This is a genomic window from Pelagicoccus sp. SDUM812005, from assembly GCF_031127875.1.
In the GTDB taxonomy this organism is placed as follows: Bacteria; Verrucomicrobiota; Verrucomicrobiia; order Opitutales; family Opitutaceae; genus Pelagicoccus.
Window position 1 is genome coordinate 173,015 of sequence record NZ_JARXIA010000004.1, and the last position, 115,343, is coordinate 288,357.

Sequence of the window (115,343 nt, forward strand, 5' to 3'; positions counted from 1 at the left end):
CGACGCGTTTCGATTCCATTCACTGGAGAGGTTAGGGCGAGCCGGCGCTACCCGATATCGTTTCAGGTGAGCGGGGTGGTGAAGCGGCTGCATCCGAAGCTGATGCTGGGCGGTCGGATTGAAGAAGGGGAGGTCTTGCTGGAGCTGGACGATGCGGAATACCAGTTGAAGCTGCAGGAGAGCCGGGCTCGGCTTGCGGTGGCGGAGAGCGAGCTTCAGCTCGAGAAGGGGCGCCAAGCGATCGCGAAGAGAGAGCTGGAGATGTATTCAATAAATGGAGAGGTCGAAGAGGAAGCGGCGCGGTTGGCCCGTCGCGAACCTCAGCTGAAGGCCCGGATGGCGGAGGTTTTGCTGGCCGAGAGTCAAGTGGCGACGGCGGAACTGCAGGTGGAGCGGTGTACGATACGGGCGGAAGAGGCTTGGGTTGTAGTAGAGGAGCAGGTCGAGCTGGGGCAGTTCGTGGAACGTGGGGCGAAGGTTGCGACCTTGGTCTCGGCGGTGGATTGGGAGGTCCTTGCCTGCGTGTCGGCGAGCGATTTGGCGTATCTGGAAGAGGGGAATGCGGCGAAGATACGCTGGGGCGGGTCCGAGGTGGATGGCGCCTTGGTCAGTAAGCTGAAGCAAGTCGAGGAGCGGACGCGGAAGGGTGAGGTGTTGTTGAAGTTTGAATACGTCGAAGGTATTCTGGCGGGCTCTTTTGTGGAAGGCTCGTTGTGGGGACGAGTATTGGAAGACGTATACGTCCTGCCTCGCGAGCTGTTGAGTGCGGGGAATGCCGTTTGGGTGAAGGACTCGAATGGGGGGCTCAAGCGGATCGAAGTAAAGCCGGTTTGGGCGCAGGGGAAGAGTGCGTTCGTCAAGGGGAACTTCGGTTCTGGGACGGAGGTCGTGCTCGACCCGAATCCAGGGCGACTGCAGGGCAAGGAAATTAGATGGGTGAAGCGGTCCCAAGTACGAAGTTTCGTATCGGAAAGTTAATTACGAATCGATGAAGAGTATGAGGAATGAGCGCTTAGGAGGCGGGATTCTGGAGGCTATGCTGCGGCGTCCGGTTGCGGTTAACCTCCTGTTGGTGGCCTTGGTGGCGGTAGGGGGATTGCTTCTTGTAAAGAGCAAGCGCGAGGTGTTTCCGCATTTCGAGTTGGATCGAATATTGGTCGAAGTAGCGGTCGAGGGAGCGAATGCGTCGGAGATCGAGAGCGGGGTTCTGCTGGCGATCGACGACGCGGTGTTGGGCTTGGATGGAGTCAAGCGAGTCGCGAGCGAGGCGCGGCGAGGAATGGGGGTTGTGGCGATCGACGTCTATCGTTCCGCGGATCTTCAACGCGTGTTGCAGGATGTGAAGAACGCGGTCGATCGGGTACCGACCTTGCCAGCTAATGCGGAGCGTCCGGTGGTGAGGGTGGCGGCTCAGCCGGACCGCGTGTTCTCCCTGATCGTCTATGGGGAGCTTCCGCGCGTGGAGATCGTTCGGGAGGCGGAAAGGCTGCGTCTGGAGCTGCTCGCTCAGGATGGGATTTCAAGGGTGGAGCATGCTATGAAGCTGAAGCGGGAATTTCAGGTCGAAGTGGATCCATGGCGCTTGGAAGCGCTGGGGATGTCGGGCGTCGACCTTGCAGAGGCGGTGGGAAAGGCGGTGGTGGAGCTGAATGGGGGAAACCTGCAGGGGGATTGGTCGGAGGTGGCGGTGTCTTTCGATTCCAATCGGTATCAAGTGGAGGACTACAGTGACATCCCTTTGGTGAGCTCTGCGGGTGGCGGTATCGTGCGCCTGGGCGAGGTCGGATCCGTGTCGGAAGGCTTTGGGGAGAATCGGTCGGCTGCTTTTTTCAATGGAGCGCCAGCGGCGCGTTTGGACGTGTTTCGCAAGGGGGACGAAAGGCCGGAGGCGATCGCCGCGACTTTTCGTGAGTACCTTGCGCGGGCTGACTTGCCGGAGGGAGTTCGCGTTCAGGTTGTGGACGACCAAACGGAAGCGTTTGAGGGGCGGGTGAGGCTGATGCTCGATAGCGCCTGGATGGGCTTGGTTTTGGTGGTGGTGATGCTGGGTTTGTTCTTGGAGCCGCGGGTCGCGTTTTGGGTGATGCTGGGGATCCCTGTGTCCTTCGTGGGAGCCTTCATTCCCATTACTTTGCTGGGCGGGAGCATCAACATGTTTTCCTTGGCGGCCTTTATCGTGTCGATCGGCGTGGTCGTGGACGATGCGATCATCGTGGGGGAAGGGATCTACGCGAAGCGTCGCGCTGGCCGGAGCGGGTACGAGGCGGCTTGCGAGGGGCTGCGCGAGCTGGCGGGGCCGGTGAGTGTCGCGGTGCTAACGAATGTGGTCGTGTTTTTGCCCCTGTTCTTTTTGCCGGGGTTTTTGGGCAAGATACTGTTCCATATACCAGTGGTAGTCGTATCCGTTTTGTTGATATCGTTGCTCGAGTCCTTGTTTATTTTGCCGCGGCATTTGCTTTCTGCTTCTGATGCGTCGGAGACGGGTTGCAGCAGATGGGGGTCGCTTTCCCGAAAGGTGAATGCAGGGCTGCAAGGCTTTGCGGAACGGCGTTTCGACCGTTGGCTGAGAGCTGGGCTTCGCTGGCGCTATGCCAGTTTGGCGGGGGTGGCGGCGTTTTTCCTTCTGAGCTTGGGACTGCTGAGTAGTGGCTGGGTGAAGACGGCGTTTACGCCGCAGCTCGACGCGGACGTTGCGACTGCGCTTGTCAAGCTGCCGTTGGGGACTCCGATTTCGGAAGCGGAGCGGGTGGGGCGACTGTTGGAAAAGGCGGCCCGCAGGAGCATGGAAAGCCGCGGCATGGAGGCGGATTACGAAGGGGTGGCGACTCAGATCTCCGATCAAGCCATGGGCGAGGAGGAAGGTTCGGATGGACGGATCGGAGTGGAGGCGCTCGTCTTCTTAGGGGGCCTGGGAGCTCGATCCTTCGGGGGAGAGCGCTTCGCCGAGGTTTGGGCGGAGCACGCGAAGGTGCTGCCGGGGGCGGAGGGAGCGTTGTTCAGCGGGGTTGACGATGCAGGAGCGGAGGCGATCGAGCTGGAGTTTGCGCATCCCGACTTCGAAGTCGCGAAGCGAGCCGGAGAAGCGCTGGAGTCCTTGTTGATTGGATACGAGGATATTGTCGCTGTCGACTTGGGAGGCGTGCAAGGGCGTCGCTCCTTCGAGGTGGAGCTTTTGCCAAGCGGGGAGGCCTTGGGCTTGTCGCAGCGGGCCTTGTCGGAAGCGGTGCGCGGCGCTTTCTATGGAGTGGAGGCCTTGCGCTTCCAGGATGGTTTGGAAGAGGTTCGGGTGAAGGTTCGTTTTCCGAGCGGATACCGGAAAACCTGGGAGGATCTGGAGCGGATGCCGATTTCGTTGTCGGGAGGGGGCTCGGCTTTGTTGCGAGATGTTGCTCGGCTGAAGGAAAGCGAGACCGTGGGGCGCCTCTTGAGGGTTGATGGACGGCGGGTGGTTCCGGTCTCGGTGCAACTGTCGCCCCGCGGCGACGATGACGGCGTTGCGGAGCTATTGGAGGAACGTCTGTTGCCGGAGCTGGAAGCTTTGTATCCGGGCTTGGAATACGCGTTTGCGGGGGAGCAGCGAGAGGACGAGGAAACCTTGGCGGCGTTGTCGCTCGGTCTGCTGCTGGCAGCGTTGGGCGTGTATGCCTTGCTGGCGGTTTCCTTTAACGACTATTGGGTTCCGCTGGTGGTGGTGGCGGTCATCCCGCTGGGGATTACGGGGGCGATACTGGGGCATCTGGTGATGGGAGTTCCGTTTAGCTTGGTGAGTTTCGTAGGAGTGATTGCCCTATCGGGAATCGTGGTGAACGACGCTTTGGTTCTGGCCCATGCGGCTTTGCGAATGAGCAGGGCGGGCCGTGCTTGGTTCGATGCGCTTGTCCTTGCTGCCCAATCGAGGCTGCGACCGATCTTGCTCACAAGCTTGACGACCTTCGTGGGCTTGCTGCCGATGGTGCTGGAGACCTCTGCCCAAGCCCGCTTCTTGGCGCCGCTTGCGATCTCGATCGGCTTTGGCGTGTTGGTGGCGACGGCGACTACCTTGTTGGTCGTTCCGTGCCTTTTGCTGGCGCAAGGGGACCTACGCGGTCGCGAGGCGCCTTGAGGGGTGGCACTTGGTGGGAGTCCCGGCGCCGGGGTGCGAAACAGGCGGAATTTGACGGTCAGTTTTTGAGGCGATTGCGAGAGGCTGGGGGCATTCTAGCTTCTTGTTGTTATGCTTTTTCGTTTCGCTTTTCGGTTTCTCGTTTTTGTCGGTTCGCTCGCGAGCGCTTTTGTGGCTCGAGCGACGGAGACCCTCGCCGAGAGAGGTGCTTTGACGGGCGATGCAGCGCGTTCCACGCTGTCGGATCCGGTGTTGGGGGAATTGAATCCTTGGGTTTCTAGGACGAAGTCGGAAGGGGCCTTCGCCTTGGCGGAAAGGGGCACTCTTGCTTCGCTGGTGGTGGCGGAAGGGGATTTCGAAGTGGTGAAGATCGCTGCCGCGGACCTGGCGGAAGACTTGGGACGGGTAACGGGCGCAGAGGCGGAGGTTGCGGGACGGTTCAAGCCGCGTCAGGGCGGGCAAGTTGTGGTTGGCACCTTGGGCAGTTCGGAGGTGGTGGATACGCTTCTGAAGCGGACTGGCCTCGATGTCAGCGAATTGGAGGGCGCGTGGGAGAGCTTCGTCGTCGCGGTGGTCGGCGAAGGGGAAAAGGCGAATTTGGCGATCATCGGCAGCGATCGCCGGGGAACGGCCTATGGCGTTTACGAACTCTCGCAAGCGATTGGCGTCTCGCCTTGGCATTGGTGGGCGGATGCGGCGGTACGAAAATCGGAATCGCTTTATGTATCCAGCGGAACCCGACGTTTCGGTCCGCCGTCGGTCAAGTACCGTGGCATCTTCATCAACGACGAGGATTGGGGCTTGCAGCCCTGGGCGGCTCACACCTTTGACCCCGAGCTCGGCGATATCGGTCCTAAGACTTACGAGAAGGTCTTCGAACTTCTCCTGCGCTTGAAGGCGAATACGCTGTGGCCGGCGATGCACGAGGTAACGAAGGCGTTCAACTTGTATCCGGAAAATAAGACATTGGCGGATCGCTATGCGATCGTAATGGGCTCTTCCCATGCGGAACCGATGTTGCGCAACAACGTAACTGAGTGGACTGAGCCGAAGCGGCACTTCAATTACGCTACGCATCCAGAGGTGGTGAAGGGGTATTGGGAGGAGCGACTGAAGGAGAACGGCGGCTTCGAGAACGTTTACACGCTCGGCATGCGTGGCATTCATGATAGCGGCATGACGGGCGGCGGATCGAAGGAAGACAAGATCGCGCTGCTGGAGCGGATCATCGCCGACCAGCGGGGCTTGCTGGCTAAGCACGTCGATGCCGACGTGGCAGCGGTGCCTCAGGTCTTTACGCCTTACAAGGAAGTGCTGGAGCTTTATGAGGGCGGGATGCAGGTGCCGGACGACGTGACGTTGGTGTGGCCGGACGACAACCATGGCTACTTGCGTCGCTTTCCGAACGAAGTGGAGCGCCCTCGTAAGGGCGGATCGGGCGTGTATTACCATATTTCCTACCTCGGGGCCCCGCTCGCGTATTTGTGGTTGGATACAACTCCCTTGGCTTTGATTTGGGAGGAAATGCAACGTTCCTATGCCTTGGGCTCGCGAGATTATTGGATCGTGAACGTAGGGGATATCAAGCCGCAGGAGCGTGGCATGGAGTTTTTTCTTTCCATGGCTTGGGATATCGAGCGTTGGGGGCGCGACGCGCAACCTGCTTTCTTGAAGGCCTTGGCTGAGCGCGAGTTTGGAGGGGGCTTAGCGGAAGCGGTGAGGGACCTGCTCAACGAATACTACGCGCTTAACTTCCAGCGACGCCCCGAGCACTTGCAGTGGTGGATGCCTTACACGCGAGTGAAGACGAGTCCCTTGACGGATCGCGAGCTCGAGGAGCGTCTGGAGCGGATGCTGGACTTGATCGAACGCTGCGATGCGCTGGAGGCGTCTTTGCCGCCGGAGGAGCGGGACAGCTTCTTCCACTTGGTGGCGTATCCGGTTAAGGGCGCTGCGTATGCAAATTTGCAATACTTCCATTTGGAGCAGTACCACCGTCTCTTTCATGCCGACAACGCGCAGGCCCGCAAGCACGGCGGGCTGGGCAAGCTGGCGGCTGATCGCTTGGAGGCGCTGACGCAACGCTACAACGAGGAGACGGGCGCGGGCAAGTGGCGTAGGATGATGGCGGTCGAGCCGGCGGACAGCGCTTGGCGCAGCTATCGAACTACACCGTGGATCGTGCCGGCGGCGGGTATGCGGGAAACGGTAGCGGATTTCCGCGAGACGTACGAGCAGCTGCGTTTCGACCCATGGCGGCCTCATGCGGCGGCGCAAGCGGAAGTCATGCGGGAGGCGGAGTCTTTCGATCGCCGAGGCGGGCGGGGCGCTCGTTGGGAGGTCGTGCAGCAGCTCGGATGGTCGGGCGACGCGATTGCGGTTTTTCCGCAGGATTTTGGAAGCGTCGCGTTCGAGGAGCTCGGCGAGGATACGCCTTGGGTTGAGTATGCGGTCGATTTGTCTGGAGAGGGGGCGTATCGCTTGTTCTTGGAGTTTTTGCCGACGTTTCCTTCGGAGGAGTCGGAACACTTGGAGGTGGGCGTTTCGGTCGATGGCGGCGAGATGCAGCGGGTGTCGATCTTTCGCAAGTCGAAGACGCAAGAGTGGTCGCGCAACGTGCTGGAAGGCAGCGTGGGCGCGGAGCTTGAGGTGCAGATCGCGCAGGCCGGTACGCATCGGATCCGTATATACATGATGGATACCGGTACGGTGCTCGACCGGCTCTTCTTGCATCAAGGAGAGCTGGCTCCGAGCTTCAGCGGCCCGAGCGTATTGCGTTAGCGGGAAGTGTACTTCGGAGAGCCTAGTCCTCGTGATTCGAAGCGTAGCCGGTATTGTCTACGATCAGCTGCTGGTCGTTGGGAGGCGTGGCGTTGGCCGGGGTTGAAGCGGGCAGAGAGACATCCTGCTTGTCGCTCTTGGCCTCTTGCTGAGTGGGGTTGTGGGAGGTTCCGTTAGAAGGGAGCGAAGTGCTCACTACGCTCGAAGTCACCTCGGAGTATACTGCTGCGGGCGTGGCAATGTGCAGCGTACCCGAAAGGAACGAAATGTCGTAGTTGGCGCTACTCACGCCTTGAGGGAGGATCCTGTATTCGCCCGCTTCGACTGCGCCGATCGCAGAACCTGCGTATTGGATGCTTCCGTTTAGTGTATCGGGATTTTCGGTACCGGCAAATCCTTGGTAGACGAAGCCGTTTTTTCCGGAGTAGGGAATTCCAGTGAAAAGTACAGAATCGTTGTTTGCGGTGACGGTGAGGGCAGCCTTGTCCACGGTGAGGGTTCCGTCGACGAAGGAGATGTCGTAGTTGCCGGAGGTGAGCCCGCTGGCGGAGAGGGTGTAGGAACCTGCATCGCGGGCGCCTTGTGAGTCTCCGCCATAGATGAGGGATCCGTCGAGGGCACTTGCGTCTTCGTTGCCGGCGAACCCTTGGTAAGAGAGCCCGTTCCCGCCGGTGTAGGCTTGGGCGTCGTAGGTCTTGCTGGCGTCCATGGCGGTGACGGTGAGGGCAGCCTTGTCCACGGTGAGGGTTCCGTCGACGAAGGAGATGTCGTAGTTGCCGGAGGTCAGGCCGCTGGCTGTGATGGTGTGGTCGCCCGCATTGATTGCTCCCTGGGAGTCTCCGCCGTAGACGAGGGATCCGTCGAGGGAGCTTGCGTCTTCGTTGCCGGCGAACCCTTGGTAGGAGAGTCCATTTCCGCCGGTGTAGGCTTGGGCGTCGTAAGTCTTGCTGGCGTCCATAGCGGTGACGGTGAGGGCAGCCTTGTCCACGGTGAGGGTTCCGTCGACGTAGGAAATGTCGTAGTTTCCGGAGGTGAGCCCGCTGGCGGAGAGGGTGTAGGAACCTGCGTCGCTGGCGCCTTGGGAGTCTCCGCCGTAGACTAGGGAACCGTCGAGGGCGCTTGCGTCTTCGTTGCCGGCGAACCCTTGGTAGGAGAGTCCGTTTCCGCCGGTGTAGGCTTGGGCGTCGTAGGTCTTGCTGGCGTCCATGGCGGTGACGGTGAGGGCAGCCTTGTTCACGGTGAGGGTTCCGTCGACGTAGGAAATGTCGTAGTTTCCGGAGGTGAGCCCGCTGGCGGAGAGGGTGTAGGAACCTGCGTCGCGGGCGCCTTGGGAGTCTCCGCCGTAGACTAGGGAACCGTCGAGGGCGCTTGCGTCTTCGTTGCCGGCGAACCCTTGGTAGGAGAGTCCATTTCCGCCGGTGTAGGCTTGGGCGTCGTAGGTCTTGCTGGCGTCCATAGCGGTGACGGTGAGGGCAGCCTTGTCCACGGTGAGGGTTCCGTCGACGTAGGAAATGTCGTAGTTGCCAGAGGTGAGCCCGCTGGCGGAGAGGGTGTAGGAACCTGCGTCGCTGGCACCTTGGGAGTCTCCGCCGTAGACGAGGGATCCGTCGAGGGCGCTTGCGTCTTCGTTGCCGGCGAACCCTTGGAAGGAGAGTCCGTTTCCGCCGGTGAAGGCTTGGGCGTCGTAGGTCTTGCGGGCGTCCATGGCGGTGACGGTGAGGGCAGCCTTGTCCACGGTGAGGGTTCCGTCGACGTAGGAAATGTCGTAGTTTCCGGAGGTGAATCCGCTGGCGCAGAGGGTGTAGGATCCTGCGTCGCTGGCGCCTTGGGAGTCTCCTCCGTAGACTAGTGATCCGTCGAGGGCACTTGCGTCTTCGCTTCCGGCGAAACCTGCGAACGTGTATCCGTTTCCTCCTGAATAGGTATTGGCGTCGTAGATTTTGCTGTCATTGGCGAGCGTCACGGTGAGAGCGGCCTTGTCGACGGCGAGCATCCCATTCGTATAGGTGATGTCGTAGTTCTCGGAGGTCAGCCCGCTCGCTGTGATGGTGTAGTTTCCGGCGTCGAGGGCACCTTGGGCGTTTCCGCCGTAGACGACGGATCCTCCGAGTGCGGAGGCGTCTTCGGTTCCAACGAAGCCGTCGTAGGAGAGCCCGTTTCCACCGGAGTAGGCGAGGGCGTCGTAGGTCTTGCTGTCGTCGTTTGCGGTAACGGTGAGGGCAGCCTTGTTGACGGTGAGGTCTCCGTCGACGTAGGAGATGTCGTAGTTTCCGGAGGTCAGTCCGCTGGCGGAGATGGTGTAGTCTCCGGCGTTGAGGGCGCCTTGGGCGTTTCCGCTGTAGACGACGGATCCTCCGAGTGCGGAGACGTCTTCGGTTCCAACGAAGCCGTCGTAGGAGAGCCCGTTTCCACCGGAGTAGGCGAGGGCGTCGTAGGTCTTGCTGTCGTCGTTTGCGGTGACGGTGAGTGCAGCCTTGTTGACGGTGAGGTCGCCGTCGACGTAGGAGATGTCATAGTTTCCGGAGGTCAGTCCACTGGCGGAGATGGTGTAGTCTCCGGCGTTGAGGGCGCCTTGGGCGTTTCCGCTGTAGACGACGGATCCTCCGAGTGCGGAGGCGTCTTCGGTTCCAACGAAGCCGTCGTAAGAGAGCCCGTACCCACCGGAGTAGGCGAGGGCGTCGTAGGTCTTGCTGTCGTCGTTTGCAGTGACGGTGAGTGCAGCTTTGTTGACGGTGAGGTCGCCGTCGACGTAGGAGATGTCGTAGTTTCCGGAGGTCAGGCCGCTGGCTGTGATGGTGTAGTCGCCCGCATTGATTGCTCCTTGGGAGTTGCCGCTGTAGGCGAACGATCCGCCAAGGTTAGATTCGTTTTCCGTACCGACGAAACCGGATACCGTGTATCCGTTTCCGCCTGAGTAAGAGAGACTGTCGTAGGTTTTGCTGTCGTCGTTGAGGGTGACAGTGAGAGCGGCTTTGTTGACGGAAAGGTCTCCGTCAACGTAAGAGATGGCGTAGTTCCCGGAGGTGAAGCCGGCACCGGAAAGGGTATAGTCGCCGACGTTGGTTACGCCTTGGGCATTGCCTCCGTATGTGAAGGATCCGCCGAGGTTCGCTTCGCTTTCGCTATTCACGAATCCGGCTATATTGTATCCATTTCCTCCTGAGTATGCGAGCGAGTCGTAGGTCTTGCTATCATTGTTCAGGGTAACCGTTAGATCCGCCTTGGTAACTGTTAAGGTCCCGTTCGTGTAGCTGCTGGCTCCATACCCGGTGGGCGCTGATAGCGTGCCCGCAGCGATGTTGATGGTGTGGGATCCGCTTGCAACATTGGCGGAGGCTGCAGCCCCACTGGAGCTCATGGAGGGAGCGCCGGCGGCGCTGTCTTGGATGAAAACGTTTCCGTAGGTGGATGCGTCTACTAGTCCCGTAACGGTGTAGTGGGTTCCGGATACAGGTGAACTGTAGTCGATGGTATCACCGTAGGTCTTATTTTGGTCTACGGCTGCAAATGTAAGGTTAGGTTGGATACCGAACAGGTAGCGATTGCCGGATTCGGAAACGCTGCTGGGGCCGTAGGACCCGTAGCTTGCATTCCAGACAGCCGTGTTGCCGCTGTCGAGGCCGCCGAAGGTGTTGTCGGCTGGGTCCGCAGAATAGATGAGCCAGCGGCTGGCGACGATCGGCGAGCTGCCGGCATTGTTGATAAAGCTTCCGCCTGCAGCGAGCACCGCTTCACCGGTGCCGACATCCAGGCTTACACCGGAGCCGAGCGTAATGTCTCCTCCGCTCAAGATATTGAGCTCGTTGGTATCGAGGGTGATGTTTCCGTCGAAGGTGACGTTTCCTCCGTCCATGCGACCGATATTGAGAGTCGCTGCGGATAGTTCGCTGAGCACAGAATTGCTCAAAGCGGATCCGATGGTGATGGGATTGGATACAGTCTGCTGTTGCAGAGCGATCTCGCCGTTGCCGGAGTTTGCGATGACGCCGCGGGAGATCGTAAAGCTGTCGCCTGTCAGAACGATGTCGCCTCCCGAGTTGGCGAGAGTTCCGGAGCTGATGTCGATGGATCCGTTGGCGAGTTCAAGGAAGCCGGAGAAGTTTACGGTGGTATCGGCGAGCACTTTGGTTGTACCCGTTCCGTCACTACGTCCAACGGTGATGTTCTCGAAGTTCACGAAGCGAGCCATGTTGGAGGCGGTGATGGTCATGTCGCCCGAACCGGAGGCTCCGATATCGACATTGGTTGACGCGTCATAGGGAGCGATCGTGACGCTGGCTCCGCTACCCGTGATGTCCTGCTGGAAGTCGAAATCGTTGGCGGTTAGGGTGAGGCTGGAAGAGGCACCCTGCATGCTGGCGGTGCTGCCGAAGGTCAGTTTGCCAGTGGTCTCTATTTCCGCCTCCGAGCCGAATTGAAGGGGCTGGGAGATATTTACGTCGCCGGTGGAGCTTACCTTGGCGGAAATGCGGTAGGTGGCGTTTCGGGCGGTTCCCAGCCGGTCGAAGTAGAGGCGACCTGATCCGGTAGAAATATCTGCATTTACGTAGACTCCGGAGGTCCCGGCGTCTAGGTCGATGTCGCCGCCGTTGGAAGAGAGGGGTTGGTTGAGGTGCAACACGCCTCCGCCCAGGTTGTCGGAGTCGGCCCAAAGCTCGATGCCGCCGCCGTTGGTGGTGATCGAATTGCCGACTGTCAGTCCGTTGTCTCCCCAAAGCGTGATCTTGCCCGTTTCGGAGGAGAGCTTGCCGGAGTTTATGCTCATCGCGGCGCGGATATAGATCGCTCCGTTTCCGGAGGCAGCGATCTCATCGTTGGAGTCTACTGTCGAGTAATTGTGGTATTCACCGCCGAAGTAGTCGCCCGCGATGATGGTCAAGCTCACGTTGTCTTGAAGGGTGATGACGCCGTCGGTGGTCAAGTCGTTGAGCGTGATGCCGTCGCCCCAGCTGCCGCCGCTGGTCTGGAGGGTGATATTGGCAAGCTGGGCTTCAAGATCCTTTTCGTAGACCACGGAGCCGCTGATGCTTCCGGAGCCAGTGCCGCCGTCCACGATATCGATGGAGCTCGGGTCAAGGAGGAGGTCTCCGGTGTTTCCGTGGGGGGCACGCGCGTCCGTGATTCCTGAGTACGCAAGCGTATTCTTGCCAGAGACTTCCACTTGGCCACCGTCGCCTCCGTTATCTCCGCCTCGGGAGGAGATGCGGCCTGAAAATGCATTGTGGTCGTCGCTCCAGAAAACGACTGTTCCGCCGTTTCCGTTGTCAAGGGCGTCGGCGAAAACCTTGACAGATTCTCCGATGCTTACGGATTGGGCATTGTGGATTTCTGGATCGCTTCCCTGCCAGCCTCCACCGACGTAGATCTGACCTCCTGCGTTTGTACCGGAAACATCGATACGGGACTCTCCATCGACAGAAATTGTGTTGCCGGTGACCTGAATGTATCCACCGCCGTCGGTTGCGCTCGCGGCAAGGAGATCGCCTTGGACGTTGACGGAACCTTCTCCCGCGTCCAGGAAGATGCGTCCACCCTTGGCCTTGAGTCCTTGCGCTTCTATGATGCCGGTGTTGTTGACGACGGATTGGGCGAGCGAATCTGCTGACTGGGCAGACATGATGACTGTGCCAGCGTTCGCTTGGATAAGTCCTGCGTTGCTGGCTTCTGTTGCTACGGCGTCTTGAGTGACGCTGTAGTTGATCAAGCCGTCGCCGTCGAAGTCGAGAGTGAGTTTGGAACCGGCGAGCAGAGCGGTGGTGCCTTCTGGGGTAATGATGCTGCCGTCGTTTTGCACGCGTTGTCCGACGAGGGCCACGACGCCTCCGGATTGGGCAGTGATATTTCCGAAGTTCGCTACCGAACCGCCGATTCCGGAGAAGGTGAAATCACCCGTTAGGAAGGAGTTGTTGTCGATCTGAAGGGAAGAGGCCACGAGTCCGCCGACGTTCACTTGTGCTGACTCTCCGAATACAATGCCATTCGGATTGACTAGGAACAGGCGCCCATTGCTTTCGAGTTGGCCGAAGATCTGTGTGGGGTTTTCGCTGAGGATGCGGTTGAGGGCGATACTGTCAGAATTTGGTTGGGAGAAACTGACCGAGGCGTCGCTGCCAATATCGAACTGGCTCCATTCAGCGATGAGGCGGTCGCTGTATTGGAGAACCGTCAAGTCGCTGCCGGCGCTTTGGAACGCTCCGTTTCCGGAAACGATATTTCCGCCGCTGGGCAGGGTGCTGGGGCTTAGGTTTTGAGGGGCCGCGACTGTTGAGAGGGCGCAGCTTACGGCGATCGCCAGGTAGCTAGGCTTTGTGAAGGTATGGTGGGAAAATGACATCGAAAAAGTGTGTTGCTTAGAACCAGAATAGTGTTTGTAGCCAGATGCGGGTATCGTCGTCGCGGTTGTCCGCATCGTTGCCGGATAGATCTCGTCCTGCGTTTTTCCCGATCGTACGGGCGACGCTGCCGCGAATCATGAACTTGTCGGACTTGCCGAAGTTGAGGCCGAACCCTGCGCCTGAGATCGAGTAGTGGTTGTCTCCGGTCGCGGTGTTGATGGAGTTGCTCCAAGGGTTCTTGTGAAGCTGGATGTAGCCAGAATCGTAGAAGCTGACGAATTGTAGTCGGCTGCCGAATACGTCTGAGGCAAGGTCGTGTCTCCATTCGGCAGTGAGGGTGAGGCCTTGGTCGCCGGAGGCTTCGCCGACGGGGTAGGCGCGAACGCCGTAGGGGCCCCCGAGGATGAATTTTTCCGAGGAGTCCAGGTTTCCGTCTGCGATTTGGCCGTTAATGGACAGGAACAGGGTGTCGTTCTCGGAAATGCGCTGCAGTCGCGTGGCGTTGTATACGAGCTTAGCGTAAGAGCCAGCAGTGCCAGCGGTGGCGGCGTCCGCGGTTTTGTCGAACGGGACGCCAAGGGTTAAGTCGCCGAAAAGCACTTTGGTGTAGGCGGTGGTCAAGCCACCGCCTGCGAAACGGTCGTAGCGGTGCAGGGTGAAGTCGGTCGCGACGGTCTTGATTTCTCTGTCGCGTAGTTCCTCGCCCGATACATCGTCTTCCAGCTGTCGGTAGCCTATTTGCGCGCCTTGCCACAGGCTAAGGGCTCGGGTGCGTATCGTCGGGTAAGTGACGGATGCGGAGAAGGAGTGAGCTAGGCCTTCGATCGCGAGATCTTTGTACTCGTCGCCTAGTTCGTACGTGAGTCCCGAGTAGGAGATGGATGCGTTTAGCCCGTCGAATCCGAGAGGCGAGCTGTAGGAGATGTCTCCTCTGCGAAGTCCCTCCGAGCCGCCGATTCCGATGGCTAGGCGATCGCCGTAGCCGCTCAGGTTATTGAAGGCGACCTGACCGTTTCCTTGCAGAATACCAGTATGTCGGTTGCCGAAGGTATCCAAGGTGAAGATACCGTTCAGGATTTGGTCCTCTTCTACCTTAAGGATGACTTGGGTGGATCCAGGTCGGCTTCCTCGCTCGAGGATGCTTTGAGCAGAAATGTTCGGCAGGTCGTTTACCAGCAGGACGGCGCGTTCAAGCTCCTCGGTTCTGAGAGGTTCGCCTGGAGTTGCGCCACGTAGAGAGAGTTTGGATACGAAGTCGGCACGGATGCGGGCATTTTCTGCGAGCTCGACTGTAGGAATGTCGTCGGAAGCTCCCGAAAGCAGGGAGATCTGGAGCTCTCCGTCCGCGATTTCTTGCTTTGGCAGGTAGGCGCGAGCGAGCAGAAAGCCTTTTTTGCGAAGATAGGCGGTGACGCTGTCGGTGAGGCTGAGGAGCTGCTCGTAGCTGAGGGTCTGCCCGAGACTGCCTACGACGATTGATTGCAGTTCCGCATCGCTGGCCAGCCCTTCCAACTGAGTGAATCGAACCGTATCGACGCGTACGCTGGGGCCGCCCGATTGCGGGTGAGCTGGGTCATTGCCCGGTTCTGCGGCGGGGAGATGTTTCGGGAGCTGTGGCTGCGTTTTCTGTTGGTTTAGGATTTGGCCGGAGTCAGGAGCGGCGAGGGCGAAGAGTGGGAGAGAACTGCCCAAAACTGCGCCTAAACGAAGCGAGGTTCGAAAGCGTCGGTACATATGGAATTGAGTCTTACTTTGAAAGAGATTGATCGAGTCGGATTTGGGCGAAGTGGCCTCGGTTTGTGGAAGCCCCGACATCGGATCGCGCTCTCGTACCTTGATCGGGTTTTGGGAACGTGCGGGAGCAAGACTCACTTAAACGAAGTCTTTACACTTGGGCTGGGGTGTTGGTGGGCCCTATGCGATCAACACCCCTGAAGTGCGGGAGAGAGAGATGCCCTAGTCGGCGCTAGGGAGGGGCGAACGACTGTTTTTGCGGTGCGATCGCTAGGCTGCGTTCGCAACTTTTTTTCCTGGATGTTCAGGGAGTTCGGTTGTCTCCGAGAAGCTTGAGCCGCGTCGATTGCCAGCCATGCGGCGGATCCGTATATGCATGATGGATACAGGCACAGTGCTCGACCGGCTCTTCCTGCAACAAGGAGAGCTGGCTCCGAGCTTCAGCGGTCCGAGCGTATTGCGTTAGGGGGAAGTGTTATTTTGGATACCTGGCTTCGTGAGCCGAATGCTGGCTCGGGGCGATCGCTAGAAGGTGCGGGTGAAGGTGAGGCCTCCGAATTCGTGGGGCACCTCTTGTTGGGGGAATTCTTCGGAGCGCACGGTGTAGAGGTAGCTGAGTGACCATTTTTTGGCGACGAAGCTGAGGCTGGCGTAGTAGTCGCCGACGCGTGGGATGAGCTCGAGTCCGTGGCTGTCCGCCCAGGTGTTGCCCTCGATGAAGATGTTTCGTTCGACGTAGCGGCCTTCGGCTCCGACGGTGAGGAAGAAGCCGAGCTGGGAACGCTCTGGGGCGAGGCGCGGGTCTTCGGGTTGGGAGGGAAATGCTCCGGTATTGGCAGGGCGGATACGGGGCGAGGCGGAGGCGAAGCGATTGTATCCAAGGCGGAGGTTGGCGCCGACTAGGCCGTAGGTGTAGATGTTGCCGACGCTGAGCCCGTAGGAGGCGTTGAAGTCGGCACCCCAGCCGCTTGGGTTGTCGGGCAGGGAGAACAGCTGCTGGTCGCGTTGCCAGGAGAGGATGCCGCCCGCTTCGTTCTTGAGTTGGTTGTCCCAGCCGAGGGCTTCTTGGGAGCCGATCTTTTCGTGCACCCAGTTTTGTATGTCTTCGGCATAGGAGTCGGGGCCGACCACGCCGACGGTGAACTCGAGGGTGTCGGTGCGGTTGTTTTTGCTCTCGCGCAGGGCGAGGCTGAGGTAGCTCCAGCCGGCGTAGGGGCGGTCGTTGACGAGCAGCTCGGTGGCTTCCTTGTCCTTGGGAGTGAAGATGCTTTGCCCGAGGGAGATGGTGGCTCCGTGGGCGACGGGGCCTGCTTTCTCCTTACGCAAGGAGGAGACTTTTTCGGCCCAGCGGGGCAGGTGTGGAATATCGGAATAGGAGTCCGCTTTGGCGAAGTCCCAGGAGAGGCGGGTGCCGTTGGTGTAGCTGTGGTCGGTGCCGGAGAAGGCGTCGTTCTCGATGGTGATGCCGAAGGTTACGGCCCCGTTGGTCTCTTCTTGGGCGGGCAACGCAGGAGCGAGGGAAGTGGCGAGGATCGCGCTGGCGACGGTGGTAGCGAGGATAGGGTGCGTATTCATTCGAGGGGAGCCTTTCATGAATCGCGCCAGCTGGGTTTCGGTGGCAAAAGGTCGCCTGTCTGTTGCGTATCGCAACTACCTAGGTCCTGGGGAGTGCAAAGTGCCCCCTCTGTTGCGGACTAGATTTCGTTGGCGTGGAGGGGAGTCGTCTGGTGGGCGAGCTTGCTTTGGTTTTTGAGTCCGGATTTGAGCTGGGCGAGCTCTGCTTGGAAGCGGGGGTAGTCGGGGAGAAGCGAGAGGGCTTTTTCCAAGTGTTTGATCGATTTGCTGCGGTCGCCGGCGGCGAGGGCGTCCTGGGATTTCTTGTAGTGGAAAAAGGGATTCTTTTTCGAGCGCTTGCTTCCGAGCTTCGCGTATTTTTCGGCTTCGCTGGGCTTGCTGGTCTTTTCGTAGAATTCGGCTAGCAGGTAGCAAACGGAGGCGGAGAGCGGCGAATGTTCGACGGCGCGGAGAAGCGCTTGTTCGCCCGCGTGGCGCTCGCCGTGGCGAAAGTGGTAGAGGCCGAGGTTTTGCCAGGCGATGCCGTTGCTGGGATCGATTGCGAGGGCTTGGTCGATGAGGCGTTTGGCTTGCTCGGTGTCGTGGAGGGCGAGGGCCAGCAGGCCGGAGTTGTTGTAGTAGTGGGAGAGGACGCGCTCGTCGGGGACGGGGTTGCGGTGGCGGGCGGCGACTGCGGCGTACTCCGGCATGCCTTCCACGACGTATTGCTTGCCGGCTACGGTGACGATGGCGTTGATGTGGGAGGTTTCGACGAGGATGCCGCCTATTTCCTCCCAGACGGGCGCGTAGTCGATTTGGTTGAAGCGGGCGTCGAGGCCGACCTCGCGGGCGAGGGCGACGAAGAGCATGGCGAAGGAGACGCAGTTGCCGCGCTTGTGTTGGAACGCTTCGGCTGCGGAGAAGGTTTCGCGAGCGGAGTAGGCGAAGGGGCGCTCGCCTTGGTAGAGCCCGTCCAGGATGCGCTGCATCCGCAGGAGCGGCGGCAGTTCGGGGTGGATTTCATGTTGCGAGAGGAAGGCTCGCATCGCGGCGGTCGCCTCCAGATGCGGGACGGGAAGGGACGGCGTTTCGGTGGCGAGAAGGGAGACGCCGAGGGAAAGGGCGCCGCAGATAAGGGTGGCGAGTGGGCGAGCATTCATGGCGATTGGGCATTGCGTGGCCTGCTGGAATACTCGTTTGGCGGGGGAGAGGTTACGTCTTTTGCCGATCCTTTTGGTCGCGGGGCGTCCTTGCCGCTTAAAATGGGATTTACAGGGGAGGGGCGGAGGACTTGGTTTTAGCGACTATGGAAAAAGGGCGCTACGAACCGAATGACGAGGGCTACATCAACGACCATGTGCGGGAGGCTGCGAAGTCGATCGGCAAGGCGATCCACGTGTACTGCGAAGGGCACTACGCCCACAGCAACGCCCGCGACATCCCTAAGTCACACGCCTTGGTGGAGGTCATGGAGCTGCTGAAGGAACTCGACGAGGAGACGGCGGAAAAGGCGAACCGGGTGCACGACCCGAAGCTCTTCAAGGTCCACAAGCCGACCCAGAAGGCGAAGACGCGCTGGAATATCTAGCCCCTTTCGGAGCTGGGCGAGGGGGAGGCTGGCCAGTGACGGCTCATCTGGCTAGCGCCTGCCCTATGGTCAACTCTTGCGGTACGCTAGGGTTGTCGGTGGCGGAGGCCTTGACGGTGGCTCGGAGGTTCTTGAGGTCAATATGGGCGTCGCAGTGGTGGGGGCCGTCGGCGTAGCGGAGTCGCAACTCGTCGTCGTCGCTGGGAAGGACTTGTAGCTCGGCGTCGAAGGCGGGGTGGTTGTTGCGTAGCTTCATGAGCTGGAAGAGCTGCTGCACGACGGGGCGTTGGACCTCGGCCTCGATTTCTTCGTTGGTGTAGTCGTGGCGGTTGATGTCGCGGCCGTTGCGAGTGGCCTCTACGAGCTTGATGTCGTTCTTTCCGGCCAGCATGCCGACGTAGTAGACTTGTGGGATGCCGGGGGCGAAGAATTGCAGGAGGCGGGCGATGAGGTAGCGGGCGTCGTCGTTGCCGAGGGCGGAGTAGTAGGTGCAGTTGAGCTGGTAGATGTCGAGGTTGCCGAAGGAGGCGGAGTTGTAGATGGCCTTGACGTTGGCCCCTTGCTTGAAGAGGGCGTCTTTGGTGGCCTCGATTTCCTCTGGGCTGAGAAGGTCGGCGACGTCTACCACGCCGATGCCGTCGTGGGTGTCCAGGGTGGTGAACTGGTTGCGCGGGCAGATCCCGAACCATTCTTTTAGGCGCCTGGCGGAACCGCTGTAGAGGGTATGCAGCACGAGCATGGGCAGGGCGAAGTCGTAGACCCAGTAGCCTTTTTCGGCGAGCTTGAGCTGGATGCTGTAGTGCTCGTGGATTTCGGGGAGCAGGATGGCTCCGCCTTCGGAGGCGATTTGGTCGCAGAATTCGAGGACTTCCCAGACGTCGGGCTCGAGGAAGAAGCAATTGGTGCCGGGGCGCTTGGTGGTGTAGGCGAATGCGTCGAGACGGATGATCTTGGCGCCGCGCTTGACGAGGCCGCCGATAGTTTTGCGGAAAAATTCCTTGGTGACGTCTTGGCGAAGATCGAGGTCGATCTGCTCGTAGTCGAAGGTGCACCAGATCTTCTCGGTGCTGCCGTCGGCGAAGGTGGCCTCGAAGTAAGGGGGTCGTGGCTTGCGGGTGTAGATTTTGGCAAGGTCTTCGGCGGGCGCGTCGCCGTTTGGCCAGAGGTTCTTGTAGCGCAGGAAGAAGTCCTTCCAAGGGGACTGGTCCTTGTTTGCGAGGAAGTCCTGGAACTCGTGGGACTGTTGGCTGAGGTGGTTGGCCATGAAGTCGACGGCGAGGTCGGCCTTGCTGGCGATGGCTTCGATGTCGTCCCAGCTGCCGAAGACGGGGTCGACCTCTTCGTAGGTCATGGGGGCGAAGCCGCGGTCGGCGCTGGAGGGGAAGAAAGGGAGGATGTGGGCGCCGGAGAGCGTCTCTTTGCCATGGGTGCCGAGGAAGCGGTCGAGCTGGGATAGGTCTCCTCCGAGCGAGTTGGCGTAAGTGATGAGTTGAATGCCGTTTTTCATTTGCGATGACAAGGGGTGAATGGTGAGGGGGCTCGCGGGTGTTCTGGGGCGAGCGGGGTTAGCGAGTTCGGTTTCGAACTTATGGGATTTAGATTAGGGCGGGGGCTTGCTCGGGAAAGGTTCTTAACCTAGATAAAACAAAGAATCCTAGCATAGACCCCTCCTCGCAGTGCTCCACTATCCTGAACGTCCCGCTTCCCAGAGCGTTAAACTAATCGAAACCTTTCGCGAGACCTTCCGCGCTCGCCAGGAGTCGCTGAAGCGGGGGCAGGCTCCGATCCGGGTGCCGCAGCCCAAGCACCTGTACGAGCGGCAGAGGGATATGGCTTATCATTTCAAGCCGGAGCTGTTTGTGCAGACGGGGGGAGCGACGCTTTTCCGTTGCCCGGAAGAGGAGCTGCTGGTGCGGGCTCCAGAAATTTGCATCATGCCGATGGGAGTGCCGCACCATGAAACGGTGGAAAATCTGGATACGCCTTTTGAAAACGTGGTGGTCTGCTTCTACAGCAAGACGGTGACGGTGCATCTGGCGCGAGCGGACGAGAGCATGACTCCGCGGGCGACTGATATTTTCTTCTACCAAACGCCGTATTTTTCGGATCTGGTGTCGATGCTGAACCTCAGCGCAGGGCTGTTCCACAGCACGCTTCCGGACTCCAAACTTGGCTTGCAAGGCGTGATGATGGGCGTGTTTTCGCTGCTGTTGAACATGATCGCGACTGAGGACGGCTCGGCCAGCGTGGAGTCGCAACGCGTGTATAGGTGCCAATGGTTGATTCGCAATCACCTGCAGGATCCGGAGCTTTCGGTGCAGTGGCTGGCGGATTCCCTAGGGTGCAGCTCGAATTATTTGTCCAAGCTTTTTCATGACGAATTGGGCGAGAAGGTGACGAACTACATCATGAGAATCCGCCTGGACAACGCCCTCTTCGCCTTGCGGGATACGACGTTGAGCGTGAAGGAAATTGCCCTTGCCTGCGGGTTTCGCGATCCGAACTACTTTAGCCGCGTCTTTCGCCAGCGCTATGATATGACTCCCAAGGACTACCGGCAGAAGTTGGTAAACGAGAGTGGAAGGCCTGAGTCGCAGCCCAAGCTCGTGCGCGGCGACCACGAAGAATACCATTATGGATACGACGAGAAGAATCGTCCTATCCAAGGCAATTTACGCCCGGGCGAGCAGTAAGCGGCGCTTTCGCTGGTTTGTTATTCGGCGTATCCAAGATACCGTGCCGGTAACCGCTGGTTCGTGGATTGGACCTTATAGATAGTGCTGCGGGGGCGCTAGGACAGGGTGGGGCGCGTATTTCGGCTGGATTGTATTTTTTTACGGGCTGTTCGCATGTTTCTCCCTTTCTTCGTAGATTTGTCCAGTTTTGTCCTGTTGCGGAAGGGGAAGCGGGGAGGGATGCTAATGACCATAACCCAGGAGGCTCCCCCAGCGTCCTTCGCTCCACTGCCCAAGAGGGTTCCTAGGAGGCGATTTACCCAAAAAGAATCAACCCCGTTTAGATCAATGAAGCTTAATCTAACTACCTCAACGAGACAGGAGCGTGCCCCGCTTGGCATTCGCATCTGTCCAGCTATCACCCCCTTGCTCGCATGCGGCGTTTTTGCTGCAAGCGGCTTTTCCGCCCCCAAGGACAAGGAAGACGAATACGCGGATGCGGAAGTCTTCTTGCTTGAAGGCGTAGTCGTTACCGGTGTGGCCGCGGAAACGACCAAGGTAAAGTCCAGTGTGGCGATCAGTACGGTCGATGCTGGCGACCTAGTTCCTTCGGCTCCTCGTTCCACAGCGGAAATTTTCCGCAGCATCCCCGGCATCCGTTCGGAAGCTACTTCGGGCGACGGCAACGCGAACATCGCGGTGCGCGGCTTGCCGGTTGCTGCTGGCGGCGCGAAGTTCCTGCAGTTGCAGGAAGACGGCTTGCCGATTCTCGAGTTCGGCGACATCGCCTTTGGTACAGCGGATGGATTTCTTCGTCCGGACTATACGACCGAACGTGTGGAAGCCATTCGTGGTGGCTCCGCCTCGACCTTCGCCAGCAACTCTCCTGGCGGCATCGTCAACTTCATCAGCCGTACCGGCGCGATCGAAGGAGGCAGCCTCGGGCTTACTACTGGTCTCGACTATGACTCGATGCGCTTGGACTTCAACTACGGTAAGCCACTGGGCGATGATATGCAGTACCATGTCGGTGGATACTATCGTGTAGGAGAAGGCGTTAGGGACGCGGGCTACGACGGAAACAAAGGTGGGCAGATCAAGGCTAACTTCACCAAGTTCATGGAGAACGGTTACGCGCGTTTTTTCTTCAAGCACTTGGACGATCGCGCTGTGACCTACATGCCGATGCCGGTCATGGTTTCCGGTACGAACGCGAATCCAAGCATGGGAGCTTTGGCGGGCTTCGATCCGCTTACGGATACGCCCCATACTCCCGCGTTCATCGAGAATATTGGGACGGATGGGAATGGTAACCGTCGCGTGAGCGACCCACAGGAAGGCTTGCGTTCTCTTTCGACTGCCTTTGGAGCTGAATTTTCGTTCGACCTTAATAGTGATTGGAAGTTGGTGGACCGATTCCGCTACTCCGACAACAGCGGTCGTTTTGTCGCTCCGTTTCCTGCTCAAGTCGCTCCGGCCCAGGAGATCGCAGATTCGGTAGCGGGCGCGGGCTCTACGCTTCGCTATGCGACTGGGGAAAATGAAGGTTCGCTTATCAATCCTGCATCGTTAAATGGGAACGGTCTGTTGATGCGTGTCCACATGTTCGATACGGAGCTCAACGATTTCAATAATATGGTCAATGACCTGAAGTTGACTCGCCACTTCAATGGAGCGGACTCTGCAACCTACGATCTGACTCTCGGGTATTACCATTCCACTCAGAATATCAATATGGACTGGCTCTGGAATTCCTACCTGCTGGAGGTCAAGGGGAGCGACGCGCAATTGGTCGACGTCTTCGATTCCGACGGACTGTCGTATTCGGATCGTGGATTGATTGCTTATGGAACTCCATTCTGGGGTGGTCTGCATCGCAACTACGATACGGAGTACAGCATCAACGCTCCGTACATCGCTCTCGCGATGGAGAAAGGTAAGTTCAACATGGATGCGAGCGTGCGCTTCGACTTTGGCGATGCGACTGGTTCCTATGCGGGTACTCGCTATGAGACGGATGTGGACTTGAATCAGGATGGATCGATTTCGATCCCAGAGCAGAGCATCGAAGTTGTGGATACGGCGAATCGCAGCCCTGTTGACTACGATTGGGACTACTACTCGCTGTCAGTGGGTGGCAACTACGCTTTCACGGAGGATTACGCGGCCTTTGCTCGCTTCAGCCGAGGGGGACGCGCCAATGCTGACCGCTTGCTCTTTGGACCGAACATCTTGGCGAACGGCTCCCTTCGCGACGACGACGCGGCGGTAGACATCGTCGAGCAGTTCGAAGCCGGCATCAAGTATGCGAACGACGATTTCGCTGGCGGTGTCCTTGGACTTTTCGCCACGGCTTTCTTCGCGGAAACGGAGGAGCAAAACTATGAAGCGACGACTCAGGTCTTCTTGGATCGCGTCTATGAAGCGACCGGTTTGGAGCTCGAAAGCAGCTACCGCAGAGGCAACTTTGACTTGAAGGTCGGAATGACTTGGACGGATGCGGAGATCACCTCGGACGCTTTGAATCCGTCTGTAGTTGGAAATACACCACGTCGTCAAGCGGACCTCATGTATCAAATCAGCCCGAGCTACAATACGGAAAAGTGGTCGGTCGGAGGCAGCTTGATCGGTACTACCGATTCCTATGCCCAGGACGACAACGTGCTAGTCATGCCGGGCTACGAGTACGTGAATCTTTTCGGTAGCTACCGTTTTAGCGATTCCTTCAGCGTCTTGCTGACCGTGAACAATGCTTTCGACGAGTTTGGTCTGAGCGAGTCTGAAGAAGGCGCGATCCCTGACAACGGAATCATCCGAGCCCGTGGCATCGCCGGAACTTCCTCGGCTTTGACTTTCCGCTACGACTTCTAGTCGCGCTGATTTTAGGCTAAGAACAAGGAGATGAGGAACGCTGCCCGGGCTAAGCTCGGGCAGCAGTTTTTCCGCTCAGGATTTGCTCTTTGCGAGCGGTGATCCTTACTCCTTTTTTTCCAAATCCCGTATACGTTTTCCCTTCAAACCCCAATTACCCCATGACGCAATACCCCGCAACGGAGCGCTTGTCGCTCAAAGAGAAAATAGGCTACGGCCTGGGCGATATGGCCTCGAACTTCTACATGGGGTTCTTTGGCTTGTTTCTGCTCTACTACTACACGGACGTGTGGGGGATATCGCCAGCAGCGGCGGCCACGATGTTGCTGGTCACCAAAATCGTCGACGCGATTAGCGACCCCGCTATGGGCTTGATCGCGGATCGTACGCAAAGCCGCTGGGGCAAGTATCGTCCTTATTTGCTGTGGGTTGCGATTCCGTATGCATTGCTTGGATACCTGTTGTTCATGGGGCCAGACCTATCGGAGTTTGGAAAGCTCGCCTTCGCTTACGTTTCCTATACTTTGGTCATGCTCGCCTACACGGCGATCAATGTCCCGTACTCGGCCCTTCTGGCGGTGATCTCTCCGGTTGCGGAGGAGCGAACCAAGGCGACGCAGTTTCGTTTCGTGTTCGCCTCCCTTGGAACGCTGACGGTGGGGGCGATGGCCAAACCACTGGTCAACTTTTTCGGTGGCGATGACGAGCTGCTGGGATTTAGGCTGACGATCGTATTGTTCGCTATTCTGTCCGTATTGATTTTTTGGATCACCTTTGCGACGACAAAGGAGCGCATTCAACCCAAGGCGCACAACTCGAGTGTACGGGAAGATATGGCTGCTCTGCTGAAAAACGGATCATGGATTGTGCTCATGTTTGCAGGAATCCTGATCGTAGTCGGTCTTGTCGCTCGCTTTGCTTCTCTGGCTTTCTACACGAAGTACTATTTGGGCCATTCCGATGGAACGTTTTTTCTCTGGATGGACCGCACGTCGTTTATCGTTTCTTGCGGGTTGGTCGGTCAGCTCCTAGGGGCTCTGGTGACGCCGAGCTTGGTGAAGCGAGGAGACAAGAAAACGCTGATGGTTGGAGCGAACTTGCTGCATGCAGGCTTGTTGTTCGCATGCTATTTCGTCTCTCCGGATGCGTACATGGAAACGGTGGTGCTGCACACGCTCGGGATATTCACCTTTGGCGTGGTGATAACGCTGCTTTTCGCCATGTACACGGATTGCGCGGAATACGGAGAGTGGAAGACAGGCAAGAACTGCGCGGGGCTCACGGTCTCGGCATCGATGTTTTCGCTGAAGTTCGGCTCGGCGGTAGGTGGAGCCTTGCCAGGTTTCATCCTCGCGTGGTTCGGGTTTGTGGCGAACCAGCAGCAAAGCGATACGTCGCTCATGGGGATTCGTCTGATGTCGAATGCCTTGCCGGCTTTGTTTTTCTTGGGAGGAGGACTGCTGATGGTTTTTTATAAGATCGATCGTGGCACGCTCCGCAGAATGGAAACCGAACTTGCGGACCGTCGGGCGCGCAACGCTAGCGCGTGAGGGGCTGGTTCCGTTGGGGTTAAGTGTAGGGAACGAAAGGATACGTTATGAAGAAAGGTATTTTTTGCATTGGCGAGGCATTGGTGGATTTCGTCGCTATGGGAAAGAGCGGTCGTTTGCTTGAGGCTGAGGCATTCAAGCCGTGTGCCGGAGGCGCCCCTGCGAACGTGGCTGTGGCGATCGCCCGGCTGGGCGGAGATGCCGGTTTGGTTTCCTGTGTGGGCGAAGATGTTTGGGGCGATTTCCTTTGTGAGGTTTTCGAGCGGGAAGGGGTAGATGTGCGAGGTATTCAGCGTACGGACCGAGCTTCTACGACCCAGGCTTTTGTGTCTCTTGACGAGGATGGCGACCGCGATTTCTCCTTTGTGCGTTGTCCGGGCGCGGATACGCTGTTGGACGGCACTAGGCTGGAATCCGATTGCTTCGACTCGTGTTCGATTCTGCACTTCGGAACGTTCAGCCTGAGTTCGGAGCCGTCTCGCGCGGCGACGCTGGAGGCCATCCGTCGAGTGAAGGAAGCGGCTGGCCTGATTTCCCTGGACGTTAACTACCGGGAAGGAATTTGGGCCAGCGAGGATGAGGCCATCCGTTGGGTAGAGTCGATCCTGCCCTTGGTCGATATTCTTAAAGTGAGTTTGGAAGAGCTGAGGCTTTTGACGGGGATGGAAGATAGGAGGGCTGCAGTGAAGCGTCTGATGGGTAAGGGGCCTCGCATTGCCTTAGTGAGTTTAGATTCGGAGGGCTGCCTGTGCGCGAACCATTTGGCTCGATTCGATGTCTCCGCGTTCCCCGCCCGGTGCGTGGATGCCACGGGAGCAGGGGACAGCTTTATGGGGGCTTTCTTGCATCGATTTGTCGAACTTGAGTTTCCGTTCGATGATGTGGATAAGCTCGAAGACGCCTGTACCTTTGCCTGCGCGGCAGCGTCCGTAACGGTTTCTGGATACGGGGCTATTCCCTCATTGCCGACGCGGGAAGAGGTTCTGGCGAAACTATCGTCAGAACTGGTGGACCTGTAATCTGCGAAGGCGACGACGAGCTACTTCTTCCAGAATGTGGCTCGGGGGGCGTCGGCGGCTTGGGCGTCGTAGACGGGGTCCTTGCCGGCTTTTTGCTGGGTTTCGAAGTCTTTGAGGCAACGGAAGACTTGGGGGCTGAGCAGCAGGATGGCGATGATGTTGACCCAGGCCATGAGGCCGACGCCGACGTCGCCCATGGCCCAGGCGATGGAGGCGGACTTGACGGAGCCGTAGTAGATGAGGCCGAGGAAGAGCACGCGTACGAGTTGGGTGGCGCGTTGGCGGGCGGGGCCTGATTTGAGCAGGTAGACGAGGTTTGACTCGGTGTAGTAGTAGTAGGCCAGCAGGGTGGTGAAGGCGAAGAAGAGCAGGGCGATGGCGATGAAGGCGGAGCCGAAGCCGGGGAGGAGGCTGTCGACGGCGGTTTGAGTGTAGATAGGGCCTGCGGGGAAGCCTTCGAGGTTTTCGATGATCGGCTTTCCGTCGCCGTCGAAGACGTTGAAGGAGTCGGTGATGAGGATCATGATCGCGGTGGCGGTGCAGACGAACCAGGTGTCGACGTAGACGGAGAAGGCTTGTACGAGCCCTTGCTTAACCGGGTGGTTAACTTCTGCCGTGGCCGCTGCGATGGGGGCGGTGCCTTGTCCGGCTTCGTTGGAGTAGATGCCGCGTTTGACTCCCCATTGGATGGCGGCTCCGAGCATTCCGCCGAGGGCGGGGTCGAGCCCGAAGGCGTTGCGGAAGATGGTGCCGAAGACGGCGGGGATTTCGGAGGCGTTGGCGAGGATGACGATGAGGGCGATGATGATGTAGCCGAGGGCCATGAAGGGGACGGCGATCTGGGCGACGTGGCCGATGCGGTGCACGCCGCCGAAGATGATCACGGCGAGCAGGGCGACGATGACGGTGCCGGTGAGGTAGGGAGAGATGCCGAAGGCGTTTTCCACCGCGGCGCCGATGGAGTTGGACTGGACGCTGGGGAGGAGGAGGCCGGTGGCGAGGATGGTGGAGAGGGCGAAGACGACGGCGTACCATTTGACGCCGAGGCCTTGCTCGATGTAGTAGGCGGGGCCGCCGCGGTATTCGCCGTCGATCTCCTTCTTGTACATCTGGGCGAGGGCGGCTTCGGCGAAGGCGGAGCCGGCTCCCAGGAAGGCGATGACCCACATCCAGAAAACGGCGCCCGGTCCGCCCATGGCGATGGCGGTGGCGACGCCGACGATATTGCCGGTGCCGACGCGGCCGGAGACGGCGAGGGCGAAGGCTTGGAAGGAGGAGAGTCCGGCGGCCGATTCCTTGCCCGAGAAGAGGTAGCGCAGCATGGCGGGGATTTGCCGGAGCTGGAGGAAGCGGGTGGCGACCGAGAAGTAGAGCCCGGCGAGGAGGCAGAGGCCGACGAGCCAGTTGGACCAGATGTACTTGTTGAGGAAGTCTACGATTTCGGACACGTGAGTTTGGGCGCTAGGAGCTTGGTTTTAGGTTTCTAGGGAAGGCAAGGGAATGGGGTGGGGAGGCGCGAGCGAGGGTCAGAGGTGGGTGACGATCTCGCAGGTGACGGAGTTGGCGAGGAAGCACTCTTCGTGGGCTTTGTGGTGGAGGCGCTCGTGGAGCTTTTCGCTGGGGGCGGAACCGTCGGCGAAGACGATTTTGGGATAGAGGTCGACGCGGGTGATGACGAACTTGCCGGCTTCGTTTTTCTCGAGGTGGCCGACGGCGCGATCGTTGTAGCTTTCGACGGTGATCTTGCTCATGGCGGCGATGGCGAGGAAGGTGAGCATGTGGCAGCTGGCGAGGGCGGCTACGAAAGCTTGCTCGGGGTCGACTTGGTCGGGGTCTCCGAGGTAGTCGCTAGCGGCGGAGGCGGTGATTTCGGTGCCGTTTCCGAAATCCCAGCTATGGTTGCGGGAGTAGCTTTTGTAGTCGAAGGCGGCGTCTCCGCGTTTCCAGGTGAGGGTGGCGATGTGTTCGGACATGCAGGGACTGTGAGGTGGGCGCTGCGAGGAGTGAAGGTTGAAAAAATCTATCTTTTCGCTGCGGCTCTGCAGGTTTCAGGCCGAAGTAAAGGGGATGGCCTTTTTGAGCAAATGAGTGAAGCCCGACCCAAAGACTGTTCGCATTGCGCTGCGCCGACTTCCATCCATCTGACCAAGGTTGTGGATGGCGAAGCTGTAAAGATGGGGATCTGCGCGGATTGTCCCAAGGCGAAGGCCTGCCTGCAGGGCGTGGCCTGGGACTTGATCGACGCGGAAAACGGTGGCATGCAGCCGAAGGCGCCCAAGGAAAACCAGCGGGCCTGCCCGGGCTGCGGCTTGACGCCGGCGGACTTCAAGGAGCACGGCCGGCTGGGTTGCTCGAAATGCTACGAGACTTTCGAAGGGAAGCTCGAAGCGGTGATCAATAAGTTGCATCGGGGAGGAAGCCATTTGGGCAAGGTCCCCGGGGGCAAGAAGCGAGTGGTCTCCGCGGAAGAGCTGGCGAAGCTGAAGCGGCGTTTGGAGGAGTACGTGAGCCGGGAGGAGTACGAGATGGCTGCGGAGGTCCGCGACCAGATCAAGGCTCTCGGCAAGGACGGGTTCTAGGCCATGCTTGAAATAAGTGCTAAAAGGGGAAAAGGCGGGAGAATGTGAGCCCTAGTCCTCGATAGCAGGCCGGATCTGCCGATCTAGTTCATAAAACCACACTACATTTCCCATGCCCGAAGCGAAAAGAATTATCCTCCTAGAAGACGACAAAGCCTCGTCCCGTCTGCTCTCCACATTTTTGGAATCCAAAGGTTACGACGTGCAGGAGAGCCACGAAGGTCGCTTCGCGATCGAGATGGCGCTGCGCGATACGCCGGACTTGATGATCGTCGACGTGTTGTTGCCGGATATGCATGGCTCGGAAGCGGTGAAGAAGCTGACCGCAACGGAGCGGATGCACGACCTGAAGGTGCTCTTCTTGACGTCCTTGCTCAGCAAGTCGACGGAAGCGGGCAAGGTCACGCGGCTGAAGGTTGCGGGCAAGGAGTACCCGGCTTTGGCGAAACCCTTCAAGCCAGCGAGCTTGGAAGCGGTGGTCGCGGATATGTTGGCGGGCGAGAACTAGTTTCGCCATCCCCCAGGGGGCATTGATTTTCGAAAACGCGGTCGTTCCAAGGGGAGCGGCCGCGTTTTTTATTGGATTCTCTCTTCTGGCTTAGGCCTTCTTCAGCACGACTACGCACTCGAGGTGGCGGGTTTGGGGGAAGAGGTCGAAGGGCTGGATCTCTTCGATCTGGTAGCCGCCGGCGAGCAGGACCTGCAGGTCGCGCATTTGGGTGGCGGGGTTGCAGGAGACGTAGACGACGGACTTGGGGCCGAAGGCGATGAGCTGGTTGAGGAAGTCTTCGCTGGAGCCTTTGCGGGGCGGGTCGATGACGACGGCGGACTCGTCGCCCGGAAACTGGATCTGCTCGAAGATGGAGGCGGCGTCGCCGAGGACGAAGCTGGCGTTGTCGATCTGGTTGTCGGCGGCGTTGCGCTGGGCGTACTCGATGGATTGCTCGGAGACCTCGACGCCGACGACTTGCTCGAAGTCTTGGGCGGCGGTGAGGGTGAAGAGTCCGGAGCCGCAGTAGGCGTCGACGAGGTACTTGGCTCCGGCGGCGCGGGCCTTGCCGCGCACGTAGCCGGTGAAGGCGGGCAGGATGGAGGGGTTGTTCTGGAAGAACTCGCCGGCGATGAAGGAGAAGGTGATGTCGCCGACCTTTTCGCGGATGGTTTGCTTGGGGTCGGTGGAGACGCCGTCGAGGTGTTCGCGGATGAGCAGGGTGCCGCCTTTCTTGAAGGGCTTTTCCTGATGGCGGGCCTTGGTTTTGGCCCGGACGCGGGTGAGGGTTTCGTTCATCTCGTCGCTGATGAGCGGGCAATGCTCGACTTCGACGTACTGGCTGCGGGTGCCGGCTTTGAGAAAGCCGATGCTCATGGGGCGGTCGCCGCGGGGGAGGTTGAAGTGGGGGGTGAGCTTGGAGCGGTAGCCGTAGAGCTTGGGGGAGGCGATGGCGGGCAGGACGGGGTGCTCGACGCGGACCATGTGCCAGAGCAGCTCCTTGACTTGCTGGGTCTTCCACTCGAGCTGGGCGGAGTATTCGAAATGCTGATACTGGCAGCCGCCGCATTCCGTGAAGACGGGGCAGGGGGCTGGGATGCGGTGGGGGGAGGGGGTGAGGACCTCGACGAGGTCGGCCTCGGAGAAGTTCTTGTCGTTGCGGTAGACGCGGGCGCGGACGCGCTCTCCGGGGAGGGCGAAGCGGACCATGACGACCCAGTCGTCGATGCGGCCGAGGCCTTGTCCCATGTTGGTGAGGGTGGTGATTTCCAGTTCGATTTCCTGGTGGTACTGGAAGGGCTCGGGCTTGAATTTGCGCGGGACGCGTGGCGCGGGAGTTTCGTTTTCGCTCATGGTCTGGGAAGTGGTGTAGGGGGGAGGAGAGGGAGATTGGCGGGGATTTCGAGATTTTTATTCGGGCAGCGGCGCGGAATCGGCGCTGGACATGGGGCGCGGAGTTGCTGTGTTGCTAGGAGAAATGAGTATTGAAGCGAAAAGGGACGCGCTAGTGGAAGAGTTGGCTCCGTTCGAGGACCACTTCGAACGTTTTGCTTATATCGTCGATCGGGCGAAGTCGAATCCTCCCCTGGCGGAAGAGTACAAGATCGACGCCTTCTTGATCGAGGGGTGTTTGTCGCGGCTTTGGGTTTATCCGGAGTTCAAGGAGGGGAAGTGCTACTTCCACACGGACTCGGACGCGGCGATCACGAAGGGGACTTCAGCCTTGCTTTGCGGGTTATACAGCGGGGAGACGCCGGAGGCGATTATCGGCTTGGAGCCGGACTTCCTGGCGGAGGTGGGCATCACGCAGCACCTTTCTCCGAATCGCCGCAATGGACTGACCAACGTGCGCAAGCGGATCAAGGCATATGCCGAGCTTTGCTTGAAAAACGCTGAAAGTCAGTAAGTTGCATATAGGGCTCGGCGTTTCGAGGCGACGGTTTCGCTTTGAGGGGCTGCGGCTGGCGACATTATGGATCAGATTCAGAGAGACGAGAGTTTCATGCGGGCAGCGGTGTGCGAGGCGGTACGGGGGGACCCGGTGAAGACTAGCCCGAACCCGCGTGTCGGCGCGGTGATCGTCGAGGACGGCGAGATCGTGGCGAAGGGGCATTTCGAGAAGGATGGCGGCCCGCATGCGGAGCGCCAGGCCTTCGCGGCCTTGGGGCGCAAGCCGGCCGAGGGCGCGGTGATCTACGTGACGCTGGAGCCGTGCTCGACCCAGGGGCGGACGGGAGCGTGCACGGACGCGATTTTGGAATCTGGCATCAAGCGGGTGGTGGTCGGCGCTTCGGATCCGACTCCCGAGCACCGCGGCAACGCGACGCGAGTCTTGCAGGCGGCGGGGGTCGAAGTGGTGAGCGGCGTGCTGGAGGCGGAGTGTTCGGCCTTGAACCCGGGCTATCGGGGGCACTCGACGGATAAGAAGTAGAGGGTGAAGGACGAAGCGGGGCAGGGTAGAGGCTGGCTGGGCCGGAGCGTTGCTGCCGTATTCATCTTTTTGGTACGTCTGTACCAGTGGACGCTATCGCCCTTGAAGAACGCCTTGTTTGGGGCGGGGGCGGCGTGCCGGTTTCGCCCGACCTGTTCGCACTATGCGATCGAGTGCTTGCGGACGCTTCCGCTGCTCAGGGCCTTGCGTTTGCTGCTGTGGCGCATCCTGCGTTGCAATCCTTGGGGCGGCCAGGGCTGGGATCCGGTGCCGAAGATGGTTTACCGGGAGGGTAGCGACGGTAAGCCGGTGAAGAGTTTGCGGGATATGTTGTAAGGGAGGAGGCCGTGGGAACTGCGGCGCGTCGCAAGTGTATAGCGACAGCCCTACACTTTATTACAATTGAGATGCTGCAGGGCGGTCGCTGGCAGAAACTCAGCGCTACGGCTTAGAACTTGTTTTTCCACATCATGGACTCCATGGGGAGCGGGGAGCGGTGGTTGTATTTGGCGGAGGCCTTCTTGTTGTAGTAGTTCTCGATGTCGCCTTCGACGTAGAAGTAGATGAGCTGGCCGATGGGCATGCCGGCGTAGACGCGCACGGGCTGAGCTACGGAGATTTCGAGGGTCCAGTGGTTGCAGAAGCCGACGTCGCCCTTGCCGGCGGTGGCGTGGATGTCGATGCCGAGGCGGCCGACGCTGGACTTGCCTTCGAGGAAGGGCACGTGGGCGTGGGTCTCGGTGTACTCGAAGGTGGAGCCGAGGTAGACGGTGCCGGGCTTGAGCACGTAGCCTTCTTCGGGGATTTCGAAGTGAGCGATCTTGTTGTGTTCGCGGGCGTCCAGGACCTCGGCCGTGTAGGTGGCGAGGTGCTTGCTCAGGTGGACGTCGTAGCTGTTGGTGCCGAGGGCGGCGCGGTCGAAGGGCTCGACGACGATCTCGCCCTTTTCCATGCCTGCCAGGATCGCTTTGTCAGAGAGTATCATAGTGGGGGTGATACCAGTCCGAATTTTTCGCTAGGTGGCAATCCTAAACGGGGAGGCCCATGGGGCCGTTTTCCGGCGGGGTGGACTTGTGCTGGTCTCCGGGGAGGTGGCTGATGAATTGGAAGAGGTCCTTGCGGCGGTCGAGCATGGGGGTGACGCTGCCCGAGGCGCGGCTGCGGTAGAGGTCGTTGATGTCGAGGTCGGTGACGAGGAGCATTTCGACGTTGGAGTCGGCTTCGGCTTGGATGCCGTCGCGGGCGAATTCGTGGTCGCTGGGGCTGAAGACGGCGGCTTTGCCGTAGTGGATGTCCATGGCGGGAACGCTGGGGAGGTTGCCGATGATGCCGGCGGTGACGACGTAGACTTGGTTTTCGATGGCGCGGGCTTGGCTGCAGTAGCGAACGCGCAGGAAGCCGTGGCGGTTGTCGGTGCAATAGGGCACGAAGATGATCTCGGCCCCTTGGTCGGCGAGGTAGCGGGCGGCTTCGGGGAATTCCGAGTCGTAGCAGATGAGGATGCCGATGCGGGCCTTGGGGGTGCTGATGACGCGCAGGTCGTTGCCTCCGGAGATGCCCCAGTACTTCTTTTCGGAGGGGGTGATGTGGAGTTTGGGCTGGAGAGTGTGGGTACCGTCGGGGGCGAAGATGGGGCAGACGTTTTGCAGGCCGCCGTCGATCTGCATGGGGTGGCTGCCGGCGACGATGTAGAGGCCGTACTCTTGGGCCAGCCGGCTCATGAGTTCCATGAAGGGGGCGGTCAGCTCTGAGAGCTTGCGGATGCCTTCGACGGAGGGGAGTTTCTTGAGGGCCTTTTGGGAGAGGAGCTGGACGGAGAAGAACTCGGGGAAGACGACGAAGTCGGACCGGTAGTCGGCGGCGGTTTCGACGAAGTACTCCACTTGGTCGGCGAAGTCCTCGAAGCTGTTGATGCCGCGGACTTGGTACTGGACGCAGGAGACGCGGACCTTGCGGCCGTCCTTTTCGACGGGTTGGTAGTCGGGGTTGATCCACTCGAGGAAGCTTGCGTAGTTCTTGCTGAGCGGGTCTTGGATGTAGTTTTTGATGACGCCTCTGACGATGAAGCCTTCGCGTAGTTGGAAATTGAGTACGAGGTCGTCGATGCGGCCGTTTTCCACTTCCGCGACGTAGTTTTCCGGGCTCATGGAGTCGGCGTGCTGGTGGTAGCCGTGGAGGCGTCCGCCGGCGATGATGCGTCGGAGGTTGAGCCGTTTGCAGAGGTCGCGGCGCGCTTCGTAGAGCAGGTGTCCGATGCCCTTGCCGCGGGCCTCGGGGTGCACGTAGACGTCGGCGCCGTAGAGGCTGTCGCCCTCGGGGTTGTGGTTGTGGAAGTAGCCGCCGTCGGTAATGCCGGCGTAGGTATGCTCGCGGTAGGCGTCGACGCCGAGGTCGACGATGAGGCTGGATACGGCGCCGAGGATCTGGTCGTCCTCGACGGCGACGAGCTGGCCTTGGGGAAAGAGGCGCAGGTGGTTCGCCAGCTGGGGAATGCTCCAAACCACGTTTTCTTCCGCCATGGCAGGAAAACAGATTTTGTTGAGCTCGACTAGGGTTTTGAGGTCTTCGACACTTGCTTCACGAACGGTTACCATGCGGCCGGAGTCTGCTGGCGCCCTTGGGGCTTTGCAAGCGCTGTCTTAGGGCAAGGAGGCGGGCACGTAGGGATGCTTGAGGGCGTCCTGGGCGTTTTGGAGTTCGGCTTTGAGCTCGTCGATTTCCCGTTCCTTCTCCTGGATTTGGCCGGCTAGCGTCTTGTTGTGCTTGCGCAAGGCTTCGGGCGAATGGGAGTCGACCTCCTCGCCGAGGTGCAGGATTTTCGAGAAAATGTTTCCGCCTTTGTTGGGTTTTTCGGCATCGCCTGTCGCGCGTTCGTGGATACGGATCTGCGCGATGGTCTCGCTTTGCTTGCGGGAGAGTTCGTGGCGCTCTTGTTCGCGCTCCTCGAGGTTGGCCTGGATTTGGGCGGTCAGGGCTTCTAGTTCCGCAACCCGGTCTTTCCAGAGCGCGCTTGCTTTCTTGAATACGATGCCGACGCCGGGGTGCTTGAGGGAGGTCGCGGCTTGTTGGAGGTAGGTACGCAAGCGATGGGAGATGCAGTAGCGGCTTCCTTGGCGGTTGAAGAGCGTTGTCGACTCGGTGATGAAGGGGAGGATCTTGCTCGCTTGGTCTTTGAAGAGGGCGGAGCAAAGTTGGGGATCGATCCAGAGCAGGCCGGATAGGAGAAGCAGCTTGGAGCGTTCGTTGCGGGAGGGGATGTTGCGGATGAGGCGTCCCAGCGGTTGCCATGCTTTGGCGTATTCCTTGAACTTTGGGATGTCGGCGAAGCGCGAAATGGCTTCGCAGCGGAGGGCTTCGCTGAAGGTGAGGGCTTTGCCGTTGGCGCTGGCCGTGATCAAGGGGGTGGGCAGTTCCTTTGCCCACTGGAAGAGATCGGGGGCTTCGCTGCCGAAGAGGGCGACGATTTCGTCGGCGGTCACGACCTGCGGGAGGCTGAGGGCGGCGAGCTTGAGTTGGTCGACCTTGGAAAGGCTGTCGAGGAAGTGTTGGGCGGGGGCCAGGTCGAGGGCTCCGGTCCGTTTGGCGGCTGCTTGTAGGTCGGCAGGGTAGCCGAGGCTGCTGTATTTCAGGTAGCTGGCGCGTTTGGGGTCGGGCTCGAGGCTGAGGGCGATCTTGTGGGCGTCGCTATTGCGAAGCGGGAGAAGCTGGTAGTCGTGGGTGAGGTTTGACCAGTCGCCCCAGGTTTCTAGCGGGTAGGCGAATTTAAGCGGATCGGTGGACTCGATGAGAAAGACGAGGCTGCGTCGGTAGGGGCCGTTGCTCGCGGCGGGGAAGACGTAGTCGCGGAGCCAGTCCATAATGGTAACGGAGAGGCGGTCGTAGCGCTCGATGTAGATGATGGTAAGGTCGGTTCCGAGCGCTTTGAGGGGGAGGGCGTCGAGGAAACCTTCGGCGTGGTTGTTGGCTTTGCTTTCGCCCAGGCCGACGTTGATTTCGACGTCTTCGCGCACGTTTTCGGTGCGGCCGACGGAGGATGCGGCGGCCTGGTTGATGTAGGCGCGCTTCTTGTTGGCGATGCTGCTGCGGGTGATGAGTATCGAATCGTCGGATACGATGGGGTTTACCTTTCCGCGTTGCACGCTTTCCAGCTGCTCGGCGATCTTGCGTTCCTTGTCGGGCTTGGCGGGGTAGCGGATCGTCTTGGCGCAGGCTCGGATGAATTCGGGTATGTCGTCCAGCGGTTCGTCGCGGGTGGGCTGTATCCAGAGTACCTTTTCCTTGCTCATCCGCTTGCTTTCCCGGAATTCGGAGATGAAGGAGGACTTTCCCACTCCGTTTTCTCCCCAAACATTGAATACGCGCTTGTCGCCGATTTCGACGCCGTGCAAGGGCAGGGCGTTTGCAAGTTCGTCCAGCTCAACGCTTCGGGGAAAGAAGTGAGGTTTGGGCTCGTTTGCAGGTGTCGGGTCTTCGGCAGGCATTTTTAGTATCGGGAGAAGGTACTTTTATGAAGCAGCGAGCTCAAACGGGAAAACGATAAATATTTGGTGAAAGAGCCTTGTTTTGCAGCCTTAAAGGCTGAATACGGCCTCGCGGTAGCGCATCATGAGCAGGTTTTCGGTCCAGGCGGAGAAGGGGGCGACTTCTTTTTGGTCGATGTATTCGCGGCACAGCCATTCGATGTAGTGGCCTTTGGCGGCGTCGCAGATAGGGTAGCCACCGCCGATGCGGGGGTTGATTTCGATGATGCAGATGCGGCCATCGCTGGAATCGACGAAGGCTTGGATGTTGATGATTCCAGTGGCGCCGGGGAGCTGTTCGGCGACGCGGGCGCAGAGCTCGATGAGTTCGGGATGGCGCCGGGTTCGGGCTTGGGTGACCTCGCCCGCTTCGACGGCGATTCGCTGGTGGGGGATGGAGCAGAGCGCTTTTCCAGCTCGCGAGAGGTAGATGTTGACGGTATATTCGGTGCCGGACGCCTTTTCTTGGAGTATCCAGTCTTCGGGTACGTTAGCGAGTTGCTCGTGAGAATCGAGAGTCGTGACGCCGGTGGAGGAGGCGCCGCGTTCCGGTTTTGCGACGAGGGGGAACGCGAGTTGTCCGGAGAAGTCTCGCTTGAGGCAGGAATTCGGGGTGGGGGCGTCGATGGAGCTTAGGAATCGGTAGGTATCTATCTTTTGGATGCAGGTCTTCAGGGCTTGCTCTGTTGAGAGGGCGACCGCGGTTTGGGTGGCGGCGAACTTCGCTTGGCATCGGGCGAGGGCGAGGAGTTCGCTGTGGCGGGTGGGGATGACGAGGCCGATTTGGGCGGATTGGCAGAGCTCTTGGAGTTCGTCTGCCCAGGTGGGAGATTGGTGATGGGGGAGTACGGTGAAGTGGTCGGCGACGGAGACGCTGGGGACGTTTGGGCTTGTATCCGAAATATGGAGTTCCACGCCGCGTTGCAGGGCGGCCTTTTTCGCAATTTTGGCGATGGCTACCTTGCTGCCTCCGGAGAGGAGCAGGATGTTCCGAGGCGTTGCGTTCGAGTGAGGCATGGTAGGGGTGATGGCGGCTGCGGGCGTTTGGAGCAATCTCAATTAGGGTGGGGAAGGAGGACGAAAAAAAAGTGACCCCCTTGCGAGGGCCACTTTGAGATTTTCGAATCGGTTACCGAAGTTATCCGATGAGACGAAGAGCTGTTTGGCTCGAGGCGTTTGCCTGTGAGAGCATGGAAGAACCAGCTTGTACCAGGATATTGGCACGGGCGAGCTGTGTTGATTCCGTTGCAACGTCTACGTCGATGATACGGCTGTTTGCGGCTTCGAGATTTTGCTTGTTAGTCGCGAGCATATCCGAAGCGAAGCTCAACCGGCTGGACTGTGCGCCGTTGGTTGCACGAAGGGTAGCCACGTTCTCGATGGAGGTCTTGATCTTGTCGAGAGTGATGCCGGAGGCGCCGAGTGAAGTCGTGCCAGTGGCAGTGTCGATAAGGTCGGTGTGGATACCATCGTCGTCGTCGGAGAAGTTCGTCGCTGCGATGTCGACTGTTTGGGATCCGTCTTCGGAAGTCTTAACAGTCATGCTGCTGCTGTTCATCAGAGAAACTCCGTTGAACGATTCTGCAGCGACAGCGCCGAGCTGTGCCTTGAGCGCTTCGAACTCAGTGTTGTAGTTCGCCTTGTCGGTAGTGTTCTTAGTTACGTCTTCGCTCAAGGTCTTGAGTTCAGACATACGATCGAGAATCTTGCCGGCTGTAGCGAGGGCACCGTCCTGAGTTTGGAGGAAGGACTGGGCGTTCGCGATGTTGTTGCTGGTTGCTTCGGTCCGCTTGATAGCAGCCGACATCTTCATGGAAACCGCAAGTCCACCAGCGTCATCTGATGGGTTGACGATTTTCGAACCGCTAGAGAGACGAGCCAAGCTGTTTTGCAGCATAGCGTTGCTCTTGTTGAGGTTGTTCTTCGCGGCGATAGCCGAGGTGTTTGTATTGATTACAACTGACATGTTTATATCATCCTTGATTTGTGCGGAAGCATCCGTGCTTCCGCATGCCCGAGAGTAGCGTCAGGCGTTCGCTTTTCTGCCTATTTGGCGGAAATTTTGGGATCAGCTATTCTAGGTAGAAGGCTGTCCTGGAAAGGTGTGGGTTATATCTCATGATGGGTAGCGTCGAGGCGTGCTCGCGCTTTGGTGGTTGGTTGGTGTTGGTGAAATGGGTAGGGCGAGGCGTTGGCGAATGTCGATTCGCTCGCTCTGGCCGAGGCGCGCTGCGTGAAGATTGATGGGTGTGGCGCGTTCCTTCTGTGTCGCTGACGCAGTGGCTTTGATTGAGCCTGTGCGACGTGTCCTTGACCGTTCCGTCTCGAGTGGGCGAGCTCTGTGGCGGCGGAGTTTAGCCTGCGGCTAGCTTCCGTCTCGCATCGGGGCTTGGCGCGCCGTGTGGGGCGGGCTGCTCGGATGCGACTGCTTTTATCGTCCTTGATAGTGCTGGTCATTTATGGGTGGGCCGACTTTGCAGGCGGCGGTTTTTCGAACACGTCCTTGCGTTCTTGCGTGGGAATATCGTTGGCGTTAGCGGTTCGTTTAGCGTTTTGAGTTGAATTACTCAACGCGGGCATGGAGTGCCTTCGCTATGCTATGAGGTTGCTGGGTGTGTAGTTGTGCCTTGGGTACGAGTGACCCGTATAGGGCGAGGCCTCTGGTAGGTCTCATGGCCGGGAGCTTTCGGGCTCGCGCTTCGCGGACAGTTGATCGCGTGTGTGGAGTGGTGCTCGCCGTGAGGGACGCGGTGTTTGGTCTTTTAGGAAGTCCGCTACGGATTAGGCGCCCCGCCCGTCGGCGGGGAACCTATGTCGTAGTAGTAACTTAACCTAAAAGTTTGAGCGCGACCTGGGTGGAGGAGTTAGCTTGCTGCAGCATACTGGAACCGGCTTGGACCAGAACGTTGTACTTGGCTAGCTGGGTGGACTCCTCGGCGACGTCGACGTCGATGATACGGCTGTTCGCGGCCTCGAGGTTCGCCTTGTTGACGGTGAGCATGTCTGAGGCGAAGGAGAGGCGGTTCGATGCCGCTCCGTTTTTCGCTCGGAGCGTCGCTACGCTCTCGATGGCCGTCTTGATGGTATCGAGGTCCAAGCTCGAGTGTCCGAGGCTGACTCCGCCGTCCAAGAGATTGGTCGTGACGGTGGCCTCGAGGTCGGGCTGTTCGACGGATACCGATCCACTTCCGGATTCGGTGGTCGCTACGGAGAGCGAGTCGCCGCCTGTCTTGAAGAGGCTGACTCCGTTGAAGGTTTCGTCCGCAAGGGCGGAGAGCTGCTTCTGGAGTTGCTCGAATTCCGTATTGTAGTTGCCCTTGTCGGCCGCGTTTTTCGTGACGTCTTCAGACAGGACCTTGAGTTCGGACATGCGGTCTAGCACCTTGGATACGGTGGCTAGGGCGCCGTCTTGGGTCTGCAAGAAGGACTGGGCGTTTTGGATATTTGTATTAACTGCAGCCGTACGTTTGATGGTAGCGGTGAGCTTCATGGATACAGCGAGTCCGCCGGCGTCGTCGGAGGGCTGCGTGATTGCAGAACCGCTCGACAAACGGTTGAGGGAACGCTGGAGCATCGCATTGCTGGATGCTAGATTGTTAGACGCAGCTATCGCTGAGCTATTGGTGTTTATTACTACTGACATTTTAACTTCCTTGTTAAGGTTACGACTTGCGACATCCTTGTCGCGTTGCGGGGTTAAGGTGTCCGCTGCACCTGTAACTTGCGTTACGCCTTATAGTATCGGGAGCTCACGCGGGAGCTTTAGGAAAATCTCTATCTTTTTGAAGAAAGGCGCTCAGGGGCTTGCGGAGTTTACTCATCGCCCCCTTGGGCGCTAGCGCGAGGCGAGGAGCGGGGCGTATGGTTCGTTGAATACCTCTCTTCTCTATTGCGCTGCTCGCGAGCGGGCTCTTAGGTCTATCGCTCGGGAGTTCCTGTTTTTAGCGATGAGCGAATCGATTACCATCCACCAAATCTTTATTTCGAGCGGGCATGACTTTAAGGGCCGGTTCAACAAGGGCCGCCTGAACAACGGGGTGCAGCCGGTGGAGTCGGTGGAATGCGTGGCCGGGCGCGGGCTGGTGGGCGACCGGTACTTCGATTTCAAGGAAGACTACAAGGGGCAGGTCAGCTTCATCGCGGAGGAGGCGATCGAGGCCTTGGAAGCGGAGCTCGGGCTGAAGGTCGAGGACCGCAGCGATTTTCGGCGAAACGTGGTGGTGAGCGGAACGGATCTGAATGCGCTGGTAGGGCAGGACTTTCGGATCGGGGAGGTGGTCTTGCGTGGGGTGGAGCAGTGCAAGCCCTGTTTTTGGATGAACGAGGCGATCGGCCCGGGCGCGCACGAGGCCTTGGAAGGGCGTGGCGGCTTGCGTTGCCGGATACTGGAGAGTGGCGTGTTGCGAGCGGGGCCGGCTCAGATCGAAGCGGTGGTTGATTGAGCTATGGGGCAAGTTTTTATCAACGGTGAGCTTGTGGAGTTCGAGGGGGATGCCCCGCGGACCTGCCAGGAGGCTTGTTCTCTTATAGAAGGTTTTCTGTCCGGCCAAGGGCTCGCGATCGGCGAGGTCGAGCTGGACGGCGCGTCGCTCAGCTTGGAAGAGGCTGCCGGCAAGGGCGAGTACGAGCGCTTGTCGTTTACCTCGATCAGTCCCCAGCTTCAGCTGTTGGAGATGTGCCGGAGATGGAAGGACGAGACGGCAAGCTTAGTGGAGGCCATGGATGAGCTTTCCGGAGCGGTGCTGCGTAGCGGTTGGTCGGAGAGCCAGCAGCAGGTGGTTGATTTTCTAGAGAAGCTTCGCCCGGTCGTGGAAGGGGTGGGCGTGCTGCAGCAGTTCGGTTCCGACTCCGGCTCGGATTGGACGGCGGAAGTGAACGGCGTTTTCCAGGGCGGGCTAGGAGCGATCGACGAAATCGTGAGTGCGGTGGAGGCTCGCGACTGCGTATTGCTTTCCGATCGATTGGCGGAGGCTTTGAGCGGTCGATGGAGCGAGGTCGCGCGATGCTTGGAGGGCGTGGTCATTCCCTCCCTAGAGAAGGAGTTTTCATCATGAGCGAAGGAGTACGTTTGTTTTGCGAAAAGTTTCCGACGCTGGCGGGACGCGTGAAGGCGATTCCTAGCAGTGAGGCGCCCTTGGCGGATTGGAAGTCGCGGGCTTCCGACCCGGAGCGCCTGTTGTCGCGTTGGCTGAAGGGGAAGCGTTTCCCCTACGATTCGGCGATCGCGGTGGGAGGAGTCGGGGACGGCTCGCACATCGAGGCCTTGCTGGGGATTTTGCCAGCGGAATCGTTGGTCTTTTGCGCGGAAGCGGACGCGAGCCGGTTCAAGGCGTTTTTGGGAACGCCGCGGGCGGTCTCCCTGCTGAACGACTCGCGGGTCGTGTTTGGCGTCGGCAAGCTCGACGATGCCTTCTTCAATTCCATGGCGATGGATGGGATCGTGAGCTTCACGAATGCGGAGCCATTGGTGTTCGCTCCCTTGTTCAACGAGAACGAAGCCTACTATGGGCAATTCTTTCTGGAGTTCGCTCGCCAGTTGGAGCTTTGGAGGAAGCTTTTCGGGACGAACCTGACCAAGTCGGGCTTGTGGCAAGGGAACTCGTTTCGCAATTTCCAGGCCTTGATCCATGCTCCGGACCCGATCGAGCTGGGGGATACCTTCAAGGGCTTGCCGATGATCATGGCCGGGGCGGGGCCTTCGCTGGACGAGTCCCTCGACTTCTTGCGCTGGGCTCAGGATCGAGCGGTGATCGTGGCCGGCAATTCGTCGATCCGGGCTTTGGTGAATGGCGGCGTGAGGCCTCACTTCGTCCTGGCGGCGGACCCGTATCCGACCACGGATAGTGGATTCGAAGGGGTGGAGCTGGGAGAGACGATTTTGCTGTGCCCCTTCATGGTGTATCCTGCCGTCGTGGAGCGCTTTGGAGGTCGGATTTGCGCGTGGGCCTACAATAACACGGTGGCGACCTATTTTCGGCGAGTGCTTGGGCGAGACCGGATTGCCCATGTAACGGAGCAGGGGACGATTTCCGCCTGCGCTTTCGACATCGCGATGATTTTGGGCTGTTCCCAGCTGTACTTCGTGGGCCAGGACTTGGCGGCGAGAGTGGACGGAAGGTTGCACGCCAGCGATTCCTTTTACACCGACGAAAGCGCGGGAGACCGAGTCGCTTTGGACAAGTGCCGTTGGTTGCCCGGGAACACGATCGAGAAGGTCCCGGTGGAGGAGAAGCTTTTCGTCTACCTGAAAACCTTCGAGCAGCTGGCTCGGATTTACGGAGTCGAGTTGCAGATCAAGGGACGCGAGCGCTTGAAGCTCTTCAATCTCTCTCGGCTGGGAGCTCGCATCGAGAATATGCCTTACCTCGATTTCGAAGCGGCTCAGCAAAAGATCGCTCCGCTCGGCACGGGGGGCGTTGCCAAAGGGTGGGCCGCGACCCAATCGACCCTGGCGAACTATCACGTGGGGTGGGGCAAGGTCGGCAAGGCCTTGCGGGAATTTCGCGCCTACGTGGAGAAGATTTGCTCGCACGCCCTGAAGCATGCCTTGGCCTTGGAGCAGGGCAGTTTGGCCTTGGAGGCTGCGGAGGCGGAGAAGGCGAAGTCGGAAGCGCTGATCGCCTCGGACAGGGATTTCTCGGAAATCCTGAACGATGGGCAATTGAAGATGGAGCTCTACGTGCAGGCGAGGTCGCTCGCCAAAAAATCCCGTCGCAGGGATCCGAATTCGGAGGAGGCGCGTCTGGACGCGGCCCGCGAGTTTTTCTGGGCGGTAGCGGAAGGCAGCTATCAGGTCTTGGCAGCGATGGATGCGGCCCGAGAGGGGCAGAAAGTCTAGCGGGGACGGCGGCTATGAAACGTCAGGTTCTAGGAGTCGTGCTCTGCGGCGGCAAGAGCAGCCGGATGGGGGCGGACAAGGCCTTGGTCGAGGTGAGGCCTGGAGTGAGCCAGCTGGAGCGGCAGCTCGCTTTGCTCGAGACCTTTTGCCTGAAGCGGGCTGTGAGCGTGGGGCCGCAGGGAGGCCCGCAGCGTAGCGTACCGCTCGGGGTGGCTGAGATTTACGACGTCGAAGGGGTGCGGGGGCCGATGGCGGGGCTGATCGCTGCCCTGAAGGAGGCGGATGGCTGGCCCGTACTGGCGATCGCCTGCGACATGCCCTATTTGGAGGTGAGCCAACTGTTGATGCTCTTGAGCCGGCGGGTTCCGGCCCTGCAGGCCACGGCCTTTCTCGCGGCGGACGGGATGCCGGACCCGATGTGCGCGGTTTACGAGCCGGCGGCTTTGGCGGAGCTCGAGCGCTTGGCGGCCGAGGGGAAGGGGAGTTTGCGAAGGTTTTTGCAGGGACCGCAGGTGGAGCGTCTCGCGGTCGAGGATCCTCTCTTTTTGGCCAGCGTGAACGATCCGGCGGATTTGCAGGCGGCCCGGCGTCGCTTGGGTTTCGAGGCGTGATCCTGCTTCTTTCTCTGCAAAGAGGGCTCGAGTCGGGAAAAATCCTGTAAAAATCAGGCTGATTTCCTCCTGTAACTTCTTTTTTGATAGAGGATTGCCGCGGGATGGTGGAGAAAACTTCCTAGGAATCGCTTTTTTTCTAAAGGTATTCCGCAAGCGACCGATAACTCAAAATAGGCGGCGTCTCGATGCCGCGTTTAAACCGAAGATGGAAAATTTCAATGTAGCAGGCTTGGCCAGTGGCTTCGACTGGAATTCGATGGTAGACCAATTGATGGCTATCGAGCGGATTCCACAACAGCGTCTGACTGCAGAGAAAGGGGAGAACGAGGACAAGGTCGACGCTCTCAAGACGCTCAAGACGAAGCTGGACAAGCTGAAGACCAGCACCACTTCGCTGAAGAGCTCCACCTTGTTCAACAGCAAGTCGGCTGCATCGTCCGACGAGACCTTGAACATTACCGCGACCGCCAGCACCAATGCGTCCAAGGGCAACTTCGAGATTGCCGTGACCCAGCTCGCGACCGCTACGCGCCGCATCGGCACCGCGGACGTGGTTACGCAGATGGGGGATGAAAATTCCCTGCTTTCGGCGCTGCGCACCTCCACCGACATCACGGAAGGAACCTTTTCGGTAAACGGCCAGGAAATCACCATCGCCGAGACCGACACGCTGCAGGACGTCTTCGACGCGATTTCGATCGCGACGGCGGGAGTTGTCACCGGCAGCTACGACAGCGTAACGGATACGATTTCCCTGGATAGCGCCTCGGGCCAGCTAGAGCTCGGCGGCGAAGAGGACACCAGCAACTTTCTGTCCGCCATGAAGCTGTATCAGCTGGAAGTGGTGGACGGCGGCGGCGGCTCGGCAACGGTATCGAGCCGCAGCGCCCTAGGAGTCGTCGACATCGACGACACCATTGCCAACAGCGGGATCGGCGGACCGATCACCGGCTCGGGCACTTTTCATATCAATGGCGTGGCCATCGCGTTCGATGCGGACAGCGAGAGCATTTCTACGATTCTCGCTCGGGTGAACGAGTCGGAGGCTGGAGTGACGATGTCGTTCGACTCTGCGGCGGACCAGTTTCGGATCATCAACAACGAGACCGGAGCTTACGCTATGAACGTGGCGGACAGCGGAAGCGGATTCCTGGCGGCCCTCGGGCTGACCGGATCGGCGGACGTCGGCAAGGATTTGGAGTTTTCGATGGACGGGGGCGCGACTAAGAAAAGCCGCAGCAACTCCATCACCGCGGAGGCCCACGGCTTGACCGGCGTGACGATCAAGGCTTCCGAAATCGGCACGCAGACGATTACGATCGATAGCGATACCGAAGAACTGAAGAAGCAGGTCAATTCGTTCATCTCCGCCTTCAACGATGTACAGGACTACATCCAGGAGAAGACGAAGATCACGGTGGACGGGGACGAGGTGGAAGCCGCGATCCTCGCCGGCAACCGGGAGCTCAGCTCCCTCGATTCCAAGCTCCGTACCTTCGCCTTCGCGCAGGTGGACGAGCTCGCGAGCGGGACCTTGTTCCGACTCGAGCACATGGGGATCGATTTCATATCAGGTACATCGAAATTGGAGATCAAGGATTCCTCGAAATTGGACGAGGCCTTGGAAAACGATCTCGATACGCTCGAGCAATTTTTTGTGGGAGCGGAAAACAGTTTTACAGGACGTCTCGACTCGTTTCTCGAGAATTTCCTGAAGTCGGACGGGGTCATGGATACGATCCAGTCATCTTATACCGAGCGGAACTCCGATATTGACGAGCAGATCAAGGAGATGGAGAGACGCTTGGAATTCAGAAGAGAAACTCTCGAAAGTAGTTTCATTGCCATGGAAGCGGCACAGTCTAAAACACAGAACCAAGCGACAGCGCTGGCGGGATTAAGCCTCCCCTAGCGAGAATCGGTTCGAATCATAGATTATGAAAGCGCGCTCCCACAGGCATGAACTTTTCGGCTAAAGCACTTATCCAGCTCTTTGCGGCTGCAGGCTGCATCTTGGCTCTCGCTCTCAGCGGGTGCAAGACGGCGAACGCCCTCAACAGCCGCTTCGATACGACGGTGGGCAAGAAGCACAAGCTGACCAACGTGCACGAAGTCGAGAAAGCCCTGCCCGCCCACCTGCGCCGGGTAGCCCTGCTCCCCGTGTACAAGGGACGCTACGACCACATCGACATGACGGTCATCGAGCAAAACTTCGTCCAGGAGCTAGGGAAGCTGAACCTTTTCGAGCTGGTGGCGGTCGAACCGGAGAAGATGGACGAGCTCTTCGGAGTGGAGCGTTTCTCCTCGGTCGAGGTGCTGCCGACGAAGCTGCTTTCCAAGCTGCACGAGATCTACGCCATCGACGGCGTGATGCTGGTGGACATCACTTACTACAATGCCTACCAGCCGGTCGCCATGGGGGTGAGGGCCAAGTTGCTCGACGGCCACAGCGGGGAACTGGTCTGGGCGGCGGACGAAACCTTTGACGGAGCCAACCCCGCCGTCTCCAATGCAGCCCGCAAGTATTTCCAAACCCAATCCACTACCGAATATCCGCTGCAGCGCACTCAGACCGTGCTGCACAGCACCGCCCGCTTCTCCAAGTACGTGGCGTACGCGCTATTCGACACCATCCAGTGAGTCCTTTAACTTTTCTTTAAATAATTTTTAAAGTTCTTCGGGAGAGAGCCGTTTATTAACTTAACAAAAGATTAACAAACGTCCGAAGAGACCGCAAACAACTGAATACCATGAACATAAATCCACAAAACAACGCCAGCAACATCTACGCTCAGAATCTCGGCAAGACCGCCCAGAACGCTCAGGCCAAGCCCGCGGCCGAGTCCGAGTCCGGCAATGCAGCGGCAGCGGCTGGCGACAAGCTTCAGCTCAACGCTCTCGATTCGCTCCGCTCGCAACCGGAAGTGCGTCCGGAGGTCGTCGCCAAAGGCAAGGAGTTGCTCAACGACCCGAATTTCCCGTCCAAGGAAATGATGCAGGATATTGCTAAACTGATCGTGCCTTTCGCCGATGATGAATAGGTAGCTAACTGGGTGCCACACGTAGGTTGGTCCCCGTACTGAAGTTATTATCTATTCATTAACCGACTAAATGAAATCGAACGCAGCGTCTTACAAGCGAGCGGCAATTTTGTCCGCAAGTCCCGAACGTCTGATCCTTATGCTCTTCGACGGCGCCTTGTCCGCCATGAATCGAGCAAAAGAGGGATTCGCCATGGAAAACGTTCGCGACCGCAACGAGACGATCAGCAACAACCTGATCAAGGCGCAGAAGATCTTCGCCGAGCTGCAGCGTTCCCTTCGCATGGACAAGGGAGGAGATTTTGGCGACCGCATGTTCGAGCTCTACGAGTTCTACAACATGAAGCTCAACGAGGCTAACTTTAAGAAGAAGCAAGAGCCGATCGATACCGTGATCCGCCTCTTCAAGGAAGTTCGGGACGCCTGGGCGGAGATGCTCACCAAGCAAGCTAGCAAGCACCACACGGCGGCTCCCGCCAATCTCGCCGCAGGAATTGGCGGCGGATTGTCGCTGCGAGCCTAGTATCCAAATTTCACATCTTTTCGTAGATCAAGCCCAGCTGCCGAAAGGAGCTGGGCTTTTCTTTGCCCGAATTTTCGCTTTGCTTGCGAGCGAGAGTGGATACAGATTCGGCGAGTATGCCCGAACGACTTTCCCGCCGCATGGTATTGCTTGCCGCCTACGAGGATTTCACTCGTCGCGAGAGCGTTAGCTTGCGCGACGAAAATTTCGAGTTGCTAGCCAAGCTGCAAGGCAAGAAGGCGAAGGTGATCGAGCAGTTGCGCGGCCTCGAAGATTCGCCGTCGCCAAGCGAGGCGGAGGACTTCAAAACGCGGGTGGCGGCCTTGCTCGAGCAGGAGGAGGCGAACAGCCGCTTGCTGCAGCAGAAGATGAGCGCGAATCGGGAGGCGTACCGCAAGCTTTCCCAAAACGCGATCTCGGCGAACAAGCTGCGCCGCGCCTATGCGGAACCCTCGGACCGCGCACCCATGCCGCGGAACCTCAAGGGGCGCGCTTAGTTTGGTAATCACTATTTAGATACGTGGAAATAGATCCTTATCCAAGCGTGATCCCCTATGGGCGTCAGTGGATTGACGAGTCGGACATCGCAGCGGTCGTGGAGACGCTCCGTTCCGACTTCGTGGCCCAAGGTCCTAAGGTCGCCGCCTTCGAGGCGGCCTTGCGCGAAGTGACGGGAGCCGGCTACGCGGTAGCGGTTTCCAGCGGCACCGCCGCGCTGCACTTGAGTTGCCTCGCCCTGGGGCTGGGGCCAGGGGATTGCGGGATCGTGCCTGCTATTACCTTTGCTGCCACCGCGAATTGCCTGCGCTACGTCGGGGCGGAGGTTGCGTTTTGCGACGTCGATCCGCGCAGCGGCCTTGCGTCGCCGGAGCGCTTTTCGGAGGTCTTGCGCCGCCGACCGGAAGCCAAGGTCCTCTTGCCGGTGTCCTACTCGGGTTCGGTGCCGGACCTAGCGTCCCTTTCCAAGCTGGCCAAGGAGGCTGGCGCCTTCGTCATCGAGGATGCGGCCCACAGCATCGGGGCCAGTTACGGGGAGGGAACGCCGAGCGGAGCTTGCGAGCACTCGGATGCGGCGATTCTGAGCTTTCACCCGGTCAAGCACGTGTGCGCGGGCGAGGGCGGGGCGGTCTTGACGAATGACGCGTCGCTGGCCCGCCGCGTGCGGACCTTGCGCTCGCATGGGATAGAGCCGAGAGAGGACTGGAGCTACGACCAGGGGGAGCTCGGCTACCACTATCGCATGACCGACCTGCAGGCTGCTTTGGGGTTGAGCCAGCTTTCGCGTTTGCCCGAGTTTATCGCTCGCCGCCGGGAGTTGGCGAAGCGGTATCAGAACGCCTTTTGCGAAGAGCCCTTTGTCTCGCGTATTCAGATCGCGACTGAAGACGAGCAGTCCTCCCGCCATCTTTTTGTGATCCATTTTAGGAACGAGCAGGAACGCAGGGCTGCCTACGCGTTTTTTCACCGTCACAACGTGAGGGTACAGGTTCACTATATGCCAGTGTATCGGCATTCCTACTACGAGGGAAGCGAGTCTCGCTTGTGCTCTGGGGCGGAAGCATTTTACGCGACCTGCTTGAGCCTTCCCTTGTATCCGTTGCTTAAGGACGAGGAGCAGGAATACGTGATCCAGTGCTTGAGAGCCTTTCTTGAGTCATGAGCCGGCGAATCGTTTTCAAGTGTGCCTTTGGGGGAAAGGACGGTTGGGGGCATGCGGTCCGTTGTTCCGCTTTGGCGAGCGTCTTTCGGCAGCGCGGCTGGGAGACACTTTTATGGACCGAGGGGGAGCTGTCGCAATTGCCGAAGGATGTGGCCGCTTCTTTCAGCATTGCGGAGCGGGACGGGAATTTGCTCGCGGACGTGTTGCTGGTGGACGAAATGTACACGGAGCAGGCTCGACTGGAATCTGTAGTTGACCAGTGGAGACAGCGGAATCCGCGAGGAGTCGTCGGGGGAATCGACGATATGCAGCGTCGCAGTATGGCGGGGTTCGACCTGGTTTTGAATACGGAGATCGGGTTGCGAGAAGCTGCGTACGAAGCGGGCGTTTCCTTGCTTGGGGAGCGATTCGCGTTGCTGAGAGCTGGATTTCGCTCGCCCGCGGAGCTGGGGGATCTGAGTGGTTTTGTGGGGTTGGTGCCGGCGCTGGTAATGGTGGGCGGCACGGATGCCTTTGGCTTTTTGCCGCGTGTTCTCGATGCGCTCGCTGCCATTGAGACGGTTCCGTTTGCCCCGGTTGTGATTGGTCCGGGAGAGGTGGATTTAGGGGCCTTCGCGGCTGGACGCGCCTATGCGGGGATTAGCTCGGAGGAAGTGGCGGCTTGGATGCGGTTCTGCCGTTTGGGCGTGATCGGTTGCGGGACTAGCCTGTACGAGGCGGCGGCCATGGAGCTGCCCTTCGTGGGCGTGAGCGTTGTCGACAACCAGACGGCGACTGCTCGCAAGGTTGCGGCGCATTGGCGGATGCCGGTGCTCCATTTGGAAGGCGGGACGGACGGGCCTTTGGACTTGGGCGATCCAGTGGCGGATTTGCTGGGCCGCAAGCGCGAATCGTATTCGGAAGTGGATACGGAGGGCGCGAGGCGAGTGGCGGATGCTCTAGAGGTCTTGCTCGCTGAGCGGCGTTCCGGCTGAGAGGGAGCGTTTGGCTTTTTGGCCCAAGAGCTTTTCCCAGTGTTTGGGAGCGAGCCCGAGGGAAGGGCGGACGATACGGAGGTTTTGTTCGCTGAGGGTATCGCCTGCTTCGATGTCTTGGCTGGCGTAGATGGAGCGGCGGAAGTGGGTTTGTTTTTTATCCTGTTCGCTGGAGCCGATCGTTGCCGAGCCGAGAGCGGCGTGGGCGCGTTGGGATTGGCTTACGAGTTCGGCCAGTTCGGGCGGCTCGAGGGAAAATCCGGCGTCGATGCCGCCTGCGTCGCGGGAGTCGGTCACGTGTTTTTCGATGAGCCTGGCTCCGAGCGCGACGGAGGCGATCGCGATTTCGTTGGTGAGGGTGTGGTCGGAAAGCCCGGTTAGGCAGCCGAAGCGCTCGCCGATGCTTTGCATGGAGCGGAGGTTGAATCCGGCGGGCTCGCTGGGGTAGGCGGAGACGCATTTGAGCAGGACGATCTCCGCGGCTCCGTTTTCGCGCAAGGTGGCGACGGCTTCTTCGATCTCCGCTTCGTTTGCCATGCCGGTGCTGAGCACGACGGGTTTGCCGGTTTGGGCGGTTCGCTTGAGCAGAGGGATATGGGTGAGCTCGAAGGACGAGATCTTGTAGAGTTTCGGGCGGATGGCGCTCTCGAGAAAGTCGACCGCCGCTTCGTCGAAGGGGGTGCTGAAAATTTCGATGCCGAGGCTGCGGGCGTAGTCGGCGAGGGGGGCGTGCCAAGGGTAGGGAGTGCAAGCCTCCCCGTAGAGTTCGTAGAGGCGTCGGCCGTGCCAGAGTCCGCCTTGGACCACGAATTCCTCGCGGTCGCTGTCGAGGGTGATGCTGTCGGGCGTGTAGGTCTGGAGCTTGACGGCGTCGGCGCCGGCTTGGGCCGCCGCGGCGATGATGCGTTTGGCGGTTTCGATGTTTTGCCCGTGGTTGCCGGAGAGTTCGGCGACGATGAGCGGCGGGCTACTTGAATCGAGGATTCGATCGATCAGCGGCATGGGAGCTAGTCGAGCGTTTGCTGCTGGAAGCGGTTTACCAGGTCCTTGATCTGTTCGATGCTGAGCTGGTCGGGGTTGGTCTCGCTCGAGTAGCTGAAGCCAGGGGGGCACTGCTTACCGAGGTGAACCTTGTCGCCGCTGTAGGCCCAGTAGGGTTGGGAGGGATGGATGATGAAGCGGTCCTCCTGTTCGGTGGTTTGGCTGGCCTCGTCTTCCGGGACCATGGCTTCGTGCAGCTTTTCGCCGGGGCGGAGGCCGATGACCTTGATTTGGGCTTCGGGGGCGACCGCCTTGGCCAAGTCGCCGAGCGAGCAGCTAGGGATTTTAGGGATGAAGATTTCGCCGCCTGTCATGTCCTGCAAGGAGCGGAGGGCGAAGTTGACCCCGGCGCCGACGGTGATGACGAAGCGGGTCATCTCCGGTTTCGTGAGGGTAAGGGTGCCGGTTTCCTTTTGCTTGAGGAAGAGCGGGATGACCGAGCCACGGCTGCCGATCACGTTGCCGTAGCGGACCACCGAGAAGCGGGTCCCTTTCTTGCCGGAGTAGTTGTTGGCGGAAATGAAGACCTTGTCCGAGCAAAGCTTGGTCGCTCCGTAGAGGTTGATGGGGTTGACGGCCTTGTCGGTGGAAAGGGCGATGACCTTCTTGACGCCGGTCGCGATGGCGGCGTCTACGACGTTCATGGCGCCGTTGATGTTGGTCTTGATGAACTCGTGCGGATTGTATTCGGCGGCGGGGACCTGTTTGAGGGCGGCGGCGTGGATGACGTAGTCCACGTCGGTCATGGCGCGGGCGAGTCGCTCCTTGTCGCGAACGTCCCCGATGAAGTAGCGGATGTTCTTGCCGGAGAAGGCGGGATTGGTCGCCATGTCGTACTGCTTCAGCTCGTCGCGCGAGAGAACGATGACTTTCGCGGGGGTGCCGTATTTCAGCAGTTCGTGGCAGCAGCGTCTTCCGAAGGAGCCTGTGCCGCCGGTTATAAGGATGGTTTTGCCTTCGAGCATGCGAGAGAAGTGAGAATCAGAGGAGGGAAGTGTGGAAGGAATATTGGGCTTTTCCCTTATGTTGCAGGGAGCGAGAGGTCTCTTTGAATTTCGTTTTACAATTTATGCTTTCGTATTTGTTTCAATCCTCTTCTAAATAGCTACCTTATTAAGTCATCAGGGCCAAGAGGCTATAGAGCCGCCCTAAGCAATCCCAACCAACTTCGCTCGTAACACTTATATGTCTTTGGAAAGAATACTCATCCTCGATGATGAGCTCGTGATTCGCAAAGCCTTAGAGGAACAGCTCCGCCGCAAGCGGTTTTCTGTATGTAGTGTTGGGACCTTGGGTGAGGCGGACGAGCACCTTTCGAAGGACGAGTACGACCTGCTTTTCGTGGATGTGCACCTGCCGGACGGAAACGGAACGGAGCTTCTGGAGCGGGTTTCGAGCATGTCGAATCCGCCTTTGGTGGTGATTATCACCGGCTACGGCACGGTGGAGTCTGCGGTGAAGTGCATGCAGTCGGGCGCCTTCGACTACATCATCAAGCCGTTTTCCTCCTCCCAGATCGACGTGCTCATCAAGAAGGCCCGCGACTATCGCCAGTTGGTGAAGGTCAACCAGTTCCTGGCGAGCGAGTCCACGGTGAGCGGCGAGCTGATCGGCAAGAGCGGCTTCGTAAACCAGCTCAAGGACGTGATCCGCAAGGTGGCTCCCACGGAGGCGACGGTCCTCATTTGCGGCGAGAACGGTACCGGCAAGGAGCTGGTGGCCAACGAGCTCTACCGCTGCAGCGCCCGCAAGAGCGCCCCTTTTATCCGGGTGAATTGCGCGGCGATTTCCGAGTCGCTGATCGAGAGCGAGTTTTTCGGCCACGAGAAGGGGGCTTATACGGGAGCGACCCAGCGTCGCGAAGGCCGTTTCGAATTGGCGGATGGAGGAACGATCTTGCTGGATGAAATCAGCGAAATTTCCCCTAAGGTTCAAGCCAAGCTGCTGCGCGTCTTGCAGGAGCGCGAGTTCGAGCGGGTAGGAGGCAACAAGACGATCAAGGTGGACGTGCGGGTGATCGCGACGACCAACCGCAACCTTGCCCAGAGCGTCGAGCGCGGCCAGTTCCGGCAGGACCTTTACTATCGCTTGAACGTGTTCCCGATCCAGGTGCCGCCGCTGCGCGATCGCGAGGGCGACGTGGTGTTGCTGGCGAAGACGTTCTCCCAGAATTTCGGCCGCAAGCACGGCAAGCAGATCAAGGGCTTCTCCGAGGACGCGATCGTGGCCCTCGAGCGGCATTCCTGGCCGGGCAACGTGCGCGAACTGCAAAATACCATCGAGCGGGCCGTCATCCTGGCGGAGTCGGGACAGCCGATCGCCCAAGCCCATCTCGGCTTGTTCGCGATGCCGACCAACGTTTCGGCGCCGCCGGTCGCTCATGCCCACGCCTACGGGCATGCGGAAGCCGCTTCTCCGGGCTACGGCGCGGGCTATCCAGCGCCTCCGCCCCCGCCGCCGCCGCACGGCAATGGCGGCTACTACGACGCCCCGCCTCCCGCATACCCGCAAGCTCCCGCGGCGCCGTCGATGCCGGAGCCTGCCGCGATGCCTAGTCCGGTCGCCCCTCCCGTGCGGGAAGAGCCGCCCGCCAAGGCGCCAGCGGAGCCCGCGACCCCGCTTCCGCTCGAGGAGATCGAGAAGAAGCATATCCTTTCCACCTTGGAGAGCACCGAAGGGAACCGCACTCAGGCTGCCAAGTTGCTGGGGATCAGCATCAGGACCCTGAGGAACAAGATTTCAGCTTACCGCGAAGACGGTGAGTTCATCCCCGGCGAATAAATCGCTAAAAACAGGGGGAGCTTTCCTCAAGGGTGTCTGGGGAGAGCTGCGAGTATCCGTTGGCTGGACTTCGGTTTTCCGCTCTGAAGCGCCTGTCTACGAGGGTGATTAGCGGGGTTGGTCGCAAAGTAGCGTCCATTCGGGGAGATCTATGGGGTCAATTACCGTCATTTTGGCGAAATGGGACTCAAATTGTTTCTAAACCTTTCGGGGCCGAGAACGATATATAGTCAGGACCACATACACCCAATTCTCATGCAACAGACATTCCCCATTTCAGACGAAGAGCTAGAAGCCCTAGCCAAGAACTCGATCGACAGCGTCTTCAGCACCATGCTCGATCGGACGGCGGTCATCGATAAGGTCATCAAAGTTGACGAGGACAACCACTCCGAAGGCCTGCAGCTTCCGATGGATGCGAACACTCCCATGATCGCAGGAACGGTCGGCTTTTTGGGGAACCTGACTGGCATTATCTACATTTTTATGGAGCTTCCTCTCGCGATGGAAGCGACTTGCAAGCTCCTCGACATGGAGGAGAGCGATATCGGCGTCGAAGACCACGAGTTGGTGAACGACGCGATCGGCGAGCTAACCAACATGATCGTCGGCACCTTCAAGAACGACCTGAGCAACAAGGGTTACGAGTGCCGCATGACGATCCCATCCATTCTACGAGGTTCGAACTTTTCGATCGAGCCCGCGGAAGTTGCCTTAAGGCGCATCTTTAAATTCGATTGCGACGGCCGTTCCTTCGTCATCGACGTCCTTATGAAAGAAGAAAACTGATCCCCACAATGCGACTAAAAGTTCTAACAGTAGACGACTCCAAGACCGTCCGAATCATCGTCAAAAAGTCCTTCAAGGGCTTCGACTGTGAAATCACAGAAGCGCAGAATGGCGTCGAAGGCCTCGCTATGGCGGCGAAGGTCAACCCAGACATCATTCTCCTCGACATCACCATGCCTGTCATGGATGGCGTCGAAATGCTGACCAAGCTCAAGTCTGACCCAGCTTTAAAATCGATCCCCGTTATCATGCTCACAGCGGAAGCGGGTCGCGAAAACGTGATGAAGATCGCCAAGATCGGCGTGCGCGACTATATCGTGAAGCCTTTCAAGGAAGACGTGCTCGTCGACAAGGTGAGCCGTGTGGTGGACCTGCGTCCTGCCGGCGAAGCCGCTCCCATCCAGAAGAAGATCGACGATCCGATCGACATTCTCGTGGTAGACGACAAGCCAGCGATCATCAGCCAGATCACCGAAGGCTTCAGCCACACTCCATGGAACGTCAAGGGCGTTTCATCCACGGGCGAAGCGATCGACTTTTGCCAAAAGAAGCTTCCGGACTGTATCATCATCAGCCTTTCCTTGCCTGAGGACGCGGCGATTACGCTATTCCGTATCATCCGCTCCAACGCCAAGACCAAGTACGTTCCGCTCTTTGGCCTCTCGGTCAAGACGGCAGTGGAAGAGCAGGCTCGAGCCCAACAAGCGGGCTTCAGCACCATCATTCACAAGCCGATCGACTTCGAGGAACTCGAGTCCAAGATTGGCAAGGCCGTGAACCTCGACGCCTCCGGAAAGTATTTCCAGATGGGCGAAGGCTACATGACCGTGAAGCTCCCCAAGAGCTGCAACGCGGCAGTGGTCAACGAGGTGAGCACCTACCTCAAGAGCAAGACTAGCGAAGCGGTGAACGCGGGCATCTCCCGTATCATCTTCGACGCTCAAAACGTGGCCTCGCTCAACATGGACGTGATCAAGCTCCTTCTTCACTCGATGAAGACTTGCCGCGATCTCAGCCTCAAGTACGCCCTTACCGGTAACGACGTGGTGATCGAAGAAAGCAAGAAGTTCGAAGAGTCGAAGGACTGGAAGTTCTGCGATTCCCTCGAGACAGCCAAGGCGTCCATCTAGGAATAAAATCAGTTTTCAAAGCTAGGGGGACCTAGTTTTCTTTCACTCGAAACCCGCGATCGAAAGTTTGCGGGTTTCTTGTATTCAAAAAACGGGCGCTTATCGAAAGAGCTCCTAAGAACTTCCGGTATCCATTTCGTTTATACGATACGGGGCGGCGCTCCTCAGCTTTTGCGCACGAGGAAGAGGATGCTTTCGAAGTCGGGTCCGGCTCGGCCGTCTTCGGCGGAGTAGAGGAGGGTGCCGCCGCTTTTGCGGATCGCCTTTTCGATGGAGCGCCGCGGGATGGGGTTCATTTGCATGACAGGTTTCCCGGCGATCTTCTTGAGGAAGTAGCGCAGCTTGTGGTTTAGGATCTTTCGCGGGACCCATCGCATGAAGCGGAAGCTTGCTCGGTAGATTAGCTTGGGGAGCGATGGATTGTCCCAGTTGAGCGGTTTGTCTGCCCAGAACTTTTGTTTCGTCGATTCTTTCAAGCCGGTGGCTTTGCTTATCGCTTGGAAGACGATTACGCCGCCCGGTCGGGCGACTCGAAGGAACTCGCGGATATAGTTCTTCGCGACCTTTTGCGGGATATGCTGCAGGACGATGAGGCTCAGCACGAAGTCGAAAGCGTTGTCTTCGAAGCCCTGCAGGTCGTTCCTCTCGGAGCGCGTGAGCTGGAGGTTCGACGGTTTCCTGCTGCTTTGCGTCGCTTGCTCGATCATCTCCTTCGAGATATCGATACCGGTGACTTTCTCGAAGTGCTGGCATAGGGCGAAAGACAAGCGGCCCAGTCCGCATCCGAAATCGAGGGCCTCCCCGGTTTTCAGATCGCCGGCTTGGGAGTTAACGAGCTTGAGGATGTCGTTAACTTCATGCTCGCCGGAGGCGTAGAATTTGCGCTCGTCCCACTCCGCTCCGGTTAGAACGGCTTCCATGGCGTTTTGCTGCGCCATGGAATTCCAGGAGGATGAGACGTTTCTCAGACCGTTCATGCGAGGGGTAACTCGGGATCTCGAGGCCGCTTGCAAGGCGCGAGGACGCGTCTCTCAAGCGGCTCGCGGCGCGAGCGCCGGCCCTGAGGCCAGCTTACTTTCCTTGCTTCTTGCCCCAGCTGTCGCGCAGGCCGACGGATTGGTTGAAGACGAGCTTCGCTTCGCTGCTGTCCGTATCCAGAATGTAGTAGCCCTTGCGTTCGAACTGGATGGGTTCGCCGAGCTGGGCCATGGCGAGCTCGGGCTCTCCGTAGCAGGTGAGCGTCGATTCCGAATTCGGATTGAGGTTGTCGAGAAAGGTTTGTCCCTCTTCGACTTCGTCGGGATCGGGCTTGGTGAAGAGCTGCTCGTAGTGGCGGGCCTCGATTTGCACGTTTTCCGTGGCGCTGACCCAGTGGATCGTGCCCTTGACCTTGCGGCCGTCAGGGGTGGAACCGCCGCGGGATTCTGGATCGAAGGTTGCGCGAAGCTCGGTGATGTTGCCGTCGGCATCCTTGATGACGTCGGTACAGGTGATGTAGCAAGCGTAGCGCAGGCGCACTTCGCGGCCGGGGCCGAGGCGGAAGAACTTGCGCGGCGGGTCTTCCATGAAGTCGTCGCGCTCGATATAGATTTCCTTGGTGAGCGGCACCTTGCGGGTGCCGCGGGCTTCGTCGGCCGGATGGTTGGGGCCTTCGTAGTACTCGGTTTCCTCGGGGAAGTTTTCGATAACGACCTTGAGCGGATCGAGCACGGCCATGCGGCGGATGGCCTTGTCTTCGAGGTCTTGACGGAGGCAGTATTCAAGAAGCGCATACTCGTTGACGCGTTCGCGTTTGGCGACGCCGGCGCGTTCGCAGAATTCCTTGATCGCTTCGGGCGTGTAGCCGCGGCGGCGCAATCCAGCTACGGTCGGCATGCGAGGGTCGTCCCAACCGCGCACGTGGTTTTCGTTCACGAGCTGGAGGAGCTTTCGCTTGCTGGTGACGATGTATTCAACGTTCAAGCGCGCGAACTCGATTTGGCGAGGCGTGTGCGGGACGGGCAGGTTCTCGAGGAACCAGTTATAGAGGGGGCGATGGTATTCGAACTCGAGCGAGCAGAGCGAGTGGGTGATGCCTTCGATGGCGTCGCTTTGGCCATGGGTGAAGTCGTAGGACGGATAGATCTTCCACTTGTCGCCGGTGCGGTGGTGGTGGGCTTTGAGGATGCGGTAGAGGACCGGATCGCGCATGTTCATGTTGGGATGCGCCATGTCGATCTTGGCCCGCAGCACTTTCTGGCCCTCTTCGAATTCGCCGGCGGCCATTTTCTTGAAGAGCTCGAGGTTCTCTTCGGGGGAACGGTCGCGGTAGGGGGAGTTCTTGCCGGGCTCGGTGAGCGAGCCACGGTATTCGCGCATCTGCTCGGGAGTCAGGTCGTCGACGTAGGCTTTACCTTCTTGGATGAGCAGGCAGGCCCATTCGAAAAGTTGGTCGAAGTAGTCGGAAGCGAAGAAGAGGTTGTCGCCCCAGTCGGCGCCTAGCCACTTGAGGTCTTCCTTGATGGCCTCGACGTACTTGCTCTCTTCCTTGGCAGGATTGGTATCGTCGAAGCGCAGGTGGAAGCGGCCCTTGTAGTCTTGGGCGATGCCGTAGGAAACCCCGATCGCGAAGGCGTGACCGATGTGCAGGTAGCCGTTGGGCTCGGGCGGGAAGCGGGTTACGATTTGGCTATGCTTGCCGGCGGCAAGTTCCTCGTCGATGAAATCGCGGATGAAGTTCGATGGCTTTTCGTCGGACATTTTATATGTGAGGCTGAGGCGTTTAGGCTGAAGGCGAAAGGGACGCTTGCAGCTTCTTGAGGCGGGCGACGACGGTGTCGCGGCCGAGGGTTTCGAGCATGGGCAGGAGGTCGGGGCCGCCGCCAACTCCGCTGACCGCGAAACGCAGGAGAGGGAAGTAGGCGAAGATCTTGAGCTCCTTGGAATCGGCCAGCTCCTGGATGCCGCGCTCGAGGGTGACGGCGTCGAAGGCGTCGAGGCTTTCCAGCGCGGGTATGACTTCTTGGATACGGTCGGCCGCGTCCGCTCGCTTGAGCAGCTTCTTTTCCACCTTTTCGTCGACGGCGTAGGTGTCGGAGAAGAAGTAGGCAGAGAAGGCGGGCAGGTCTTCGAAGCTGTTGATCTTTTGCTGGCAGAGCTCGAGGACTTGCTTGAGGTAGGCTTGGTCGGTGCTGTCGTCTACCAGTCCGGCTTTGCTGAGGGCGCTGACGGCGGGTGGCAGGTAGCGTTCGATGGGGAGGCGCTTCATGTGCTCGAAGTTGATGTGGGACATCTTCTTCTCGTCGAAGCGGGCTCCGGCCTTCTGCAGGTCCTTGATGTCGAAGCGCTCGATGAGCTCGTCGATGGTGAGGACTTCTTGGTCGTCCTTAGGCGACCAGCCGAGCAGGGCGATAAAGTTGACCACGGCTTCCGGGAGGAAGTCGCGTTGCTGGTATTCTTCGATGAGGGCGCCGCGGTCGCGCTTGGACATCTTGCCTTTGCCCTGGGAGGGATCCTTGAGGATCATCGGCATGTGGGCGTAGACGGGCGGCTTCACGCCGAAGGCGTTGAAGAGTTCCACGTGCTTGGAGGTATTGGGCAGGTGGTCCTCGCCGCGCAGGACGTGGGTGATGCCCATGGCGATGTCGTCCACGACATTGACGAAGTGGAAGGACGGGTCGCCGTTGGAGCGTACGATCACGAAGTCGCGCTCTTCGCGGCGGGTGACGTTGCCGCGGATGACGTCCTCGATGACGACGGGCTGGGTGCGGACCTTTTCGACTTCCGCCTTATGGTAGTCGTCGTACTCGGTGTAGCGTTCGCCTTCTAACTTGAAGAAGATGGCGCCGTCCTTCTCGTAGGCGCGGCCGGCGTCGAGGAGCTTTTGCAGGTACTCTTTATAGATGTCGCCGCGCTGGCTTTGGAAGTAGGGGCCGACCTCGCCGCCGATTTCGGGGCCTTCGTCCCAGTTGATGCCGAGCCATTTCAGGCCGTTGAGGAGTTCTTCGAGGGCGGCGTCGGTGTTGCGTTCCTTGTCGGTGTCCTCGATGCGGAGCACGAGCTTGCCGCCGGTCTTGCGCGCGTACAGCCAGTTGAAGAGGGCCGTGCGAGCGGTGCCGATATGGGTGGACCCAGTTGGGCTGGGAGCGAATCTTACGCGTACCTGTGACATAAAGCGCGGTACAGTTATGTGAAAGGTCCTGCGAATCAAGCTTGGGCTTGCTTGGCTTCTTCCAGGGAAATCGAGGGAGAGGAGCGGGGCCCTAGGAAACGTCCAGTAGCGCTGCCTGCCCGCAGGGCTTAGGCCTTCCGTTTCAGCGCTCAAGCGGAGGGTAGGACTACTCACCGACCCCTGAAGAGGAGGCTCTGATTGCCTTAGAAAATGCGACTTTTCGGCCAATCCGCCGAAATGGGGCCGGTTCCGGAGCCGATAGAAGGGGCATACCTTATTCCTCATGCTCGCAGACCTCTCCGTCTCGCTGGGCCGTATGCATACTTATTTTATCAATATGAAAAACGTCGTCAGCAAAGTAAGCTCCTTTCTCGCAGTCGTGTCGGTAGCGACCCTGCAATCGTCATTCGCGGACGTGGATGGCAAGATCACGGAAAACAACCTTGAAACCGGCGCCTTCACGGTAGCGTTCGATACCGGATCCAAAGTTGAAGTCGGCGAGCAGATCGTCGCTCTCAACGAAGTGGACGGAAAGAAGGTTGAAATTGGGACCGGTGAAGTGACCGCCGTTGCGGACGGTTCGCTCACCGCAATTTTCGATTCGAAGGACGTGGCGGTCGGCATGGCGGCGCTGGTGAAGCAATTCGCGCCGGAGCACGAGGCCGATCACCTGTCGGCGATCCCCGAGGACGAATTCGCGGTCGTGGACGCCGTGGCGGACACGGAGCTCGACGCTCCTGCGGCTGCCAAGGCCTGCCGCGAAGCGATTGCCGAATATCCCGACGAGTCCCGCTTTTACGCTCAGCTCGGCCGTGCCCTCGAGGTGGATGGCAAGCCTGCGAGCGCCATTTTGCAGTACGAGAAGGCGATTGCCCTCCGTCCGGACTATCCAGTGGCTCTGCACAATCTCGCCAAGCTCCGCTTCTACGGACCGGAAGAGCTCCGCGACTTCGACGTGGCTCGCAAGCATTTCAACAAGGCGGCCGAGCTCGGCTTCGCCGCTTCTCTCCCCGTGATCGGCACCATGATGCGTGACGCCATGGGTGGCGACCGCGACTTCGCGGCAGCGGTCAACTGGTTTTCGGTTGCGGCCGAGCAGGGGAACGCCTTTTCCCAGAACGCTCTGGCCGAGTGCTACGAGAACGGCTGGGGGATCGACCAGGACATCAGCAAGGCGCTGCTCTGGTACCGCAGCTCGGCCGAGCTCGGTTACGTGCCCGCCTACCGCAACCTAGGCCGCGTTTTCCAGAAGGGAATCGGCGTCACCGCTAACGACCGCAAGGCTTTCGACTGGTACTCGCGTGCCGCTGAAAAGGAAGACATCGAATCTCAGTACCGCGTCGGGCAAGCCTTCCTTTCCGGCAAGGGCGTGGTGCACAGCCAGGAGTATGGCATCGAATGGCTCACCAAGGCTGCCGATGCGGGCCATGCTCAAGCGATGCGAGCGATCGCCGCTCACTACTATTCGCGGGGCGATTCCAAGAATGGCGAACTCGACCTCGCCGCAGCTTGGTACAAGAAGGCAGCCTCCAAGGGGGACGCCGTGGCCCAGTACAACCTCGGTGCCATGTTCGAGAAGGGCGAAGGCATCAGCCGCGACAAGGATTCAGCGATCGACTGGTACCGCCAAGCGGCTCGCCAAGGTCACAGCGAATCCCAGAAGCGCCTGGTTAAGCTCAAGGCGGACTGGTAGGCCTAACACACTTTCGGCGAGCTGGTACCTCGCCGCTTAGAGATACAGGATCTCTATCTAAACAACAGGGGAGTCGGTTTGTGGGAACCGGCTCCCTTTGTTTTTGCTTGTTTCGATAGGGTGCGCCCTGCGGCTTCCTAAGCGGGAGGTCGCAATCCGCCGGCCGTTTAAGGCTGCTGGTAGTCGAGTTTGAAGCGGTGGCTTTCTCGGGCGGGATTTCGATCGGTGGAGAACACGAGCTCCTCTTTGCCAGTTTCGAAGGTGAAGACGTCGATCGTTCCTGCGTTCGGGTTGAATCGATACAAGCGGATCGGCCCCGAGGAGGTATAATCGGAAAGCAGCTCGTGCACCGTATTCCCCGCATCCCCCTTTGTTTCCTGCCTGAGCGCTTCGGTCCGGCTTTGGTCTCCCGAGAAGATGGCCACTAGGTTGGGGTGCTTGCGAAAGCATTTTTCCCACATCTGCTGCGGAGAGTTGCCGCGTTCGCCATGTCGCTTGCTCCAGCGCATGCGCCCTTTCGGATCGGTGATGTAGCCATCGTTGCTCTGAGGTCGCTCCGCTGGCCCGAGGCCCATGTGTGTAGTGACGAGAGCGACTCGATCGCGGTTGTCCCGCAGTATCGCATTGGCCCAATCAAGCACCTCGTCCGGTGCGTTGCACTCCAGGTGGAGAAACACGAACTGGCTTTCGCCCATGGAGAAGTATTGGACGCTGTTGGCATTGTTTCCCGAGACTTCTTGCTTGAGGCCTTCCGCTTGGAAGTGCCCGCCGTACCACGAAAAGGATTCGAAACGGGCAGCCGGGAAGTAGCTCTGGAACAGGCTGGAGTTCCCCTCGCTCGTCATGTCGTGGTTGCCCACGCTGATGCCGTAGGGGACGAGGCCGTGAATTCGATCCATGGCTCGCCGCGCAACTTCCCACTGGCGGCGCTCGTTGCGGTCTACAATGTCGCCCACGTGGCTGACGAAGACGATATTCTGCTTTTCCTGGTTTTCTACGACCCACTGGGTGTGGGCGTCGAATACGGCATTGGAGACCGGGGCGTCGCTTTCGGGCGTACGCTTGGTGCCAATGCCGGTATAGCCTTGGGTGTCGGGCAGGACCACGACGGTGTAGGTGCCCGGCGGGGCGGGATCAAGAGCGTCGCCGCCCCTCAATTGCCCCGCTGCAAAGAGCAGGGCAAAGAGGGCAGCGGACGCTCGCGTAAGTGTGGAACGAAGCATCTGCTTTGATTCTAGAACTTGATTTTGACGCCGGCGTTGATTGCCCAGTCGAAGAAGCGGACGCGAGTAGGGTTATCTCGACTGCCCAGGTACTGCACCATCGGCTCGTCGGTGATGTTTTTCCAGTCGAGATAGTAGGTGAAGCGCTCGTTCATCCGATAGGAGGCAAGGAGGTCGACCGTGGTGCGGGCTTGCTCGTATCCGTCCAAAGCGGCGCGGCTACCCACGGAGCTGAGTCGATCTCCGATGCGGTTCACGGCCAAGCGAACGTCTAGGTCTCCGATGCCGTAGGTGAGCTGGGCGTTGAAGAGCTCCTTTGCGGTGCCGATGAAGGGCAGGTCTTCTCCGGGACGATTGGGATAGCTGCCGGACGCATCGATCAAGGACAGGTTCGTCAGAAATCCCAGTCCGCTGAGATGCCCTGGAAGGAAGCTAAGCTGCTGCTGGTACTGAAATTCGAGTCCTCGCAGCTTGCCGCCGTCTCCCATGCCGGGACGCGTGAGCATGTAGCCGTCGTATTCTCCACCTTCGATCGGTTGGGTGGAGTTGAAGTAGAAGCCGTCGATGTTCTTGTGGAACAGTCCCAACGAAATCTGCCCAAGCGGCTCCAGGTAGTACTCGAGGCCTAGGTCGATATTATCGGACTCCGTTACCCGCAGGTCTGGATTTCCGTCGGAGATTTTTTGGTTTTCGTCGTCGATGCTGCGTACGGGCAACTGGCTGCGGTTGTTTGGTCGAGCCATGGTGCGGTTTGCTGAGGCGCGCAGCAGCAGGTCGTCCTTCAATTCGTAGGTAAGGTGCACGCCAGGGAGGGCGTTGCGGTAGGAGGAGGTGTAGGTGCGAGGAGTGACGGCCACGAGCTCCCCATCTACTAGCTCTAGCTCGTTGGCGGTTCCTTCGAAGTCGGTTTCCTCGACGCGCACGCCTCCCATCAACCGCATCCGGTTGAAGGTAGCCCCGCCCATGACGTAGCCAGCGAGCACGTCTTCTTGGTAGCTATTGTTGGAGTTGGCGATGAGGATATCGCTCCAATTGTCGTCCCTCAGAAAGTCTTCGGGATTCAGTTCGTAGAACTCGCGTCGGAATGCCTCGACGTCCATGTGGAGGTTTGGCTGCAGGTCGCTTCCAGGGCTTTGGCTGAGGTAGCGCGGATTGTCGTAGATGATGGAGAAGTCGCCGGCTGGCTTGTCGCCGGTGTAGTTCCAGCGTCCCAGGTAGTCGCCGCTGCGGTCGTGGTCTCTCGTCTTGAAGCGAAATCCCGTTTTAAAGTACGGATCGAGGCGTTCGTTTTGGAAGTTATAGCGATAGTTGGCGCTGACTGTGTATTCAACATCCTCGGACGGTTGTTGCGTGCGTTGAACGCGATCGTGCGAGTGGTTGGCGGGATCCTCTAAATCGACTCCGTTGGTGATGTCGATTTGGGGGAACCACGGTTCGCTGCGATCGTAGGTCATGTCCACTCCATTGACCCTCGAGTAAACGTAGAAGGTGCGCGGGTAGCGATTGGCGGACTTGGAGTAGGAGGCTGTCGCGTCGAACTGGGCGTTTTCGAATTCGTGCTCGATCTTTATAGAACCGATCTTGGTGTCGCTAACCGGGAAGCGATAGTGGCGATAGTAATCGAGACGACCGTCGACACCTTCGGCTCCTTCCGGCGTGATATTGCTCAACGTTCCGGTGCGGTAGTAGATATCATAATCTTTAAGCTTTCTATAGTTGTAGAAATAAGAGCCTCGCAGGGTGACAACTGTATCAGGCGTTAGCTGGAAGTCTAAGCTTCCGTTATAGCTGAGTTTCTTGGTGCCGTCTTCGATGCGATCCTTGAGGCGGTAAACGGTCATGCGATACTGGTCGTCGCTGTCTACGCTATATGAAAGCGTGGTGTCGTGATAGCCACGGTCCGAACCGTAAAAGTTGAAGGTGTGCATCATCCCGAGGCGTCCTTCGAAAAACTGGTCGCCGTAGGTGATCCCGAAATTCTGGTCGAAGTTCTGTTGCTGGTGGTTGAAGGCTCCCCCGATGTTGAGCTCGAGCAAGCGCGACTGCAGCTCGAAGGCGCGACGATTGACGAGGTTGACACTGCCGCCAATGGCATCGCCTTCCATGTCCGGAGTGACTGCTTTGACCATTTCTACCCGGGATAGGTTTTCGACGGAAGCGGTGCCTACTCCGGTCCGTCGGTCTCCGCCGGAATTCGTCATGCGTATACCATCGACTGTCACCGAATTGAACTCGGACGCGAGGCCACGTACTACGATACGGCTGGGCTGGTGGGTGCTGATTTCCGCATAGAAACCGGGCAGCACCTGCAGCGCTTCCCCGATGCTTCCGTCGCGGGCTCGAGCGAGGTCTTCAGAGGAAACCACGCTTTTAATATTCTCGGCGGTTCTTTGCAGGTTAAGCGCTTGGGCTTGTCCTGAAACCTGCTTTTTGACGACGAATCCCTCCAGGTCGGTGACCTTGGGCTCGATCGCAATTGTAATCAGGTCGCTCGTTTCCGAGCTTGATTGAACGGGAATCGATCGATTCTCGAAACCGAGATAGCGAGTTACGAGCGTGACTTCGCTGTCGGGAACGTTGGAGAAGGCGAAGCGGCCTTCTTCGTTAGTGAGGGCGTACAGTTCAGTGCCGTCGATTTTGACGCGCACGTTCGCGATGGCGTCGCCATTCATGGCGTTGACCACGCGGCCACGGATTCCGGCGTAGGCTTCAGCTCCTGTTAAGGAGCCTATGCTAAGTAAAGCGGCCAAAGCTAGAACCGTTTTTATACCGTACGTGATACGTAGAGTAGAATTGATGAAATGTTTCATGGAGAGGATGGACGGATTTTTATATTATTTTTCCGAATTGGTTGGAAGGGGTCGGTTGTTGCGGGCTGGGAATTCGGAGCAAGGTATAAATATCACCGTTGTATTAATGTAACGATGGCGTTGTTTCCTGTTGCAGAGTTACGTTTAGGAGGCGAATGGAACGATCGCGTGCCGGAAGCGTTATGGCGCGACTCTAAAGGGCAATGTATTCGGTAAACTACTACGCGTTCCTCGTGTTTGTCCCTTTGGAATTCGGTAGGTTGAATGTAGAAAGAACTACAAGTGCAGGGAATTGTTACCTATGTTTAGGTTCCACTCTGGGATCGGAAGGAGGCAGCGTTGTAACAATCGGCCTATTGGCCAGAAATGGCTCCGCGACCCGTGCGATCGCATTAATCGCTCGAAATTATGGATGCGTCGCATCGATGGACTCGCGTTAAGGCGAAACGTAAAAGCCTCCGCGGGGAACGGAGGCGAGCAGGAAAGTCGGAAAGGAGCGCGGGAGTTCTGAGTTAGGCTCTCGGCTTTTATATATTATAGCACGCTTTCTTCGGGGGGCGGTTTGGCTCGGTTGAGGCGCCAGCGGACGCTGAGGCCTACGCCGAAATCGCTGCCGTACTCTTCTTCTTCGATTTGGGAAAGGTCGTATTCGAGATCGAGGGTGATTTCGAAATGCCCAACGAGGCGCCGAAAGTAGGGAGTTCCTTCTGGGGGAAACCAAGTTACGCTGGGCACTATCTTGAGCCCGTCGTCCGAACCGCCGTCGAGCCGGTCGGTTTTGTATTCGAAGCTCAGTCCGTAGCGGAATTCGCCCTGCGGCTGGTAGATGATCCCGGGCTGGAAGATGGCGAGGGAGGGGGGATCGTCTACGGGAGTCCTGTTTTCTCGTCGGTCCTTGCCGACCCAGCTGTATTGGAACGTCGAATACGCGAGCCAGCGGTTGCGGCGGTCCAAGGCGTAGGCGGCGGTGAGGTAGGGCATGTATTGGTCGTAGCTTTCGCGCAGCAAGGGCGAGGGGATCTCTTCCAGGGGGATCTTGCCGTCGAAGCCGGCCGCGAGGGAGAAGCGTCCGTCGAGCATGTCGTCTATGCGTTGCTTCAGTCCGAAGGTGAAGTAGCCGTCGCTGCTGACCGCATCGCTGTCGAAGGGATTGGGGAGGTAGGGGATCAGGCCGATCGTACCTTCTCGCTTGTTGGTGAAGCTGTATTCGAATTCGATGGGCAGCCGCACGTAGCTTTCGTGCAGGAAGTCGCTTAGCTTCGGCTTGATATCGATGCTGAAGTCTGTGTCTTCTCCGGTGAAGGGCAAGGGCGCTTTAGATACGGACTCCAGGAGGTTGTAGCCGATCTTCTCGTGTTCAGGCAAGTCTTGGGCAGGTAGGCTTGTCGCGGGGATTGCGAGGATGCAGGCGATGGTAGCGAGCCAGAGGGGGCTGCCCGTTCGAGGGTGGTTGAGTCGAGGGTTTCTGGTTTTGAGCACAGCGTGCAAACGCATTTTGAGCGCCAACTGAGCGGGACTCGCGTAGCTCCCTTGCAATCTGGGACGAGTGACGCGGTGGGCCAATGCAAAGCGCCTGCGAAGGAGGCTTTTTGCACGGTGCGGTTGCTATTCGGGAACCTCGTTGCCCTTTTTGCAGACGCCGTTGGCTTTCAGTTCTTCGCAGGAGGCGGTGACTTGCAGGCGTTGGCTGATGGGGGTCAGTCCCAGCTTTCCGGATACGCTGCTGCCGTACCATTGGAGGAAGGGGGCGCTGATCTCGAAGATCTTTTGGCAGTCGTTGCAGATGACCTGGGCCTTGTGCGGATCTTCCTCCGTGTTGGGCATGTAGTACATCGTGCTGGAGCCGATGTCGACCTCGCGCACGAGGTTGCCTTCCACTAGGATGGGAAGGGAGCGGTAGACGGTGGCGCGGGACACGGTACGGTCGATTTCACGGGCCTTGTCCAGCAATTCCTCTGCGGTGAAGTGCGAGGTCTCCTTGAAGACTGCCTCGAAGATTGCCATGCGCTGCCCAGTCATGCGCAGGTTGTGCTTCACCAAGTAGCTTTTGAACTTTTCTCTGCAGTCGTCGATCGTCACTGGGCGAATCTCAATACGTTCTCAATAGCTGTCAATTGAGAATGTCTTGAGATTCGCTTGTTGCGGGAATCTTAGTTGCTGGGAAAAACGGGGACGACTTTGAAGAAGACGGCTTCCGTGCCGATGTCCACGGTGCTCTCGATGGATCCGTCGACCAGGGTGAATTCCTGGAACTCAGTCCAGGTTTCGAGATCGGGCGAGGTTTGCAGGCTCCAGACGTCGTGGTCGTCGCTCTCTATGCGGATGCGCAGCTGGCCGGGTTCTCCGGTGGCTTCGCTGCTTAGGGTGGCCTGGGTGGAAGATTCGAATACGGCGCTGACCGTGGTGTCGCCGTAGATGATGACGTTTGTGTTGGCTGAGCTGGCGGATTCCACGGATTCGCCGTTCCAGCGTAGGAACTGGAAGCCGTTTGGCGTTGCGGCCTCGATCGGGACTTCGGCTCCGAGCTCGAAGGTGCCGCTGCCGGCGCCGCCTTCGACGGTGAGTTCGTAGGTCTCGGTGATTTCGTAGACGGGAGTGAGTTGGTAGGAGTTGCTCAGGGTGAGGGTCTGGGTAGGTGAAGTGGGATCGGCGAGAGTGGCTCCCTCCCAGCGTAGGAAGGTGAGTCCGTCCTTTTCGGCGGGCGCTTCGAAGGAGACTTCGGTATTGCGGTCGTAGAAGCGTTCGAAGGCGTCGCGTCCGTCGGCTCGTTGGTTGCGGTCGGGATCGAGGATCTTGATCTCGGGCATGAGACCGTTGGCGGCGGGCGAGATCTTGAGGGACTTGATGAACTCGCTTTTTGCGGTGAAGTCGTATCTCAGGCGGACTTTGGCGCTGTTGAGCGTCACTTTGGCGCCGGTCGTGTTGATTTCGCTGCTGACGAGCAGGTCAGCGTTCACGGCGGGGCGGGTATAGATCAGGATGTCGTTGGGGTCCTTGTCGACGAGGACTCCGATGAGGGATTGGGATGCGGCGGAGGGCGAGGTTTGCTCGATCATCTCGCTGAGGAATTGGTAGACGGATTTCCAGGTGATAGCGCTTCGGGTCCGTTCGCTGTAGTGACGGAATAGATACGTGTGGCCATCTTTCTGCAAGCGAGAGAGTCCTGAGTGTTTGAATACAAGACTGTAGGCGTTGGCTGCAGGCGTGTCGGGATCTCGAGTCAGGTCCATCTCTGTGACTTCAAGGCCAGTGATGCGAAGGTTTTCCTCGGATTCTGGAAAGAGGTCGAGGTCGGCTAGGTTGATGCGGGCGACTTCGCCGGCGTTGATTTGGTCGATCGCGCTTTGGGGGAGTTCGAAGAGAACGGAGATCGACTGCTCGGATGGGTTTTCGTTGGCCTCGTTGAGGATAGCTTCCGCTACGGCGCTGATCTGGCTCTCGTAGACGGCTTTGAGGTCGCTGAATTGCTCGGAGGAAATTTCCGCTTGGTTCTGGTTGTTTCCGGCGAGCGCCACGATTTCGTCGAAGATGTCCTGCATGTTTAGGGTTCCTGGATAGGACTCGAGGCGGCGGTAGGCGTAAGCCCGCGACATAAAGTAGTGGTATTTGAGCAGGCGTTCTTCCGCTCGGGCGTTCATGTCGTCGAGGAAGCTTAGGGTCGTGGGGTCGAGTTTGTCTGACTCGGCGCCGATCTCAGAGTTGAGTTGGCTAATGATGCGTAGGCTGCGAGCGACTTGGATCGGTAGGATGGTAATCTTTTGCAGCAGTTCGGAGATCTGGGAAGCGAAGTCGCGTTTGGTTTCGTTGAGCTTGTCCAAGTCCTTTTTGAGGGAGCGGTATTGGGGGTGGTCGGCGAGGAGGCGTTGCATTTCCGCTTTCACGTCGGGATCGGCGGCCTTGTCGGAGAGCATGAGGCCGCCTACGTCCTGAGCGAGTTCGAGCAAGGGGCCTCGCGAGGCCTTGAGGGCGGCGCGGACTTCGGGGTCGTCGGCGAGGTCGCCGTCGCTGGTGTCGATGCCTCCCATCGCGCTTTGGGCCGCTTGGCCCTTGGGCAATGCGTTGCCGGCTGCGAATCCGGTGGCAGCGCCGGTGCCGACGTCGATGGCGTTTTCTTCCCAGGATTTGTTGGGGTCGATGTCGGCGGCTGCGGCGACGGCTCCGCCGGCGGCGCCGAGGGCGGGCTGGTAGACTGGGATCATCTGAGCGATCTTGCCGAGGGTGCGTGCGGCTTTCTTGGCGGCGGCGATGCGCTTGGCTTTTTTGAGAACTTCTTTTTCGACTGCTTTGATCTTGTTTATGACGCGGTCAATTTCGTATTGGAGCTCCTCGGCCTGCACGCGTACGCCAGGAATCTCTTCCACGGCATTACTGTAGGCTTCTCTGTCCTGGTCGATTTGGTCGAGCAGCTGCTCTCGCATCTTCTTCATGCCGTCGACCCGCTTTTCGATGCTGTCGGCTATGTTGCCCAGCCAGTAGTTGAGGTACATGACTCGCAGGGCGCGGTCGATTTCCTGTTCGAAGGCGGCGTAGTTGACTTCGAAGGACAGCATGGGAACCCAGCCGGCCGGGTTTCCGAAGAAGTCGAGGTTGTTGTCCAGCCGAGCTTTTAGGGTAACCATCTCGTCGCGGATTTCCTCGAGGGCGTCGATCCTTTCGGCCTCGAGCTGGTCCCAGCCGGGGCTGGCTTCCGCTTCTTCGAGGGCTGCCAGGTAGCGTTTCAGTTCGTCGAATACGAAGGTGATATGTCCGTCGAGGTAGGCGTCGCGCAGGACGATGAGTCCATAGCGGAGCGCTTCGGGAGAAACCCAAAGCGGTTCGCTTTCGGCTGCGATGGTGACGGAGCCAGCCGTTCCGGATCCGTTGGCGGCGGGTGCGGGCGCGTCGTCGCCGTAGCGAGTCCGCAAGGTACGCGGGTACCCGCTATTGGAGGTGGCTGAACCGTCCGGGATCCAGCCGTCGAGGATGGTGAATTTCAGTTTTTGGTTTCCGGACCAGACGTAGGCAGTTTCCTGGTAGTTGTTGCCCAGTTTGAAGCGAGTGCCGCGTCCGCCATCGGCGTCTGCCGCCATGTCGCCTGCGGCGCCGGGGCTGTTGTCGATATAGCCCCGGAGGTCTAGGTTTCCTCGAAAGTCCCCTCCGTCGCCTCCGCGACCCGGTCTTCCAGGTGAGGATGCATCGCCGCCTTTATGGGAGTTGGGCATGGTACTGCCCCAGGCGTTGTAGAAGTCGAAACTTGTTTTGGTTCGGGAGGAGGGGCCGTACTGGTCGGGGGCTACGCCTGCGTCTCCGGAAAAGGTGAGTTTGTAGGCGAGCAGGCCATTATAGCCACGTTCGGAGTAGACGGTGATGGCGTCGTTGTTGGATTTATCCGTCCCGTCTTTTCCGGGAGAGGCGGCGCGGCCTTTCCCGCCGCCAAGAAAGAAGCGTGTTTCGGTGCCGTCGGCGACGAAGGATTTTAGGTAGAGGGTGAGGTTGCCGCCGCGATTGCCGGCGTCGGCTTCGGACATGAATCCTGTTTCGCCTGCTGCGGGCGGGCGGACGCCGGCAGCGGGCAGGAGAGGGGTCGTGGAGAGGGTCGTGGTTTCGCCTTCGCCGTCCTCGAAGGTGAGGGTGAGGGCGTGGAGGGAGACGTCGGTTTGCGGGAGGTGGAGGCTATCGCGGATGATGAGGTGGTCGGCGAAGATTTCTAGGCGTTCGATGTTCTGGTTGGGGGAGGTGGCGGGGTCGTAGTGGATCTTTTCGAAGAGGCCATTGGGATGGTCTTTCTCCAGGATGATGGTGCGGCCGGAGATAGTGACGGCTCGCGTTTCGGGGCGATCCGCTTCGTTGAACCAGACCGAGGTGTCGCCAGAGGGTTCGCCGGCGGGCGTGGCGACTGTTTCGGAATAGGAAAAGTACTTGTCGTTTTCTTCGTCGTTGGGGAGGGGGGCTCCGGGCTCCAGGCCGAAGGCTTCCACTTCTGCGGGGAGCTGCTGAATCGGCTCGATATCGACTTCGGCTACGATCGGGGTGCCGTCTCCTATGGCGAGGAAGGCAATGGTGAAGACGCTTTCGTCCGTGGCTGCCGGGGTGAAGCTGAAGGTATCGGTTTCCTCGTCGAACGCGATAGGGCCATCGGGCATCTGCGACTCTGAAATGGACATGGTGATGGCCGGGTTTGCTCCGAGGGCCGAAGCGACGAGGCCGAACTTCAATTGCGTATTGCCTCCGTCGTACCAGATTCGCTGGGCGGGGACGTCGCTGATTTCGTAGACGGGGTAGTTGGTTTCGTCGGCGAAAGCGGCTACGCTGAGCAAGCAGGGCGTAAGGCCGAGGGAGAGGTATCTTACGAGGTGTAGGGAAGGGAAACTTAGCATCTTGGCGGACGTTGAGGAGAGTGCCGGTTGGAGGCGGGAGGATTCGGTAACAACTGCAGCTTTAGGCAGCCCGCTCTAGATAGCCTTTCTCAGGAGAAATCTTCAAGAATTTATACGTTTTTTACCAACCTAAGCGAATGCGCCTAGTGTTGGCATCCGAGGACAATTTTTTTCATTTCAGGAAGGAAGCGGCTCGAAGTCGTAAGGGGTGCCTGTATGGTACGCCTTTTTTGTCGAGGGGCGCTCTCGGCGTTCCTTCCTATGAGTCTTGATACGACAGTGGTTTGCGTGTGGCTGATGTCCGGTTTCGACCGGCCGCTGCACTATCGGCTGCCGGATTCGATGTCTGATGCGGCGCAACCGGGGTCGCTGGTGAACGTGCCCTTGGGGCGGCGCCAGACCATCGGGCTTATCGTGGAAAAGGGCTGCGAGCCGGACCTGCCGTTGATGCAACTGAAGTTGGTGCTCAACCTCGTGTATCCGACTCCGGTGATGACTCCGGCTTTGCTGAAGCTGGGGGCTTGGCTGCGCCAGTACTATGGGGCGTCGATCCAGAATGTATTGGAAACGATGATACCGGGCCCGGTGCGGCAGGGCATGCGGGCGAAGGAGGAGAAGTATGTCACGGCGGTTAAGGGCTTGGACGAGGCGGTGTTGCAGGCTTTGGAAAGGAAGGCGCCCAAACAGTTCGAGTTGTACCAGTTTCTGGCCCAGCAGTTCGCTCCGCAAAAGAAGAGCCTGGTCTTGAGTCGGCTGGGGGCCTCGCCTGCGGCGTATACGGGACTGCTCAAGAAGGGCTGCATCAAGGAGGAGGCCCGCAAGGTCGAGCGCGTGGCGTACGACGACGAGTTGGGCGACGTGGAGTACGCCTCCAAGCAGGAGATCGTGCTCAACGAGGAGCAACAGGCCTGCTACGAAGGCATTGCGGAAAGCGTGCGTGCGGGGAAGTTCACTACCCACTTGCTCTACGGGGTTACGGGGTCGGGGAAGACGGAAGTTTACATCGCTGCCATGGAGGAGGCGCTGAAGGCGGGAAAGAGCGTGCTGTTTCTGGTGCCGGAGGTGGCCCTCACGCCGCAAACGGTAGGGCGGCTGCGTTCCCGCTTCACCGAGCACAAGGATGCCCATGCGGTGGTGTGGCATAGCAGCTTGTCGGACGGAGAGCGGCTGGATGCGTGGATGGCTTTGGCGAACGGGTCGGCGCGGGTGGTGGTCGGCGCTCGCTCCGCGGTCTTCGCTCCCTTGCCGAACTTGGGATTGGTCATCGTGGACGAGGAACACGAGCCGGCTTTCAAGCAGGACGAGACGCCGCGCTACCATGGGCGGGACGTGGCGGTGTATCGCTCGTATTTGGAGAACGTGGTTTGCGTGTTGGGGAGCGCGACGCCGTCGCTGGAAACCTACCGCAACGTGAAGCTGGGCAAGTACAAGGAGAACCGCTTGACCAAGCGCATCGACGATCGCCAGTTGCCCATGATGCACGTGGTGGACATGCGGATCGAAATGATGCGTACCCGAAAACCGGTTACGATCTCTTCCTTGCTGGCGGAGAAGCTGCGGGATCGCTGGGAGAAGGGGGAGCAGAGCATCTTGTTCATCAACCGTCGCGGCTACAATTCCAGCATGCTGTGCAACGAGTGCGGCCACGTGGAGGAGTGCAAGCACTGCAGCATTCCGATGACCTTCCACCGCAGCGACAATACCTTGAAGTGCCACCTTTGCGGGCACGAGGCGGAGCCGCCTTGGCGTTGCCCCGAGTGCAAGAGCGACTCGATCCGCGGCAAGGGCAGCGGGACCCAGCGCATCGAGGACGTGGTGAAGAGTATCTTGCCGCGGGCGAATATCGTGCGGATCGATACCGATACCATGGGCAAGAAGCATCTCTTTCGCGAGATCTTGGGCGACTTTCGCAAGGGCAAGATCGACTTGCTGGTGGGGACCCAGATGATCGCGAAGGGCTTGGACTTTCCGAACGTGACCTTGGTGGGCATGGTGGACGCGGACCTTTCGCTGCACGTGCCGGACTTTCGGGCCAACGAGCGAACTTTCCAGCTGCTGGTGCAGGTGTCGGGGCGGGCCGGGCGTGGCGACTTGGCGGGCGAGGTAGTGGTGCAGACCTTTACGCCGCACGCGGAGCCGATCCAGTTCGCGCGGCGCGGGGAGGTGGATGCGTTTCTGGAGGTGGAGATCGAGTCGCGGGAGCAGTTCCAGTATCCGCCCTTCCGCCATCTGGTGCGGCAGGTTTTTCGGAGCCGCAATGGGGACAAGGCGATGTTTTTCGCGGAGCAGTTCGCCCGCAAGGTGGAGGCCCGCATGGGAGGCAAGATCGAGATGCGCGGTCCGACGCCGTGCTCGATCGAGAAGATGAAGGACCATTACCGTTTCCACATTTGGTACTTCACCCAGAACGTGAGCGGATTGATGCGGGAGCTGAAGGCGGTGGAGGCGGAGGTGCCGCTGCCCAAGGACGTGATGCAGATTTTCGACGTGGATCCGATGTCGGTAAGTTGAAAATCGCGTTCCCTCCATGCGAAGCGCAGAGCGCGGGTTGCAGAATGCATCGCCGAGCTTCTGCAAGCGATTGTAGGGAGGAGCTTAGAAGGCTGACCCTGCTGGCTTAAGTTCAGCGCTATGTCTCGGCTTCGCTTTTGGCGGAGAGCTTGTCGTAGATGAGCGGCTCGTTTTTGGTGAATGTGAGAGTGCGGTACGGGTATGGGATTTCGATGCCGGCCTCGTCTAGGGCTCGTTTTATGGCTTCGACGACTTCGTTGCGGCTCTCGCGTTGGTCTCGGGGCTTTGCGCCGGTCCACCAAGTAACGTCGTAGTCCATGGAGGAGGAGCCGAAGCCGGTCAGGAAGACGTCGATCGGCTTTTCCTTGGCAACGGATTCGCAGGATTCGACCGCCTTTTGGATGACGGTTCGCGCCTCGCCGACGTCTTCGCCGTAGGCGATCCCTGTTTCGACGGTCATGCGTCGTAGGTCTCTATTTGTGAGAATTCGTATCGGACTTTTGTATACGGTGGCGTTGGGGACAGTGACGAGCTCTCCGGTTGTGAGGCGGATGAGGGTCATTCGTATCCAGATGTCCTCGACGCGGCCCATAATATTTTCGGATTCGATTTCGATGAAGTCGTCGATTTCGAAGGGAAAACGCCAGAGTATCAGTATGCCGGCGAAGAAGTTTTCGAAGATGTCCCGGAAGGCGAAGCCGATGGCAATGGACATGAGCCCCGCGGTGCCGACCAGTTCGGCGAGGCCGAAGCTGGGGAAGATGATTCCGCAGGCGAGCATGATTCCCAGGAACCAGATGGCCACGTAGATGAGCTGCGCGAATAGGTCGGACAGGGATCGTCTAAGCTTCATTCTCCGGAAGATTCCCTTGGCGACCCGTTGGATGATGGAGGCGACGATGGCTGTGAGGACGAGCGCGACGAAGGCGATCGCTATCTGAGGCAGGCTGCGGATCGTGCCTTCGACGAGGTTTCCGACGGCTCGGGTGAAAGTCCGGATGGAGGAGTCGAGAGCGGGACTGCCGGTGTCCGGAATGGCTCCTTCGATGCTCTGGCTGATACGGCTGCTGGTTTGGGGCGGGGCGGGCTCTTCGGTCGCTTCCGCGGTGGACGCTTCGATTTGGGCGCCTGGTATCGTGATTACGAGCGGCTCCTGTTGTGGGTCCTCTTCTTGTGCAGCTAGGCAGGTGAAGGAGATGGCTGCGAGCGCAGCGAGGGCGATGTGGCGGAGGTAGAGGAGGGTTAGGGGCGTTTTCATGGTGACATTGAGGTAGCAGGACTGGCGCCGACCTGAAAATGGCAGCCGAGACGCGGTTTTGAAAAAACCTCAGGAAATGAGTTAAGCTACTCAGCGATCGGCCGTTTATTATAGGCAGACGAGCTTATGGCTCTTCTAAACGACTCTCTCCCACGGAGCCCCGAGACTTTGGTTGGTCTTGGGGCTTCTGTTTTTTGGGGGGCTGACGCGGCGTTTCGTGCCTGTGTTCGTAGGGAATCGATCTTGCAATGCGGTCGCGGGCTGAAGCTCCGCGCTACGGGATTTTTTAACGTCGCATTTCGGGCGGGCATCTTTTCACATCGCGGCCATGCGGATCTATTTTTTGGGGATTGCGGGAACGGCTATGGGCAATGCGGCCCTGCTTTTGCGGGCCATGGGACATGAGGTTCTGGGCTGCGACCAGGCGATCTATCCGCCTATGAGCACCCTGCTGGAGGAGGCGGGGATCGAGATCATGCAGGGCTACAGCGTGGAGCGCTTGCAGCGCTTGGCTCCGGAATTGGTGGTCGTGGGCAATGCCTATTCTCGGGGCAACGAGGAGGTGGAATTTTTGTTGGAGAGCCGCTCCATCGAATACACGTCCTTGCCGGAGGTCTTGCGGCGATTCGTGCTGAGCAAGCGTAACAATATTGTGGTGACGGGCACGCATGGGAAGACCACCACCACGGCGCTTGCCTCCTTCTTGCTGGAGCAGGCGAGCCTGGATCCGGGGTACATGATCGGCGGGGCGCCTATCGACCCGGCTCGCGGGTGGAGAGTGGGCTACGAGGGCGGGCCCTTCGTGATCGAGGGCGACGAATACGACAGCGCCTTCTTCGACAAGCGCAGCAAGTTTATCCACTACCAGCCGAAGATCGTTATCTTGAACAATCTGGAGTTCGACCATGCGGACATCTTTCGGGACTTGCAGGATGTGAAGCGCACGTTCTCGCACCTGCTGCGCTTGGTTCCGAAAAGTGGATACGTGCTGGTAAATGCGGACGACGAGAATGCTCTTTCGCTGACGGGGCTCGACTTTACGACGGTTTATCGTGTCGGTACGGCCCATGACGCGGACTTGCGTATCGAGAATTACGAGACGACGGAGCAGGGGTCGCGCTTCGAACTGGTTTGGCAGGGGAAAGCTTGGGCCTCGATCGAGTGGGGCATGTCGGGACTGTTCAATGCTCGCAACGCGGCGATGGCGAGCTTGGCGGCGGCCTTGACGAGCGGCTCGGTGGTGGATTTCGATGCGAGCGCTTTGGCCCGCTTTCGCGGAGTGCGTCGCCGTCAGCAGCTGCGGGTGCAGCGCGAGGACCTGACGGTGATCGAGGATTTCGGGCATCATGCCACGGCGGTGCGCGACACCTTGTCGGCCTTGCGTAGTCGCTTCAAGGATACGCGAATCGTGGCCTGCTTCGAGCCGCGCAGCAACACCTCGCGCCTGGAGATGATGCGCGCCCCGACCATCGCTGCTTTGCAGTTGGCGGACCTAGCCTACATCGGCGCAGTGAAGAGCCGTAACAGCGCCGGCGTGGAGCTGATGGATACGGGCTCCTTGGCTGCCGACTTGCAGGCGGCGGGCACGGAGGCGCGGGCCTTCGAGAGCAACGAGGAACTGTTCGAGGCGTTGCAAGGCTTTGCGGCCCGGCAGGAAGGCAGGACGCTGGTTATCTTTTTCACCAACGGCTCCTTTGGCGGAGTGATCGAACGCTTCGTGGCGGAGTGCGGGCAGGAAGACGGCGGCTGATTTTCGGTATCAGTTTCCGTAATGATAAGCGGAACTTATTATCCTGCGCTTGCGGTATTGGGCTCGGCGCCTACGGTTCGCTGCCATGGCTTCTCCAGAATTCAAGTACCAGCCGATCATAGAGCTAGGCGCTGACGATACCGAATACCGTCACCTGACCAACGAGTTCGTTTCCGTCTCCGAGTTTGACGGCAAGGAAATCTTAAAGGTCGAGCCAGCGGCTCTGACCTACTTGGCCAAGACCGCGATCCGCGATGTCTCTTTCATGCTCCGTCCGGCTCACTTGAAGCAAGTGGCGGCCATCCTCGAAGATCCGGAGTCGTCGGAGAACGACCGGCACGTGGCCTTGACGCTGTTGCGCAACGCCGAAGTTTCCGCCCAGGGCGTATTGCCGTTTTGCCAGGATACGGGCACGGCCATCGTGATGGGCAAGAAGGGCCAGCAGGTCTGGACTGGCGGCAACGACGAGGAAGCGCTCTCCAAGGGGATCTACGAAACCTACGCCAAGGAGAACCTCCGCTATTCGCAGACGGCCCCGCTCTCCATGTACGAGGAGAAGAATACGGGTACGAACCTGCCGGCCCAGATCGACCTCTACGCGACCGAAGGCGCGGAGTACAAATTCCAGTTCCTCTGCAAGGGGGGAGGTTCGGCCAACAAGACCTACCTTTACCAGGAGACGAAGGCCTTGCTCAATCCGGAGCGCTTGGAAGCCTTTTTGGTCGAGAAGATGATGAGCCTCGGCACGGCTGCTTGCCCGCCTTACCACCTTTGTTTCGTGATCGGCGGCACTTCGGCGGAGGCGAACCTCAAGTACGTGAAGCTGGCTTCCACCAAGTACCTCGATAGCATGCCGACTTCGGGCAATGCCTTGGGCCGCGGGTTTCGCGACGTGGAGCTGGAGGAGAAGATCCTCGAGCGGGCCAAGGAGTGCGGCATCGGAGCCCAGTTCGGCGGCAAGTATTTCGCTTTGGACGTGCGCATCATTCGCTTGCCGCGCCATGGAGCTAGCTGTCCGGTGGGCATCGGCGTTTCCTGTTCGGCGGATCGCAACATCAAGGCCAAGATCAACAAGGACGGCCTTTGGGTGGAGCAGCTGGAGGGCGATCCCGCTCGGTTCATTCCCGACGCGTTCAAGAATCAGGCGGAGGCGAAGGTGATCGAGCTCGACCTCGATCGGCCAATGAAGGAAATCCTGGCGGAGCTCACCCAGTATCCGGTGCAGACGCGACTTTCGCTCAAGGGCACCATCATCGTGGCCCGCGACATCGCCCACGCCAAGCTCAAGGAGCGCCTCGACAGGGGCGAGGGGCTGCCGCAGTACGTGAAGGACCATCCGATCTATTACGCCGGCCCGGCCAAGACGCCCAAGGGCTTGCCCTCCGGTAGTTTCGGACCCACTACGGCGGGTCGCATGGATTCCTACGTGGAGCAATTCCAGGCGGCGGGCGGCAGCATGATCATGCTGGCCAAGGGCAACCGCAGCCAGCAGGTCACCGATGCCTGCCAAAAGCACGGCGGTTTCTACCTTGGATCCATCGGCGGTCCCGCGGCTATCTTGGCCAAGGACAGCATCAAGAAGGTGGAGCTGGTGGAGTACGAGGAGCTCGGCATGGAGGCGATCTGGAAGATCGAAGTGGAGAACTTCCCGGCCTTTATCCTCGTGGACGACAAGGGCAACGACTTCTTCCAGCTGATCCGCAAGCAGAACGTGAAGTGCGCCAAGTAGCAGGGCGCGATGAAGTTACCGCGTTGGCATGAGTCGCCGCGCGGCGGACGCAACGTTGGGAGCCGGGGGGCCGACCCCCGACGGCTCGCTCGGCGAGCGAGCCCTACCTGGTGAGCGAGCCCTACCTGGGGAGCTTTTTTGGTAATTAAGGAGTTAAAGGTATTTATTTTCTTCCAGTGGCCGTGGCTTTCCGGTACAAGGTCGAATCGTGGCGAGGCTCGTTCCCGATTGGGAAGCGGCTGAGTGCGTAAACGATCCGGAAAATGAATACGTTCGAAATCATATTTGATAACGCGTTGATCGTGTTGTTCTTCGTAGTGGGGCTTGGCTTGTTGCTGGGTAACTTGACGATCAAGGGGATAGGCTTGGGGAGCTCGGGAGTGCTTTTCGTCGCCCTGCTGGCGGGCCATCTCGGCCTGAAGATTCCGGCAGGAGTGGGGAGTTTCGGCTTGGTCTTGTTCGTCTACTGCGTGGGCATCGGAGCGGGGCCGCGGTTCTTTCCGGCTTTGGCCCGCGAGGGTGGCGGTCTGGCCAAGCTCAGCTTGATCATCGTTACTCTGGGAGCTGTGACAGCCTGGGGCTTGGGACGCCTGTTCGAGCTGCCGACGGATTTGACGGCAGGGCTCTTCGCGGGAGCGCTGACCAGCACGCCCGCCTTGGCGGCGGCATCGGAAGGCACGAAAGTGTCGGCGGAGGGGGTGGCGATCGGCTACGGTATCGCTTATCCCTTCGGGGTGATCGGGGTGGTGCTCTTCGTGCAGTTGCTGCCCAAGTTGCTCAAGCCCAAGGATACGGAAGCGGTCGTGGAAGCCGACAGCGCCGAGAAGGAGGTGCAGCACGTGCTGGTGGAGGTTTCCAATTCGAACTTGGTGGGAATGAAGATCGGCGACGAGAACCTGTCCCGTTTCGGCTGCCAGGTTTCGCGGGTGATGAAGGAGGGGCGTTTGGTTCCCTTGAACAGCGAGGACGAGTTTTGTCTGGGGCAAAACTTGATGCTGGTCGGCCGGTCTCGCGATATCAAGCTGGCCACCGACTTCATCGGCAAGAAGAGCGAAGCGAGTTTCGTCATGGATACGGAAAGCGAGCGGGATCGCCTGGTGGTTTCGTCGAAAGCGGTAGGCGGCAAGCTGCTGCAGGAGATCGGCTCTCTGCGTAACTTTGGGGTGGTGGTCACGCGTATCGAGCGGCTGGGGCAGACCTTCGTCCCCACCCCTGAAACGCGGATCGAGGTGAACGACGTTCTCACCTCCGTAGGGCAGTCGGACGGGCTGAAGCGTTTCGGCGAGTTGATCGGGCATCGTCCGCAAGCCTTCGACCAGACGGACCTGATCTCGCTGGCGGTCGGACTCAGTTTGGGGATCTTCTGCGGAATGGTGCCGATCGCCCTCCCGGGAGGCGATCCGATGACTTTGGGCTTAGCGGGCGGTCCGTTGTTCGTGTCGTTGGTTCTTGGATACTTCGGGAGGATCGGTCGCGTGGTCGGATACATTCCGCGTCCGACGCGACTCCTGTTGCAGGAGTTGGGCTTGGTTCTCTTTTTGGCCAATGCTGGCATCGTGGGCGGGGCGAGTTTGGGGGAAACGGTCTCCAAGTACGGGGCGACTGTGTTCGTGACGGGAGGGTTGATCACGCTGGTTCCCTTGTTGGTCGCTTACGTTTTTGCCCGCAAGGGTCTCGGGCTTACGCAGCCGCAAACCTTGGGCGGCATTTGCGGAGGCATGACAAGCACGCCGGCGCTGGGGGCGTTGACGGCTTCGAGCCATTCGCAGCAACCGATCGTGTCCTACGCGACGGCCTACCCGGTGGCCCTGATCATGATGACGGTGCTCGCCAAGGTCTTGATCCAGCTGATGGGAGTAGGCGAAGCGGTGGGGATGTAGTTCGTCGCGGAGTCCGGGAGTCGCAATTCGCGCTTGCCAAGTTGGGGGCGAAATCTTTCGAACTTAGGGTATGCCGATCTACGAGTTTTATTGCCCAGAGAACAACACGACTTACTCCTTCCTCGCCAAGTCGCTCTCCTACGGCGACAAGACGCCGCGCTGTCCGGACAACCCGGAATTTCCGATGCGGAAGAAGGTGAGCAGCTTTGCCTTCGTGGGGAACGCCAAGGATCCCGCCGACGCGGATGCGCTCGACGATATCGACGACGCCAAGATGGAAAAGGTCATGGCCGAGCTGGAGCGGGACATGGCTGGCATGGACGAGGAGAATCCCGACCCGAAGCAGATGGCCCACTTGATGCGCAAGATGACGGCTTTGACGGGGGAGAAGATGCCGGAGGAGATGAACGAGATGATCGGTCGCCTTGAAGCTGGGGAAGACCCGGAGGCCCTGGAGGAGGAGTTTGGCGATGCCCTCGACGGCCTGGACGATCTCGGTTCGGAAGATACGGCGGCGGGTAGGCTTCGCAAGCTGCGTCGCCGCTTGCTGGGCAGCAAGCGGGACCCGAACTTGTATGATATGTCTGAATACTGCGACTAGAAGCGCAGCCCGATCTTAGCCTGGACGGCGGAGTCGTCGTCGTCGCTCTCGAAATTTCCGCTAGGGCCTATCGATGGATAGCTGTAGGGGAGTTCGGTGTAGGTGTAGGCGAACCCGACGAAGGCTGAATCGGTTAGGAAATGTTGGAGACTCAATTCAATGCTGCGGGGCTTGCCGCTGTCGGGAAACTTGAGTTCGGCAGAGAAGGCGGTTTGGGGCGAGAGGTGGTACGAGCCCTTGAGCTGGAAGGAGATATTGTCGTCTTCGAAGTAGGTTGCCTTAAGCGTGTTGTGAGCGATGCCCGCTTCCAGACCGAACCAAGTTTGATTCCCGAGATCCCACAGCCGCTTGGTGGCGACTTTGACGCTGTAGTGGTCGTATTGGCTAAACTCCTCGAGAATCAAGGATGTTCCGACGCTCCAGGTGTCCTGCAGGTAGTAGGAGTAGCTGATTCCGTAATTGAAGGTTTTCTCCTCAATTCGCTCGATCACGTTTACAGGAAAACCGTTTTGGTAGCCAAAGGAGGGAAATAGGATGTCATTCTTTTCGTAGCCGAAGGCGAACGAATAGGAGTGGGGGCTGGTGGCGTTTCGGTGGTTGTAGGCAAGCGTGTACATGTTGCTATCGATTTGATAGCCGAAACTGTACTCTTGGTCTTTATAGGCGGTGGCGAGAGTCAGGTCGGAGATGCGTTCCGTAAACGGAATTTCGGCCCAAGGACTGGAGGTTCCATGCGTGATGGGAGTGAAGAAATAGCTAAGTCGCGCTCCAATCACAGTGTTTGAATGTCTCTCGGATTCGCCGACGATTAGGTCTGCCTCCCAGTCGTAGGCAGTCGCTGTTTGGGCGAGGGAGAGTAGGGCGAGCGCGGCGCTCGCTGCGGAAGAGAGGATGCGGGAGGGCATGTGTTTCTTTGGTCTGTCGTATGCTGAGTAGGTATTCGTCTCATGCTTTCGCTTGAACAATAGTCAAGCTCAGGGGTTCTACTTAGCTGCGCTTCTTCCTTGTCAAGGTGCCAGCTTTGCTGCCTTTCTCTTCGGGTAATGAAAAACGCAGCCGCCAGTTCACTCGAAACAGGAGCCCTTCTCGGAAAGGGCGCTTGGTGGCGTTGTTCGAAGGTTTGGCGATGGCGAAGCTGAGAGCTTAGCCTGTCTTGTTTGTCGCTGAACCTGCTATCCGCCGAATGGAAGCAGGTTTTTTTGTATCCAGAATAGGGCGCCGCAAAGGGCGGGCCCACCTTAACTTTTCGAACCGTTTTTGTCATGTCTCAGAATCTCTTTGAACTTCAGTCTATCTATTTCTTTGGCCGTCCTTATGCCGAACTCCTCAAGTGTTTCGGCTTAACGGAAGAGGCGCTGGTGGGGAGGTCCGTACTGGAATGCCCCTCGGGTCCGTCTTCCTTCGTGGTGGAGGCCAATGCGAGGGGGATCGACGCGGTCGGCGTGGATCCGCTCTTTTACCGCAGCCCCCAAGCCATTCGCGATCTGGCTCAGGCCGATTTCCGCGTAATGTTCGACCGGGTGAAGGCGGCGTCGGACAAGTTCGTGAAGCGGACCTACGCGAGCGTGGAGGAGGCGGAGCGGATCCGCCGAGATGGCTTGGAGCGTTTCTTGGCCGACTACTCCATCGGCAAGGCGCTTGGCCGCTACCGGGAAGGATCTTTACCGTATTTGGATTTTGAGGACAGATCCTTCGACGTAGCGCTTTGCGGACACTTGTTGTTCATCTATGCGGATATGCTGGACCTTGAGTTTCACCGAGCTGCCTTTCGCGAGTTGTGTCGGGTGGCTCGGGAGGAGGTGAGGATTCATCCGATCGTGGACAACGGGAGCGATCGCTATCCGCATTTGGACGAACTGCGGCAGCTGGCGGATTCCCTGGGCTTCGATTCGCGTATCCAGGATGTGGATCACGAGTTCTTTACGGGGACGAATCGGACGTTGGTTTTGCGGCGCCGCTGAGGCTGGAGCTCGTGCTGCCGAGTCGGCAGAGCTTGTTTTCCCGTTGGGGAAGGAAACGCTTTGCCGGACCTGTTTTTGCAGCCGCGGGGTTAGGAACTAGGTTGCGCGGGAAGGGCAGTAAAGCCCGCGTCCTACGTGGGCGTTCAGGTAGGGGCGAGGTTTACTCCTCGTCCCGCGGCGCTGGTTTCGCGATCAAGCATCGTGAATCTAGGAAAGGAATCTTGGACAACGCTTTAGCTTCCGGTCTTACCCGCGCGTGAGTCGCCGAGTCGCGGCACGGGGGAAATTTTTCGACGAAAAAAGGAAACAGAAAAAATGTTTCCGAGTCTCATTCAGTTATAGCAGTTGTTCGTTCTACCACACAGATCCAAGTGGTCAGAACATATTTTTCTGGTGTGGATTTGAGGAACCCCAGAAAACTAGAGGAGGGCCCGGGCGGATGGGGATTCGCCCGGGTTTTTCTGTGTCTGGATTCTTCCGTGGGACGGAGCGGGGGGCGGCGGTATTTTCGCTCGATCTCGCGTCGGGAAATTGCCTGAATGCGGCCCATGTCGATCCCTTATTCCGATCTCGTTAAGCCAGAACTCCTCTCCCAGCCCATCTACCAGCCGGGAAAGCCTATCGAGGAAGTTGCCCGCGAACTGGGGCTTGATCCGCTGGGAATCATCAAGTTGGCCTCCAACGAGAATCCTCTCGGCGCCTCCGAGGCGGCGATCGAGGCAGGCAAGGCGGCCATGGAATTGGTGGAGATGTATCCAGACGGTGGATGCTTCGAGCTCAAGAAGGCCTTGGCGGCCAATCGCGGACTGGCTCCGGATCAATTCATCGTCGGCAACGGTTCCAACGAGGTCCTGGAGATCGTCGGCCACGCCTTGCTCGGCCCGGGCGACGAGGCGGTGATGGGCAAGGGCGCCTTTATCGTCTACAAGCTGGTGAGCCTGCTCTTCGGAGCCACTCCGGTGGAAGTGCCGATGCGTAACTTCACCCACGACTTGGATGCCATGGCGGCCGCGATCACGGAAAAGACCAAGGTCGTCTTCCTTCCCAGTCCCGACAATCCCAGCGGGACGGCCAATACGGAAGCGGAGATCCGGGCTTTCGTGGAAAAGTTGCCGGAGCACGTGCTTTTCGTTTTGGACGAGGCTTATGCGGAGTACGTGGACAACGCTCCGGACCTGCGGGATTTGATCGCCGCGGGGAAGAAGGTTTTTTGTACGCGTACCTTCTCTAAGATCTATGGCCTCGCGGGCTTGCGTGTCGGCTACGGTTACGGCTCGCCCGAGTTGATCGCTTTGCTCAATCGGGCTCGCGAGCCGTTCAACGTCAATTCGATCGCCCAAGCGGCTGCGGTGGCAGCTCTTGGTGATCAGGAGTTTGTGTCGGATTGTCGCGCGGCCAACGAGGTCGGGCGCCTGCAGCTGGAGACCGGCTTCATGTCCCTAGGCTGCGAATACATTCGCAGCTTCGCGAATTTCGTGACGGTTAAGGTAGGGGACGGGGTGCGTTGCTTCGAGGAGCTGCAGAAGGCGGGCGTGATCGTGCGTCCGCTCGCTCCCTACGGGATGCCGGAGTGGGTGCGGGTGACCATTGGCCTGCCGGAGCAGAACCAGGTGGCGCTCACGGCGCTCACTTCGTTCTTGAAATCCTAGGGGCAGGGGCAGCATCTTAGAGTTCCTGCCGGAAAGCGCTTGCCGTTTTCCAGAGTGCGAGTCTTTCGCGGCAGCGATTCTCTAGATACAGCAGTGTACACTTATACAGCTTCGGAACTTACCACCTGCGGAATTGGCGCCGCGGTCCTCTTGGCCTTGAACGCTATCTTTGTCGGGGCCGAGTTCAGCCTCGTGAAATTGCGATTCACGAGATTTGGCTCAGGCCGGATGAAGGAAGCCCGCGAGTCGGAGCGCATTGCCGGCTTGTTGGAAGACATGAGCTCCAGCATCAAGATGCTGCGCATGGGGATCTCGATGTTCTCCATCGGAGCGGCATTTTTGATCCTGCCTTTGGCGTATACGTTCACCACCCGCATGGGCTGGGCCTTGGGCTATGAGCTGCGCGTCTCGATTGGCATCACCCTCTTGTTCGCGGTGGTGGCGCACTTCGTTCTGGGCGAGCTCGTGCCGCGAGCGGTCGCCTTGCAGCATCCGGTCAACATGATCCGTTGGGCGTTGCCGTTCGTATTGGTTTTCCGGGTACTCAGCCGGCCGTTGTCGGTGGTGATGAATTTCCTGTCGGGCATCGTGCTCAAGGCGTTTCGCCTGGACCCGAACCTCGACTTGGACCTGCTCGACGTGCAGGCCCAGATCCGTTCGCTGGTGGTGGAAGGGGACGAGTTGCCGGCGCTGTCGGAAAGCATCGTCAACAACGCCTTGGAGCTGCGCAAGCGGGTGGCTCACGACATTATGATCCCTCGCAACCAGTTGCGCTATATCGACTTGGAAGATTCGGCGGCCGAGCAGTTCGAGATCGCCCGCAAGTCCGGCCACACGCGTTTCCCGATTTGCAACGGGGACTTGGACAACTGCGTAGGGATCGTGCACATCAAGGACGTTTTTCGCAGCGGCCAGGAGGGGATAAAGATCAATTGGGACAAGCTGAAGCGCCCGATCATCACCTTTTCCATGGACGAGCCGCTCGAGGTCGTGCTTCAGCGTTTCTTGAAGACCCGCAAGCACTTCGCCCTGCTCAAGGACGAGTTTGGCGGCACGGTGGGAGCGGTGACTTTGGAGGACGTGCTCGAGGAGCTCGTCGGCGAAATCCAGGACGAGTTCGACAAGGAGGAGAAGCTGGTGATGGAGACGGAGGGCGGCGTCTACGAAGTGGATGGCCTGACGGCGCTGCACGATTTGGCCGACGAGATCGGCATCGAGCTGCATGCGGACGAAGTGTCCACGTTTGGTGGATACATCACCTACGAGCTGGGACGCATGCCGAAGCTGAACGAGGAATTCCGTATCAAGGATCTGGAGATCAAGGTCATCGCGGTCGACGAGCGACGCGTGCTGAAGGCGGAGGTGAAGGTCGTTTCCGCGATGCCGGAAGTGCCGGTGGAGCCGCCCGAGCCCGCTTCTTCCTAGGCGCTTGCGAGCGAGGCCGAAGGGCGATTGCCCCCGTTTCAGTCGGCCAGCGCTTTTTGCAGCGGGCAGCATTGCGGATCGGCATCGCGCCCGCGGCGATAGTTTTCGAGCAGGGCTTTTGATTTGGCTGCCAGGCGGCGGCGGACTTCGCGGCGCTCGCCTTTGACGCGGGCGATATGCATGTGGTCGTAGGCGGTGGTTTGGTGCCGCATCCAGGCGATGGTGGCGGCTTCGGCCCGCTTTTCGATAGGGATGCGTTGGGTGCGAGCTACGGTGCCGCTGCCCACGGGCACGGCGTGCTGGGCGATACGGGTCGCCATCTCCTCGGCGAGGGCGTGGTAGCGGGAGTGGAAGTTGAGGAAGTTGATTATCTCGTCGCGAAACTCGATCGCGTAGTTGGCCTCCTGCTTGGCCCGTCGCTCGCGGCCGGCCTGCAGGCGCTTCTTGTAGGCGGGGTCTTGGCGTTCGATGAGAAGCTTGAGGCGGTTGATCTCGATGGTTTCCTTGTCGGCCCAGATTCCGAGGGAGATGACGCGGCGACCGCGCTTATCCTTCACGGTCCAGGTGGGGCCGGCGGCTTTGACGCGGCGGGTCAAGGCCGCGTCGCCTGGGGCGAGGAGCTCCCAGTGCTCCGGCACGACGAGGATTTGCCCTTCGCGCGAAATCACTTTTCGAGGGTGGGAATGGGGGCGGACTTCGCGGGTTTGTTCGGGCATCGGATCTTTGGTTTAAGTGGGCGCGGCTTCTGGGATGTGGAGAGTTCCGGGCAGGTCAATCCTAGCTCTGGGCGGAAGGGCGCTTTCCGTTCTACTGGTAGGATAAGACTCTGGATGGGGTCGCTATTTAACAGTTGAGGCTTTCGGCGCTTTTCATTGGATCTCGATCTGTCTCCTTGTTGAGCTTGTTGCCTGTCGAGCTTCTTGCGGCTGGCGATTCACCCCGTCCCACATTGTTCCTATGAATACCCTCAGCACCCTAGACTGGGCGATCGTCGCCCTGTATTTCATCGTGATCGCGGTCATTGTTTGGCGGGCGTCGCGCAAGCAGGAAACTTCGGCCGACTACTTCTTGGCCGGGCGAAACATCGGCTGGTTCGCGGTGGGAGCTTCGCTCTTCGCTTCGAACATCGGTTCCGAGCACATCGTGGGGCTAGCCGGCAACGGGGCGACCAGCGGCATGGCGATGGCTCACTGGGAGTTGCATGCGTGGCTGATGGTGATGCTCGGTTGGGTGTTCGTTCCCTTCTACTACCGTTCGGGCGTCTTCACGATGCCGGAGTTTTTGGAGCGTCGCTTCAACGCGACGGCGCGTTGGATTCTATCCATCGTTTCCTTGGTGGCCTACGTTTTCACCAAGGTTTCGGTCACGGTCTATGCAGGCGGCATGGTGTTCGGCGTTATCTTGCCGGATACTTTCGGCAGCCCGGAGAATGCGTTTTGGGTGGGGGCTTTGACCACGGTGGCTCTGACGGGGATCTATACGGTGATCGGTGGGTTTCGAGCGGTGGTCTACACCGACGCGATGCAGGCTCTGACCTTGCTGGTTGGTTCGGCCTTCATCACCTGGATCGGTCTTTCCAAGCTGGGCGGCTGGTCGGAGCTGCAGGCGGTGGCCTCGAGCAATGCGCAAAACTTCTCGCTCTGGCGCCCGAACACGGATGCGGACTTCCCTTGGCTAGGGGTGATGATTGCGTCGCCAATTATTGGCATTTGGTACTGGTGTACGGACCAGTACATCGTGCAGCGTACCTTGGCGGCCAAGAACCTCCAGCAGGCGCGGCGCGGCGCGATCTTTGGCGGCTTCCTTAAAGTGTGGCCGGTATTCATTTTTCTCCTACCTGGCTTGATCGGGTATGCGCTTTTCCAGAAGGGGCTGATTGAGCTGCCGATGAAGGAGGGGCCGGACGGGGCTCCGGTCGTCGACGGGGACGGAGTTTTCGCGACGATGGTGACCAGCCTGCTTCCTCCCGGATTGCGCGGCTTGGTGGTCGGTGGCTTGTTGGCGGCTTTGATGAGCTCCCTTTCGTCGCTCTTCAATTCCTGCGCCTCGCTTTTCACCATCGATATCTACGAGAAGCTCCGTCCCAACAGTTCGGAGCGCAAGCTGGTCAACGTGGGTCGCATCGCGACGGGAATCGTGGTGGTGCTCGGAGTGCTTTGGATCCCGATCATGCCGATGATTTCCGGCGGCGGTCTTTACGTCTACTTGCAGAGCGTGCAGGGCTACCTGGCCCCGCCGATCACGGCCGTTTTTCTGCTCGGCCTTTTCTTTCCCCGAATCAATGGCAGGGGGGCGGTGGCGGGTTTGAGCATTGGCTTCTTGCTGGGCATGTTGAAGCTGACCATCCAAGGCTTGGTGGGAGCGGGATTGCTGCAGGGCTCCGCCTTTTTGGTAGCGATCGGCGAATATAATTTCCTTTTCGCTACCGGCTGGCTGTTCGCGATCAGCGCTATCGTGGTGGTGGTCTTCTCCTTGACCAGCCCCGCTCCGAGCGCCGCGAGCTTGGAGAACTTGACCTACCGAACCCTGAGCCCGGAGAGCAAGAAGGAGACGGAGGACGGAAAGGGGGCCATCGACTACATCGGTTCCGCTGTGGTTTTGGGATTGGTCGCCGTCATCTACCTGTACTTCAGCTTCTGGCTGAATTGAGGGAGCTCCTAGCGCTCGGTTGGAGGCGGCGCGAGGATTGTTGTTGGTTCGGCTGCTCGGATTGCTATTAGTGGGGATTCGAGCAAATGAACATCGGCTTAGAGGAGTTAGGCTGGAACGAACGCTTCCAGAAGGAATTTGACGCTGTCAACGACGGTACCCTCGTCCCTGCCCGTGTGGTGCGGGAGAATCGCGGCGAGTACGTGGTGAGCACGGGGGAGTCTACCGCGATCGCTCGCTTGCCGGGAGTGGAGCGCTTGGGCAAAATGGACTCGGCTGCGTATCCAACCGTTGGGGACTGGCTGGCGCTGGAGAAGGTGGCCGGCGGCGACGATTTTCTGGTACGCAGCTTCCTGCCCCGTTCCAGCTTGTTCGAGCGCAAGGTGGTCGGCGAGGCCACGCGGCACCAGTCCATCGTGGCAAATTTCGATTCGCTCTTTCTGGTGACCGGCTTGGACTTGGATTTCAACACGGCCCGTATCCAGCGTTACCTCAGCTTGGCTTGGAACAGTCGCCAGGAGCTCGTCATCGTTTTGAACAAGGCGGACCTGCGGGAGGATTTGCCGGAGATCTTGCAAGAGGTGCGATCGGTTGCCGGCGAGGTTCCGGTGCACGCGGTGAGCGCCCATGATCGGTCGAGTTTGGATTGCCTGTTCGAATACATCGGCAAAGGCAAGACGGTCGCTTTGCTCGGTTCCTCCGGCGTCGGGAAGTCGTCGCTGGTGAACGCTTTCCTTGGCGAGGACCGCTTGCTCACGCAACAGAACCGGGCGGCGGACGGCCGAGGCCGCCACACCACGACCTGGCGCGAGCTGCAGGCCATCCCGAGCGGCGGGGTGCTGATCGACTTGCCGGGCATGCGCGAGCTGCAGCTCACAGGCGAGGGAGATGGCGTGGATAAGACTTTTGAGGATGTCGAGGAGCTGATGCTGCAGTGCAGGTTCCGCAATTGCCGGCACGAGGGAGAGCCCGGCTGCGCGATCGACGCGGCGATCAAGGATGGCCGTTTGGCCGCGAGCCGGTACGAGCAGTTTCTGAAGCTCAGCCAGGAGCATGCGATCGCCAAAGCGCGTCGCGAAGCTCGCGACAAGGCCATCGCGGCCCGTCGCCGTCAGGTCAACGTGAAGGAAGGCGTGGCCAAGAAGGGCAAGACCCGTCGCCAGAAGAATGCCAACCGTTCCCGCGACCTGATTGACGGCGCAAAGGACTGAGGGCAATGCCTGCAGTTTTTGGCTATTTCCCTCTGTAGGCTAGGCGCTTTGTAGCGCTGGGTTGTGCTTGAATTTGTTGGCGCGGCTGGCTTGCTAGCACTATGAGCGAATTGCTGGAAGGGCGCGAGATCCTGATCGTTGAGGACGAACACATGGTGCGGAAGCACTTGGCTAAATACCTCGAGGGCCAAGGCGCGAACTGTACGGGAGTGGGTACGTTCGAGGAGGGGAAGAATGCGCTCGAAAACCTCGGATTCGACTACGCCTGGGTGGATGTTCACCTGCCCGACGGCATGGGCTTGGATCTGCTGGAAGTGGCCAAGGCCAACGGAGATATCCCCGTCATCATCATGACGGCGGCGGGCGGCGTCGAGATGGCGGTGGACGCGATGCGGCTGGGAGCGGCGGACTATTTGACCAAGCCGTTCGATCCGCGAGAGGCCCCGCTGGTCCTGGGCCGCGTGGAAGCCGGGCGCCGCAGCTCTCGCATCAAGAGCCACGCTCGCAAGAGCAGTACGGTATCGACCGACGACGCTGGCTTGTTTTTTGGGGCGGCCTTGGATGGCTTCCGCTCTCAGCTGGATAAGGTCCTAGCTGTCGAGGGCCGCTTGAAGGCTCAGTTGCCGCCAGTCCTCATCGAGGGCGAAACCGGTACCGGCAAGACCACGGTGGCTCGTTGGCTGCATGCCAACGGCTCGCGGGCGGACAAGGATATCGTGGTGGTCAATTGCGCGGCGTTGCCGGAGCAATTGGCGGAAGCGGAGCTTTTTGGGCACGAGAAGGGAGCCTTTACCGATGCCAAGCAGGCGCGGATTGGGCTTTTCGAAGCGGCGGACGGCGGCACCCTGTTTCTCGACGAGATCGCCAGCCTCTCGGAATCGCTGCAGGCCAAGGTCCTGACTGCTATCGAGGAGTCGCGCATTCGCAAGGTCGGCAGTACCAAGGACATATCGATCAACGTGCGCTTGATCACGGCCTCGAATCGGCCTTTGGAGCAGATGGTGAAGGAAGGTTCCTTTCGCGAGGACCTCTACCATCGCCTCAACCTGCTGAAGTTCGAGATTCCGCCTTTGCGGGATCGCGGTGGCGACGCGGTACGGCTGGCCAAGCACTTGCTCGGGCAGCTGAGCCGCAAGTATGCCATGGAAAACGCTGCCTTCTCGCCGCGTTGCCTGAAATGGATCGAGCAGTACGAGTGGCCCGGCAATGTGCGGGAGCTGCAGCATGAAATCGAGCGTGCTATGATCCTCGGGGATCCGGAGGCCTTGGAGTTCGTGGGGATCGGCGAGCGGCTGGGCGAGCAAAGCAGTCCGGCCAGCGGCGAGGGGCCCGCGTGGCTGAAGCCCGGCTGGAGCATCCCGGACGACGGGTTTTCTGTGGAAACGGCGGTCGTGGAGTTCATCGAGCTCGCCCTGCAGCAAACCGGGGGGAATCGCACCCAGGCTGCCAAGCTCCTCGGAGTGAACCGCGACTACATCCGCTATCGGCTCACGCGCAAAGGCAAGGGCGCGGAATAGTGCACGGTAAGGGATTTCCAGGGCCCGGAACCGCGGAATAATGCGTGGCTAAACGTCTGTGGCGTTTGGGGATGAAATTTGATAAATTTTGTAAGTTGTTGAGCGAGAGAGTTTAGAGCGGCGATTTTGCCGCTTGGCACGAGCCTTGCGATAGGGAAGTCGGTCGCCAAAACCGATAACAAATACAAGGAGACTATAAAAATGAATAAGACTAAGAGAATTTTGATCTGCGCAACGGGACTGACTTTGGGAGCGATGAGCTCCACCCTGGCTTTCGGGCAAGAGGCCGAAGCTGGAGTCGAAGCTAACGTTGAGGTGCAGGCTCAGGTCGATATCGATTCCTCGCTTCTCGATTCTTCGCTCAACCTCAGCGCTTCCGAGAAGCTGATCGCTCGGGCATCCGTCAATCGCGATCGCCTCTCCGAGGAGATGCAGGGGCAGCTGACGGCTCTGGAGGCGGCTCAAGCGGAAATCGTTGCCACCTGGGAAACTGAGTACAAGCCCGCGGTAGACGCGACCTTGGTAGAGATCCAGCAAGCCCGCGCTGAATTCGAAGCGGAGATGCGCTCCCAGATCGATGCGGCGCTTGAATTGAGGAAGAGCATCGTGGCCGGGCTGCGCGAAGATCTGCGCGCCCAGCTCGGTTCCCGCGACTGGAGCGGCGAGGCCCGCGCTAAGTTCGAGGCTTACGGGGAAGTGAAGGCCGAGCTCAATACTTCGTGGCTCGCCGCCAAGGCGGAGCTCGGAGCCGATGCGACTCGAGCCGAAGTGGCCGCCGCCAAGGAGGCGTTCATGGAAGCCAATGCGGAGTTGATCGCCCAGCAGAAGGCTTTGGCTGCGGAGCTGCGCGCTCTGGTACGCTCAGAAATGGAATCGAACCGTCCGCAAGTGGACCGCGATGCCTTGCCGGCTGCCATCGCCGAGCTGCGGGCCGATATCCAGCTCGCTCGCGGCACGGTAGCGGAAAGCAAGGACGAGGTGCGCGAGGAGATGTCGAACCTTTCCGCGGAGGCCCAGGCCGAGTTGAGGCAGGAGATCGCCCTGGAATTGCAAGCTTCATACGATGAAATCAAGGAAGGCCGCCGTCAGCTCATCGACGATCTGAGAGACGAACAGGATGGCGACCGTCGTCAGGAAGACTAGTCGAGGAACACGGTTCCCGAACTGAAAAAATCGTAGGATCTGGCGCGGGCGGCGCCGCAAATGGGGTCGCCCGTGCCTTTTTCCGAAACCCTGAATTTCAAACCGGAAATGGTTATCTTGATGAAAAATCGAAGAAATATAATTTTGTTGATTGCGGTCGTACTCTCGGCCCTGACCTATGCCTTGGCCTCCGAAACCTTTGGCAGCGACCAGTCTTGGCTGGGGAGCTTGCTCACGGAGGACGACGAGGATGTGGTAGTGGAGGATTTCTTGCTGGAGGATTCGCTTTGGGCGAACGAGTCGGAGTCGGGCGAGAGCGCCGCGGCGGATCCCTTGCCCGTGCAGCTGAGCCCTTGGAGCCTGGAGTCGAGCGTGGGAGGCGGTCTCGGCTATCGGGAAAACGTGCTCTTCGGCACGGAGAGCAAGCAGGTGGACTCCAGCTTCCAGCAAATCGATTTCGACGCCTTCGCCATGCGTTCCTTCGCCGAAGGGCGAGGAGATTTCGCGACCGTTTTCTTCGGCGAGCTGCGTCGCTACGATTCGGTGCCCGGCTTGTCGTCCGAGCATCTGATGGCGATGAATACGCGGATCGGCATGGAGTTTTTGAGCGAGTACCGCGGGGTGCTGCAGATCGAGGCCATGCACTCCAAGCAGGCGATCGACGCCTCGGTGGACGATTTCGAAACGGAGGCCTTGGCGGTATCGGTCTTTCGGCCCGGTGTCGAACTGGCCTTGGAACGCGCCTTCGAGGGGATTGGCCGCTTCACGCTATCCACCGGATATCGAAAATCTCAATACAGCGAAGACAGCGAGGACTTTGCGGCTCGCAGCTACGGGCTGGAGTGGGAAAAGCGCCTGAGCGATCGCTCGCGGCTCACCTTGGGTTGGGAGCGCTATGCGGAGGACTACGATCGGAAGCGTGCCCGCAGGGTGGGGGAAGCGTGGGAAGACGCGCCGCTGCTGGAGCTGTCCGGAAACCGCTACGAACTCGAGTGGCTCTGGACGAACCGGGAAGGTACGCTGCGCCGCTCGCGTTTTACCGCAGACTACGAGAAGGAGCAGGACCGTTTCGGCGATTACTATGCTCGCTCCAAGATGCGGATCCGCCAAGGTCTCGAATGGCAATTCGGTCGTTGGGAACTGGATACAGGCGTTTCGATGGACCAGCTCGACTACGACAAGCGAGCGACTTCCAGCGATCCTGAAACCTTGCGCTCCGACGATTCCTGGCGCTGGGATGTGGAACTCTCCCGGGAGATCGGCGAGGACTGGCAAGCCTTCGTTCGCCACGAGAACTCCTTCAAGGATTCCTCGGATGCGATCTACGAGTACGATGCCGCGTCCACCTACATTGGCCTGAACTGGAATTTTCTCAGCAAGTAAGGCGATCGTTCGGTAGCGTATGCTTACTCCATCCAAGAACTTGAAACTGAAGCGGGGCCGCATCGTGGCCTCGCTGCTCGGAGGCTTTTCGCTGGTGACGATGCTCTGCGTTTTCGTGGGGATCGTCATCTGGGTCTCGCTGACTTTGAGGGACGATATCCGCAAGCAGCTGACCTCGCGCGACGAGTCGGTGCTGGGGATGCTCTTGTCGCACCAGGTCAAGCAGACGGAGGTGGACGTGCTCTTGTTCTCTTTCGAGGTTTTGCCCTTGGATGACTTGTGGCCATCGGTGCTGGAGGTCGCTGCGGTAGATCGCGTGTTCGCCGCCCAGCTTTACGATCCGCAAGGCAAGCTGGTGCGCTCGACTTCGGACGCCTTGAGGGAGGTGGTCGTCGAACCGGAGGTTTTGGAGAGCGCGAAGCTGGGAGAAGGTTGGACCGAGTTCAGCGATGCGATGCCTCTATCCGATATCATGGATCTCGGCTACCGCCAGGATCAGCTGATCCCCGTGCAGACGGTTTACTTGCCCCTCCATTCTTCGCAGGGGGATTTCCTGGGGATAGGTCGCTTCCTGATCGAAGGCAGCGCCTTGAAGCGCTCGTTCGAGTTGCTTAACCAGCGTATCGTAAGCCAGGCGGTGGTAGCGGGCGGCGTGGGCAGCCTGTTGCTGGTGCTCCTGTTCTCCGTAGCCTGGGCGAGCTTGAATCGAGCGAAGCAGGCGGTCGGCCGCCAGGCCCGACGCTTGCGCAAGGCGAATACGGAGTTGGCGATGCTGGCTCGGACCTCCGCTCTCGGATCTGTAACCGCTCACTTGATACACGGACTCCGCAATCCGCTGGCTGGGGTTCAGCAAGCGGTCAGAGGCGAGGAGTTGAAGGCGGGCGATGCGGAAGAAAACGAGGAGCTTCGGGAAATTCGCGAAGCCTCGAGCCGCATGCAGCGCATGGTCGACGAAGTAGTGTCGCTCCTGCAAGGCGGGGAAGAAGGAGGCGGCGATTTCGATCTAAGCGTTTCGGAAATCGCGGACGACTTGAAGGGAAAGTTCTCCGAGGTTTCGGCGAAGGGCAAGGTATGTTTCGAATGGAATGCCGTGGGCGAGGGGGAACTGGACTCCTATCGAGCTCGGGTGGTAATGCTTGTCGTTACAAACCTGATACAAAACGCGATCGACGCATCGCCGGAGAACGGCCTCTTGCAAGTGACTTTGGTCGGGCATGAGAAGGGACTGGAAGTTACGGTGAGCGACGAAGGGGAAGGAATCCCCGAAAGCGAATTGGATAAGATCTTTATGCCGAAGGTCAGCGCCAAGGAAGGCGGAGCGGGAATCGGTTTGCCGATCAGCTCGCAAATGGCCCGGTACTTGAAGGGACGTTTGACGTGTCGAAACCGAGAGGCGGGAGGAGCTTTGTTCGAACTCTTCGTGCCTTGGGAAGCTTAGAAAAAAGAACGCTTGTTATGAATGCTATCAGGAAACTGGGACTTTTTGCAGCAGCCGGCGCGGGCTTAGCCCTTTCGCTAAGCGCGGCGCCGGGCGACGAACAATGGCGCTTCGAGACGGGTGACCAGATCTTTGGTTCGCCTGCGGCCGATCGCGAGGGGAACCTCTACTTTGGCAGTCGTGACAAGTTCGTATACGCCCTCTCTCCCAGCGGCAGCTTGCTCTGGAGCTTCGAAACTGGGGACTGGGTGGATTCGACGCCGACCATGAGCTTCGACGAGGAAACCCTGTATTTCGGTTCCTGGGACAATCGTATGTATGCGGTCTCGACGGCTTCCGGAGCGCTCGAATGGTCCTTCGAGGCGAAGAACTTGATCGTGGCCTCGCCGTCCTTGGATGCCAAAGGAAACCTGTTTTTCGGAGCGTCGGACGGATTCTTCTATTCGCTGACTCCGGCCGGCAAACTCCGCTGGCTCTACTTTGTTGGGGAGGAGATGGATTCCTCGCCCGCGATCGACGAGGAGGGAAACGTTTACGTGGGCGCCTTTGATGGCATTTTGTATTCGTTTACGAATACAGGGGAGCTGCGTTGGACCTATGCGACGGGATTGGATATCGAGGAAGGGGATCGTCGTATCAAGTCCCCCCCTACGATTGGAACGGAGGGCGCTGTTTACGTGGGCGGCGGCGACGGGAAGGTGCATGCCTTGACCTTGGAGGGTGAATTTCTTTGGGAGTTCGCGGTTCCTGAGAAGATCGATACGGGAGTCGCTATTCGGGAGGATGGAAGCCTGGTGGTGGCGAGCCGAGATGGCTTTGTCTACGCGCTCGACGAGAACGGCGTATACCTTTGGGAGAGTTACGTGGGGGATGTATTCTATTCCACGCCAGCGGTGGATTCCGAGGGCCGAGTTTACGTGGGCTCCTACTTGGGAAATGGAGTGAGCGGCATTAGCGCCCTGTCGGAGACGGGAGAGATCCTGTGGGAGTCATTGTCGCTTGGATACATCGATTCATCGCCGCTTTTGAGCGGAAGCGGGCAGTTGTACTTCGGTTCCTACGACGGGGCGTTCAGTGCGGTGGAGGCCAGTGGGCAGCCGGCGGCAACGGCTTGGAATCGCTTCGGCGCAGGGCGGGCCAACCAGTCCCTGTACTTGAGCCTGGTGCTGGGCGCGGACTTCGAGGCCTGGCTCTCGGAAAGCGGACTGGAGAGCTTCAAGGCCAGCCCGCATGCGGATTTGGATGGCGATGGTTACAGCTTGTTCGCTGAGTATTGTCTCGGAGGTCACCCGACGGTGGGAGACGGTGCCCTGCTGGAGTTCGGGGAGGGCGCGGCTCCGGGTAGCATTCGTTACGTTCGGCTCGACGAAGCGGTGAGCACGTTTGATTTCGTTCTCGAGGTCTCGACCGATTTGAAGGTTTGGACTGCGGTTTCGCAACCAGCGGTGGTGGTTGAGGACGGCGTGGCTGGGAAGTCGCGCTACGACCGAGTCCAGCTTGCGACCGAGTCGCCCGTGCAGGATCGTGTCTTCTATCGACTGCGCGTGTATTGAGCAGGGAGCTTTTGTCGAGCGGTGCGCTCGAGGATTTTCGGTTGCGAAGACCTTGATTTCGTACGAGGGGTAGTGGGTGGACTGTTACCCCATTTCCCTTAGGCGGCTCCGTGGAGTTGCAGCTAGCCTGTTCGTTGTATCCATAATTCTGTGTTGCGCTCAGGCGCAACCGGACCAGCCATCGGTTTCCGAGCCTGTTCAGGACCTAAGCGAATCGCGTTGGCGGGAGCTGAAGGAAGCGATAGCCTACCATGATGAGCTGTATTATCGGCGGGCGGCTCCGGAAATCAGCGACGCGGAGTACGACGCGCTGAAGCGTGAGTTTCTGCAGTTGGAAGCGATTTTCGGTGGAAAGGAGGAGGCGAGCGTCGGTGACGACCGAGGGGAGGGCTTTGCCAAGGCGAGGCACTTGGCTCCGATGTTGAGTTTGGAGAAGGCCTATTCGGAATCTGAACTGAGACGGTTTTACGATCGCGTGCTGGAAGTTTCTGGAGCGGACGCCCTTCGCTTTTCGGTCGAGCCTAAGGTCGATGGCATGGCGGTGAGCGTGACTTACGAAAACGGCCAATTCGTACGAGCGGTTACTCGTGGAGATGGATGGGAGGGGGACGATATCAGCGAAAACGTTTTAGGCATTGTGGGCTTCCCTCGGACCTTGGCGGGCGGAGCGGAACCGCGCCGCATTGAACTGCGTGGAGAAATCTTCGTGAGCTTCGAGGATTTTAGGAAGGTGAACCAAGATCGCTTGGCGGCGAATGAAGCGGCATTATCGCATCCCCGATCCTTGGCGGCGGGGTCAGCTAAATTGAACGACTCTGAGGAGGTAAAAGGGCGGCGTCTTTCGATCGTTTTTTTCGGAGTGGGCGGCGTGGAGCCGGCGAATTTGGGTCCTGCATCGCAAGCGGAGTTCTACGAATTCGCGGACCGTTGGGGATTGCCGGTTTTGCCAGAACGCCGGGAAGCGTTTGCTTGGAAGGGCCTGTTGACTGCAGTGGAGGCGATGCAGCGGGAGCGCTTTTCGTATCCGTATCCAACGGATGGAACCGTGGTGAAGCTTGACTCCTTCGCTCTGCAAGCTCGCTTGGGTGAAAGTCGCGAGGCTCCGCACTGGGCGCTGGCTTACAAGTCCTCTGGGCAGTTGGCGGAGACGCGTTTGCTGGCCGTGAATTATCAAGTGGGGCGGACTGGAGTGCTCACTCCAGTGGCGGAGTTGGAAGCGGTGACGGTTTCAGGCAGTCGCATTGCTCGTGCGAGCCTGCATAATTTCCAGGAGGTCGAGCGCTTGGACCTCCGCATTGGCGACAGCGTCTTTGTCGAGAAGGCGGGCGAGATCATTCCGCAGGTGGTGGCTGTGAATTTCGCCAAGCGCGACCCCGCCAGTTCGCCGCTAGCTCCACCGGTTCGTTGTCCGTCGTGCGGAGGCGTTTTGAGCCAGGCGGACGGGGGCGCTAAGATCTATTGCGCGGCTAGCGGTTGTCCGGAGCGCTTGAAGCGGCGCTTGGAGCATTACGTTTCCCGGGAGGCTTTGGATTTCGAGGGGTGGGGCGCTGCGACGATCGGAGCGTTGGTAGACGCGGGAAGGGTGAAGCGGATCGGCGACCTGTACCGGGTGGATCGCGAGCAGCTGGAGGAAATGGCCCATGTCGCTTCTGCGACGGCCGAGCGTCTGCTGGAGTCGCGAGAGGCCAGCCGCGGCCGGGACATGTGGCGTGTCATTTACGGGCTGGGAATACCAGGAGTGGGGGAGGTAAGGGCTAGGCGAATTGCGGAGGTCCTCGGGAGTCTGGAAGATCTAGGTCGTCCGGAGTCTCTGGGGCTCGGGCCGGTAGAAAGAACCGCCTTGCTGGGGTATCTCGAACAGGAATCGAATCGACGCGAATGGGAGGATTTGCTTTCCTTGGATGTGTGTATCCAAAGAGGGGGTACGATTGAGGTGGCGAAGGTGGCTTTGTTTGGGAAGGTATTCGTCTTCACGGGGAAACTCGATTCCCTGACTCGTGCCGAGGCAAGCGAACGAGTTGTGAAGGCCGGGGGCGAGGTACGCCAAACCGTGAGCGGCAAGTGCGATTATCTGGTCGTGGGAAGCTCTCCGGGGCGAAAGTTGCAAGAAGCGAGTCGCCTCGGTGTTGCCATAATTGATGAAGTGGAATTTCTCGGTTTGTTTGAGCCCTAGGCGGCAAGGCAGAGCTTTTATTGTCGGATCGGCTGATCCTGGTTCGTGGATCTTTTTATATAATCTAATGCTTTAAATTAGTTTTTAGAAGGTTGCTGAATATCAATTGCTTGCTCTGCTTGTCTCGCGATATTTTAGGGGACCGTCGGCTTTGAAGCGGACCTTTGGGTTTTCGATCTAGGATCTTCCCTTGCGTGTTCGGGGCGCTTTCTTAGACCGAATTTTTGACGCGTGCACCTCTTGTTTGGGACGCCGGTTCTGGTAGGAGATATGCGTATTTCTATTTTTGTATCCGTTGATGTAATACGGAAGGGGTAATGCTGTTTGCGGTTTCTGGAAAGTCGCTACGCAGCTTCGCTCTCCTTGTTGCATTTCAGTTTTTAACCCACACCCATTTCAATCCTCTTTGTAGGTTCAGGCTTGGGCTACGCGTAGGCCTGTGTCGTGAACTCATTTTTTTGACTCTTATGAAAACCCTCGACGTCACCGATTCATCTTCCGAAACCTGCCTCGATGTTGGGTTTGGCCAAAGCATAAAGCTTGATCCGCGCGAGGATCTGTTAGGAGGGTTGACGGTAGATCGAGTCTTCACCAGCGACGGGAAAAATCCTTACGAGAGCATCACTTGGGAGCGACGTGACGTCGTCATCATGGACTGGAAGACCGGCAAGCCCAGCTACGAGCGCAAGGGCGTGGAGGCGCCTTCCTTTTGGGCGGAGAACGCCCTGAAGATCACGGCTAGCAAGTATCTTTTCGGACGCGATCCGGAGACGCCCGAGTACGAAGACTCCCTGCGGCATGCGTTCGATCGGATTGCCAATACCTATACGGTTTGGGGCTGGAGGCACGGTTACTTCGCTACGGAAGCGGACGCGCTTGCCTACAACCACGAACTGAAGTATCTCTTGGCCTTTCAGATGTGGGCGCCGAATTCTCCGGTTTGGTTCAATATCGGCCACTGGGAGCAATGGCGTTGGGGACGGCCGGATCTACGCACGGTGATGGACAATCGAGGCAATCGCGCCTTCAAGGCGTTTCTGCCGGAGGGGGATGCGGACGACCGGAATCTGAAAGTGAAGGAAGTATCCAACGCGTACCTACACCCTCAGGCTTCCGCTTGCTTCTTGATGGGCATCGAGGACTCGATGGAAAAAATCCTCAGCCACCAAATCGCGGAAGGCGGGGTCTTTTCCAGTGGTTCGGGCATCGGAGTGAACCTCTCTTCGATTCGCTCCTCGAAGGAACCGATCGCGGGCAAGGGCTTCGCCTCGGGGCCGATCTCTTTCGACAAGGGCTTCGACCGGATGGCGGGCGCTATCAAGTCGGGCGGCAAGACGCGCAGGGCGGCTCGCATGGTGTTGTTGTTCGCGGACCATCCGGATATTTTCCAGTTCATTTCCACCAAGAACGAGCAGGAGGACATCGGCAAGATCGTGTTGCGCGAGCACAATGTCTCGGTGGCTCTCAAGAAGAAGGCGGAGGAGTTTGCTCAGAAGGGGTCGCCGGCGGAGCGCATGGCGGCTCGTATCGTGCTCGACATGCCGATGGTCACGGATCGGGTTTATGATTCTGGAATGGACGACTTGCTTTACGGGGAGACCTTGGGGCATCAGAACGCGAACCATTCCGTTTCGCTCAAGGGAGATTTTTGGAAGGCGTACCAAACCAAGGGCGAATATGCGACTCGTTGGGTGAGCGATCCGACGAAGGTCGAAGATACGTTCAAGGCGGAGAGCATCCTCGACGCGATCGCGGAGTGCGTTTGGCACAATGCGGAACCGGGGACGCACAATAACGACTTTATCAATATCTGGAATCCGGTGAAGTCGGATGGGGATATTTCCACCAGCAACCCCTGCTCGGAATACCTGCACCTCAACTTCACCTCCTGCAACCTCTCCAGCTTCAACGTGTTTCGTTTCTACGATCGGGAGACGAAGAAGATGAAGGTGGAGCCGTTGCAGAAGGCGATCCGGCTGGCCATGATCGCGGCGGATCTGAATATCGAAGAAGGCGGCTTTCCGATTCCCGAAATCGCAGCGGGAACTTATCGGTATCGCACCACTGGAATTGGCTACGCGAACGTGGGCGGTCTATTGATGGCGATGGGGATTCCCTACGACAGTGACGAGGGGCGTTTGATTGCGAGCCAGTTGGTTAGCTTGCTGACTTCGACCTGCTGGAAGGCCAGCGCCGAAATGGGACAGGAGCTGGGAGCGTATCCACGTTTTGAATCCACCGAGTCAGACTTGCGCGAAGTGCTTGAACTTCACAAGGCGGTGCAGGATCTCTCGGGAGCATTCAGCGAGGGCAAGGATATCGAGAAGGAGGCGAACGCTATCTTCAAGTCGCGCAGCTCGCGGTTGCCTATGGCCCAAGGCTTGACGGGGCTCGATGTCTTGAAGGGGTATGCTCGGAGCTTCGAGAAGCATTCCGTGGCGGCCCCGGGTATTGCCGATCAGCTTCAGGCTGTAAACTCCGCGACCTGGGATGAGGTGCTCGCCGCGAAGCGCTTCCGCAACAGTTTCACTACGGTGATGGCTCCGACAGGGACGATCTCCGCTCCGATGGGGATCTATGACGAGGGAACGACTTCGGCCGAACCGGACTATACGCTGGTTAAGTACAAGAACCTGTCAGGGGGAGGGATGTTGAAGATGTTCAATACCTTGGCCTTGGAAGGGCTTCGTACCCAAGGTTACACTACGCAGCAGGTTTGCGAGGCGGCGTTGGAAGTGGCCGGTCTCGATGGTCTGTACACTGCCTGCGGAGCGAGCATGGCGAAGGTCGTAAGGCACCTGCGACAGTATATTGACGAAAGTCAGGTTGGCCCGATTCGGCATCAATTGAACGAGCTTATCGGATTCAAGATTGGCGACGTTCCCAAGCTTGAGGCCTATCTCACCGAGCTGAGGGAAAAAGGGCAAAACGGTACCGCGGACCAGCAGGAAGGCGTCGTGCTCGCGGGGGCGAGCCACGTGGAGGACATTCCTTGGCTTAAGCCTGAGCATCGGGCGGCCTTCGATTGTTCGGCGACTTCCGGCAGCGGCTCGCGGTCGATCCAGGCGAAGGGGCATATGCGCATGTTGGGCGCGATCCAGCCCTTCTTGTCGGGGGCGACTTCGAAGACGGTGAACTTGCCGTATACGGCAACGCGGGAGGATATTAAGCAGTGCCTCGTCGATTGCCATGATATGGGGGTTAAGTGCGTTGCGCTCTACCGGGCGGACTCGAAGGGGATATCCGTTTTTAACGTGGATACGCCAGAGGGGCGAAAGTGGAATCCTGAATACGTTTGGAAGGATCTCGTGGAAGGCGTGCGCGAGCAGGTTGGCGAGATCGTCAAGGAAGCGAGCAAGCCGCGGCGGGTACGCTTGCCGGGGCGCCGCATTTCCCAGACTTTGAAGTTCGAGGTAGGCGGTGGCTTGATGGAAGGTTTTCTCACCGTAGGAATTTATCCAGATGGAAGCTGCGGCGAAGTCTTTGGCCGCGTGGGCCAAGCCGGTTCCTTTGCCAACGGCATGTTCGAGAGCTTTTGCAAGGCCTTCTCGATTTCCCTTCAGTATGGGGTGCCGCTTTCCAGCTTGATCGAGTCGTTTCGCTACACGGCGTTCGATCCGAGCGGGTTCACCAAGGTCGGCGACCAGGATGGCGTCGCTGAGCAAATCAAGACCTGCAAGAGTGTGGTCGATGCCATGATGCAGATTTTGCAGTGGCTCTTTCCAGAGTCGAACGGTGAAAAGCTAATCGACTATGCGGGTGCTGCGGTGGAGGCGCAGAGCGGTGCAGTGACGATCAAGCCGTCAGAGGAGAGCAAGACTTCTGTTGTTAGAAGTATCCAAAATAAGAGCGCCGAGTCCTGTCCCAAGTGCGGTTCCATGGCGTATGTACACGACGGGAAGTGTCGCGCCTGCCGGGACTGTGGCTTCAAGGACGGAGGGTGTGGAGAGTAGGTTTTTATTGGATACCTAGGTTTGCAAGGCGGCTTCTTAGTCGTCGAGGAGGTAGTCGATGGTGTCTTGATCGATTTCGAGTCGCTCGACGTTGCCTTCGGTGAGCAGTTCTTCGACGAGTTCGGTCTTGGCCTTTTGCAGGTGTTGGATCTTGGACTCGATGCTGTCGTCTACGATTAGCTTGTAGACGAAGACGCGCTTTTGTTGGCCGATGCGATAGATGCGGTCGCTGGCTTGGCGCTCTACGGCTGGGTTCCACCAGGGATCGAAGTGGATAACGCAGTCCGCAGCTGTGAGATTGAGCCCGGCGCCGCCTGCCCGTAGACTGATGAGGAACACGGGGGCTTGGCCTTCTTGGAAAGATTGCACGACGCTGGCTCGGTCCTTGGTGCTGCCGGTGAGGATGAGGCGTTCGATGCGGGCGTCGTCGAGGGCGTCGGCGATGAGCTCCAGCATGGAGGTGAATTGGGAGAAGATTAGGATGCGGCTGCCTTGGCCGATGAGCTCTTCCACGAGCTCGAGCAGGGCTTCGAGTTTGGCGGAGTCGCCAGAGTCGCAGTGGGAGGCGCCTTCTTCGAGGAGGCGGGGATCGCAGCAGATTTGGCGCAGTCGCAAGAGGCGGGCGAGGATGAGCATGCGGGCTCCGGCGATACCGCCGACGGCGAGGCTGGTGCCGATTTCGGCGCGGGCTTCCTTGCGGTAGGTGTCGTAGAAGTCTCGCTGTGCTGGCGTCATGGATACGGCGTGCACGACCTCGGTGCGCTCAGGGAGGTCTTTGAGGACTTCGCGTTTGGTGCGGCGGAGCACGAAGGGGCTAAGGCGTCGCTTGAGGCGGTTGCGTACTTCTTCGGCGAAGCTGGAGTCGCCGGCGTCCTTGAGCGTTTGTACGATTCGGGAGCGGAAGGTGTTTTCGTCGCCGAGGAAGCCGGGGAGGAGGAATTCGAAGAGGGACCAGATGTCTTCGAGCCGATTTTCGATGGGAGTGCCGGTGAGGCAGAGCTTGCGTTCGGCCCGGAGTCCGCGAGCGGTGGCGGCGGTTTGGGAGGCGGCGTTCTTGATGTTTTGGGCCTCGTCGAGAATGGCGAGGGTCCAAGGTCGGGACTGGAGGCGTTCGCTTTCGAGGCGGAGCAGAGCGAAGCTCGTGAGGGTAACGTCGCAGGAGCCGACGCCTTGCCAGGCGCGGTCGCGATCCTTGCCGTGGAAACGTGCGACTTTGAGAGTGGGGGCGAAGCGTTCCAGTTCGTCTATCCAGTTATCCACTACGCTGGTCGGCGCGACGATTAGGGCGCCGTTGGCGAGGCGGCCGCGTTGCTTGAGGTCGAGGAGGTGGGCAATGGTTTGGGCTGTTTTGCCGAGTCCCATGTCGTCGGCGAGAATTCCTCCGGCGGCTACTTCGTCCAGGGCGGTGAGCCAGCCCAGTCCCATGCGTTGGTAGTCGCGCAGCTTGAGGGCTAGGTTTTGGGGCGTCTTGCGTTCCCGAACGTCGATGCCGGCTCCGATGCGTTCGCAAAGGGCGAGGACCTTGGAGATGCCTTCTAGGGCGCTCGCGTCCACGAGTCCGGCGGCGGCAAGTTCGCCGAGGCGCCACTGGCTGACGCGGGCCCGGGCGGAGGTGTCGAAGGGGTTGCGGTCGTAGAGTTCGTAGAGTTGGTCGGCGAAGGTTGCGAGGGTGGAGCTTGGCAGGACGACGAGGTGGGTCGCTTCCGGCTGGTCTCCGAAAACGCGTAGGGCGAAGCTTTCTTCGCGTAGCCAGGCGAGCAGCTGGGGGAGACCGCGGTCGCTTTGACGTCGGAGGGTACGGTGGAGCACGGGGAGCAAGGCTTCGCGGCGTCCCTTCGTTTTCAAGTCGAGGCTAAGGGCGAATCCACCCGCTCCATCGCTTTCGACTTCCGCGAGGAGGTCGGAGTCTTGGGCGAGGGCGATGGTGAGTCCTTTGGCGTATTCAACTTCCCATTGCGCGTCTAGCTCGGGAATGGTTTCTTCGAGGAAGCTCCGCCAGGAAAAGCCGCTGCTGATGGAGAAGGTGGAACTGTCGAAGTTGAAGAGGTCAAGGTTGCCCGCTTGCTGGGAAGGCTCGAATCCCCAGGTTTTGAGAGCTTGCTGGGTTTGCTCCTCGAAGTCTCGGTCTCGAGGGACGCGTTTGATGGCGCCGTCTTCGCGATAGGAAACGGCGCTCTCGGAGGCGTCCCAGGCTACGAGGGCTTTGCCGTAGCGAAAGCGCAGGCGTAGGCGCAGGCGGTCTCGCAGTTCGATCCAGGCCTCGTCGCGTTCGCGTTTTTCGGTGAGGGCTCTTTGCTGGATGGTGAGGACGGCGACGGGCTTCACGTCTTGCGATTCCTCGAGTCGGGCGAATTCTGGGGTCGGGAAGGTGGCGTTTGGAAACTCTTTGGCGAGGCGTAGACAGAATCCGGATACATCCGCCGCTTTCATGCTGCGGGCGGCGAGCCAGCGCATGCTTAGGGCAGGAGGCTGCGTGGTGGCGAGCGGCCCGCAGCGGCACTCGTCGCCTTGGATGTAGATGGGCGGATTGAGGGGGAAGGCGCGGGTGCCGGGAGGCGTGGCTGCAGTGGTTTCCCATTCGCCTTCGCGGCCGAGAGTGGGCGTCCAGCCAAGGGTCCCTTCTAGGGGATCGCTCCAGACGAGGGGGCGATGGGCGCCGAAGGCGAAGAAGACGGATTTGAGCTCGAGCATCTTTTTGAGGAGCTCGAAGCCGTACTGTCCATCGAGGATAGGCCATTGTCCTTCCCGCTTGATAAGCTGCATGAGCCCCATGACGATGCTGCGGTCGGCGGGAGTGAGGATGGGCTCGTATTTTTTTGAGAAGAGGACCTTGAGGTTCGAGAGGTCGGTTTCGCTAAAGGCGTCCCACTTCATGAGACGCGTGAGGCGAAGGGAGCACTCGAGTTGGCGTCCTTGCGGAGTCAATACGTAGACGAGGCGTTCCATGGGGGCGAATTTTGGAAAGGCATTTTGCTTTTAGCAGAGCTCGGCTACAGCCAGTCTGCTGTTGCGGGCGCTCACTTTCGTGATTCCAAGAAATTGATAGTCGGGTTCGTATATGGTGAAATTATACGGTTCTCAATTATCGGTTTTCGGGAAGATCGAGTGTGGCGAGTAAGGCTCGGCCTTTTTCGGTAAGGCGGTATTTTTGCAAGCGGCTGGTGGGTTTCTCGGGAATGGTCATTTCGATCAAATCTCGGGCCAGGAGGCGTTTGAGTTGTTTCTTCAGTTCCCCAGACACGGTTTTGTGGCCGAGCTTCGGGGCTATTTCTGCCTTGCCATGTGGGTGAATGCGGAGGGCCAGTAGAACCTTAGCGGCGATGCGCGACTCTAGCTGCGATTCTAGCTGTGACTCGGGCCGCAGCTCGGGCCGCAACTCGGGCCGCAACTCGGGCCGAGCTCGTGCAGGCTTGGTCCTGACTCTCTCGGTGAGCGCCTCTTGAACTGATTCCGTCTGTTTCTCCAATTGAGCGGCCTTCTTGTGTACGGGCAACCGGATGAGAAAGTGGGTGCGGTCGTCGTCGGTCTCGAACTCGGGTGATGGCGAGCCATTGGCGGCCATGACTTTGAGTATTTTGGAGATACCCGTCGAGCGGCCTTCGGTGAGGTCGAGTTCTTTAAGGAATTCGCCGATGCGGCGATTTCGGTAGCGGCGGCTTACGGCCCGGCCCGCTTGTAGATCGGCGAGTTTGATGGAGCGATCGGGGCCAGGAAAGCTGAGGACCACGAGATCATCATGGGAGATGCGAATTTCTATGGGTTCGCGGATTTCGTAGGAACGGTGATATACGGCGTTGACGACAGCTTCTTCAATGGCGGCTAGCGGGTAATTCCAAAAGCGCTCCGCTTCCGGCCGGTCGGGATGTTTGATGACGGTTTCCTTGAGATAGTTTCTTTGGATAAAAGAAATGGCATCCTGGGTGATCCGTGCTAGCGGACCCGCGAAGATTTTCTCCTCGAATTGATCGCCGCCTGGACCTTCGGGAAAGTAGACGACATCGATTTGGGTGGCAGGAAAGTATCGGCGGGGATCTTCGCTGAAGAAGAGCAGCCCAACGTTTTGCGGCAGTGGGGATTCGCTCGGACCTGCCACAATCTTCATTTGGCGTCCGAGGGCTTCTGTTGGGAGCGTGGATGATTCGTCCGCCAAAGCGCTGCCGACCTCGCTTAGAAACTCCTGCATGAGGCGTGGCGACAAGTCGGACACGGCTGCGGTTTGGTTGATCCGATCGTCGAAAGGGACTTGGGCTGTGAGACTGATCAGTTCCCGCTCGTCTTGGCCCCTGGCTTCTACGGTGCTGGCGTAGCGGCGGATGTAGTATCGATACTCCTTGTTCTTCGCGGTGACGGTTTTCGGAACTTTGTAGGGACGTGTCGGCCCGCCGGGAGCCCAGAGTACGATCAGGTTTCGACCTGCGACGCGCTCGACGCTCAGATGCGGGTAATAAGGGGGCTGGATCAAGTTGCAGAAGCCGAGCAACTCCTGCTGGATCTTATCGAGTTGGGAGTCTGATAGACCGAGAGGAGGGAAGATCGGTTGGCCTGCTGCGTCGCAGTCTTGACCGATTATGACGTAGCCTCCGCCAAGGTTTTCAAAATCGTTGGCGAAGGCGCAGAGGGTGCGGAGGATCGCGTCGGGATTCCAGCCCTGTTTGTATTCGATGCGCTCGCCCTCCACTTGGCGCTGGCGTAGGAGCTTATCCAGGTTAATCGGTAGCGGCATGGCTATCAGATGAATGGTTGTGGATGATAAGCTGAGAGAACTGCCTACGCTGACCTTCGAGATGGCCAAGCTCTTGCTGACGGGTCTCGTGGTCAGTGGCGGGGGGGCCTATGTCGTACTTGCAAATAAACGGAGGTAGGGTTGCGGTGTCGGTCATTGGCGTTTCGGCAGGCTGAGGAGGATAGGTCTTTCTTAAAGTTGGTAAAGGTAAGGGCAACCTAATCTCAGCTTAGGCAGGAGGTGGCGCTCGCTCGCTGCTACTCGGCGGCTGCTATTTGGTCGGAGAGGTCGGACCACTCTTCGTAGGCGGTTTCGATCTTGCTCTTGTTGGCGTCGTAGGCGCTGAGGACTTCTTGGGACTTTTGGGGGTCCTTGTAGAAGTCGGGATCAGCCATGAGGTTTTCGTATTCAGATTGTTGGGACTCGAGGTCGGATATCTCCTTCTCGACTTTCTTGAGCTTGTCGGTGAGGGGCTTGAGCTTGGCTTGCTGCTGGGCCCGGAGGCGGCGTTGCTCCTTGGGGTTCATCGAGCTCGCGTTCGAGGTTTTGGGGTCTGGGGTTTGTTTTTTTGGGGGATTGGCTTTGGGATCGCCAGCGAGGTCGCTTCTCCGGGCTTCGAGGCGGGCTAGGTAGTCGGAAACGTTGCCGGGGTGGAGGGAGAGACCGTCTTTGCGGACTTCGAGGACTTTGGTGACGATGCTGTCCAGGAAGTCGCGGTTGTGGGAGACGATGAGGAAGGTGCCGGGGAATTTGTCGAGGGCGCCGCGCAGGACGTCTTGGGAGCGGATGTCGAGGTGGTTGGTGGGTTCGTCGAGGATGAGGAAGTTAGCGGGCTGGACCAGCATCTTGGCGAGGGCGACGCGGTTGCGTTCGCCGCCGGAGAGGACTTTGACTTTCTTGAAGACGTCGTCGCCCTGGAAGAGGAAGGAGCCGAGGATGGTGCGCAGCGAGGTGTTGTTGCCGACTTCGGCGACGCGTTCGATGGTTTCGAAGATGTCGAGTTCGGGATCGAGCTCGTCGGCTTGGTGCTGGGCAAAGTAGGAGATGGATGTATTGCCGCCGACGATACGTTCGCCTTCTTGGAAGGGTTCGACGCCGGCGAGGATCTTGGCGAGGGTGGTCTTGCCGGCTCCGTTGACGCCGAGGACGGCGATGCGGTCTCCGCGTTCGATGCGGATGTTGGCGGAATGGATGACCTCGAGGTCGCCGTAGCATTTGCGGAGGTTCTTGACCTCGATGACGTTTTGTCCGGAGCGGGGCGGTTCGGGAAAGGAGAAGGCGACTTGGTCGGCTTCTTGTTCGATCTCGATGCGTTCGACCTTTTCGAGGGCTTTGATGCGGGACTGGACTTGCTTGGCCTTGGTGGCTTTGGCCCGGAAGCGGTCGATGAATTGCTGGGTCTTGGCGAGTTCGCGCTGTTGTTTGGCGTAGGCTTTTTCGAGCTGGGCGCGGCGTTCGACGGATTGGACTTCGTATTTTGAGTAGTTGCCGGTGTAGACGGTGAGGGCGCCTTGGTAGACTTCGAAGGTGCGGGTGATGAGGGAGTCGAGGAAGGCGCGGTCGTGGGAGACCATGAGCAGCGAGCCGTGGTAGTGGCGGAGGAAGTCTTCGAGCCAGGCTTGGGATTCGACGTCGAGGTGGTTGGTCGGTTCGTCGAGGAGCAGCAGGGAGGGCTGGGCGAGAAGGAGTTTGGCGAGGGCGATGCGCATTTGCCAGCCGCCGGAGAATTCGTCGGTCATGCGCTGCATGTCGGAGGACTGGAAGCCGAGGCCGAGGAGGATGGACTCGATGCGGGAGGGGATACGAGCGACGTCGAGGTCTTCGAGCTGGAGTTCCATTTCGCCGAGGAGCTCGAGGGTTTCGGCATACTCTTCGGTCGCTGTATCCAGTTCGTTGAGACGGTTGTTGGCTTGCTCGATCTTTTGCTGAAGATCGATGACGTTGGAGAAGGCGGTGTGGACTTCGTCGAAAAGGGTTTTTCCGTGGGCGGCTATTCCGTCTTGGGGTAGGTATCCGATGGATACGTAATTGGCTTTATCGATGCCCCCGGAATCGTAGGCTTCGACGCCTGCTATGAGCTTGAGCAGGGTGGTCTTTCCGGCTCCGTTGGCTCCCACGAGGCCGATGCGGTCTTTGGCGCCGATGGTGGCGGTGGCGTCACGGAAGAGATAGCGTTCTCCGTACTGGAGGGTGATGTTGCGTAAAGTTATCACTTTGAAGAGTGAGGGGCGAGGATAAGGTATTTGCTACCCGCGGCGCTTGCGAAGGGGAGGCTGTTAGGCGTTTTTTACCACAGGTTCCTCAGATGCGGGAGGATGGATCTTGCGCTTGGATTTTGAGCAGTGCTTCGAAGGGGAGGGTGGCGCAGCGGATGCGGCTGGGGAAGGCGAGGACGCCGGAGAGGGCGGCAAGCTCGCCGGGGAGGTCTATTGTTGCGGGTTTGTCTTGGAAATCGGATACGAATTGCTTGGCGAATTGAGTGGCTTCGGGATTCGGGAGGGCGGCGAGGTGTTGGGTCATCATGCTAGCGGCGGCGAGGCAGATGGTGCAGGATTGGGCGGTGAAGGTAATGCGGGCCCTGCCGTCGTCGTCGGTTTTTCGATACACGGTTATTTCGTCGCCGCAGAGTGGATTGCGGAGGGTGGCGCTGGCTGCGTTGGCGAGTTCGCAGTTGTTGTGAGGCTGCTTGCTGTGGGCGAGCAGGGTTTGCTGGTAGAGTTTTTTTAGGTCGGGATTCAAGGTGGGAGAGTGAAGGCGTTGATGCGTGGGTTGTGCGGCGTGGCGCGAGCGCCAGCCCTATTGTCTCGCGGGCTGAAGCTCCGCGCAACGGGGCGCTACAGAAAGAGGAGGGCGGTCTTCTTGAGGGCGGCGGCGAGGGCGTCGACGTCGGCGGGCGTATTGTAGAGGGAGAAGGAAGCCCGGGCGGTGGCGGGAACGCCGAGGCGTTTCATGAGGGGCTCGCAGCAGTGGTGGCCGGAGCGGATGGCGACGCCTTCGGTGTCGAGCACGGTGCCGATGTCGTGCGGGTGGGCGTCGCCCATGGTGAAGGAGATGGCTCCGGAGCGTACGCGTGGGTTGCCGATGATCTTGAGGCCGTCGATCTGGGAGAGCTTGGCGACGGCGTAGGCGATCAGTTGGGACTCGTAGTCGTGGATGGCTGGCAGGCCGACGCTGGAGAGGTAGTCGATGGCGGCGCCGAGGCCGATGGCGCCTTCGATGTGGGGAGTGCCGGCTTCGAAGCGGGAGGGCGGCTCCTTGAAGGTCGAGCCTTCGAAGGTGACGTGGGCGATCATGTCTCCGCCGCCTTGGTAGGGGCGCATGGTGTCGAGCAGGGCGCGGCGTCCGTAGAGGATGCCGATGCCGGTGGGGGCGTAGATCTTGTGGCCGGAGGCGACGAGGAAGTCGCAGCCGAGCTTTTGCACGTCGAGGGGAATGTGCTGGATGGCTTGGGCGGCGTCGACGAGGGTGGGGATGCCGCGGGCCTTGGCTTGGTCGAGCAGGGGCTGGATGTCGTTTACGGTGCCGATGGCGTTGGAGACGTAGACGATGGAGAGGAGCTTGGTCTTCTCGGTGAGCAGCTGGTCGAAGGTGGCGAGGTCGAGGTCGCAGTCGTCGGTGACGGGGATGACCTTGAGGATGGCTCCGGTGCGGGCGCAGAGGAGCTGCCAGGGAACGATGTTGGCGTGGTGCTCCATGGCGGAGATGAGGATCTCGTCGCCAGGCTGGAGGAGGGGCTCGAGGTAGGAGTGGGCGACGAGGTTGACGGATTCGGTGGCGCCGCGGGTGTAGATGATTTCGGAATCGTCGGCGGCGTTGATGAATTTGGCGATCTTGCCGCGGGCTTCCTCGTAGGCGCCGGTGGCCTCGGTGGAGAGGAGGTGGACGCCGCGGTGGATGTTGGCGTTTTCGTGGCTGTAGTAGCGGGTGACGGCGTCGATGACGGCCTGCGGCTTCTGGGTGGAAGCGGCGTTGTCGAGGTAGACGAGCGGCTTGCCGTGCACGGTGCGGCTGAGGATGGGGAAGTCTCCGCGTACGTGGGCGAGGGCTTCGGGTATAGCTGGCGGCGTGGGCTGGCTGTTGGTTTTCGACATGATGTGGGAATGTTTAGGTAGTTAGGCAGCGGGAGGAAGGCTGAAGTTTAGAAAGTGGGCGCGGCGCTGTTTGGAAGACGTTTGGGAAGCGTATTTGTTAGCTTGCTTCCCCGTGAGGGGCTTACCATATACGCTGAATGCCATTTTCAGGACTTGGGCTATCAGAACCCATCAACAAGGCGCTCGCCGATCTCGGCTTTGAGAAGCCTACCCCAATTCAGGAACAAGCGATCCCTATCGTATTGCAAGGCAAGGACTTGATAGGGTCCGCTCAAACCGGTACCGGCAAGACGGCGGCTTTTGGCCTGCCGATCCTGCAGCGGATCGTGCCGGGCAAGCCTTTCCAGTGCCTCATTTTGGAGCCTACTCGCGAGTTGGCGGCGCAGGTGGAAGAGGCTTTGAAGTTCTTCGCCAAGAACCTAGGAATCCAGATCGGCCTCATCTATGGCGGCGTGAAGTACGGCGGCCAGATGAAGATGATCGAGAGCGGCGCGGAGATCATCGTAGCGACTCCGGGGCGTTTGCTGGACCATCTTCAGCAGGGCAACTTTTCCTTGAAGGAAATGGATTACTTGGTGCTGGACGAGGTGGATCGGATGCTGGACATGGGATTCTTGCCGGACGTGAAGCGGATCGTGCAGAACTATTGTTCGAAGGAGCGCCAGACCTTGCTTTTCACGGCGACGATGCCGCCGGCCATCAAGACTTTGACGGGCTGGGTGCTCAACGACCCAGCGGTCGTGGAGATCGGGCAGAACCGTTCGGCCGCCGAGACGGTGAGCCACGCGTTTTACCCGGTGGTGGAGCGCCAGAAGTACAAGCTGTTGCTGGAGCTGCTGGAGCGCACGCACTACGAAAGCGTGTTGATCTTCACTCGCACGAAGTTCAATGCGGACATGATTACGCGTCGACTCGAGCGCTTGAACCACAAGGTAGCTGCTTTGCACTCGGATCGTTCCCAGTCGGAGCGTACGGAGGCCTTGAAGGGATTCAAGGACGGCAAGTACGAGGTGCTGGTGGCGACGGATATCGCGGCTCGCGGCTTGGATATCGCCGGCGTGACGCACGTGATCAACTACGACGTGCCGCTGCATGCGGAGGACTACGTGCACCGTATCGGCCGTACGGGCCGCGCCTCACGCGAGGGGGATGCGTTTACGCTTCTCACTGAAGACGAGGTGAAGAATGCGGCGGCGATCGAACACTTCATTGGCAAAAAGATCGAGCGCAAGAAGCTGGATGGCTTCAACTACATGTACTCGGCGCTGTTCAATGCCCAAGAGAAGTCGGCTGCGGCGGGTCCGCGTTCGCGCTTGTTTGGGCGTTCCGGCCGCTAGGCTCCATCGGTTTGCCGTTGGTTCCAGTCTGCTACGAGTTCGTAGGTGAGCTCGTAGAGTTTGGTAGGCTCGAAGGGTTTGTGCACGATGCTTACGGGCGTTTGCGGTCCGAGGGAGCTCTGGATTTCTGCGTCGGAATAGTCGGAGTAGGCCGTCACTATGACGAAGCGCATGGCGGGGTCGATCTCGCGGATCTGGTGGATGGTCTCCAGACCGTCCCAGCCGGGCGGCATGCGCATATCCACGAAGGCGAGGGGGTAGCGTATGCCTTTGGCGAGGTGGCGTCGGACTAGCTCGCAGGCTTCCTCTCCTTGGTAGGCGGATTGGATCTCGAAGTTGCGTTGGCGCTTGGGAGGCCGCTTGTATCCGGGGGCGGCAAGGAGAAGGTCTTCGAGCTCGTCGAGCTTGCTGTCTCCTTCGTTGCTTTGGTCCGGACGGAGGACGGCCTTGTAGTCGCGGTGCAGCGAGAGGTTGTCGTCGATTACCAGTAGCGACCGGTTCTCCAAGGTGGCCAGGTCTATGTCGGTATATTTGCGAAGCATTTATCGAGTGCGAGAAGGAGTTCCGCCTTCAACAGTGGGGCGGGGAGCGGGTTTTGCAACGAACCGCAGGCCCTTTTAGCGAACCTTTTCAAGGGGAGTCTGGCCGATGCCTGGCAGTTTGAGCGCCGCTACTGGGTATCGAGCAGCTCGGCGCGTCCGGTGTTTCGGACGGCGATGAGGACGGGCGGAAGCGGCGAGGCGGCGCGGGAAGGATAGGGCGCGAAGAGGACGATTGCGGAGAGCGGGAGGGTGGCTTCGTCGATGACTTTTCCGCTCATGGTGTCGTAGCGGTGGTGGAGTTTGTTGCCGACGAGCTCGGTTTGGGCGATGGAGATGGCTTCGGCGGCGGAGAGTCCGTCGTCGAGGTCGATGTTGGCCAGCTGGCTGGAGATGCGCTTGTAGTCGGAAGTGGAGATGGCTCCGTATCCGTTTAGCTGGCTTTGCTGGATGCTTTGGCCGAGGTAGGCGAGCAGGCGCGGTATGTCGATGTCGCTGCCGAGGCGTTTTGCGGTGCGGATCTTGAGGATCTGGCTGTTCACTCCGGCGACGTACAGTTCGCCTTCTTTGGGGACTAGTCCTTCGGAGTATTCGAAGCGGGCGTGGTTGAATTCGGTTTGGCCAATGGTGGCGACGGTGGACGGAGAAATGCTGAGCTGGCTGTAGATGCGCTTGTTGGCGGCGAGGTTGAGGTCGGCGATCGCGTCGCGGAAGCTTTTGGCGATGACGTCGGAGTCGGTGCCTTTGGGGATGACGCTGGCTTGTAGGTCGTAGACGAATACGTCGATGCGGGCCTCTGGGTTGCGGTAGCTGATGGCGAGGCCCAGTCCGGGAGCCTTTTCTTCGAGTTCCACTACGGGGCGGCGGAAGAGTGGGCCGAGGGCTCCTGGGAAGTAGATGCCGGTGGTGTTGTCGAAGTAGGGGGCGGGGGCGAGTTCGAGGTTGGTGTTTGGGTTGACGACCTTGACTTGGGTGCAGGAAGTGAAGGCTCCGGCAACTGCGATGAGGCCGCAGGCC

At 59.2% G+C, this 115,343-nt stretch carries 80 protein-coding genes (2 of these 80 running past the window's edge); 46 read left to right on the plus strand and 34 right to left on the minus strand.

From position 1 onward, the window contains the following. The 3 genes from QEH57_RS07045 to QEH57_RS07055 all read left to right on the plus strand — a co-directional run. Positions 1 to 978 carry the 3' portion of an efflux RND transporter periplasmic adaptor subunit gene (locus QEH57_RS07045; protein ID WP_309005994.1) on the plus strand. It extends 159 nt beyond the left edge of the window, so 978 of the gene's 1,137 nt are visible here — the last part of the coding sequence; the start codon falls outside the window, past its left edge; the stop codon is at positions 976 to 978. Positions 979 to 988: 10 nt separating this feature from the next. Continuing rightward, positions 989 to 4,102 carry an efflux RND transporter permease subunit gene (locus QEH57_RS07050; RefSeq protein WP_309005995.1) on the plus strand — a complete coding sequence of 1,038 codons (3,114 nt, stop codon included), beginning with the start codon at positions 989 to 991 and terminating at the stop codon, positions 4,100 to 4,102. A 171-nt stretch (positions 4,103 to 4,273) separates the two neighbouring features. After that, entirely contained in the window at positions 4,274 to 6,883 is a 2,610-nt protein-coding gene (locus QEH57_RS07055; protein WP_309005996.1) for a glycosyl hydrolase 115 family protein, read from the plus strand. A 22-nt stretch (positions 6,884 to 6,905) separates the two neighbouring features. On the opposite strand, the gene QEH57_RS07060 is transcribed toward QEH57_RS07055, so the two are convergent. From QEH57_RS07060 to QEH57_RS07075, 4 genes are all read right to left on the minus strand, one after another. Then, entirely contained in the window at positions 6,906 to 13,217 is a 6,312-nt protein-coding gene (locus tag QEH57_RS07060; RefSeq protein WP_309005997.1) for an MBG domain-containing protein, read from the minus strand. Positions 13,218 to 13,233: 16 nt separating this feature from the next. Further along, positions 13,234 to 14,910, minus strand: coding sequence for a ShlB/FhaC/HecB family hemolysin secretion/activation protein (locus QEH57_RS07065; protein WP_309005999.1), 1,677 nt, complete (start codon positions 14,908 to 14,910; stop codon positions 13,234 to 13,236). Between the two features lie 567 nt (positions 14,911 to 15,477). After that, entirely contained in the window at positions 15,478 to 16,527 is a 1,050-nt protein-coding gene (locus QEH57_RS07070) for a lipid A deacylase LpxR family protein (RefSeq protein WP_309006000.1), read from the minus strand. Between the two features lie 119 nt (positions 16,528 to 16,646). Beyond that, on the minus strand, positions 16,647 to 17,666 hold the full coding sequence (locus QEH57_RS07075; RefSeq protein WP_309006001.1) for a tetratricopeptide repeat protein: 1,020 nt from the start codon (positions 17,664 to 17,666) through the stop codon (positions 16,647 to 16,649). A gap of 146 nt (positions 17,667 to 17,812) precedes the next feature. On the opposite strand from QEH57_RS07075, the gene QEH57_RS07080 reads away from it, so the two are divergent. Next, the gene (locus QEH57_RS07080) at positions 17,813 to 18,094 is read left to right on the plus strand and encodes a hypothetical protein (RefSeq protein ID WP_309006002.1); all 282 of its coding nucleotides are present in this window, start codon (positions 17,813 to 17,815) and stop codon (positions 18,092 to 18,094) included. Between the two features lie 43 nt (positions 18,095 to 18,137). On the opposite strand, the gene gtfA is transcribed toward QEH57_RS07080, so the two are convergent. Then, positions 18,138 to 19,601 (minus strand): sucrose phosphorylase, encoded by a 1,464-nt coding sequence (gene gtfA, locus QEH57_RS07085; RefSeq protein ID WP_309006003.1) that lies wholly within the window; start codon positions 19,599 to 19,601, stop codon positions 18,138 to 18,140. A gap of 169 nt (positions 19,602 to 19,770) precedes the next feature. Here gtfA and QEH57_RS07090 point away from each other — a divergent pair, with 169 nt between their 5' ends. The 4 genes from QEH57_RS07090 (at position 19,771) to QEH57_RS07105 (ending at position 26,209) form a co-directional block, all read left to right on the plus strand. Then, positions 19,771 to 20,787, plus strand: coding sequence for a helix-turn-helix transcriptional regulator (locus QEH57_RS07090; RefSeq protein ID WP_309006004.1), 1,017 nt, complete (start codon positions 19,771 to 19,773; stop codon positions 20,785 to 20,787). 330 nt (positions 20,788 to 21,117) lie between these two features. Beyond that, positions 21,118 to 23,640 (plus strand): TonB-dependent receptor, encoded by a 2,523-nt coding sequence (locus QEH57_RS07095; RefSeq protein WP_309006005.1) that lies wholly within the window; start codon positions 21,118 to 21,120, stop codon positions 23,638 to 23,640. 161 nt (positions 23,641 to 23,801) lie between these two features. Further along, positions 23,802 to 25,190 carry an MFS transporter gene (locus QEH57_RS07100; RefSeq protein ID WP_309006006.1) on the plus strand — a complete coding sequence of 463 codons (1,389 nt, stop codon included), beginning with the start codon at positions 23,802 to 23,804 and terminating at the stop codon, positions 25,188 to 25,190. 47 nt (positions 25,191 to 25,237) lie between these two features. Next, positions 25,238 to 26,209, plus strand: coding sequence for a carbohydrate kinase (locus QEH57_RS07105; protein ID WP_309006007.1), 972 nt, complete (start codon positions 25,238 to 25,240; stop codon positions 26,207 to 26,209). Positions 26,210 to 26,229: 20 nt separating this feature from the next. Here QEH57_RS07105 and QEH57_RS07110 read toward each other — a convergent pair whose 3' ends face one another. Both QEH57_RS07110 and QEH57_RS07115 read right to left on the minus strand, forming a co-directional pair. Further along, positions 26,230 to 27,657 (minus strand): alanine/glycine:cation symporter family protein, encoded by a 1,428-nt coding sequence (locus QEH57_RS07110; protein WP_309006008.1) that lies wholly within the window; start codon positions 27,655 to 27,657, stop codon positions 26,230 to 26,232. A 78-nt stretch (positions 27,658 to 27,735) separates the two neighbouring features. Beyond that, positions 27,736 to 28,182, minus strand: coding sequence for an OsmC family protein (locus tag QEH57_RS07115; protein ID WP_309006009.1), 447 nt, complete (start codon positions 28,180 to 28,182; stop codon positions 27,736 to 27,738). Between the two features lie 111 nt (positions 28,183 to 28,293). Between QEH57_RS07115 and QEH57_RS07120 the strand changes: the two genes are divergently transcribed. Then, positions 28,294 to 28,788, plus strand: coding sequence for a UvrB/UvrC motif-containing protein (locus QEH57_RS07120; RefSeq protein WP_309006010.1), 495 nt, complete (start codon positions 28,294 to 28,296; stop codon positions 28,786 to 28,788). Between the two features lie 112 nt (positions 28,789 to 28,900). Next, on the plus strand, positions 28,901 to 29,296 hold the full coding sequence (locus QEH57_RS07125) for a response regulator (RefSeq protein ID WP_309006011.1): 396 nt from the start codon (positions 28,901 to 28,903) through the stop codon (positions 29,294 to 29,296). A 90-nt stretch (positions 29,297 to 29,386) separates the two neighbouring features. Here the strand turns inward: QEH57_RS07125 and QEH57_RS07130 are convergent, their stop codons facing one another. Then, positions 29,387 to 30,631 carry a class I SAM-dependent RNA methyltransferase gene (locus QEH57_RS07130; RefSeq protein WP_309006012.1) on the minus strand — a complete coding sequence of 415 codons (1,245 nt, stop codon included), beginning with the start codon at positions 30,629 to 30,631 and terminating at the stop codon, positions 29,387 to 29,389. Between the two features lie 124 nt (positions 30,632 to 30,755). On the opposite strand from QEH57_RS07130, the gene QEH57_RS07135 reads away from it, so the two are divergent. The 3 genes from QEH57_RS07135 (at position 30,756) to yidD (ending at position 32,045) form a co-directional block, all read left to right on the plus strand. After that, on the plus strand, positions 30,756 to 31,184 hold the full coding sequence (locus tag QEH57_RS07135) for a SufE family protein (protein WP_309006013.1): 429 nt from the start codon (positions 30,756 to 30,758) through the stop codon (positions 31,182 to 31,184). Between the two features lie 66 nt (positions 31,185 to 31,250). Beyond that, positions 31,251 to 31,709, plus strand: coding sequence for a bifunctional diaminohydroxyphosphoribosylaminopyrimidine deaminase/5-amino-6-(5-phosphoribosylamino)uracil reductase RibD (locus QEH57_RS07140; RefSeq protein WP_309006014.1), 459 nt, complete (start codon positions 31,251 to 31,253; stop codon positions 31,707 to 31,709). A 3-nt stretch (positions 31,710 to 31,712) separates the two neighbouring features. Continuing rightward, positions 31,713 to 32,045, plus strand: coding sequence for a membrane protein insertion efficiency factor YidD (gene yidD, locus QEH57_RS07145; RefSeq protein ID WP_309006015.1), 333 nt, complete (start codon positions 31,713 to 31,715; stop codon positions 32,043 to 32,045). 112 nt (positions 32,046 to 32,157) lie between these two features. Here yidD and dcd read toward each other — a convergent pair whose 3' ends face one another. From dcd to QEH57_RS07175, 6 genes are all read right to left on the minus strand, one after another. Further along, positions 32,158 to 32,694 (minus strand): dCTP deaminase, encoded by a 537-nt coding sequence (dcd, locus tag QEH57_RS07150; protein WP_309006016.1) that lies wholly within the window; start codon positions 32,692 to 32,694, stop codon positions 32,158 to 32,160. 43 nt (positions 32,695 to 32,737) lie between these two features. Continuing rightward, entirely contained in the window at positions 32,738 to 34,303 is a 1,566-nt protein-coding gene (locus QEH57_RS07155) for a GNAT family N-acetyltransferase (RefSeq protein WP_309006017.1), read from the minus strand. Between the two features lie 45 nt (positions 34,304 to 34,348). Continuing rightward, complete coding sequence (locus QEH57_RS07160; RefSeq protein WP_309006018.1) at positions 34,349 to 36,190, minus strand: hypothetical protein; 1,842 nt, start codon at positions 36,188 to 36,190, stop codon at positions 34,349 to 34,351. A gap of 90 nt (positions 36,191 to 36,280) precedes the next feature. Beyond that, on the minus strand, positions 36,281 to 37,246 hold the full coding sequence (locus QEH57_RS07165) for an ATP-grasp domain-containing protein (RefSeq protein WP_309006019.1): 966 nt from the start codon (positions 37,244 to 37,246) through the stop codon (positions 36,281 to 36,283). A 121-nt stretch (positions 37,247 to 37,367) separates the two neighbouring features. Continuing rightward, positions 37,368 to 38,195: a flagellin gene (locus QEH57_RS07170; protein ID WP_309006020.1), complete on the minus strand. Its 828-nt coding sequence runs from the start codon at positions 38,193 to 38,195 to the stop codon at positions 37,368 to 37,370. An 861-nt stretch (positions 38,196 to 39,056) separates the two neighbouring features. Then, entirely contained in the window at positions 39,057 to 39,872 is an 816-nt protein-coding gene (locus QEH57_RS07175; protein WP_309006021.1) for a flagellin, read from the minus strand. 304 nt (positions 39,873 to 40,176) lie between these two features. Between QEH57_RS07175 and QEH57_RS07180 the strand changes: the two genes are divergently transcribed. The 11 genes from QEH57_RS07180 (at position 40,177) to QEH57_RS07230 (ending at position 49,879) form a co-directional block, all read left to right on the plus strand. Continuing rightward, positions 40,177 to 40,671: an MOSC domain-containing protein gene (locus tag QEH57_RS07180; RefSeq protein WP_309006022.1), complete on the plus strand. Its 495-nt coding sequence runs from the start codon at positions 40,177 to 40,179 to the stop codon at positions 40,669 to 40,671. A 3-nt stretch (positions 40,672 to 40,674) separates the two neighbouring features. After that, positions 40,675 to 41,283, plus strand: a complete 609-nt coding sequence (locus QEH57_RS07185; RefSeq protein WP_309006023.1) for a hypothetical protein — start codon at positions 40,675 to 40,677, stop codon at positions 41,281 to 41,283. Then, positions 41,280 to 43,067, plus strand: coding sequence for a 6-hydroxymethylpterin diphosphokinase MptE-like protein (locus QEH57_RS07190; RefSeq protein ID WP_309006024.1), 1,788 nt, complete (start codon positions 41,280 to 41,282; stop codon positions 43,065 to 43,067). The genes QEH57_RS07185 and QEH57_RS07190 overlap by 4 nt, the downstream gene beginning before the upstream one ends. A 14-nt stretch (positions 43,068 to 43,081) precedes the next feature. Then, complete coding sequence (locus QEH57_RS07195; RefSeq protein WP_309006025.1) at positions 43,082 to 43,678, plus strand: molybdenum cofactor guanylyltransferase; 597 nt, start codon at positions 43,082 to 43,084, stop codon at positions 43,676 to 43,678. 208 nt (positions 43,679 to 43,886) lie between these two features. Next, entirely contained in the window at positions 43,887 to 45,593 is a 1,707-nt protein-coding gene (gene fliD, locus QEH57_RS07200; protein ID WP_309006027.1) for a flagellar filament capping protein FliD, read from the plus strand. Positions 45,594 to 45,640: 47 nt separating this feature from the next. Then, a complete protein-coding gene (locus QEH57_RS07205) occupies positions 45,641 to 46,321 on the plus strand; it encodes a hypothetical protein (protein ID WP_309006028.1) in 681 nt (226 codons plus the stop codon). A 110-nt stretch (positions 46,322 to 46,431) separates the two neighbouring features. After that, positions 46,432 to 46,722 (plus strand): hypothetical protein, encoded by a 291-nt coding sequence (locus QEH57_RS07210; RefSeq protein WP_309006029.1) that lies wholly within the window; start codon positions 46,432 to 46,434, stop codon positions 46,720 to 46,722. Between the two features lie 70 nt (positions 46,723 to 46,792). Next, positions 46,793 to 47,245, plus strand: coding sequence for a flagellar export chaperone FliS (gene fliS, locus QEH57_RS07215; RefSeq protein WP_309006030.1), 453 nt, complete (start codon positions 46,793 to 46,795; stop codon positions 47,243 to 47,245). A 116-nt stretch (positions 47,246 to 47,361) separates the two neighbouring features. Further along, positions 47,362 to 47,742, plus strand: a complete 381-nt coding sequence (locus QEH57_RS07220; RefSeq protein ID WP_309006031.1) for a flagellar protein FliT — start codon at positions 47,362 to 47,364, stop codon at positions 47,740 to 47,742. Positions 47,743 to 47,765: 23 nt separating this feature from the next. Beyond that, positions 47,766 to 48,905 carry a UDP-4-amino-4,6-dideoxy-N-acetyl-beta-L-altrosamine transaminase gene (gene pseC / locus QEH57_RS07225; protein WP_309006032.1) on the plus strand — a complete coding sequence of 380 codons (1,140 nt, stop codon included), beginning with the start codon at positions 47,766 to 47,768 and terminating at the stop codon, positions 48,903 to 48,905. Next, positions 48,902 to 49,879, plus strand: coding sequence for a hypothetical protein (locus tag QEH57_RS07230; RefSeq protein WP_309006033.1), 978 nt, complete (start codon positions 48,902 to 48,904; stop codon positions 49,877 to 49,879). The genes pseC and QEH57_RS07230 overlap by 4 nt, the downstream gene beginning before the upstream one ends. Here QEH57_RS07230 and pseI read toward each other — a convergent pair. Further along, entirely contained in the window at positions 49,844 to 50,881 is a 1,038-nt protein-coding gene (gene pseI / locus QEH57_RS07235) for a pseudaminic acid synthase (RefSeq protein ID WP_309006034.1), read from the minus strand. The two genes, QEH57_RS07230 and pseI, sit on opposite strands and share 36 nt — an antisense overlap. A 5-nt stretch (positions 50,882 to 50,886) precedes the next feature. Further along, complete coding sequence (pseB, locus tag QEH57_RS07240) at positions 50,887 to 51,885, minus strand: UDP-N-acetylglucosamine 4,6-dehydratase (inverting) (protein WP_309006035.1); 999 nt, start codon at positions 51,883 to 51,885, stop codon at positions 50,887 to 50,889. A gap of 220 nt (positions 51,886 to 52,105) precedes the next feature. On the opposite strand from pseB, the gene QEH57_RS07245 reads away from it, so the two are divergent. The 3 genes from QEH57_RS07245 to QEH57_RS07255 all read left to right on the plus strand — a co-directional run bounded on the left by QEH57_RS07245 (position 52,106) and on the right by QEH57_RS07255 (position 55,620). Next, a complete protein-coding gene (locus QEH57_RS07245; RefSeq protein ID WP_309006036.1) occupies positions 52,106 to 53,701 on the plus strand; it encodes a sigma-54 dependent transcriptional regulator in 1,596 nt (531 codons plus the stop codon). Between the two features lie 255 nt (positions 53,702 to 53,956). Beyond that, positions 53,957 to 54,490, plus strand: a complete 534-nt coding sequence (locus tag QEH57_RS07250) for a chemotaxis protein CheX (RefSeq protein WP_309006037.1) — start codon at positions 53,957 to 53,959, stop codon at positions 54,488 to 54,490. Positions 54,491 to 54,498: 8 nt separating this feature from the next. Continuing rightward, positions 54,499 to 55,620, plus strand: a complete 1,122-nt coding sequence (locus QEH57_RS07255; protein WP_309006038.1) for a response regulator — start codon at positions 54,499 to 54,501, stop codon at positions 55,618 to 55,620. Between the two features lie 164 nt (positions 55,621 to 55,784). On the opposite strand, the gene QEH57_RS07260 is transcribed toward QEH57_RS07255, so the two are convergent. From QEH57_RS07260 to QEH57_RS07270, 3 genes are all read right to left on the minus strand, one after another. Beyond that, entirely contained in the window at positions 55,785 to 56,597 is an 813-nt protein-coding gene (locus tag QEH57_RS07260) for a class I SAM-dependent methyltransferase (RefSeq protein WP_309006039.1), read from the minus strand. A 94-nt stretch (positions 56,598 to 56,691) separates the two neighbouring features. After that, on the minus strand, positions 56,692 to 58,359 hold the full coding sequence (locus QEH57_RS07265) for a glutamine--tRNA ligase/YqeY domain fusion protein (protein WP_309006040.1): 1,668 nt from the start codon (positions 58,357 to 58,359) through the stop codon (positions 56,692 to 56,694). Between the two features lie 22 nt (positions 58,360 to 58,381). Further along, positions 58,382 to 59,770, minus strand: coding sequence for a glutamate--tRNA ligase family protein (locus QEH57_RS07270; protein ID WP_309006041.1), 1,389 nt, complete (start codon positions 59,768 to 59,770; stop codon positions 58,382 to 58,384). A gap of 283 nt (positions 59,771 to 60,053) precedes the next feature. On the opposite strand from QEH57_RS07270, the gene QEH57_RS07275 reads away from it, so the two are divergent. Continuing rightward, on the plus strand, positions 60,054 to 61,463 hold the full coding sequence (locus tag QEH57_RS07275; protein ID WP_309006042.1) for a tetratricopeptide repeat protein: 1,410 nt from the start codon (positions 60,054 to 60,056) through the stop codon (positions 61,461 to 61,463). A gap of 167 nt (positions 61,464 to 61,630) precedes the next feature. Here QEH57_RS07275 and QEH57_RS07280 read toward each other — a convergent pair whose 3' ends face one another. The 5 genes from QEH57_RS07280 to QEH57_RS07300 form a co-directional block, all read right to left on the minus strand. Next, positions 61,631 to 62,686, minus strand: a complete 1,056-nt coding sequence (locus QEH57_RS07280) for a metallophosphoesterase (protein WP_309006043.1) — start codon at positions 62,684 to 62,686, stop codon at positions 61,631 to 61,633. A gap of 11 nt (positions 62,687 to 62,697) precedes the next feature. Continuing rightward, positions 62,698 to 65,436, minus strand: coding sequence for a TonB-dependent receptor (locus QEH57_RS07285; protein ID WP_309006044.1), 2,739 nt, complete (start codon positions 65,434 to 65,436; stop codon positions 62,698 to 62,700). 594 nt (positions 65,437 to 66,030) lie between these two features. Next, complete coding sequence (locus tag QEH57_RS07290; RefSeq protein ID WP_309006045.1) at positions 66,031 to 66,975, minus strand: hypothetical protein; 945 nt, start codon at positions 66,973 to 66,975, stop codon at positions 66,031 to 66,033. A 126-nt stretch (positions 66,976 to 67,101) separates the two neighbouring features. Further along, positions 67,102 to 67,575 (minus strand): transcriptional repressor, encoded by a 474-nt coding sequence (locus QEH57_RS07295; RefSeq protein ID WP_309006046.1) that lies wholly within the window; start codon positions 67,573 to 67,575, stop codon positions 67,102 to 67,104. A gap of 71 nt (positions 67,576 to 67,646) precedes the next feature. Then, positions 67,647 to 71,852, minus strand: a complete 4,206-nt coding sequence (locus tag QEH57_RS07300; RefSeq protein WP_309006048.1) for a hypothetical protein — start codon at positions 71,850 to 71,852, stop codon at positions 67,647 to 67,649. A 261-nt stretch (positions 71,853 to 72,113) separates the two neighbouring features. On the opposite strand from QEH57_RS07300, the gene priA reads away from it, so the two are divergent. After that, positions 72,114 to 74,363 carry a primosomal protein N' gene (gene priA / locus QEH57_RS07305; protein ID WP_309006049.1) on the plus strand — a complete coding sequence of 750 codons (2,250 nt, stop codon included), beginning with the start codon at positions 72,114 to 72,116 and terminating at the stop codon, positions 74,361 to 74,363. A 118-nt stretch (positions 74,364 to 74,481) separates the two neighbouring features. Here the strand turns inward: priA and QEH57_RS07310 are convergent, their stop codons facing one another. Continuing rightward, a complete protein-coding gene (locus QEH57_RS07310; protein ID WP_309006050.1) occupies positions 74,482 to 75,621 on the minus strand; it encodes a mechanosensitive ion channel family protein in 1,140 nt (379 codons plus the stop codon). A 328-nt stretch (positions 75,622 to 75,949) separates the two neighbouring features. Here QEH57_RS07310 and QEH57_RS07315 point away from each other — a divergent pair, with 328 nt between their 5' ends. The 4 genes from QEH57_RS07315 to QEH57_RS07330 all read left to right on the plus strand — a co-directional run bounded on the left by QEH57_RS07315 (position 75,950) and on the right by QEH57_RS07330 (position 81,581). Continuing rightward, positions 75,950 to 77,371 (plus strand): Mur ligase family protein, encoded by a 1,422-nt coding sequence (locus QEH57_RS07315; RefSeq protein ID WP_309006051.1) that lies wholly within the window; start codon positions 75,950 to 75,952, stop codon positions 77,369 to 77,371. An 85-nt stretch (positions 77,372 to 77,456) separates the two neighbouring features. Continuing rightward, a complete protein-coding gene (locus QEH57_RS07320; RefSeq protein WP_309006052.1) occupies positions 77,457 to 79,100 on the plus strand; it encodes a fumarate hydratase in 1,644 nt (547 codons plus the stop codon). 263 nt (positions 79,101 to 79,363) lie between these two features. Beyond that, entirely contained in the window at positions 79,364 to 80,980 is a 1,617-nt protein-coding gene (locus tag QEH57_RS07325; protein ID WP_309006053.1) for a TrkA C-terminal domain-containing protein, read from the plus strand. Positions 80,981 to 81,050: 70 nt separating this feature from the next. Further along, positions 81,051 to 81,581 carry a hypothetical protein gene (locus tag QEH57_RS07330; protein WP_309006054.1) on the plus strand — a complete coding sequence of 177 codons (531 nt, stop codon included), beginning with the start codon at positions 81,051 to 81,053 and terminating at the stop codon, positions 81,579 to 81,581. On the opposite strand, the gene QEH57_RS07335 is transcribed toward QEH57_RS07330, so the two are convergent. Then, on the minus strand, positions 81,578 to 82,486 hold the full coding sequence (locus QEH57_RS07335) for a putative porin (RefSeq protein ID WP_309006055.1): 909 nt from the start codon (positions 82,484 to 82,486) through the stop codon (positions 81,578 to 81,580). The two genes, QEH57_RS07330 and QEH57_RS07335, sit on opposite strands and share 4 nt — an antisense overlap. A gap of 357 nt (positions 82,487 to 82,843) precedes the next feature. On the opposite strand from QEH57_RS07335, the gene QEH57_RS07340 reads away from it, so the two are divergent. The 3 genes from QEH57_RS07340 to QEH57_RS07350 all read left to right on the plus strand — a co-directional run bounded on the left by QEH57_RS07340 (position 82,844) and on the right by QEH57_RS07350 (position 86,616). After that, positions 82,844 to 83,542, plus strand: coding sequence for a class I SAM-dependent methyltransferase (locus QEH57_RS07340; protein ID WP_309006056.1), 699 nt, complete (start codon positions 82,844 to 82,846; stop codon positions 83,540 to 83,542). A gap of 548 nt (positions 83,543 to 84,090) precedes the next feature. Then, a complete protein-coding gene (gene hisC, locus QEH57_RS07345) occupies positions 84,091 to 85,191 on the plus strand; it encodes a histidinol-phosphate transaminase (RefSeq protein WP_309006057.1) in 1,101 nt (366 codons plus the stop codon). Between the two features lie 93 nt (positions 85,192 to 85,284). Next, entirely contained in the window at positions 85,285 to 86,616 is a 1,332-nt protein-coding gene (locus QEH57_RS07350; protein ID WP_309006058.1) for a hemolysin family protein, read from the plus strand. Between the two features lie 38 nt (positions 86,617 to 86,654). On the opposite strand, the gene QEH57_RS07355 is transcribed toward QEH57_RS07350, so the two are convergent. Next, complete coding sequence (locus tag QEH57_RS07355; protein WP_309006059.1) at positions 86,655 to 87,332, minus strand: DUF2293 domain-containing protein; 678 nt, start codon at positions 87,330 to 87,332, stop codon at positions 86,655 to 86,657. A gap of 241 nt (positions 87,333 to 87,573) precedes the next feature. On the opposite strand from QEH57_RS07355, the gene QEH57_RS07360 reads away from it, so the two are divergent. From QEH57_RS07360 to QEH57_RS07400, 9 genes are all read left to right on the plus strand, one after another. After that, complete coding sequence (locus tag QEH57_RS07360) at positions 87,574 to 89,265, plus strand: sodium:solute symporter (protein WP_309006060.1); 1,692 nt, start codon at positions 87,574 to 87,576, stop codon at positions 89,263 to 89,265. Positions 89,266 to 89,351: 86 nt separating this feature from the next. Beyond that, positions 89,352 to 90,476, plus strand: a complete 1,125-nt coding sequence (gene rsgA, locus QEH57_RS07365) for a ribosome small subunit-dependent GTPase A (RefSeq protein ID WP_309006061.1) — start codon at positions 89,352 to 89,354, stop codon at positions 90,474 to 90,476. A gap of 101 nt (positions 90,477 to 90,577) precedes the next feature. Further along, positions 90,578 to 91,993: a sigma-54 dependent transcriptional regulator gene (locus QEH57_RS07370; protein WP_309006062.1), complete on the plus strand. Its 1,416-nt coding sequence runs from the start codon at positions 90,578 to 90,580 to the stop codon at positions 91,991 to 91,993. Positions 91,994 to 92,194: 201 nt separating this feature from the next. Next, positions 92,195 to 93,136, plus strand: a complete 942-nt coding sequence (locus QEH57_RS07375) for a hypothetical protein (protein ID WP_309006063.1) — start codon at positions 92,195 to 92,197, stop codon at positions 93,134 to 93,136. Positions 93,137 to 93,256: 120 nt separating this feature from the next. Next, complete coding sequence (locus QEH57_RS07380; RefSeq protein ID WP_309006064.1) at positions 93,257 to 94,519, plus strand: hypothetical protein; 1,263 nt, start codon at positions 93,257 to 93,259, stop codon at positions 94,517 to 94,519. A 19-nt stretch (positions 94,520 to 94,538) separates the two neighbouring features. Beyond that, positions 94,539 to 95,957 (plus strand): HAMP domain-containing sensor histidine kinase, encoded by a 1,419-nt coding sequence (locus QEH57_RS07385; protein ID WP_309006065.1) that lies wholly within the window; start codon positions 94,539 to 94,541, stop codon positions 95,955 to 95,957. Between the two features lie 17 nt (positions 95,958 to 95,974). Continuing rightward, positions 95,975 to 97,510 carry a PQQ-binding-like beta-propeller repeat protein gene (locus QEH57_RS07390; RefSeq protein ID WP_309006066.1) on the plus strand — a complete coding sequence of 512 codons (1,536 nt, stop codon included), beginning with the start codon at positions 95,975 to 95,977 and terminating at the stop codon, positions 97,508 to 97,510. Positions 97,511 to 97,586: 76 nt separating this feature from the next. Beyond that, the gene (gene ligA, locus QEH57_RS07395) at positions 97,587 to 99,683 is read left to right on the plus strand and encodes an NAD-dependent DNA ligase LigA (RefSeq protein WP_309006067.1); all 2,097 of its coding nucleotides are present in this window, start codon (positions 97,587 to 97,589) and stop codon (positions 99,681 to 99,683) included. Between the two features lie 467 nt (positions 99,684 to 100,150). Next, positions 100,151 to 103,636 carry an adenosylcobalamin-dependent ribonucleoside-diphosphate reductase gene (locus tag QEH57_RS07400; RefSeq protein ID WP_309006068.1) on the plus strand — a complete coding sequence of 1,162 codons (3,486 nt, stop codon included), beginning with the start codon at positions 100,151 to 100,153 and terminating at the stop codon, positions 103,634 to 103,636. 36 nt (positions 103,637 to 103,672) lie between these two features. On the opposite strand, the gene QEH57_RS07405 is transcribed toward QEH57_RS07400, so the two are convergent. From QEH57_RS07405 to QEH57_RS07425, 5 genes are all read right to left on the minus strand, one after another. Then, the gene (locus QEH57_RS07405; protein ID WP_309006069.1) at positions 103,673 to 106,582 is read right to left on the minus strand and encodes a DEAD/DEAH box helicase; all 2,910 of its coding nucleotides are present in this window, start codon (positions 106,580 to 106,582) and stop codon (positions 103,673 to 103,675) included. Positions 106,583 to 106,718: 136 nt separating this feature from the next. Next, positions 106,719 to 108,359: an RNA-binding domain-containing protein gene (locus QEH57_RS07410; protein ID WP_309006070.1), complete on the minus strand. Its 1,641-nt coding sequence runs from the start codon at positions 108,357 to 108,359 to the stop codon at positions 106,719 to 106,721. Between the two features lie 257 nt (positions 108,360 to 108,616). Beyond that, the gene (locus QEH57_RS07415; RefSeq protein ID WP_309006071.1) at positions 108,617 to 110,572 is read right to left on the minus strand and encodes an ABC-F family ATP-binding cassette domain-containing protein; all 1,956 of its coding nucleotides are present in this window, start codon (positions 110,570 to 110,572) and stop codon (positions 108,617 to 108,619) included. A gap of 88 nt (positions 110,573 to 110,660) precedes the next feature. After that, a complete protein-coding gene (locus tag QEH57_RS07420; RefSeq protein ID WP_309006072.1) occupies positions 110,661 to 111,098 on the minus strand; it encodes an iron-sulfur cluster assembly scaffold protein in 438 nt (145 codons plus the stop codon). A 95-nt stretch (positions 111,099 to 111,193) separates the two neighbouring features. Continuing rightward, a complete protein-coding gene (locus QEH57_RS07425) occupies positions 111,194 to 112,450 on the minus strand; it encodes a cysteine desulfurase (protein WP_309006073.1) in 1,257 nt (418 codons plus the stop codon). Positions 112,451 to 112,587: 137 nt separating this feature from the next. Here QEH57_RS07425 and QEH57_RS07430 point away from each other — a divergent pair, with 137 nt between their 5' ends. After that, positions 112,588 to 113,787, plus strand: coding sequence for a DEAD/DEAH box helicase (locus tag QEH57_RS07430; protein ID WP_309006074.1), 1,200 nt, complete (start codon positions 112,588 to 112,590; stop codon positions 113,785 to 113,787). Here QEH57_RS07430 and QEH57_RS07435 read toward each other — a convergent pair. Together QEH57_RS07435 and QEH57_RS07440 are read right to left on the minus strand one after the other, a co-directional pair. Further along, positions 113,784 to 114,329, minus strand: a complete 546-nt coding sequence (locus QEH57_RS07435) for a response regulator (protein ID WP_309006075.1) — start codon at positions 114,327 to 114,329, stop codon at positions 113,784 to 113,786. The genes QEH57_RS07430 and QEH57_RS07435 overlap by 4 nt on opposite strands. Positions 114,330 to 114,457: 128 nt before the next feature. Further along, a protein-coding gene (locus QEH57_RS07440) for a hypothetical protein (protein WP_309006076.1) crosses the window boundary here: on the minus strand, positions 114,458 to 115,343 show its 3' portion. The gene runs 50 nt beyond the window's last position; 886 of the gene's 936 nt are visible here — the last part of the coding sequence; its start codon lies beyond the right edge, outside the window; its stop codon occupies positions 114,458 to 114,460.

Excerpts from the sequence above, each read along its gene's own strand:
- QEH57_RS07050 (WP_309005995.1), top strand. The coding sequence starts at position 989 with ATGAAGAGTATGAGGAATGAGCGCTTAGGAGGCGGGATTCTGGAGGCT.
- QEH57_RS07060 (WP_309005997.1), bottom strand. The coding sequence starts at position 13,217 with ATGTCATTTTCCCACCATACCTTCACAAAGCCTAGCTACCTGGCGATC.
- QEH57_RS07070 (WP_309006000.1), bottom strand. The coding sequence starts at position 16,527 with ATGAATACGCACCCTATCCTCGCTACCACCGTCGCCAGCGCGATCCTC.
- QEH57_RS07075 (WP_309006001.1), bottom strand. The coding sequence starts at position 17,666 with ATGAATGCTCGCCCACTCGCCACCCTTATCTGCGGCGCCCTTTCCCTC.
- QEH57_RS07080 (WP_309006002.1), top strand. The coding sequence starts at position 17,813 with ATGGAAAAAGGGCGCTACGAACCGAATGACGAGGGCTACATCAACGAC.
- gtfA (WP_309006003.1), bottom strand. The coding sequence starts at position 19,601 with ATGAAAAACGGCATTCAACTCATCACTTACGCCAACTCGCTCGGAGGA.
- QEH57_RS07095 (WP_309006005.1), top strand. The coding sequence starts at position 21,118 with ATGAAGCTTAATCTAACTACCTCAACGAGACAGGAGCGTGCCCCGCTT.
- QEH57_RS07100 (WP_309006006.1), top strand. The coding sequence starts at position 23,802 with ATGACGCAATACCCCGCAACGGAGCGCTTGTCGCTCAAAGAGAAAATA.
- QEH57_RS07105 (WP_309006007.1), top strand. The coding sequence starts at position 25,238 with ATGAAGAAAGGTATTTTTTGCATTGGCGAGGCATTGGTGGATTTCGTC.
- QEH57_RS07115 (WP_309006009.1), bottom strand. The coding sequence starts at position 28,182 with ATGTCCGAACACATCGCCACCCTCACCTGGAAACGCGGAGACGCCGCC.
- QEH57_RS07120 (WP_309006010.1), top strand. The coding sequence starts at position 28,294 with ATGAGTGAAGCCCGACCCAAAGACTGTTCGCATTGCGCTGCGCCGACT.
- QEH57_RS07125 (WP_309006011.1), top strand. The coding sequence starts at position 28,901 with ATGCCCGAAGCGAAAAGAATTATCCTCCTAGAAGACGACAAAGCCTCG.
- QEH57_RS07130 (WP_309006012.1), bottom strand. The coding sequence starts at position 30,631 with ATGAGCGAAAACGAAACTCCCGCGCCACGCGTCCCGCGCAAATTCAAG.
- QEH57_RS07135 (WP_309006013.1), top strand. The coding sequence starts at position 30,756 with ATGAGTATTGAAGCGAAAAGGGACGCGCTAGTGGAAGAGTTGGCTCCG.
- QEH57_RS07140 (WP_309006014.1), top strand. The coding sequence starts at position 31,251 with ATGGATCAGATTCAGAGAGACGAGAGTTTCATGCGGGCAGCGGTGTGC.
- dcd (WP_309006016.1), bottom strand. The coding sequence starts at position 32,694 with ATGATACTCTCTGACAAAGCGATCCTGGCAGGCATGGAAAAGGGCGAG.
- QEH57_RS07155 (WP_309006017.1), bottom strand. The coding sequence starts at position 34,303 with ATGGTAACCGTTCGTGAAGCAAGTGTCGAAGACCTCAAAACCCTAGTC.
- QEH57_RS07160 (WP_309006018.1), bottom strand. The coding sequence starts at position 36,190 with ATGCCTGCCGAAGACCCGACACCTGCAAACGAGCCCAAACCTCACTTC.
- QEH57_RS07165 (WP_309006019.1), bottom strand. The coding sequence starts at position 37,246 with ATGCCTCACTCGAACGCAACGCCTCGGAACATCCTGCTCCTCTCCGGA.
- QEH57_RS07170 (WP_309006020.1), bottom strand. The coding sequence starts at position 38,195 with ATGTCAGTTGTAATCAATACAAACACCTCGGCTATCGCCGCGAAGAAC.
- QEH57_RS07175 (WP_309006021.1), bottom strand. The coding sequence starts at position 39,872 with ATGTCAGTAGTAATAAACACCAATAGCTCAGCGATAGCTGCGTCTAAC.
- QEH57_RS07180 (WP_309006022.1), top strand. The coding sequence starts at position 40,177 with ATGAGCGAATCGATTACCATCCACCAAATCTTTATTTCGAGCGGGCAT.
- QEH57_RS07185 (WP_309006023.1), top strand. The coding sequence starts at position 40,675 with ATGGGGCAAGTTTTTATCAACGGTGAGCTTGTGGAGTTCGAGGGGGAT.
- QEH57_RS07190 (WP_309006024.1), top strand. The coding sequence starts at position 41,280 with ATGAGCGAAGGAGTACGTTTGTTTTGCGAAAAGTTTCCGACGCTGGCG.
- QEH57_RS07195 (WP_309006025.1), top strand. The coding sequence starts at position 43,082 with ATGAAACGTCAGGTTCTAGGAGTCGTGCTCTGCGGCGGCAAGAGCAGC.
- fliD (WP_309006027.1), top strand. The coding sequence starts at position 43,887 with ATGGAAAATTTCAATGTAGCAGGCTTGGCCAGTGGCTTCGACTGGAAT.
- QEH57_RS07205 (WP_309006028.1), top strand. The coding sequence starts at position 45,641 with ATGAACTTTTCGGCTAAAGCACTTATCCAGCTCTTTGCGGCTGCAGGC.
- QEH57_RS07210 (WP_309006029.1), top strand. The coding sequence starts at position 46,432 with ATGAACATAAATCCACAAAACAACGCCAGCAACATCTACGCTCAGAAT.
- fliS (WP_309006030.1), top strand. The coding sequence starts at position 46,793 with ATGAAATCGAACGCAGCGTCTTACAAGCGAGCGGCAATTTTGTCCGCA.
- QEH57_RS07220 (WP_309006031.1), top strand. The coding sequence starts at position 47,362 with ATGCCCGAACGACTTTCCCGCCGCATGGTATTGCTTGCCGCCTACGAG.
- QEH57_RS07230 (WP_309006033.1), top strand. The coding sequence starts at position 48,902 with ATGAGCCGGCGAATCGTTTTCAAGTGTGCCTTTGGGGGAAAGGACGGT.
- pseI (WP_309006034.1), bottom strand. The coding sequence starts at position 50,881 with ATGCCGCTGATCGATCGAATCCTCGATTCAAGTAGCCCGCCGCTCATC.
- pseB (WP_309006035.1), bottom strand. The coding sequence starts at position 51,885 with ATGCTCGAAGGCAAAACCATCCTTATAACCGGCGGCACAGGCTCCTTC.
- QEH57_RS07245 (WP_309006036.1), top strand. The coding sequence starts at position 52,106 with ATGTCTTTGGAAAGAATACTCATCCTCGATGATGAGCTCGTGATTCGC.
- QEH57_RS07250 (WP_309006037.1), top strand. The coding sequence starts at position 53,957 with ATGCAACAGACATTCCCCATTTCAGACGAAGAGCTAGAAGCCCTAGCC.
- QEH57_RS07255 (WP_309006038.1), top strand. The coding sequence starts at position 54,499 with ATGCGACTAAAAGTTCTAACAGTAGACGACTCCAAGACCGTCCGAATC.
- QEH57_RS07260 (WP_309006039.1), bottom strand. The coding sequence starts at position 56,597 with ATGAACGGTCTGAGAAACGTCTCATCCTCCTGGAATTCCATGGCGCAG.
- QEH57_RS07265 (WP_309006040.1), bottom strand. The coding sequence starts at position 58,359 with ATGTCCGACGAAAAGCCATCGAACTTCATCCGCGATTTCATCGACGAG.
- QEH57_RS07270 (WP_309006041.1), bottom strand. The coding sequence starts at position 59,770 with ATGTCACAGGTACGCGTAAGATTCGCTCCCAGCCCAACTGGGTCCACC.
- QEH57_RS07275 (WP_309006042.1), top strand. The coding sequence starts at position 60,054 with ATGCTCGCAGACCTCTCCGTCTCGCTGGGCCGTATGCATACTTATTTT.
- QEH57_RS07280 (WP_309006043.1), bottom strand. The coding sequence starts at position 62,686 with ATGCTTCGTTCCACACTTACGCGAGCGTCCGCTGCCCTCTTTGCCCTG.
- QEH57_RS07300 (WP_309006048.1), bottom strand. The coding sequence starts at position 71,852 with ATGCTAAGTTTCCCTTCCCTACACCTCGTAAGATACCTCTCCCTCGGC.
- priA (WP_309006049.1), top strand. The coding sequence starts at position 72,114 with ATGAGTCTTGATACGACAGTGGTTTGCGTGTGGCTGATGTCCGGTTTC.
- QEH57_RS07310 (WP_309006050.1), bottom strand. The coding sequence starts at position 75,621 with ATGAAAACGCCCCTAACCCTCCTCTACCTCCGCCACATCGCCCTCGCT.
- QEH57_RS07315 (WP_309006051.1), top strand. The coding sequence starts at position 75,950 with ATGCGGATCTATTTTTTGGGGATTGCGGGAACGGCTATGGGCAATGCG.
- QEH57_RS07320 (WP_309006052.1), top strand. The coding sequence starts at position 77,457 with ATGGCTTCTCCAGAATTCAAGTACCAGCCGATCATAGAGCTAGGCGCT.
- QEH57_RS07325 (WP_309006053.1), top strand. The coding sequence starts at position 79,364 with ATGAATACGTTCGAAATCATATTTGATAACGCGTTGATCGTGTTGTTC.
- QEH57_RS07330 (WP_309006054.1), top strand. The coding sequence starts at position 81,051 with ATGCCGATCTACGAGTTTTATTGCCCAGAGAACAACACGACTTACTCC.
- QEH57_RS07335 (WP_309006055.1), bottom strand. The coding sequence starts at position 82,486 with ATGCCCTCCCGCATCCTCTCTTCCGCAGCGAGCGCCGCGCTCGCCCTA.
- QEH57_RS07340 (WP_309006056.1), top strand. The coding sequence starts at position 82,844 with ATGTCTCAGAATCTCTTTGAACTTCAGTCTATCTATTTCTTTGGCCGT.
- hisC (WP_309006057.1), top strand. The coding sequence starts at position 84,091 with ATGTCGATCCCTTATTCCGATCTCGTTAAGCCAGAACTCCTCTCCCAG.
- QEH57_RS07355 (WP_309006059.1), bottom strand. The coding sequence starts at position 87,332 with ATGCCCGAACAAACCCGCGAAGTCCGCCCCCATTCCCACCCTCGAAAA.
- QEH57_RS07360 (WP_309006060.1), top strand. The coding sequence starts at position 87,574 with ATGAATACCCTCAGCACCCTAGACTGGGCGATCGTCGCCCTGTATTTC.
- rsgA (WP_309006061.1), top strand. The coding sequence starts at position 89,352 with ATGAACATCGGCTTAGAGGAGTTAGGCTGGAACGAACGCTTCCAGAAG.
- QEH57_RS07370 (WP_309006062.1), top strand. The coding sequence starts at position 90,578 with ATGAGCGAATTGCTGGAAGGGCGCGAGATCCTGATCGTTGAGGACGAA.
- QEH57_RS07375 (WP_309006063.1), top strand. The coding sequence starts at position 92,195 with ATGAATAAGACTAAGAGAATTTTGATCTGCGCAACGGGACTGACTTTG.
- QEH57_RS07380 (WP_309006064.1), top strand. The coding sequence starts at position 93,257 with ATGAAAAATCGAAGAAATATAATTTTGTTGATTGCGGTCGTACTCTCG.
- QEH57_RS07385 (WP_309006065.1), top strand. The coding sequence starts at position 94,539 with ATGCTTACTCCATCCAAGAACTTGAAACTGAAGCGGGGCCGCATCGTG.
- QEH57_RS07390 (WP_309006066.1), top strand. The coding sequence starts at position 95,975 with ATGAATGCTATCAGGAAACTGGGACTTTTTGCAGCAGCCGGCGCGGGC.
- QEH57_RS07400 (WP_309006068.1), top strand. The coding sequence starts at position 100,151 with ATGAAAACCCTCGACGTCACCGATTCATCTTCCGAAACCTGCCTCGAT.
- QEH57_RS07405 (WP_309006069.1), bottom strand. The coding sequence starts at position 106,582 with ATGGAACGCCTCGTCTACGTATTGACTCCGCAAGGACGCCAACTCGAG.
- QEH57_RS07410 (WP_309006070.1), bottom strand. The coding sequence starts at position 108,359 with ATGCCGCTACCGATTAACCTGGATAAGCTCCTACGCCAGCGCCAAGTG.
- QEH57_RS07425 (WP_309006073.1), bottom strand. The coding sequence starts at position 112,450 with ATGTCGAAAACCAACAGCCAGCCCACGCCGCCAGCTATACCCGAAGCC.
- QEH57_RS07430 (WP_309006074.1), top strand. The coding sequence starts at position 112,588 with ATGCCATTTTCAGGACTTGGGCTATCAGAACCCATCAACAAGGCGCTC.
- QEH57_RS07435 (WP_309006075.1), bottom strand. The coding sequence starts at position 114,329 with ATGCTTCGCAAATATACCGACATAGACCTGGCCACCTTGGAGAACCGG.